106 protein-coding genes and 1 pseudogene (2 of these 107 cut by a window edge) are annotated in these 115343 nt (G+C 63.3%); 40 read left to right on the top strand and 67 right to left on the bottom strand.

The features are described 5' to 3' along the window. The 6 genes from ACTG4X_RS05110 to ACTG4X_RS05085 form a co-directional block, all read right to left on the bottom strand. Positions 1-302, bottom strand: partial view of an ABC transporter ATP-binding protein gene (locus ACTG4X_RS05110; protein WP_093208970.1) — the 5' end (the start) only. Its footprint begins 550 nt before the window's first position; 302 of the gene's 852 nt are visible here — the first part of the coding sequence; it begins with the start codon at positions 300-302; its stop codon lies off the left edge, out of view. 15 nt (positions 303-317) lie between these two features. Continuing rightward, complete coding sequence (locus tag ACTG4X_RS05105) at positions 318-1670, bottom strand: ABC transporter substrate-binding protein (protein WP_440533339.1); 1353 nt, start codon at positions 1668-1670, stop codon at positions 318-320. Between the two features lie 41 nt (positions 1671-1711). Next, entirely contained in the window at positions 1712-2776 is a 1065-nt protein-coding gene (locus ACTG4X_RS05100; RefSeq protein ID WP_440533338.1) for a branched-chain amino acid ABC transporter permease, read from the bottom strand. A gap of 10 nt (positions 2777-2786) precedes the next feature. After that, positions 2787-3716, bottom strand: coding sequence for a branched-chain amino acid ABC transporter permease (locus ACTG4X_RS05095; RefSeq protein ID WP_007836506.1), 930 nt, complete (start codon positions 3714-3716; stop codon positions 2787-2789). A gap of 12 nt (positions 3717-3728) precedes the next feature. Beyond that, positions 3729-4520 carry an ABC transporter ATP-binding protein gene (locus ACTG4X_RS05090; protein WP_042673932.1) on the bottom strand — a complete coding sequence of 264 codons (792 nt, stop codon included), beginning with the start codon at positions 4518-4520 and terminating at the stop codon, positions 3729-3731. A 143-nt stretch (positions 4521-4663) separates the two neighbouring features. Continuing rightward, entirely contained in the window at positions 4664-6547 is a 1884-nt protein-coding gene (locus ACTG4X_RS05085; RefSeq protein ID WP_157632258.1) for an AMP-binding protein, read from the bottom strand. Between the two features lie 306 nt (positions 6548-6853). On the opposite strand from ACTG4X_RS05085, the gene ACTG4X_RS05080 reads away from it, so the two are divergent. After that, a complete protein-coding gene (locus tag ACTG4X_RS05080) occupies positions 6854-8533 on the top strand; it encodes a tannase/feruloyl esterase family alpha/beta hydrolase (protein WP_440533337.1) in 1680 nt (559 codons plus the stop codon). Positions 8534-8566: 33 nt separating this feature from the next. On the opposite strand, the gene ACTG4X_RS05075 is transcribed toward ACTG4X_RS05080, so the two are convergent. Further along, positions 8567-9484: a LysR family transcriptional regulator gene (locus ACTG4X_RS05075; protein ID WP_007836502.1), complete on the bottom strand. Its 918-nt coding sequence runs from the start codon at positions 9482-9484 to the stop codon at positions 8567-8569. 71 nt (positions 9485-9555) lie between these two features. Between ACTG4X_RS05075 and ACTG4X_RS05070 the strand changes: the two genes are divergently transcribed. The 14 genes from ACTG4X_RS05070 to ACTG4X_RS05005 all read left to right on the top strand — a co-directional run bounded on the left by ACTG4X_RS05070 (position 9556) and on the right by ACTG4X_RS05005 (position 27876). Then, positions 9556-10965 carry an aminotransferase family protein gene (locus tag ACTG4X_RS05070; protein WP_007836501.1) on the top strand — a complete coding sequence of 470 codons (1410 nt, stop codon included), beginning with the start codon at positions 9556-9558 and terminating at the stop codon, positions 10963-10965. A 47-nt stretch (positions 10966-11012) separates the two neighbouring features. Further along, entirely contained in the window at positions 11013-11990 is a 978-nt protein-coding gene (locus ACTG4X_RS05065) for a Bug family tripartite tricarboxylate transporter substrate binding protein (RefSeq protein ID WP_007836500.1), read from the top strand. Next, positions 11987-14302, top strand: a complete 2316-nt coding sequence (locus tag ACTG4X_RS05060) for a LamG domain-containing protein (RefSeq protein ID WP_007836499.1) — start codon at positions 11987-11989, stop codon at positions 14300-14302. Before ACTG4X_RS05065 ends, ACTG4X_RS05060 begins: the two co-directional genes overlap by 4 nt. After that, positions 14299-16359 carry an acetoacetate--CoA ligase gene (locus ACTG4X_RS05055; protein ID WP_440533336.1) on the top strand — a complete coding sequence of 687 codons (2061 nt, stop codon included), beginning with the start codon at positions 14299-14301 and terminating at the stop codon, positions 16357-16359. The genes ACTG4X_RS05060 and ACTG4X_RS05055 overlap by 4 nt, the downstream gene beginning before the upstream one ends. Before the next feature lie 141 nt (positions 16360-16500). Continuing rightward, entirely contained in the window at positions 16501-17718 is a 1218-nt protein-coding gene (locus tag ACTG4X_RS05050; RefSeq protein WP_007836496.1) for an aspartate transaminase, read from the top strand. Between the two features lie 129 nt (positions 17719-17847). Beyond that, positions 17848-19050, top strand: coding sequence for an ABC transporter substrate-binding protein (locus tag ACTG4X_RS05045; RefSeq protein WP_440533335.1), 1203 nt, complete (start codon positions 17848-17850; stop codon positions 19048-19050). A 34-nt stretch (positions 19051-19084) separates the two neighbouring features. Beyond that, positions 19085-19957, top strand: a complete 873-nt coding sequence (locus ACTG4X_RS05040) for a branched-chain amino acid ABC transporter permease (RefSeq protein WP_440533334.1) — start codon at positions 19085-19087, stop codon at positions 19955-19957. 13 nt (positions 19958-19970) lie between these two features. Further along, a complete protein-coding gene (locus tag ACTG4X_RS05035) occupies positions 19971-21005 on the top strand; it encodes a branched-chain amino acid ABC transporter permease (protein WP_440533333.1) in 1035 nt (344 codons plus the stop codon). Beyond that, complete coding sequence (locus ACTG4X_RS05030) at positions 20995-21768, top strand: ABC transporter ATP-binding protein (RefSeq protein ID WP_440533332.1); 774 nt, start codon at positions 20995-20997, stop codon at positions 21766-21768. The genes ACTG4X_RS05035 and ACTG4X_RS05030 overlap by 11 nt, the downstream gene beginning before the upstream one ends. Positions 21769-21785: 17 nt before the next feature. Next, positions 21786-22514 (top strand): branched-chain amino acid ABC transporter ATP-binding protein, encoded by a 729-nt coding sequence (locus ACTG4X_RS05025; RefSeq protein WP_007836487.1) that lies wholly within the window; start codon positions 21786-21788, stop codon positions 22512-22514. A 41-nt stretch (positions 22515-22555) separates the two neighbouring features. Continuing rightward, positions 22556-24646: a hydantoinase/oxoprolinase family protein gene (locus ACTG4X_RS05020; RefSeq protein WP_440533331.1), complete on the top strand. Its 2091-nt coding sequence runs from the start codon at positions 22556-22558 to the stop codon at positions 24644-24646. Positions 24647-24658: 12 nt separating this feature from the next. Further along, entirely contained in the window at positions 24659-26347 is a 1689-nt protein-coding gene (locus ACTG4X_RS05015; RefSeq protein ID WP_007836484.1) for a hydantoinase B/oxoprolinase family protein, read from the top strand. After that, a complete protein-coding gene (locus ACTG4X_RS05010) occupies positions 26347-27147 on the top strand; it encodes an SDR family oxidoreductase (protein WP_007836482.1) in 801 nt (266 codons plus the stop codon). Before ACTG4X_RS05015 ends, ACTG4X_RS05010 begins: the two co-directional genes overlap by 1 nt. Before the next feature lie 12 nt (positions 27148-27159). Continuing rightward, positions 27160-27876, top strand: a complete 717-nt coding sequence (locus ACTG4X_RS05005) for an HpcH/HpaI aldolase family protein (protein ID WP_007836480.1) — start codon at positions 27160-27162, stop codon at positions 27874-27876. Between the two features lie 11 nt (positions 27877-27887). Here ACTG4X_RS05005 and ACTG4X_RS05000 read toward each other — a convergent pair whose 3' ends face one another. Then, positions 27888-28856, bottom strand: coding sequence for a LysR substrate-binding domain-containing protein (locus ACTG4X_RS05000; RefSeq protein WP_007836478.1), 969 nt, complete (start codon positions 28854-28856; stop codon positions 27888-27890). Between the two features lie 98 nt (positions 28857-28954). On the opposite strand from ACTG4X_RS05000, the gene nac reads away from it, so the two are divergent. Continuing rightward, a complete protein-coding gene (nac, locus tag ACTG4X_RS04995) occupies positions 28955-29881 on the top strand; it encodes a nitrogen assimilation transcriptional regulator NAC (RefSeq protein ID WP_007836476.1) in 927 nt (308 codons plus the stop codon). A gap of 265 nt (positions 29882-30146) precedes the next feature. Here the strand turns inward: nac and ACTG4X_RS04990 are convergent, their stop codons facing one another. From ACTG4X_RS04990 to ACTG4X_RS04970, 5 genes are all read right to left on the bottom strand, one after another. Further along, entirely contained in the window at positions 30147-30635 is a 489-nt protein-coding gene (locus ACTG4X_RS04990) for a YbaK/EbsC family protein (protein WP_007836474.1), read from the bottom strand. Between the two features lie 269 nt (positions 30636-30904). Beyond that, entirely contained in the window at positions 30905-31816 is a 912-nt protein-coding gene (gene panB, locus ACTG4X_RS04985) for a 3-methyl-2-oxobutanoate hydroxymethyltransferase (protein ID WP_440533330.1), read from the bottom strand. A 72-nt stretch (positions 31817-31888) separates the two neighbouring features. Beyond that, positions 31889-32530, bottom strand: a complete 642-nt coding sequence (locus tag ACTG4X_RS04980; protein WP_440533329.1) for an RraA family protein — start codon at positions 32528-32530, stop codon at positions 31889-31891. A 67-nt stretch (positions 32531-32597) separates the two neighbouring features. Further along, positions 32598-33440 carry an acetoacetate decarboxylase family protein gene (locus ACTG4X_RS04975; protein ID WP_440533328.1) on the bottom strand — a complete coding sequence of 281 codons (843 nt, stop codon included), beginning with the start codon at positions 33438-33440 and terminating at the stop codon, positions 32598-32600. A gap of 60 nt (positions 33441-33500) precedes the next feature. Continuing rightward, positions 33501-34598 (bottom strand): branched-chain amino acid aminotransferase, encoded by a 1098-nt coding sequence (locus ACTG4X_RS04970; protein WP_097200314.1) that lies wholly within the window; start codon positions 34596-34598, stop codon positions 33501-33503. A 154-nt stretch (positions 34599-34752) separates the two neighbouring features. On the opposite strand from ACTG4X_RS04970, the gene ACTG4X_RS04965 reads away from it, so the two are divergent. After that, complete coding sequence (locus ACTG4X_RS04965) at positions 34753-35217, top strand: Lrp/AsnC family transcriptional regulator (protein WP_007836465.1); 465 nt, start codon at positions 34753-34755, stop codon at positions 35215-35217. Between the two features lie 633 nt (positions 35218-35850). On the opposite strand, the gene ACTG4X_RS04960 is transcribed toward ACTG4X_RS04965, so the two are convergent. From ACTG4X_RS04960 to ACTG4X_RS04900, 13 genes are all read right to left on the bottom strand, one after another. After that, complete coding sequence (locus tag ACTG4X_RS04960; RefSeq protein ID WP_143696830.1) at positions 35851-36270, bottom strand: hypothetical protein; 420 nt, start codon at positions 36268-36270, stop codon at positions 35851-35853. A 318-nt stretch (positions 36271-36588) separates the two neighbouring features. Further along, positions 36589-37773 carry a pyridoxal phosphate-dependent aminotransferase gene (locus ACTG4X_RS04955; RefSeq protein WP_007839168.1) on the bottom strand — a complete coding sequence of 395 codons (1185 nt, stop codon included), beginning with the start codon at positions 37771-37773 and terminating at the stop codon, positions 36589-36591. A 70-nt stretch (positions 37774-37843) separates the two neighbouring features. After that, a complete protein-coding gene (locus ACTG4X_RS04950) occupies positions 37844-38701 on the bottom strand; it encodes a 3-hydroxybutyryl-CoA dehydrogenase (RefSeq protein ID WP_007839169.1) in 858 nt (285 codons plus the stop codon). 89 nt (positions 38702-38790) lie between these two features. Beyond that, positions 38791-39078 (bottom strand): alpha/beta fold hydrolase, encoded by a 288-nt coding sequence (locus ACTG4X_RS04945; RefSeq protein WP_440533327.1) that lies wholly within the window; start codon positions 39076-39078, stop codon positions 38791-38793. A gap of 110 nt (positions 39079-39188) precedes the next feature. Continuing rightward, positions 39189-40373, bottom strand: coding sequence for an acetyl-CoA C-acyltransferase family protein (locus ACTG4X_RS04940; protein WP_007839171.1), 1185 nt, complete (start codon positions 40371-40373; stop codon positions 39189-39191). A gap of 391 nt (positions 40374-40764) precedes the next feature. Continuing rightward, entirely contained in the window at positions 40765-42459 is a 1695-nt protein-coding gene (locus tag ACTG4X_RS04935; protein WP_097200316.1) for an AMP-binding protein, read from the bottom strand. A gap of 230 nt (positions 42460-42689) precedes the next feature. After that, a complete protein-coding gene (locus tag ACTG4X_RS04930; protein ID WP_007839173.1) occupies positions 42690-44072 on the bottom strand; it encodes an MFS transporter in 1383 nt (460 codons plus the stop codon). A 158-nt stretch (positions 44073-44230) separates the two neighbouring features. Next, complete coding sequence (locus ACTG4X_RS04925) at positions 44231-45007, bottom strand: enoyl-CoA hydratase/isomerase family protein (protein WP_007839174.1); 777 nt, start codon at positions 45005-45007, stop codon at positions 44231-44233. A 45-nt stretch (positions 45008-45052) separates the two neighbouring features. Further along, a complete protein-coding gene (locus tag ACTG4X_RS04920; protein ID WP_007839175.1) occupies positions 45053-45886 on the bottom strand; it encodes an amidohydrolase family protein in 834 nt (277 codons plus the stop codon). Positions 45887-45901: 15 nt separating this feature from the next. Further along, positions 45902-46624, bottom strand: coding sequence for an NAD(P)H-dependent oxidoreductase (locus ACTG4X_RS04915; RefSeq protein ID WP_226493221.1), 723 nt, complete (start codon positions 46622-46624; stop codon positions 45902-45904). Continuing rightward, the gene (locus ACTG4X_RS04910; protein WP_042674581.1) at positions 46621-47349 is read right to left on the bottom strand and encodes an enoyl-CoA hydratase-related protein; all 729 of its coding nucleotides are present in this window, start codon (positions 47347-47349) and stop codon (positions 46621-46623) included. Before ACTG4X_RS04910 ends, ACTG4X_RS04915 begins: the two co-directional genes overlap by 4 nt. Positions 47350-47351: 2 nt before the next feature. Then, on the bottom strand, positions 47352-50894 hold the full coding sequence (locus ACTG4X_RS04905) for an indolepyruvate ferredoxin oxidoreductase family protein (protein WP_440533326.1): 3543 nt from the start codon (positions 50892-50894) through the stop codon (positions 47352-47354). A 229-nt stretch (positions 50895-51123) separates the two neighbouring features. After that, positions 51124-51411, bottom strand: coding sequence for a hypothetical protein (locus tag ACTG4X_RS04900; RefSeq protein ID WP_097200321.1), 288 nt, complete (start codon positions 51409-51411; stop codon positions 51124-51126). Between the two features lie 114 nt (positions 51412-51525). On the opposite strand from ACTG4X_RS04900, the gene ACTG4X_RS04895 reads away from it, so the two are divergent. After that, the gene (locus tag ACTG4X_RS04895) at positions 51526-52518 is read left to right on the top strand and encodes a GlxA family transcriptional regulator (RefSeq protein WP_097200322.1); all 993 of its coding nucleotides are present in this window, start codon (positions 51526-51528) and stop codon (positions 52516-52518) included. A gap of 76 nt (positions 52519-52594) precedes the next feature. Then, complete coding sequence (locus tag ACTG4X_RS04890; protein WP_373559397.1) at positions 52595-53284, top strand: Crp/Fnr family transcriptional regulator; 690 nt, start codon at positions 52595-52597, stop codon at positions 53282-53284. A gap of 42 nt (positions 53285-53326) precedes the next feature. Here the strand turns inward: ACTG4X_RS04890 and ACTG4X_RS04885 are convergent, their stop codons facing one another. The 10 genes from ACTG4X_RS04885 to ACTG4X_RS04840 form a co-directional block, all read right to left on the bottom strand. Continuing rightward, positions 53327-53938, bottom strand: a complete 612-nt coding sequence (locus tag ACTG4X_RS04885) for a 2-hydroxychromene-2-carboxylate isomerase (protein ID WP_007839183.1) — start codon at positions 53936-53938, stop codon at positions 53327-53329. Positions 53939-53940: 2 nt separating this feature from the next. Next, entirely contained in the window at positions 53941-54624 is a 684-nt protein-coding gene (locus ACTG4X_RS04880) for a glutathione S-transferase N-terminal domain-containing protein (protein ID WP_097200324.1), read from the bottom strand. 394 nt (positions 54625-55018) lie between these two features. Next, positions 55019-55150 carry a hypothetical protein gene (locus tag ACTG4X_RS04875; RefSeq protein WP_337459825.1) on the bottom strand — a complete coding sequence of 44 codons (132 nt, stop codon included), beginning with the start codon at positions 55148-55150 and terminating at the stop codon, positions 55019-55021. A gap of 119 nt (positions 55151-55269) precedes the next feature. After that, complete coding sequence (locus tag ACTG4X_RS04870) at positions 55270-56355, bottom strand: lactonase family protein (protein WP_007839186.1); 1086 nt, start codon at positions 56353-56355, stop codon at positions 55270-55272. 11 nt (positions 56356-56366) lie between these two features. Then, the gene (locus tag ACTG4X_RS04865; RefSeq protein ID WP_042674586.1) at positions 56367-57233 is read right to left on the bottom strand and encodes a methylglyoxal synthase; all 867 of its coding nucleotides are present in this window, start codon (positions 57231-57233) and stop codon (positions 56367-56369) included. Then, positions 57230-57916 carry a class II aldolase/adducin family protein gene (locus ACTG4X_RS04860; protein WP_007839188.1) on the bottom strand — a complete coding sequence of 229 codons (687 nt, stop codon included), beginning with the start codon at positions 57914-57916 and terminating at the stop codon, positions 57230-57232. The genes ACTG4X_RS04865 and ACTG4X_RS04860 overlap by 4 nt, the downstream gene beginning before the upstream one ends. Further along, positions 57913-58833 (bottom strand): GntR family transcriptional regulator, encoded by a 921-nt coding sequence (locus tag ACTG4X_RS04855; RefSeq protein ID WP_093208873.1) that lies wholly within the window; start codon positions 58831-58833, stop codon positions 57913-57915. The genes ACTG4X_RS04860 and ACTG4X_RS04855 overlap by 4 nt, the downstream gene beginning before the upstream one ends. Before the next feature lie 64 nt (positions 58834-58897). After that, positions 58898-60169 carry a 3-oxo-tetronate kinase gene (gene otnK, locus ACTG4X_RS04850; RefSeq protein ID WP_440533325.1) on the bottom strand — a complete coding sequence of 424 codons (1272 nt, stop codon included), beginning with the start codon at positions 60167-60169 and terminating at the stop codon, positions 58898-58900. 18 nt (positions 60170-60187) lie between these two features. Further along, positions 60188-61261 carry an isocitrate/isopropylmalate dehydrogenase family protein gene (locus tag ACTG4X_RS04845; protein ID WP_007839191.1) on the bottom strand — a complete coding sequence of 358 codons (1074 nt, stop codon included), beginning with the start codon at positions 61259-61261 and terminating at the stop codon, positions 60188-60190. Positions 61262-61302: 41 nt separating this feature from the next. Further along, the gene (locus tag ACTG4X_RS04840; protein WP_440533324.1) at positions 61303-61887 is read right to left on the bottom strand and encodes an aspartate/glutamate racemase family protein; all 585 of its coding nucleotides are present in this window, start codon (positions 61885-61887) and stop codon (positions 61303-61305) included. Positions 61888-62017: 130 nt separating this feature from the next. Here ACTG4X_RS04840 and ACTG4X_RS04835 point away from each other — a divergent pair, with 130 nt between their 5' ends. The 4 genes from ACTG4X_RS04835 (at position 62018) to ACTG4X_RS04820 (ending at position 65319) form a co-directional block, all read left to right on the top strand. Then, entirely contained in the window at positions 62018-63112 is a 1095-nt protein-coding gene (locus tag ACTG4X_RS04835; protein WP_440533323.1) for a Bug family tripartite tricarboxylate transporter substrate binding protein, read from the top strand. A 40-nt stretch (positions 63113-63152) separates the two neighbouring features. Further along, positions 63153-64142 carry a Bug family tripartite tricarboxylate transporter substrate binding protein gene (locus ACTG4X_RS04830; protein ID WP_440533322.1) on the top strand — a complete coding sequence of 330 codons (990 nt, stop codon included), beginning with the start codon at positions 63153-63155 and terminating at the stop codon, positions 64140-64142. Between the two features lie 55 nt (positions 64143-64197). After that, entirely contained in the window at positions 64198-65070 is an 873-nt protein-coding gene (locus tag ACTG4X_RS04825) for an amidohydrolase family protein (RefSeq protein ID WP_157632302.1), read from the top strand. A gap of 78 nt (positions 65071-65148) precedes the next feature. Beyond that, positions 65149-65319 (top strand): hypothetical protein, encoded by a 171-nt coding sequence (locus ACTG4X_RS04820; protein ID WP_440533321.1) that lies wholly within the window; start codon positions 65149-65151, stop codon positions 65317-65319. 103 nt (positions 65320-65422) lie between these two features. On the opposite strand, the gene ACTG4X_RS04815 is transcribed toward ACTG4X_RS04820, so the two are convergent. The 9 genes from ACTG4X_RS04815 to ACTG4X_RS04775 form a co-directional block, all read right to left on the bottom strand. After that, on the bottom strand, positions 65423-67057 hold the full coding sequence (locus ACTG4X_RS04815; RefSeq protein ID WP_440533320.1) for an AMP-binding protein: 1635 nt from the start codon (positions 67055-67057) through the stop codon (positions 65423-65425). Between the two features lie 71 nt (positions 67058-67128). After that, entirely contained in the window at positions 67129-68022 is an 894-nt protein-coding gene (locus tag ACTG4X_RS04810) for an SDR family NAD(P)-dependent oxidoreductase (RefSeq protein ID WP_440533319.1), read from the bottom strand. 96 nt (positions 68023-68118) lie between these two features. Continuing rightward, positions 68119-68877 (bottom strand): 3-hydroxyacyl-CoA dehydrogenase, encoded by a 759-nt coding sequence (locus tag ACTG4X_RS04805; protein WP_440533318.1) that lies wholly within the window; start codon positions 68875-68877, stop codon positions 68119-68121. A 25-nt stretch (positions 68878-68902) separates the two neighbouring features. Further along, a complete protein-coding gene (locus tag ACTG4X_RS04800) occupies positions 68903-70087 on the bottom strand; it encodes a lipid-transfer protein (RefSeq protein WP_093210081.1) in 1185 nt (394 codons plus the stop codon). A 61-nt stretch (positions 70088-70148) separates the two neighbouring features. Beyond that, on the bottom strand, positions 70149-70844 hold the full coding sequence (locus tag ACTG4X_RS04795) for an ABC transporter ATP-binding protein (RefSeq protein WP_093210083.1): 696 nt from the start codon (positions 70842-70844) through the stop codon (positions 70149-70151). A gap of 1 nt (position 70845) precedes the next feature. Beyond that, positions 70846-71616, bottom strand: coding sequence for an ABC transporter ATP-binding protein (locus tag ACTG4X_RS04790; protein WP_440533317.1), 771 nt, complete (start codon positions 71614-71616; stop codon positions 70846-70848). A 14-nt stretch (positions 71617-71630) separates the two neighbouring features. Continuing rightward, the gene (locus tag ACTG4X_RS04785; protein ID WP_097200333.1) at positions 71631-72950 is read right to left on the bottom strand and encodes a branched-chain amino acid ABC transporter permease; all 1320 of its coding nucleotides are present in this window, start codon (positions 72948-72950) and stop codon (positions 71631-71633) included. A gap of 23 nt (positions 72951-72973) precedes the next feature. After that, positions 72974-73921, bottom strand: coding sequence for a branched-chain amino acid ABC transporter permease (locus ACTG4X_RS04780; RefSeq protein WP_007833170.1), 948 nt, complete (start codon positions 73919-73921; stop codon positions 72974-72976). A gap of 98 nt (positions 73922-74019) precedes the next feature. Next, entirely contained in the window at positions 74020-75258 is a 1239-nt protein-coding gene (locus tag ACTG4X_RS04775) for a branched-chain amino acid ABC transporter substrate-binding protein (RefSeq protein ID WP_007833169.1), read from the bottom strand. A gap of 125 nt (positions 75259-75383) precedes the next feature. Between ACTG4X_RS04775 and ACTG4X_RS04770 the strand changes: the two genes are divergently transcribed. Both ACTG4X_RS04770 and ACTG4X_RS04765 read left to right on the top strand, forming a co-directional pair. Then, positions 75384-76427: a PAS domain-containing sensor histidine kinase gene (locus ACTG4X_RS04770; protein WP_093210086.1), complete on the top strand. Its 1044-nt coding sequence runs from the start codon at positions 75384-75386 to the stop codon at positions 76425-76427. A gap of 13 nt (positions 76428-76440) precedes the next feature. Next, on the top strand, positions 76441-77073 hold the full coding sequence (locus tag ACTG4X_RS04765) for a response regulator (RefSeq protein WP_042673361.1): 633 nt from the start codon (positions 76441-76443) through the stop codon (positions 77071-77073). Between the two features lie 139 nt (positions 77074-77212). Here ACTG4X_RS04765 and ACTG4X_RS04760 read toward each other — a convergent pair whose 3' ends face one another. The 14 genes from ACTG4X_RS04760 to ACTG4X_RS04695 form a co-directional block, all read right to left on the bottom strand. After that, entirely contained in the window at positions 77213-77566 is a 354-nt protein-coding gene (locus tag ACTG4X_RS04760) for a GFA family protein (protein ID WP_081502655.1), read from the bottom strand. Between the two features lie 193 nt (positions 77567-77759). Further along, a complete protein-coding gene (locus tag ACTG4X_RS04755) occupies positions 77760-80015 on the bottom strand; it encodes a DUF6351 family protein (RefSeq protein ID WP_143080842.1) in 2256 nt (751 codons plus the stop codon). Positions 80016-80243: 228 nt separating this feature from the next. Then, on the bottom strand, positions 80244-81374 hold the full coding sequence (locus tag ACTG4X_RS04750; RefSeq protein WP_440533316.1) for an acyl-CoA dehydrogenase family protein: 1131 nt from the start codon (positions 81372-81374) through the stop codon (positions 80244-80246). A 10-nt stretch (positions 81375-81384) separates the two neighbouring features. Then, positions 81385-82569, bottom strand: a complete 1185-nt coding sequence (locus ACTG4X_RS04745) for an acetyl-CoA C-acyltransferase (RefSeq protein ID WP_093210089.1) — start codon at positions 82567-82569, stop codon at positions 81385-81387. Between the two features lie 28 nt (positions 82570-82597). After that, entirely contained in the window at positions 82598-83356 is a 759-nt protein-coding gene (locus tag ACTG4X_RS04740; RefSeq protein ID WP_097200336.1) for a 3-hydroxyacyl-CoA dehydrogenase, read from the bottom strand. 50 nt (positions 83357-83406) lie between these two features. Continuing rightward, positions 83407-84393, bottom strand: coding sequence for a branched-chain amino acid ABC transporter permease (locus tag ACTG4X_RS04735; protein WP_177213804.1), 987 nt, complete (start codon positions 84391-84393; stop codon positions 83407-83409). A gap of 10 nt (positions 84394-84403) precedes the next feature. Beyond that, positions 84404-85279 carry a branched-chain amino acid ABC transporter permease gene (locus tag ACTG4X_RS04730; protein ID WP_093057828.1) on the bottom strand — a complete coding sequence of 292 codons (876 nt, stop codon included), beginning with the start codon at positions 85277-85279 and terminating at the stop codon, positions 84404-84406. A gap of 43 nt (positions 85280-85322) precedes the next feature. Then, entirely contained in the window at positions 85323-86519 is a 1197-nt protein-coding gene (locus ACTG4X_RS04725; protein WP_093210030.1) for an ABC transporter substrate-binding protein, read from the bottom strand. Between the two features lie 42 nt (positions 86520-86561). Then, complete coding sequence (locus ACTG4X_RS04720) at positions 86562-87269, bottom strand: ABC transporter ATP-binding protein (protein WP_097200338.1); 708 nt, start codon at positions 87267-87269, stop codon at positions 86562-86564. After that, positions 87269-88087, bottom strand: a complete 819-nt coding sequence (locus ACTG4X_RS04715; protein WP_093210027.1) for an ABC transporter ATP-binding protein — start codon at positions 88085-88087, stop codon at positions 87269-87271. The genes ACTG4X_RS04720 and ACTG4X_RS04715 overlap by 1 nt, the downstream gene beginning before the upstream one ends. 121 nt (positions 88088-88208) lie before the next feature. Continuing rightward, positions 88209-89393: a lipid-transfer protein gene (locus ACTG4X_RS04710; RefSeq protein ID WP_007831553.1), complete on the bottom strand. Its 1185-nt coding sequence runs from the start codon at positions 89391-89393 to the stop codon at positions 88209-88211. Positions 89394-89508: 115 nt separating this feature from the next. After that, positions 89509-89706 carry a DUF6351 family protein gene (locus ACTG4X_RS04705; RefSeq protein WP_093210026.1) on the bottom strand — a complete coding sequence of 66 codons (198 nt, stop codon included), beginning with the start codon at positions 89704-89706 and terminating at the stop codon, positions 89509-89511. A 350-nt stretch (positions 89707-90056) separates the two neighbouring features. Then, on the bottom strand, positions 90057-91049 hold the full coding sequence (locus ACTG4X_RS04700) for an AraC family transcriptional regulator (RefSeq protein ID WP_007831552.1): 993 nt from the start codon (positions 91047-91049) through the stop codon (positions 90057-90059). Positions 91050-91157: 108 nt separating this feature from the next. Then, positions 91158-92720, bottom strand: a complete 1563-nt coding sequence (locus tag ACTG4X_RS04695; RefSeq protein WP_093210023.1) for a fatty acyl-CoA synthetase — start codon at positions 92718-92720, stop codon at positions 91158-91160. Positions 92721-92991: 271 nt separating this feature from the next. On the opposite strand from ACTG4X_RS04695, the gene ACTG4X_RS04690 reads away from it, so the two are divergent. Continuing rightward, on the top strand, positions 92992-93771 hold the full coding sequence (locus ACTG4X_RS04690; protein ID WP_007831549.1) for an enoyl-CoA hydratase: 780 nt from the start codon (positions 92992-92994) through the stop codon (positions 93769-93771). A 102-nt stretch (positions 93772-93873) separates the two neighbouring features. On the opposite strand, the pseudogene ACTG4X_RS04685 reads toward ACTG4X_RS04690, so the two are convergent. Next, a pseudogene (locus ACTG4X_RS04685) lies at positions 93874-94808 on the bottom strand (LysR substrate-binding domain-containing protein). A gap of 64 nt (positions 94809-94872) precedes the next feature. Here ACTG4X_RS04685 and ACTG4X_RS04680 point away from each other — a divergent pair. From ACTG4X_RS04680 to ACTG4X_RS04670, 3 genes are all read left to right on the top strand, one after another. Further along, entirely contained in the window at positions 94873-95439 is a 567-nt protein-coding gene (locus tag ACTG4X_RS04680; RefSeq protein WP_143696832.1) for a hypothetical protein, read from the top strand. Between the two features lie 127 nt (positions 95440-95566). Continuing rightward, positions 95567-96283 carry a pentapeptide repeat-containing protein gene (locus ACTG4X_RS04675; protein ID WP_093210033.1) on the top strand — a complete coding sequence of 239 codons (717 nt, stop codon included), beginning with the start codon at positions 95567-95569 and terminating at the stop codon, positions 96281-96283. Between the two features lie 50 nt (positions 96284-96333). Beyond that, positions 96334-97521 (top strand): multidrug effflux MFS transporter, encoded by a 1188-nt coding sequence (locus tag ACTG4X_RS04670; RefSeq protein ID WP_257015012.1) that lies wholly within the window; start codon positions 96334-96336, stop codon positions 97519-97521. Between the two features lie 169 nt (positions 97522-97690). Here the strand turns inward: ACTG4X_RS04670 and ACTG4X_RS04665 are convergent, their stop codons facing one another. Beyond that, positions 97691-98638, bottom strand: a complete 948-nt coding sequence (locus ACTG4X_RS04665; protein WP_093210020.1) for a LysR family transcriptional regulator — start codon at positions 98636-98638, stop codon at positions 97691-97693. A gap of 136 nt (positions 98639-98774) precedes the next feature. Between ACTG4X_RS04665 and ACTG4X_RS04660 the strand changes: the two genes are divergently transcribed. The 6 genes from ACTG4X_RS04660 to ACTG4X_RS04635 all read left to right on the top strand — a co-directional run bounded on the left by ACTG4X_RS04660 (position 98775) and on the right by ACTG4X_RS04635 (position 104772). After that, the gene (locus ACTG4X_RS04660; RefSeq protein ID WP_097200930.1) at positions 98775-99338 is read left to right on the top strand and encodes a hypothetical protein; all 564 of its coding nucleotides are present in this window, start codon (positions 98775-98777) and stop codon (positions 99336-99338) included. 345 nt (positions 99339-99683) lie between these two features. Continuing rightward, entirely contained in the window at positions 99684-100229 is a 546-nt protein-coding gene (locus tag ACTG4X_RS04655; RefSeq protein WP_440533315.1) for a MarR family winged helix-turn-helix transcriptional regulator, read from the top strand. Between the two features lie 47 nt (positions 100230-100276). Next, on the top strand, positions 100277-101908 hold the full coding sequence (locus ACTG4X_RS04650; RefSeq protein WP_097200341.1) for a phospholipase D family protein: 1632 nt from the start codon (positions 100277-100279) through the stop codon (positions 101906-101908). Positions 101909-102151: 243 nt separating this feature from the next. Further along, entirely contained in the window at positions 102152-102628 is a 477-nt protein-coding gene (locus ACTG4X_RS04645) for a MarR family winged helix-turn-helix transcriptional regulator (RefSeq protein WP_007831542.1), read from the top strand. Positions 102629-102737: 109 nt separating this feature from the next. After that, positions 102738-103745 carry an alpha/beta fold hydrolase gene (locus ACTG4X_RS04640; protein ID WP_179830495.1) on the top strand — a complete coding sequence of 336 codons (1008 nt, stop codon included), beginning with the start codon at positions 102738-102740 and terminating at the stop codon, positions 103743-103745. 499 nt (positions 103746-104244) lie between these two features. Continuing rightward, positions 104245-104772 (top strand): MarR family winged helix-turn-helix transcriptional regulator, encoded by a 528-nt coding sequence (locus ACTG4X_RS04635; protein ID WP_097200343.1) that lies wholly within the window; start codon positions 104245-104247, stop codon positions 104770-104772. Between the two features lie 32 nt (positions 104773-104804). Here ACTG4X_RS04635 and ACTG4X_RS04630 read toward each other — a convergent pair whose 3' ends face one another. Further along, positions 104805-104957, bottom strand: coding sequence for a hypothetical protein (locus ACTG4X_RS04630; protein WP_237726061.1), 153 nt, complete (start codon positions 104955-104957; stop codon positions 104805-104807). Between the two features lie 569 nt (positions 104958-105526). Here ACTG4X_RS04630 and ACTG4X_RS04625 point away from each other — a divergent pair. After that, positions 105527-105931 (top strand): TerB family tellurite resistance protein, encoded by a 405-nt coding sequence (locus tag ACTG4X_RS04625; protein WP_007831536.1) that lies wholly within the window; start codon positions 105527-105529, stop codon positions 105929-105931. A gap of 38 nt (positions 105932-105969) precedes the next feature. On the opposite strand, the gene ACTG4X_RS04620 is transcribed toward ACTG4X_RS04625, so the two are convergent. Further along, the gene (locus ACTG4X_RS04620; RefSeq protein ID WP_097200344.1) at positions 105970-106863 is read right to left on the bottom strand and encodes a LysR substrate-binding domain-containing protein; all 894 of its coding nucleotides are present in this window, start codon (positions 106861-106863) and stop codon (positions 105970-105972) included. A gap of 106 nt (positions 106864-106969) precedes the next feature. Here ACTG4X_RS04620 and ACTG4X_RS04615 point away from each other — a divergent pair, with 106 nt between their 5' ends. From ACTG4X_RS04615 to ACTG4X_RS04605, 3 genes are all read left to right on the top strand, one after another. Beyond that, entirely contained in the window at positions 106970-107380 is a 411-nt protein-coding gene (locus ACTG4X_RS04615) for a hypothetical protein (RefSeq protein ID WP_007831534.1), read from the top strand. A 133-nt stretch (positions 107381-107513) separates the two neighbouring features. Further along, positions 107514-108530 carry a TerC family protein gene (locus ACTG4X_RS04610; protein WP_007831533.1) on the top strand — a complete coding sequence of 339 codons (1017 nt, stop codon included), beginning with the start codon at positions 107514-107516 and terminating at the stop codon, positions 108528-108530. 330 nt (positions 108531-108860) lie between these two features. After that, positions 108861-109391, top strand: coding sequence for an RHS repeat domain-containing protein (locus ACTG4X_RS04605; RefSeq protein WP_440533314.1), 531 nt, complete (start codon positions 108861-108863; stop codon positions 109389-109391). 33 nt (positions 109392-109424) lie between these two features. Here ACTG4X_RS04605 and ACTG4X_RS04600 read toward each other — a convergent pair whose 3' ends face one another. From ACTG4X_RS04600 to ACTG4X_RS04585, 4 genes are read right to left on the bottom strand one after another with little or no spacing between them, the layout of a single operon-like run. Continuing rightward, positions 109425-110762, bottom strand: coding sequence for an MmgE/PrpD family protein (locus ACTG4X_RS04600; RefSeq protein WP_440533313.1), 1338 nt, complete (start codon positions 110760-110762; stop codon positions 109425-109427). Positions 110763-110815: 53 nt separating this feature from the next. Beyond that, positions 110816-112915, bottom strand: a complete 2100-nt coding sequence (locus tag ACTG4X_RS04595) for an acetate--CoA ligase family protein (protein WP_440533312.1) — start codon at positions 112913-112915, stop codon at positions 110816-110818. A gap of 3 nt (positions 112916-112918) precedes the next feature. Next, the gene (locus ACTG4X_RS04590; RefSeq protein ID WP_440533311.1) at positions 112919-113710 is read right to left on the bottom strand and encodes an enoyl-CoA hydratase/isomerase family protein; all 792 of its coding nucleotides are present in this window, start codon (positions 113708-113710) and stop codon (positions 112919-112921) included. A gap of 32 nt (positions 113711-113742) precedes the next feature. Continuing rightward, positions 113743-114714 (bottom strand): tripartite tricarboxylate transporter substrate binding protein, encoded by a 972-nt coding sequence (locus tag ACTG4X_RS04585; protein ID WP_440533310.1) that lies wholly within the window; start codon positions 114712-114714, stop codon positions 113743-113745. 192 nt (positions 114715-114906) lie between these two features. Here ACTG4X_RS04585 and ACTG4X_RS04580 point away from each other — a divergent pair, with 192 nt between their 5' ends. Then, on the top strand, positions 114907-115343 hold the 5' portion of the coding sequence (locus ACTG4X_RS04580; protein WP_440533309.1) for an IclR family transcriptional regulator. The gene runs 364 nt beyond the window's last position; the window shows 437 of its 801 coding nt (coding positions 1-437); it begins with the start codon at positions 114907-114909; its stop codon lies beyond the right edge, outside the window.

The raw sequence follows: 115343 nt of genomic DNA, 5'->3' as shown, positions 1-115343 counted from the left end.
CGACGGACCAGATCGGCGGGCGTCAGCGCCTCGATGCGCTCGTTGCGAAGCGTGATGCTGCCCTTCGTCACGGCGCCTCGCTCGCCGGCAAGCAGGTTCGAGACCGCGCGCAGCGTAGTAGTCTTGCCGGCACCGTTGCCTCCGAGCAGCGCCACGATGCCGCCCTGCGGGACGGTCAGCGACACCCCCTTGAGCACGAGGATCACGTGGTTGTAGATCACCTCGATCCCGTTGACGACCAGCAGCGGCTCGGCCTGCGGGCCGGCCACGGCGCTTTTTTCCTTGAAAGCCACGACGCTCATTGCCGTCCTCTTTCTTCAGCTCTGGCAGTCTTCAGGCGAACGGCGCGCGATCTTCTTTTCGGCGGCGTACTTGTCCGCGGCAGCCTTGATCATGGGCTTGAGGATCGCCATGTCCGCCTCGATCGGATCGGATACGAACTGCCACTTGGCGCCGTCCCACGTCTGGACGCGCGCCGTGGCAACGCCCATGTGGTCGTTGCAGGAGGTGCTGATCGGACTCTTCAGCTTGCCGAAGCCCAGCGCATCCAGTCGCTTCTGATCCAGGTTCAGGTTCTCCAGCCCCCAGCGGACCTGCTCGCCGGTCATGGATTTGCCCTTGCCGAACCGCTCCTGTGCGCGACGAACGGCTTCGACGGTGATCATCGAAATGATCATGCCGTTGTTGTAGAGGATGGAGCCGACCTCCTCCTTCGGCCCGGTACCCTGGCCCTTGCCATGCACGTGCTTGAGGATCTCCTCGGTGGCCTTGGTGCCCCCCAGAAGGTTCTGCATGTTGATCGCGCTGTAGCCCTTGGCGCCGGCGCCCACGTCCTTGACGTCGGGCTCCGTGCCGGACCAGTACACGCCGATCATCTTTTCACGCGGATAACCCGTCGCTTGTGCCTCCTTGAGGGCCGTGGAGTTCATCACCCCCCAGCCCCAAAGAACGACGTAGTCCGGCCGCGCCTGGCGGATCTGCAGCCATGTCGCTTTCTGCTCCACGCCCGGCGCGGTCACCGGGAGCAATTGCAGATCGAAGCCATGCATGCGCGCGCGCTCCTGCAGAACGGGGATCGGCTCTTTGCCGTAGGGCGAGTCGTGGTACGCGAAGGTCACCTTCTTGCCCTTCAGCTTGTCGAGCCCGCCTGCCTTGCGGCCGAGGGACTGAATCAGGATGTCGGCCGCCGTCCAGTACGAACCAGCGATCGGAAAGCTCCACTTCAGGACACCGCCATCGGCCGCTTCGGAGCGACCGTATCCCGGCGTGATGAGCGGGACCTTGTCCAGCGGTGCCTTGTCGGTCAACGCAAAGGTGATGCCCGTCGCCTGGGGATCGAATGCGGTCGCGCCCGTGGGGCCCTTGCCCTTGAGGCGCTCGTAGCACTCCACCCCGCGGTCGGTTGCGTACCCGGTTTCGCATTCCTCATAGGTGAACTTGACCCCATTCACGCCGCCGTCACGCTCGTTGACGAGCTTCAGGTAGTCCTGCTTGCCGTTGGCCCACGGCGTGCCGCTCGGTGCATACGGACCCGTCCGATACACGAGCAACGGAACGAACTGCTCCTTGACCAGCGCCGACGACGGCGCCGTCTGTGCAAGGCTGCCCTGAGCGAAGACCAGGCTCGCCGAAACGGCGATCGAAAGAGAGATGAATTGTTTCGTGAACATGGCTGTTGACTGTCTCTTGGTTTGTGTTGGAAGGAGGGGGCTCAATGCGGAAAGGGCCAGAGCCGCAATTTCTCTTTGGCGGTGCCCCACATGCGGGCGAGGCCGTGCGGTTCGACGATCAGGAAGAAGACGATCAGCGCGCCGAAAATCATCGCCTCAAGGTGCGATGCGAGCGTGGTCGAGATCGGCACACCCAGCAGGGCCGGCATCTGGTTGAGCAGAAGCGGGAGCAGCACGATGAATGCCGCGCCGAAGAAGCTGCCCACGATGGAACCGAGGCCGCCGATGATCACCATGAACAGCAGCTGGAACGAACGCTCGATGCTGAACGCACTGGGTTCCCAACTGCCCAGATGGACAAAGCCCCAGAGCGCACCGGCGACACCCACGATGAAGCTGCTCACCGCAAAGGCGGTCAGCTTTGCGTACACGGGCCGGATGCCGATGACGGCAGCTGCGACGTCCATGTCCCGCATCGCCATCCACTCCCGGCCGATGGCGCCGCGCACCAGGTTCTTGGCCATCAATGCGAACAGCGCCAGGGCACTCAGGCACAGGATGTACTTCTGTGCCGGCGTGCTGATGGGCATGCCGAAGATCTGGAGGTTCGACACGCTGACAGAGCCTGATGCCGAGTAGTTGGTGAACCATTGAACCCGCAGGAAAGACCAGTCGACGAAGAACTGCGCGGCGAGCGTTGCCACCGCCAGGTACAGCCCCTTGATCCGCAGGCTTGGAATGCCGAACAGCACGCCGACCGCGGTCGAACACAGACCGCCCACCAGCAGCGAGAGGATCAGGGGCATTCCCTCCACCCGCGCCTGCATGTTGTAGGCCGCGTAGGCGCCCACCGCCATGAACGCGCCGGTCCCGAGCGAGATCTGGCCGCAGTACCCCACGAGGATGTTCAGCCCCAGCGCAGCAAGGGACAGGATGAGGAACGGAATGAGAATGGCGCGAAGCCAGTACTCGGAGGCCAGCCAGGGCATGGCCAGGAACGCGACGGCCAGAACACATGCGATGAACATGCGATCCTGGGAGATCGGCAGGATCTGCTGGTCCGCCCGGTACGTCGATTTGAATTGACCGTTTTCGTTGTAGATCATGGGGTGTGCCTCAGACGCGATCGATGATTTTTTCGCCGAACAATCCCTGCGGACGAAGCAGCAGGAATGCAAGCGCGAGCACATACGCAAACCAGATCTCGATGCCGCCACCCAGCAGAGGGCCGAGGTATATCTCGGACACCTTTTCTCCCACACCGATCAGCAGACCGCCCACGATGGCGCCGGGAATGGACGTCAGCCCGCCCAGGATCACCACCGGCAGCGCCTTGAGTGCCACGAGCGACAGCGAGAACTGCACGCCCAGCTTCGATCCCCAGATGATTCCCGCGACCAGCGCGGCGAACCCCGCAACGGACCACACGATCACCCAGATGCGGTTCAACGGAATGCCGATCGACTGCGCCGCCTGGTGATCGTCCGCCACCGCGCGCAAGGCCCGCCCGGTGGCCGTCTTCTGGAAGAAGACCGCGAGCAGGATGACCAACAAAGTGGAAATGGCAGCAGCCACTAGGTCTTCCTGGCTCAGGAGCAACCCGCCTTGAAAGGTGCTCTCAAGAACCATCAGCGGCTCCTTGGGCATGCCTACATCGATCTTGTAGATGTCGTTGCCGAACAGCGTCTGCCCGAGACCGTCAAGAAAGTAGGCAACGCCCAACGTGGCCATAAGCAAGGTGACGCCATCCTGGTTCACCAGGTGCCGCAGGGCCAGCCGCTCGATCGCCCAGGCGACCGCCACCATCACTGCCATCGCTGCCAGGAAGGCCAGCAGGTTCGCGAGGAGCTGGCTCTCGAAGCCAAGCCACTGTGGAATCCAGGTTGAGAAGCGTGCCATCGCCAGCGCCGCAAAAAGCACCATCGCTCCCTGGGCGAAGTTGAAGACGCCTGAGGCCTTGTAGATCAGCACGAAGCCGATGGCGATCAATGAATACAGCATGCCTGCCATCAAGCCGCCGAAAACCGTTTCGAGAAAAAATCCCATCTCTGTGCCTGCTCAGTGTTGTGCGCCAAGGTAGGCACGGATGACTTCTTCGTTGGCCATCACCTCGCGCGGTGTGCCGTCGCCGATCTTTTTTCCGTAGTCCAGCACCACGACCCGATCGCTGATGTCCATCACGACGCTCATGTCGTGCTCGATGAGCACCACGGTCACGCCGAGCTCCTGGTTCACCTCGAGGATGAAGCGGCACATGTCCTGCTTTTCCTCGACGTTCATGCCGGCCATGGGCTCGTCGAGTAGCAGCACCTCCGGCTCCATCGCAAGGGCTCGCCCGAGGTCGACGCGCTTTTGCAGGCCATAGGGCAGCTTGCCGACGGGCGTCTTTCTGAAGGGCTGGATCTCCAGGAAGTCGATGATTTCCTCGACGCGCTCCCGGTGCGCCAACTCTTCCCTTTCCGCGGGGCCCCAGCGCAGCGCCTGCAGAAGCGGATTGACCTTCATCTTGAGATTCCGCCCCGTCATCAGGTTGTCGAGCACGCTCATGCCCTTGAACAATGCGAGGTTCTGGAAGGTTCGCGCGATGCCCATCTCCGCGACCTGGCGCGAGTTCATGTGCCTGAAGGTCTTGCCCTGGAAGGTGATCGATCCCTCCTGCGGCTGGTAGACGCCGTTGATGCAGTTGAGCATCGAGCTCTTGCCGGCACCGTTGGGCCCGATGATCGATCTCACCTCGTGCGCGCGAACATCGAAGCTGATGTCGGTGAGCGCCTTGACGCCACCGAATCGCAACGTGATGTTGCGGACATCCAGGATTGCGCCCTTCGACTGAGCGCCCTTGACGTCGATTGGCGCGAGCTGCGGCGCTCGTGGCACCGCCTCATCATTTCTCGAATCGTGCGAACGTCGGCTGGCAGTGGCCACCGACGCGCGCTGTACAGCTGTCAGCACGCGGTCTCCTTGTTTGTTCTGGTGGGGTTCGCGATGCGGGCTCAAGCGGCACGCTGGAGGATCGCGAAAGTCTTGGCATCGTGGATGGGCAGCGTCGCCGCGGCGAATCCCTTGCGCCCGTCCTCGAAGCTGATTTCGGTCTCGACGTATTGCGCCGAGGCGCCGCTGAAGAGGGCTTCGACCAGGACCCGATACCGGTCGGCGATGAAACCCCGCCGCACCTTGCGCGTGCGCGTCAGCTCGCCGTCGTCCGGGTCCAGCTCCTTGTGAAGAATGAGAAAGCGGCTGATCTGGTTTCCAGCCACGAGGTGGTCCACCGAGAGTTCGGCGTTCGCGGCCTCGACGCAGCCCTGGATGAGTTCGGCCACTTCCGGCTTCTGGGCCAGGTCGGTGTAGCCGGAGTAGGAAAGGCTTCGCCGCTCGGCCCAGTTGCCGACGGACTCGAAGTCGATGTTGATGAAGGCGCACACCCGGTCCCTGGCGTGGCCGAAGGCCACCACCTCCTTGATGTAAGGCGAGAACTTCAGCTTGTTCTCGACGTACTTGGGTGCGAAGGTCGCGCCGTCGTGGCTGCCGCCCGCCAGGCGGCCGACGTCCTTGAGACGATCCACGATGCGCACATGCCCGTCGTCGTCGATCAGGGCCGCATCGCCGGTGTGGTACCAACCGTCGGCGTCCAGGACCTCTGCGGTCGCTTGCGAGTTCTGGTGGTACTCCTTGAGCGTGCCGGGCGATTTCACGAGCAACTCCCCACTCGCGGCAACCTTGACCTCGACGCCGGGCGCCGGAATGCCGACGGTGTCGGGCTTGACCTTGCCATCGGGCTGCAAGCAGACGAAGACGGCCGTCTCCGTCGTGCCGTACAACTGCTTGAGATTGATGCCGATAGAGCGAAAGAAGGCAAACAGGTCAGGACCGATGGCCTCGCCGGCCGTGTACGCAACGCGTATCCGGCTCATGCCCAACTGAGCGCACAAGGGGCGATAGAAAAGCACATTGCCTACCGCGTACTGCAGGCGCTCGACCAGCGTCACCGGCTCGCCCGCCATGACGTTCTGGCCGACCCTGCGCGCCACGGCCATGAAATAGTCGTACGCCTTTCGCTTCAGAAGGCTTGCATCGTTCATCCTGACCGTGACGGCCGTGAGCATCTCTTCGAACACCCGCGGAGGTGCGAAGTAGTAGGTCGGACCGATCTCCTTGAGATCGATGCCGACGGTTTCCGGCGACTCCGGGAAATTCACCGTGTAGCCGCTCGCCAGCCACATGGTGTACGAGAAGATGTTCTGGCCGAGCCATGCGGGCGGCAGAAAGGCCAACACCTCTTCGCGTTCGGAGATCCGATCAAAGGCCTTGCCCGATTGCGCGCTGAGGATCAGTGACCGATGCGTATGCACGACGCCCTTGGGCAGGTTGGTCGTGCCGGATGTGAAGAACATCGCTGCCACATCGTCGGGTCGAACCAGCGCAGCCTGCTCGTCGTAGAAGGCCGCATGCTCCGCACCGAACTGCCGCCCCGCTTCCACCAGGGCATCGAGTGAACCAAGCCACGACTGGGGGTACTTGCGCAGGCCACGTCCGTCGTCGAACCATACCCGGCTCAAGTCCGGACAACCCTCTTTCACCTCGAGCAACTTGTCGACCTGCTCCTGCTCTTCCACGATCGCGAATGCAACTTTCGCGCTGGCCAGCGGATAGGCGTACTCGGCCGCCGGCGCATCCTGATAGAGCGGCACAGGGATGGCCCCGAGCGCCTGCAGCGCCGTCAACGAGGCCTGGAGGCGGGGGCGGTTGCCACCGATCAGCGCGACGTGGTCGCCGCGGCATACGCCGGCCTGTGCCAGCCCGCAGGCCAGGTCGTGAACCAACCGCGACACGTCCAGCCAGGAGTGCGCCTGCCAGATTCCGAACTTCTTCTCGCGCATCGCAACGCGCGCACCGCTCACGCGCACTTGCGAAGCGAGCAGGGCCGGAAATGTTGTCTCGGGTTTCACGCACCAGTCTCCAAATGTCAGGCCAGGGCCCGGAGTGTTCTGCACAGCGCAGCAAGGTTTGGAGTGTTCATTCCCTGCGAGAGATGCAATGTCTTGGTCATGACAATCGAGGGTTATCCCCGGACGACTACGGACAAACCCCGAAATGTCCGGCACCAGACATTTGCCGCCTGCTCCCCTGCCTACCGTGCTACTGCGGTCCAAAGGCCGCGCCAAATCAAACGCAGGAGACAACCCATGAAATTTTCATCCCCGGCCTTGAACGCCATCCGAAGCCGCGAGCCTGCATGCTGGCCCCGCTGGCTCGCGCTCGCGACCGGTACGCTGGTCGGACTGGCCGCGGCGCTAGCGGGCTGCGGCGGCGGAAGCGACGGCAGCGGTTTCGCGGGCGGCATCGGCGCAGTCGGCACCGTCGGCGGCAATGGCGGAGGCAGCAACGGCAGCGGCGATCCTGCACCGGTCGTGCCCGACACCCAGCAAACCAGCGCCGAGAGCCGATGCAAGGCGTTCCTCGGCCGGACCTTCGACGGCGCGACGATCACCAAGGCGACCTTCATGCCGGCCACCGATGCCGTGCCCGAGCACTGCATCGTGCGCGGCGAAATGCCGAAGGACCTGGACTTCGACGTACGGATGCCCACGGAGTGGAATCACCGCACCGTCTTCAGGGGCGGCGGCGGCTTCGATGGCTATCTGAATGTTGGCTACATCAGCGATCCTGCCGTCAGCCCGGTTGGAAGCCCAGACCTGCCCAAGCGCGGCTACGCGACCATCGCCACCAACCACGGGCACGACATGATTGCGAAACCGGGAGGATCCTTCGCGCTCGACGAGGACATGCTCGCCGACTACGCGTATGCATCCGTTCCACGGGTCCTCGTGCCGGCGAAGTCGATCCTGCGCGCGCACTACGGCGACTCGTTCGCCAACACCAAGATGGTCTACGAGGGCTGCTCTGGCGGCGGTCGCCAGGCGCTGATGCAGGCGCAACGCCATCCGGATCTCTTCGACGGCATCATCGCCCGCGCGCCGGCGAATGCCTTCACGTCGCAGTTCCTCTGGTACCAGAAGATCGGGAAGCAACTGGCGAAGCCAGGCGCGGCCCTGAGCGCCGCCAAGATCAAGACGATCGGCGATGCCGTGTATGCCAAGTGCGACGGGCTCGACGGACTGAACGACAGGATCATCGGAAAGCCCGAAGCCTGTCAGTTCGATCCCGTCGAACTCGCATGCAACGGTGCAGAAACCGATGCCTGCCTGACACCTGCGCAGGTCGAGTCCGCGCAGGCGTTCTATGCCCCCACCAGCATCGCCAACGGCCGCTACGTCTGGCCCGGCTTTCTGCCCGGTGGCGAGACCGCGGCCACATGGGGCGCATCGACCTCCAACCTGGGAGGCGACTTCATCAAGTACATGGTCGCCCAGGATGCTTCCGTGGACCCGCTCCTGCTGGATCCCGCGCAATACACGGCGCGCCTCGATCAGCTCAGTGCGATGCTCGATGCCGTCGACCCTGATCTGAGCCGGTTCAAGGCAAAAGGCGGAAAACTGGTGCTGTGGACAGGCCAGACCGACTGGCTGATTACGGCGAACAACGCCACCGAGTACTACCAGAGCGTCGTCAAGAAGAGCGGCGGCCAATCCGCGGCGGACGAATTCGTCGAGTACTACACCGCCCCCGGCGTGGAGCACTGCAACGGCGGCAACGGGGCGGACAAGGTGGATCTGGCGGGCCCCATGTTCGAGTGGATCGAGAAAGGAACCAAGCCCTCGTCTTCGACGATCGTTGCCACGCAGCGCACCGTTGCGGCAGGAGCGACGCCTGCCAGCAGGCCACTTTGCAGGTATCCGCAGTACCCCCGGTACGTTGGGGGCGATCCCAACGCCGCGGCGAGTTTTGCCTGTACGTCGCCGTAGCACCAGCGCGTTCCATGCCCACCGGCCTTGCCTTCAGGACGATGGCCGGAACCCGGAAAGGGCAGACATCCTTGCCTTGAGGGCCTCGATGAATGCGGTCACACGCGCGGGCCTGTAGATGCCCGGAGGCAGCGCGACGTGAATGGCGATCGGTTCGAGCCACCAATTCGCCAGCACCCGCTGCACCCGGCCGGTCTTGAGGTCGTCCTGGCACATCCAGGGGGCCGCCGCGCCGATGCCGGCTCCGTTGAGGATCGCGCGGTAGCTCGACAACAGGCTGTCGGTCTGGATCGGCGTGTCGAGCGTCACCATACGGGAGCGGCCCGATCGATCCAGCATGCGCACGTTGCCGGTCACGTAGGGCACGAGCCCAACGCAGGGCAACTGCGGAAGACGCGCGATGGTGACGGGCCCCAGTTTCCTGAGCAATTCGGGCGTGGCGATCAGCACGCGCTCCATCATGCCGAGCTTGCGGCTCACCAGGCCAGGATCGCGCACCTCGCCCACGCAGACCCAGCATTCCGCGCCCCATGCGGTCAGGTCGAGCACCCGATCGGTCAGCGTGAGTTCGACGCGCAGCGCCGGATGCGCCGCGCGCAGGTCGGTCACGGCATCGGTCAGGAAGCCCGTTCCGTACCCCGAAGGCCCGATCACGCGCAGCGTGCCTTCAGGTCGGCTCTGCCCGCCCTTCAGGCGTTGCGACAGGCCCGACCAACGGTCGCCGAGGTCGCGGGCCTCGACGAGCAGCGAGCGCCCTTCGTCGGTGAGCGAAAAGCTCGCGGTCGTGCGCAGCGCCAGCTTGCAGCCGAGCAGCCGCTCCAGTTCGAGCAGCCGACGGCTGACGGTGGGCTGCGTCGTGCCCAGCAGCCGCGCCGCCTTGCTGAGCGATCCGCTCTCGCCGATCTTCTGGAAAGTGTCGAGCAGGTCGAGTCGGTCATGTACGTGCTTCATGCGACGAACGTATAACACTTCATCACTCCATGCGTCTACCGCAAAGTGACCGCGATTCGTATCGTCGGGTCATGAACACCTCGAACTCCCCCGCGACTGGCATCGCCCGGATCGGCGACGCGCCGAAGGGCGGCTCCGTCCTCGGCTTCTACGCACCCAAGGGTTCGGCCCGCCCGCCGCGCGTCGCCCGCGGCGAAGGCATCTTCCTGTGGGATGCGAACGGCAAGCGCTATCTCGACGCAACCGCCGGCGCCGTCGTCGCGAACATAGGCCACGGCAATCCGCGCGTGCTGGCCGCGATGACCGAACAGGCATCGAAGGTGACCTTCGCGTACCCGCGTTTCTTCGAGAGCGAGCACAACATCGCGCTGGCCGACCGCGTCTGCGAACTCGCGGGCGAGGGCTTCGACCGCGCATTCTTCGTGTCGGGCGGGTCGGAGGCCAACGAGGCCGCGATCAAGCTGGCGCGCCAGTACGCGGTCGTGACCGGCCAGGGCGGCCGCTCGAAGGTGATCTCGCGCGATCCGAGCTACCACGGCTCGACGCTCGGCGCGCTGGCGGTCACCGGCGATGCCAACACGCTCGACCTGTACGGTCCGATGGTGCGCCCGATGCCCAAGGTGCCGGCCCCCTTGTCATACCGCGTGCCCGATGGCCACACGGTCGAGTCGCACGAGAAGGCGTGCGCCGACGCGCTCGAGCAAACCATCCTGCGCGAAGGCCCGGAGACAGTGCTGGCCTTCATCCTCGAACCCATCGGCGGCCTCTCGACCGGCGCGGTGGTTTCCTCGGCCGCCTACTTCCGACGCGTGCGCGAGATCTGCAACCGCCACGGCGTGCTGCTGATCTTCGACGAGATCATGAGCGGTGCCGGCCGCACCGGCGCCTTCCTCGCCGCGCACCACTGGGAAGACGCGCGCCCCGACCTCGTCACGCTCGCCAAGGGCCTGGCCGCCGGCTACACGCCGCTCGGTTGCCTGCTCGCACCGAACAGGATGGTCGATGCGATCGCGGGTGCCGGCGGCTTCGTGCATGGCCACACCTACTTCACGAATCCGCTGTCGTGCGCGGTCGCGCGCGCGGTGGTCGACGAGGTCGTGCGGCAAGACCTCATGGTTCGCGCACGCGACATGGGCGAACTGCTGATGGCACGCCTGCGCGACATCGCGTCGCGCTCGCCGGTCGTCGGCGACGTGCGCGGCAAGGGTCTGCTTACCGCCATCGAAATCGTCTCGGACAAGGCGAAACGCAGTCAGCTGCCGGTCGCTTTCAACGCACCCGCACGGCTTACCGAGCACGGCTTGAAGCATGGCATCGCGCTCTACAACCGCCGGGCCAACCTCGGCGCCTTCGGCGATTTCCAGATGATCACGCCGCCGCTCACGATCACCGAAGCGGAGATCGACGAGTTGGCCGAGCTGCTCGACAAGTCGCTGACCGATCTTGCCGACGAGGTCGCCCGCAAGGGCCTCGTGCGCTGAACCCGGCGACCGCACCGATTCCGCAACCCCACCCAGGAAAGCCCCCGATGAAGCTCTCTGCCACCCTCAAGGCCGCATTCGCCTGCACTGCATTGGCCTTCGCCGCCGCGGCCGCGGCGCAGATCAACACCACGCACGGTCCGCTCAAGCTCATCGTCGGCTATCCGGCCGGCGGCTCGGCCGACGTGCAGGCGCGCACGCTCGCCGACAAGCTGGCCGCCGAACTCGGCACGATCGTCGTCGTCGACAACCGCACCGGCGCAGGCGGCGCGATCGCGGCCGACTACGTTCGCACGGCGCCGGCGGACGGGCTCACCGTGCTGCTCGCCAACATGCACATGATGGTCATGCTGCCGCTCACTACGAAGTCGGTGCGCTACGACCCCGTCAAGGACTTCAAGCCCGTCGGCCGCATCGTGAGCTTCTACGAAGGCATCGCGGTGCCCGCGGAGCTGCAGGCCAGGGATGTGAAGCAGTGGCTCGACATCGCCGCCAGGGATCCGAAGAAGGCGAACTACGGCGTGCCTGCGCCGGGCAGCGTCTCGCAGTTCATGGGCTACCGCCTCGGCAGCGACGCCAAGGCGGGGCTCATGGCCGCGCCCTACCGAGGCGCCGCGCCGCTGGTGCAGGACCTGCTCGGCAACCAGATCTCGGCCGGCATCATGCCCATTGCCGATCTCGTCGCGCACCAGCAGTCGGGCAAGCTCAAGGTGCTGGCGGTGAACGGCACCCGACGCGCCGCATTGCTGCCCGACGTGCCGACGCTCAAGGAACTCGGCCAGCCGCACTTCGACAACCTGGAATGGACCGGCCTCTTCGTGCCGGCCGGCACGCCGCGGCCCATCGTCGACCAGCTGCATGCGGCGCTCGGCAAGGCACTCGCCAACAAGGACGTGCAGGAACGGCTGCTGAAGCTCAGCAGCGATCCGAATCCGAGCACGCCCGAAGAACTCTCGGCGCTCATCGTCGACGACATCAAGCGCTGGGCCCCGGTGGTGAAGGCCTCCGGCTTCACGTCGGAATGACAGCGACCGCCCCGCACCCGATCCCGCCGCACAAACCGCTGCAGCTGCCCGGCCTCCACGGCTACGCCGATGCCAAGACCGTGGCGGCGGGCGATCTCGTCCGCTTCCATGTCAGCAGCGACGTGCCTTACGAATTCGCGGTCTACCGGCTGGGCAGCGACGTCGAAGGACGCAGCGACGACGTGGCGCTCGAAGCATTCGCGCCGCATCAGGCGCGCGTTCAGCCGATCCATCCCGGCTCCTATGTGCATGTTGAACGCGGCTTGCCGGCCGGCCTGCCGCTGCGCGGGTTGAGCTTCGAATGCTGGATCAAGCCCTGGACGGTCGATGTACGGCAGGCCATCGTCAGCCAGCACGACGATCCCGCGCACCGCGGCTTTGCGCTCTTCATCGAACCAGGCGGGGCACTGTCGTTCCACCTGGGAGACAACGCCGCGCCATCGCACGGCCGGCTCGCGACGCGACGTTGGCAGCACATTGCCGCCACGTGGAACGGCGAGCTCGCAACGCTCTGCATCGATGGCGTGTGCGTCGCGGAGTGGCCCGCACTGCAGGCCGTCCAGCCCGCAACCGCGCCGCTGCGGCTCGGCGCGAGCGCCATCGGCGGCCAGGCCGACCTGTTCCTCGAAGCCGACCTCGTCATGCCGGCGTTGTACGACCGGGCGCTGTCGACCGGCGAGATCGCCGCGCGCCGCGAACAACGCGGATTGCAGATCCCGACGGGCCGCTCGGTACTCGGCTGCTGGCCGCTGCGGGAAGAACGCGGCTCGCAGGTGGCCGATGCCAGCGGGCATCAACGCACCGGCCGCATCGTCAACCACGCGACCTGGATGATCGTCGGCCCGGCCTTCGAGCCCGGCAAGGTCGGCCACTATGAAGAAGACGAATCGCCCTACGACCCGCTCCACGATCCGACGCGCGGGCACGGCCTGCGTTTCGCCGGCGATGATCTCTACGACTGCCGCTGGGACGCGGTGCACGAATTCCGCGTTCCCGGCGACGCCAGGTCCGGCGTCTACGTCGGCCGCGCGCGCTTCGACATCGAAGGCCGCAAGGCGGACTACGACATCACTTTCATCGTGCGCAAGCCCGCGCACGTGGCGCCCGCTCCTGTCCTCGTGCTGTGCGCCGTCAACAGCTGGCTCGCCTACGCCACCACGCCCTTCGCGAAGAACGTGGTCGACGATCCGGTGTGGCCGCGCCGTTCGGAGGGCCTCGAGAACAGCCATCCCGAAGCGCCGGCCTTCAGCAGCTACGTCTACCACCGCCACGGCCAGCCCTGCTACCAGGTCGGCCTGCGCATGCCCTGGCCCAATGCCAGCCCCAACGCGCTCTACGACCCGGCCGCGAGCGGCTTCAGCCAGTGGACGCGGCTCGAGCGTCACCTGCACGTATGGCTCGAGAAGCAGGGCTACGACTACGACGTGGTTGGCGACATCGACCTGCACCGCGACCCGTCGCTGCTCGCGCGCTACAAGACCGTCTTCATCAACGGCCACAGCGAATACTGGTCGCTGCCGGGCGTGGAGGGGCTCGACGATTTCCTGAAGCGCGGCGGCAGCGCGGTCGTGCTGTCGGGCAACACCATGTACCTGCGCGTGAGCTACGACGAGGACTTCTCCGTCATGGAGCAGCGGAAGGTCAACGGGCCCGATCACGACGAGGCCGGACCGCCCGTCGGCCCGCCAGCGGGCGCGTTCGGCGAGCAGTACCACAGCCAGGACTGGGCGCGCGGCGGACGGCTCAAGGCATCGGGCCGGCCGGCCGCGGACATCATCGGCCTCGAAACCGCGGGCTGGGCCTTCGCCGACGGCGACGACTTCGGCGTCTACCACGTCGAGCTGCCGGCGCATGCGCTCTTCAACGAGCCGCAGCCGCTGGGCCTCGGCAAGGGCGAAACCTTCGGCCATGCGCCCGGCGGCGGGCTGCCGCGCGCCATCGGACACGAGTGGGACCTGACCCTCTCGACCCTGGCGAAGATGACGACGCGCTGCCCTCCGGGTGCTTCCCTGCCCGTCGCGCAAGAGGGCATCGAGGTCATCGCCAAGGGCATCCGGCGCGTCCCGGGGAAGATGGACGCCTACCTCGACCACTACTCGAGACTCACCGAATCGCTCGACGGACTGTCGGCCGAGATGATCTATTGGGAGCGGCCGCAAGGCGGGCGCGTGTTTCATGCAGGCGCAGTCGGGGCGGCCTGGGTGGTTGGCAGCGACCCGCTCTTCGGAAAGTTGCTCGGCAATGTGCTGCATCGTTTCGGTGTGACACCCAGGAACCCCTCGCGAGTTCACTCCAGCAAGACTGCGCCATGACCACGCATCCAGAAATCGCCCCTCACGCCGTGTCTGCACCGTCCGATGCACCCTTGTGGACACCCACGCCGGCCCGCAAGGAGCGGGCCCTGATCACCCGCTTCGAGGCCTGGCTGGATCGCGAGCGCGGCCTTCGCTTCGAGAACTACGAGGCCCTGTGGCAATGGTCGGTGACCGACCTGGAGGGCTTCTGGAGCGCCGTCCTGGCCTTCTTCGAGCTTCCGTTGCAGGCGCCGTATAAGCGCGTCCTGTCCGGCGAAGACATGCCGGGCGCCCGCTGGTTCGAAGGCGCCCGGCTCAACCTGGTCGACCAGGTGTTCCGCCACGCGCGCCTTGCCTCACCCGCGATCGTTTTCGAAAGCGAGGCCTCGGGCACCGGCGCCATGAGCTGGGTCGAGCTCCAGCGTCAGGTGGCATCGGTGGCCCAGGCCTTGCGCGACCTGGGTGTGCAGCAGGGCGACCGGGTGGCCGGCTACCTTCCCAACATCCCCCAGGCGGTCGTTGCGTTCCTGGCCGCCGCCAGCCTGGGTGCGGTGTGGTCCCTGTGCGCGCCGGACATGGGGCCGGTGAGCGTGGGCGACCGATTCCGGCAGATCGAGCCCAAGGTGCTGGTCGCGGTGGATGGCTATCGCTTCGGCGGCAAGCCGTTCGACCGCCGCGGGGCGCTGGACGAGATCCTGCGCGAGTTGCCGACGGTCACCGGCATCCTCTGGATTCCGCACCTTGACGCGGCTGCGCATCCGCCCGGACAGGCCGCGGGCCGCACGACGGTGCGCTGGCAGGAGGCCATCGCGCGCGAGGCGGCCTGGCAACCGGCTGCCCTGCCGGCGGACCACCCGCTGTGGATTCTTTACTCGTCGGGAACGACGGGGCTGCCCAAGGCCATCGTCCACGGCCACGGCGGGGTGCTTGCGAACGGCATGGTGAACATGGTTTTGCATGGCGACCTGCACCCGGGCGAGCGCGTCTTCTGGGCGGCCAACACGTCGTGGATGGTCTGGAACGCGCATGTCCTGGGGCTGCTGGGCGGCGCCACCCTCGTGCTGTACGACGGCGCCGTGACCGGCGCCGGTGCCGAGCCGGACTGGGGCCACCTGTGGAAGCTGGCAGGGCGGCTGGGCGTTCACGTGTTCGGCGCCGGCGCCGCGATCCACCACGCGTGCCTGAAGGCCGGCATCGTGCCGCGCGAGATCGCGGACCTGGGGCAGTTGCACACGGTATCGTCCACCGGCTCTCCCCTGTCCCCTGAGGCTTGCGAATGGCTGTACGGCGCCGTCAAGCGCGACCTTTGGCTCAACATCGTTTCCGGTGGAACGGACATTGCCGGCGGCTTCCTGGTGGGGCTTCCCACCCTGCCGGTGCGCACGGGCGAGATGCAATGCCGCACCTTGGGCGCCTGCGTGCAGGCGTGGAACGATGCCGGCCAACCCGTGCTGGACGAGGTGGGGGAACTGGTGTGCACCCGGCCGCTGCCTTCGATGCCGCTGTACTTCTGGGGAGATGCGGGCCATCGGCGGTACCTGGACAGCTACTTCGAGAGCTTCAAGGACAGCCAGGGCCGCAACGTCTGGCGGCATGGCGACTGGGTGCGCCTGGTGCCGCGGCCAGACGCCACGGCGGGCGTGATCTACGGCCGTTCGGACGCCACCATCAACCGCCAGGGCGTGCGCATGGGAACGTCCGAGCTGTACCGCGTGGTCCAGGGCATGGCCGAAGTGATGGACAGCCTGGTCGTGGACCTGGAGTACCTCGGGCGCGATTCGTACATGGCGTTGTTCGTCCAGCTGCAGGCCGGCATCCAGCTGGACGAGCCGCTGGAGCAGCGCATCCGGCAGGCCTTGCGCACGGGCCTGTCGGCACGCCACGTACCCAACGAAATCATCCAGGTGGACACGATCCCGAAGACCATCACCGGCAAGAAGCTGGAGCTGCCCGTCAAGAAGCTCCTGCTGGGCCACGCGCTCGAGAAGGTCGTGAGCCGCAACGCGCTGGCCGAGCCTGGAAGCATCGACTGGTACGTGGATTTCGCCGAAAGGTACCGGCGCCGCACGGGCTGATGCGATCACCAAGTGGGCACATGCGGACGATGGCAGGCCCCATAAGGAAATGCGTCACCCCTAGAACAAGTCCGTCTTTGCGCTAGCACCGGGACGCTCCTACCGTCATGGCTCCGACATCGACACCGAAGAGGAAGTCACGTGAGCCCGTCCAGCCCGTCCCGCATTTCCAGGCGCATCCGCCGCATCAAGCCCTCCCCCAGCAGCGCCGCCGCGGACCGGTTCGCCGAGCTGCGCAGGGCCGGCAAGGACATCATCAACCTCGCCATCGGCGAGCCCGATTTCGACACGCCCGCGCACATCCGTGAAGCGGGCTGCAAGGCCATCGAACGCGGCGAAACGCGCTACACGCCCGTCGCCGGCACGCTGGCCCTGCGCGAAGCCATCGCGGCCAAGCTCCAGCGCGAGAACGGGCTGAGCTACAGCCCACGCGACATCATCGTCACGGTCGGGGCCAAGCACGCGTTGTTCAACGCGCTGTCGGTCACGCTGGACGAGGGGCACGAGGTGATCGTCCCGGCGCCGTACTGGGTGTCGTACCCCGACATGGTGCTGGCCTGCGACGGCACGCCGGTCACCGTGGCCTGCAAGGAAGAAGACGATTTCCGGCTGACGCCCGAGGCGCTCGAGGCGGCCATCACGCCGGCCACGCGCTGGCTGGTCTTCAACTCGCCCACCAATCCCACGGGCACGACCTACACCGCCGGACAGCTGCGCGCGCTGGCCGACGTGCTGATGCGCCACCCCCAGGTCATGGTGCTGACCGACGACATCTACGAGCACATCCGCTTCACCGACGCGGCGCTGCCCCATCTGCTGGCCATCGAGCCGGGCCTGCGTGACCGCACGCTGGTAGTGAACGGCGTGTCGAAGACCTACGCGATGACGGGCTGGCGCATTGGCTATGCAGCCGGCCCCGCGGACATCATCGCGGCGCTGGACATGCTGCAGTCGCAGTCGACCAGCGGCGCATCGTCGGTGAGCCAGGCCGCCGCCGTGGCGGCCCTGAACAGCGACGCGGCCTTTCTCCCCGACTGGGTTGCCACCTACAGGCAGCGCCGCGACACCGCGACCCGCCTGCTCAACGACATTCCGGGCATTCGCGCCCGCGCACCTGGCGGCGCGTTCTACCTTTATCCCCATTGCGGCGGCCTGATCGGCAAGCGAACGCCCGGGGGAAAGACTCTGGAAACCGACAACGACGTCGTGATCTACCTGCTTGAAGCGGGCGGCGTCATGGTGCTGGCGGGCACGGCGTATGGGGTATCTCCCTACTTCCGCATGTCGACGGCCACCAGCGTCGAGCAGATCGAGGAAGGCTGCCGGCGCATCGCCTCGGCAGTGGCGAAGCTCGCCTGATCCCCGGCCTGTGGGCCTGCGGACCTTGCCTATCAAGAATCCTTATAGGCGAAGGTCCATAACGTATTGGCCGCCGCAGCGCCCTCTTCCTACCATTCCTTCAACCCTTCCATGACCCGGAGAAAAGCAATGAGCTACCCCACGAACTCGAGATTGCGCGGCGCGGCCTTGGTGGCCATTGCCGCGATCGCCGGCTTCTGCACATTGGCGCCCGCCAGTGCGCAGACCGACACCTTCAAGATCGGAGTCATCGCGCCCATGAGCGGCCCCAACGCCCGCTACGGGGCCTTCGCGAACAAGGGCGCGGCGCTCGCCGCCAAGGAAATCAACGCCGCCGGCGGCGTGCTCGGCAAGCAGATCGAGCTCGTGAGCGGGGACAGCCAGTGCGTGCCCGCGGAGGGCGTTGCCGCCACGCAGCGCATGATCAGCCTCGAGAAAACGCCGGTGATCATCGGCGACGTCTGCAGCTCGGTCACGCTGGCTATGCAGCCACTGGCCGAAGAGTCGAAGGTTCTGCTCGTGAATGCGGCCTCGTCGAACCCCGACATCACCTACAAGGCCGGCGTGGGCGGCTTCAAGTGGACTTTCCGCAACTACCCGACCGACGAGGTGCGGGCCGCGACGGTGCTGGAGTACGCGTCGAAGACCAAGGGCTTCAAGAAGTTCGCGGTGCTCTCGGTCGACAGCGACTACGGCCGCGGCGCCATCAAGTTCACCAAGCGCTACCTGCCGAAGTACGAAGGCGCCGAGATCCTGAGCGAGGACTACTACAAGGATTCGGAGACCGACTTCCGCTCGGTGCTGAGCAAGATCCGCCGCTCGGGCGCGCAGGCCATCTTCCTCTACGGTCAGGCCGACACCACCCCGATCATCGCCCGCCAGATGCTCGAACTCGGGCTGGCCGGCAAGGTCGCGCTGGTCGGCAACGGCGAGTTCAACACCAAGGAAACCATCGCCGCCGCGCCGAAGGTCATGAACGGCGCGGTCGAGGCCGCAGCCTGGCTGCCCGAGGTGCCGGCACCGCGCAGCCTCAAGTTCGTGGAGGACTACAAGAAGGCCAACGGCGGCGAGATGCCGAACAACCATGCCTACACGCACTACGACACGCTGAACCTCGTCGTGGCCGCCATCAAGAGCGCCAACAGCCTCAAGGCCGAGGACATCCGCAACGCGATGGCGAAGATCAAGTACGACAGCCCCATGGGCGTCGTGACCTTCGACGATCACAACCAGGCGGTCATGCCCATGGTGCTGCTCGAGATCACCGACGGCAAGCCGGCCATCAAGGGAATGATCGCGACCAAGGTCGACTACGCGGCCGGCGCGAAGTGAAGAAGAAGCGCCCTACCCGGCCTGCGAGAACACCGTGAGTTCCTTCCTCTTCGAACAGATCGTCAACGGCATCATCACCGGGTCGGTCTACGCCCTGGTGGCCGCCGGCATGACGATGATCTTCGGCGTGCTGCGGGCCATCAACTTCGCCCACGGCGAGTACTACATGCTGGGCACCTTCGCGGCCTGGTGGGTCATGTCGAAGCTGATGGCCGACTACAGCCTGGCCATCGTCGGCGGTGTGGCCATCGTCAGCGTGATCGCGGTGCTGATCGGGCGCAGCGTGATGCAGCGGCTCATCGGCCAACCCTTCCAGGCCGGCGTGCTGGCCACGCTGGGGCTTTCGCTCATCCTGCAGAACGTGGTCATCCTCGCCTTCGGCGGCGGCTACAAGGTGTTCTCGGGCGGCTGGCTGGAGCCGATCGAGATGGGCGACTTCGGCATGTCGCAGCAGCGCGTGATCCTGGTCGTCGTCACCCTCGCGGTGTTCGCGGGGCTCGAGTGGATGGTGCGCTGCACGCGCCTGGGCCGCTCGATTCGTGCCGTGTCGCAGAACATCGAATGCTGCCAAGTCAACGGCATCGACGTCGAGCAGGTGGTGCGCCGCACCTTCCTGATCGGCGTGGCCATCGCGGCGCTGTCCGGCATCCTGACGGGGCCGATCAACGTGAGCATCTACGGCGGCATGGGCGAGTCGATCACGCTGAAGACATTTGCCGTCATCGTGATGGGCGGCATGGGCAACGTGCGCGGCACGCTCATCGCCGGCTGCCTGCTGGGTGTCATCGAGAGCCTCGTCGCAGGCTTCATCGGCCTGCAGTACCGCGACTCCGTCGGCTTCATCGTGCTTCTGCTCATGCTCATGTTCCGGCCGCACGGCCTGTTCAGCAGCAAGGCCCGCTTCTGAGAGCGTCAACGTCATGAAACAGGCAATCTTGTCAAACACCACGCTGGACACGCCGCGTCTGCCGGCCGCCCGGGTCGCCGCGGTCAACTGGAGCGCGTGCGCCGTCGGCGTGGTCGCGCTGCTTTGCGCGCCGCTCTTCCTCGGCGACTACTACCTGCACGCGATGGTCCTCGCGATGATCTTCCTGCTGCCGGCACTCGGCCTGAACCTCATCCTGGGCTACACGGGGATGCTGTCGCTCGCGCAGGGCGTGTTCTTCGGGCTCGGCGCCTATGCGTCGGCCCTCATGTCGATCCACTTCGGCACGCCGTTCCTGGTGAACTTCCTGGTCGCGGGCCTGGTGGCCGGGCTGGTCGCGCTGCCGCTGGGCATTCCGGCGCTGCGGCTGCGCGACACCTCCTTCGTGATGTGCACGCTCGGCATGGTGGTCGTCGCGCAGATGGTGTCGAAGAACTGGATCGACCTGACGCGCGGCGACATGGGGCTGTCGGGCGTGGCCCGGCCGCGCCTGGGCTTTGGCGACTGGGTCTACACCGTCATCAAGGCGCCCGAGTACTTCTACCTGGTGCTCGCCGTTGCCGCACTGGCGGTTGCTGCGTTCGTCGCACTGATCCGCTCACCCGCCGGCCGCTGCATGGTGGCCATCCGCGACAACGAGACGCTGGCCGAATCGCTGGGCGTGCCGACCTGGACCTACAAGCTGCTGGTCTTCATGCTGAGCGCCGTCTTCGCGGGGCTCGGCGGCAGCCTCTACGCGCATTTCTCGACAGTCGTGAGCCCGCTGGTGTTCCAGGCCTACTACTCCAACACGATCCTGATCATCGTGCTGGGCGGTGGCGTGGGCAAGGTGCCGGGCGCCATCATCGGAAGCTTCGTCTTCGTGGCGGTGTCCGAGGCGTTGCGCATCACGCCGGAGCTGCGCATGGTGATCTACGGCTTCGTGCTGCTGGGGCTGGTGTTCCTGTTCCCGCAAGGTCTGGCGCCGCTGTTCCAGCGTGCGGCAGAACGCATTGCCGGTATCGGAAAGGGGCCGCGCGATGTCCGCTGAACCCGTCATGCTTCGAATCGAAGGCCTGCGCAAGAACTACGGCGCCGTTGCCGCGCTCCAGGGCGTGGACATCGAAGTCCGCCGCGGCGAGGTGATGGGGCTCATCGGCCCCAACGGCTCCGGCAAGTCGACGCTGTTCGACTGCTGCACCGGCCTGCAGCGCAGCGACTCGGGCCGCGTGCTGCTCAAGGGCGTCGACATCACCGGCTGGCCGATGAACCGCATCGCCCGCGAGGGCCGCTTCCTGCGCAGCTTCCAGAAGACGGTGGTCTTTCCCACGCTGGACTCCGAAGAGAACCTCGTGCTGGCCGGACAGATGTCGCGCTTTCCGAACGTGCTGTCGACCTTCTGGGTCGGTCCGTCGGCCAGGAAGCGCATCCAGGCCCTGCGCGAACGCGCGAAGGAACTGATCGAGGTGACCGGGCTGGCACGCGTGGCGCACCTGCCGGCGGGCAACATGTCGGGCGGGCAGCAGAAGCTGCTGCAGTTCGCCTCGATGCTGATGCCCGAACCCGAGCTGATCCTGCTCGACGAACCGCTGGCGGGCATCAACCCCGTGCTCATCGAGAAGGTCATCCAGTGCATCGAGCATGCGAACCAGAAGCTGGGCGTGACCTTCGTGGTGATCGAGCACAACACCGACGTGCTGATGAACCTCAGCCACCGCGTGGTCGTGCTGCACCAGGGCGCAAAGCTGGCCGACGCCACGCCGGAAGAGGTCGTTCGCAACCCGGAGGTCATCGAGGCCTACCTCGGCGGTTGACACGAAAGAACAACACCATGGAACTCGAAATCGACAACCTCCGCGCCGGTTACGGCCACCTGGACATCCTGCACGGCGTGGACCTGAAGATCCGGCACGGCGAATTCGTCACGCTGCTGGGACCCAACGGGGCCGGCAAGTCGACGCTGCTGAAGTCGCTCTTCGGCATGACCACCCACAAGGGCGGTGCGATCCGCTGGAAGGGCAAGGACATTGCGGGCCTGCGCCCGCAGGCGATGCTCGGCCACGGCATTGCCTACGTGCCGCAGGGCCGCTGCAACTTCCAGCTGATGTCCATCGACGAGAACCTCGAGATGGCGGCCTACACCATCAAGGGCGGCGACCTCAAGGGTGAGCGCGAGTACGTCTACGACCTCTTCCCCATCCTGCGCAAGCGCCGCAACGAGCTCGCCGGCAACATGTCCGGCGGCGAGCAGCAGCTGCTCGAAATGGCGATGGCCGTGCTGCGCCGTCCCGAGATCCTGCTGGTGGACGAGCCCTCGGTCGGCCTCTCGCCGCAGGCCATCACGCTGGTCTTCAACGAACTCAAGCGCCTGCACAAGGGCGGCCGAACCATCCTGCTGGTCGAGCAGAACACCCGCAAGGCCATGGAGGCCGCAGAGCGCGCCGTGGTGCTGCGCCTGGGCAAGGTCATCTGGGACAGCCCGGTCGAGGCGCTGAGCACCGCCGACCTGGGCGAACTGTTCATGACGGGCAGGCGCGCATCCGACGCGGCCACGGCCTGAGCACCGCGCATCTCAACCGAACACTCAAGGAGCTGAAAGGCATGAAACTGGCATTTGACACGGGTGGCACGTTCACCGACTTCGCGATGACGCAGGACGACGGCACCATCCTGTTGCACAAGGTCCTGAGCACGCCCGACGCGCCCGCGCGCGCCGTGCTCCAGGGCGTGGACGAGCTGCTGGCCAAGGTGCGCGCCCGCGACGGCGGCAAGGCCAAAGGCAACGGCCAGCTGCAGATTCTTGGCGCGACCACGGTCGTGACCAACGCGGTGCTGGAGCGCCGCGGCGTACACACCGCCTTCATCACCACCGACGGTTTCCAGGACATGTTGCGCATCCGAACGGAAGGGCGCTACGACCTCTACGACCTGCGCATCCAGTACCCCGAGCCGCTGGTGTCGCGCGAGCTGTGCTTCGGCGTGGAAGAGCGCATTGCCGCGGACGGCACGGTGATCAAGGCGCTCGACGAAGACGGCGTGCGCACCATCGCCCGCGTGCTGCTCGACAGGGAGGTGGAGTCGGTGGCCGTGTGCCTGCTGCACGCCTACAAGTACGCGCAGCACGAGCGGCGCATCGGCGAGATCCTGGCCGAGATCGCACCGGGCATTTCCGTCTCGCTGTCGTCGACGGTGTGCCCCGAAGTGCGCGAATACGACCGTGCATCGACCACCGTCGTCAACGCCTACACCCGGCCGATGATGGTCGGGCACGTGAACCACCTCGAGCGCGAGCTGTCGCAGCGCGGTGTCGAAGGGCAGTTGCTCTGGATGACGTCGAGTGGCGGCGTGGTGCCGAGTTCTTCGGCTTCGCGCACGCCGGTGCGGTTGATCGAGTCGGGTCCCGCGGCGGGTGCCGTGGCGGCTGCAGACTACGCGCGCCAAGCCGGCGAATCGAGCGTGCTGTCGTTCGACATGGGCGGCACGACCGCCAAGCTGTGCCTGATTCCGAACGGCCAGCCCATGGTGGCCAACGACCTCGAAGTGGCCCGCCACGAGCGCTTCCGCAAGGGCAGCGGCTTTCCGCTCAAGATCCAGTCGATCCACATGATCGAGATCGGCGCGGGCGGCGGCAGCATCGCGGCGCGCAACAAGCTCGGCCTGCTGGGCGTGGGGCCGCGCAGCGCGGCCGCCGCGCCGGGGCCGGCCTGCTATGGGCGCGGCGGCACGGAGCCGACGGTGACCGATGCCGACCTGCTGCTGGGCTACCTCAACGAGAACTCCTTCCTGGGCGGCGACTTCGCGCTCGACAAGCCTGCTGCCGAATCGGCGATGGCCCGGCTCGCGAAGGAGCTCGGCATTTCGCTCGAGCGCTGCGCCTGGGGCATCCACGACATGGTCAACGAGAGCATGGCCGAGGCCGCCTCGATGCAGGCCACCGACAGCGGCGTCGACCCGCGCGCGCTGCCGCTGATCGCCTTCGGCGGGGCAGGGCCGGTGCATGCCTACGGCGTGGCCCGCAAGCTGGGCATCCGCAAGGTGATCTGCCCGCTGGGCGCCGGTGTTACCTCAGCCATCGGGCTGCTGGGCGCGCCGGTGGCGGCGGACCTGTCGGCCAGCCTGCCGATGCGCGTCTCGGCCTGGAACCCCAGCGCGGTGAACGTGGTGAAGGCCACGCTGGCCGACCAGGGGCGCGAAGTGGTGCTGGCGAGCAAGGTGCCGGTGGACCACATCACCTACTCGTACACCGTTGACATGCGCCACGTGGGCCAGGGCTACGAAATCTCGGTGCCGCTGCCTGAGCTGGACCCGGCGGACCCGAAGTTCGTCGAGGAGCTGCTGGCCCGCTTCCATGCCAACTACGTGGCCCTGTACGGCCGCGCCGTGAGCGGCACCGACGCGGAGGTCATCACCTGGCGCGTGCGGGCCAGCGGGCCGAAGGCGCCTGTCTCGCTCGCGAGCCTGCGCAGCGAGTCGAATGTGGCGCGCGATGCACGCAAGGGCACGCGGCCGGTCTTCTTCTCCGAACTCGGCAAGTACGTCGACACGCCGGTCTACGACCACTATGCGCTGGTGCCCGGCGTGCCGGTCGAAGGGCCCGCGATCATCGAGCAGCGCGAGTCGACCGTGGTGATGGGGCCCAATGCCAGCGCCTCGCTCGATGCCCAACACAACCTGATCATGCTTTTGTCCTGAGGTCTTCTTGCCATGTCCATGCTCAAACCCGACTTCAACGACCCGATCACCCTGCAGGTGATGTGGGACCGCCTGGTCTTCATCGCCGACCAGGCCGACAGCGCGCTCGGCCGAACGGCCTTCTCGCCGATCGTGCGCGAGAACCACGACTACGTGAACGTGCTGCTCGACGCCAAGGGCCGCGCGCTCGCGCAGTGCACCTGGTCGATTCCTGTGTTCATCACCACGCTGCCGATGGCGGCGCAGAACTACTTCCTCAAGGCCTTTCCGCCCGAGTCGCTCGAGCCCGGCGACGTGCTCGCCACCAACGACCCGGTGATCGGCACGGGCCACCTGCCGGACATGGTCATGCTCACTCCGATCTTTCGAAAGGGAAAGATCGTGGGCTATGCGGGCAGCATCGCCCACCTGCCGGACATCGGCGGCCGGCCGCAGTCGCCGGACTCGACCGACATGTTCGAAGAGGGCATCCGCATCCCGATGCTCAAGCTGTTCAAGGCCGGCAAGCCGAACACCGATGTGTTCGCCGTCATCGAGGCCAGCGTGCGCCTGCCGCACGAGGTGCGCGGCGACATCCAGAGCATGGTGGCCGCCAACGAGGTGATGAGCCGCGAGCTCACGCGCTTCATGGACGAGTACGGCCTCGAAGACTGCGACGGCCTCGGCGAGGCGATCTTCAGCCGCTCGGAGCGCCACATGCGCAAGGCCATCGCGGCCTGGCCGAACGGCAGCTACAAGGCCGACATGACGATCGACGGCTTCGAGTCCGACGTGAAGCTGTGCGTGAGCGTGGAGGTGCGCGACGACTCCATCCATGTCGACTACACCGGCACCTCGCCCGAGGTGGCGCGCGGCATCAACGTGGTGCCGCACTACCGCGTGGCGCACAGCGTGTATGCGCTCAAATGCCTGCTCGACCCTGAGACGCCGAACAACGAGGGTTGCATGGTCGCGCTGACCGACTCGGCGCCGGCGGGCTCCATCCTCAACCCGCGGCCGCATGCGGCGGGCGCGGCGCGCAACCTCGTGGGCCATTGCATTCCGAGCCTGATCTTCAAGGCGCTGCAGCACGTCGTGCCCGATGGTGCGATGGGCGACAGCGGCGGCGCGCCGATCTGGGGCATCAACTGCCAGGGCCAGCGCTCCGACGGCACGGCCTATGGCAGCGCGCAGAACTTCCATGGCGGGCAAGGCGGCCGCTCGTCGATGGACGGCCTGGACACACTGAGCTTTCCGTCCAACTGCCGCGTGACGCCGATCGAGATGTACGAGCTCGCGGTGCCCGTGCTCACCGAGTGCAAGGAGCTCATTCCGGACTCGGGCGGCCCCGGCAAGTTTCGCGGCGGGCTGGGCCAGCGCGGCGTGATTCGCAACCTGTCGGACCGCGAGATGAACATCTACCTGAGCACCGAGCACGTGAAGTACCCCTGCCTCGGCGTGCTGGGCGGCCAGGCCGGACGCAATGGCGCGGTGCGGCACGACGGCAAGGCCGTGTTCCCGAAAGGCCGGCTGGTGCTGGCGCCGGGCGAGCGTCTCACGATCGAACTGCCGGGCGGCGGCGGCTGGGGCGATGCGCAGCAGCGCTCGCGCGACCTGGTCGAAGACGACTTGCGCCAGGGCCTCGTCAGCATGGCCGGCGCGCAGGCCGACTATGGGTACGAGGCCGAGGCGGGCTCCGAAACGCAGAAAGCGGTGGCGTGATGGCCGGCGCACTGAAGGGACAGGTCGCGCTCGTCACCGGTGGCGGCTCGGGCATTGGCCGCTCCACCGCGCTGATGCTCGCCGCCGAAGGCGCACGCGTCGTCGTGATGGGCCGGCGGGCCGAGCCGCTGCAGGCCGTGGTCGACGAGATTCGCGGCGCCGGAGGCGAGGCTTGGGCGCGCCAGGCGGACCTGCAGGAACGCGAGCAGCTCATCGCGCTGGTGCGGTGGACCGAGAAAGAGGTCGGCCCCATCGGCATCCTCGTCAACAACGCGGGCCTCACCAGCCGCGTGCGCAACATCCGCTGGATCGAGCCGGACGACTGGGAGTCGGCGGTGTCGGTCAACCTGACGGCCGTCTACGTGCTGATCCAGGCCGTGCTGCCGGGGATGCTCGATGCGGGAGCCGGCACCATCGTCACCGTGTCTTCGCTGGCTGCCGTGCGCCCGAACCTGCTGGGCGGTGCACCCTACGGCGCGGCCAAGGCGGCGGTGACGAACCTGATGGGCTTCGTGCACGTCACCTTCCGCAACAACAACATCCGCGCCACCACCATCCTTCCCGGCGAGGTCGACACGCCGATCATGGACACGCGCGTGCGCCCACCGAGTGCGGAAGAACGCGCCGCCATGGTGGCGCCCGACGACGTGGCGCGCGCCATCCTGCTGGCCTGCACGCTGCCGCAGGGCACCACCATCGAACAGCTGGTGATCAGCCCGACCCGCGCGCGCGACCAGGGCCCCGACATCGAGATCAGCCGCTGGCTCGGCGCCCCCGACGGAACACCCGGCAAACCCTGAACGAGACGAAGCATGAGCGACACCCTCCATCAACGCCTGGCACGCGGCGACTCCGTGCTGATGGTCAACCCCAACCATGTGTCCCCCACGCTGTGCGAGAAGCTCGTGCGCTCGGGCGTGGACTCGGTCTTCATCGACTGCGAACACGGCCTGGCCAGCTTCGAGGACATCCATCACATGGCCAAGGCTGCGCGCTATGCCGGCGGCTTCGGCATCGTGCGCCCGCAGAACCAGGAGCGCTCCACCATCACGCGCTGCCTCAACGCGGGCGCGGACGGCGTGATGGTGCCGCTGATCCACACCGCGGAGATCGCGCGCCAGGTGGTGCACACCTTCCGCTATGCCTGCCCCGACGATCACGCGACGAGGCTGCTGGTCGGCATGGTGGAGTCGGTCGAGGCCGTGCGCAACCTCGACGAGATCCTGGCGGTCGAAGGCATCGACGTGTTCTTCGTCGGGCCGGGCGACCTGTCGCAGTCGATGGGCTATTCGCCCGCGGTGGCGCCGGGCAAGCGCCGCCCGCAACCCGCGCTCGACCTGATCGACCAGACGCTGCAGCGCATCCGCGCGGCCGGAAAGATCGCGGGCACCCTGGTCGTGAAGCAGGACGTCGAGCACCTGGTGTCGATGGGCGCGCAGCTGCTGTACTACCACGCGGACCCTTTCGTGACGGAAGGCGTTGCGGCGATGCGCAACCTATCGCAGCCGGTGGCGGCCGTCGCACACTGAGCTGCGAGAAATCAGGGCTGCAGTGACACGGCTTCCGGTGCGCGGATGCCCGCGAGCCGCCCGGCGGCGAACAGGTTGTCGATCTGCTCGCGCAAGATCTCCAGCACGGCGCGCGCCTGGTCGGACATCGGCAGGTGGTCCGGCACGCACAGCGACACGGTGGCCTGCAGCACGGGCTCGACGATCCTGCGGATCATCGGTGGGTTCGCGGCCGGCGGAAAGTCCGCCAGCGCCGATGGCAGGATGGTCGCGCCCACGCCCGCCTGGATCGCCTGGCGCAGCGTTTCGGCGGATTCGATCTCGGCGCGGATGTTGGGCACCACGCCGACGCGCGCGAAGGCCTCGTCGACCATCCGCCGCAGGAAGTGCATGCGGCTCGGCAGCAGCAGGTCGATGCCGGCCAATGCGCGCAGGGCAATCGTCTGGTCGTCGTTCTGCTCCAGTTCCATGCCCGGCGGGGCAATGAGGAACAGGTCTTCGGTCAGGAGCGGCTGCAGCATGAGCCCCTTCATGGGACTGCCCGCGTAGATGATCGCCATGTCCAGGCGCCCGGTCATCACCATCTCGCTCAACACCAGGCCGAAGTTGTCGTTGATGAACAGGTTGACGCCCGGGTACGCGCTGCGCACGGCCTGCAGCAAGGGCATCGACAGTGCCGAGGCCGTGCTGTACGTGGCCAGCCCGACCGAGACGGGGCCCGAGACGAAGCTCTCGTCCGTGCGGTTCATCAGCTCGCGCTCCACCTGCTCGAGGTGGCTCAACATGATCTGCGCCTGGCGGTAGAGCTCGTTGCCCGCGGGCGTGGGCGTCACGCCCGCGTTGGAGCGGTTCAGCAGCTTGTGTTTGAAGTGTTCCTCGAGCGAGGCGATGTGCTGGCTCAGGGCCGGCTGCGCAACGCTCAGTTGCGCGGCGGCCGCGGAAAGACTGCGTGCGTCCACCGCGGTCACGAAGCTCTTGAGGGTCTTGAAATTTACCGTCATGGGAAGTCGGGTGCGAACTGATCGTAACCCCGGTTGACGCTGCCAACGCGTGGCTCGATGCTTGCTTGCAAACAGAGCAGCAAGACGACGGAGACCCGGTGAACCTCAGGCGGTTGAAATATTTCGTGAAGATTGTCGACGTGGGCAGTCTCACGCAGGCCTCGGAGGTCCTGCATGTCGCGCAGCCGGCGCTGAGCCAGCAGCTGGCCACGCTCGAAGGCGAGTTCAACCAGCGCCTGCTCCTGCGAACGCAGAAGGGCGTGGTGCCCACGGAAGCCGGCATGGTGCTGTACCGGCACGCGCAACTGATCCTGCGCCAGTTCGAGCAGGCGCGTGCCGATGTCGTCAATGCGGGGCGCAGCCTGGCGGGGCAGGTGTCGGTCGGTCTCGCGCCGGGCACCGCGGCCTCGGGCCTGGCCTTGCCGCTGCTGCAGACGGTGCAGGAGCGGCATCCGCAGCTCATGCTGCACATCAACGAGAACTTCGGCACCACGCTGTGCGACGTGGTACGCAACGGCCTCATGGACATGGCCGTTCTGTATGGCGGCGAGCATGCGGTGCGGGGCCTGTCGTTCGATCCGCTGCTCACCGAGGACCTCTGCGTCGTGGCCTCCCACGGCATGCTGCGCATGGATGGCGACGAGCTGGCGCTGGCCGAGCTGCGCGACGTGGACCTGCTCCTGCCCAGCATCGACAACCAGCTGCGCCGCAGCGTGAACCGGGCCTTCGCCTCGGCGAAGATGATTCCGCGCGTGGTGGCCGAAATGGAGTCTTCGAGCACGCTGTCCGCCGCGGTCGCATCGGGCGTGGGCGCGACGATCCTGCCCGTGTCGCTCGCGCGCTCCGTCGCGGCCACGGCCGCGGTCGATGTCAGGCGGCTCGTGTCGCCGCACATCGAGATTCCGCTGGCGCTATGCGCTTCGGATCACCTGCCCCTGTCGGAGCCTGCACAGGTTGTCAAGGGCATCCTGATGGAGCTAGTCAATCGCCTCGAGTTGGGTGGCGGCATGCACACGGTCCACTAACAAGCTGCCGAAGTACCGGCCGACCGAAGTTGCTGTTCAGTTCCCGTGAGTCCGATTTCGTGATCCGACGAAATTGGCGGATTCAGCATGCTGCAATGGCTCGTCCAAAGCGTGTATTTCAGAGCTCATCGAGCAAGCGGGCGTTATTCGTGCCGTACACGCTGGACTGGACGAGCACGACCCGATGCACACCAAGAGATGCGTGCATCTGCATCAGACTGAAGAAGCCGTGGCGGGCAGTGGCGTATAGAGGCGTAAGAGCGCCTCAACCAGCCAGCGACTCAGCAGCAATCTCATGCTGCATGACGTCTACCCAACGTGCCTTGACCAGCTGCGCCATCCGCTCAGGCACTACCCTGACACCTGCATTGTTTGCGCCGGCGGCGGGAAGTACTTCGCTGAAGCTCCGCAGCGAGACGTCGCAATAGACATCCAGCTGACTTGCAAGCCCGAAGGGCCCAACGCCTCCAATGGGGTGGCCCGTTACCTTCTCCACCTCGCTCGCCGCCAGGAAGCGGGCCTTTGCCCCAAACTGATCTTTGTACTTTCTGTTATCCAGTCGAGCATCGCCTCGGGCGACGAGCAAGATCACTTGCTCGCCTACGCTCATAGACAGCGTCTTGGCAATCTGTCCCGGAGTGACACCGAACGCCACGGCCGCCATCGCGACCGTAGCGCCACTCGTTTCCACCTCAATGATTGAAAGATCCGGGGCATGCTCGGCGAGAAACTGTTTGACGGAGTCGAGACTCATGATGAGGGTTGCGATTGAAAACCATGAATGGGCGTTGGACAGACACAGCGACGAGTGCTGCGCTCTCGCACCATGTGGGGCACGTTGCGCTCTCAGTGTTGCACCTCGCAGGTCTTGCGTACATTGGCTGAAACGCCATATTCATGACTGTTTCCGACATTCAAGTTATTACGCTGCTGATTTCGGCCAACCAGAAGATGACATCGATCTGGTCCAGGGATAGATAGATATGCCCGGGAACTGTCATCGAGCAGGCATGTATCCGGGCACTACCAAGCGTGCTGTTTGTCGTTTGGGAACGAGCCATCCTTGACCGCTACGACATACGCTGCAAAGGCGGCATCCACGGCCGACGCACCGCCCATGAAGTTCCGCACGAACTTCGCCATGCGTCCCAGATTGAGCCCCAGCATGTCGTGCATCACCAGGACTTGCCCAGCCGTTCCGCTGCCAGCACCAATGCCGATCGTGGCGCAAGACGTCATGTCACTGGTGATGCGGGCCGCAAGTTGTCCGGGCACCATCTCAAGAACCATCATCGACGCGCCGGCAGCTTCAAGTGCTGCCGCGTCGCGCCGGATCTTATCGCCGGCCTCTTCTTGACGCCCCTGTACGCGATATCCGCCCAACGCCGACACCGTTTGCGGCGTCAATCCCAGGTGGGCGCAAACAGGAACTCCGCGCTCGACCAGAAAAGCCGCCACGTCAACGGTCCACCCACCGCCCTCGAGCTTGACCATATGGGCGCCCGCTCGCATCAACAGCGCTGCCGATGCCATGGCCTGCTCCCGCGATTGCTGATAGCTGCCGAAAGGAAGATCCGCAATGATGAGAGAACTACCTTGCGAGCGTTCGAGTCCCAAGGATACGCATTTGGTGTGATATCGCATATCTTCAAGTGAAACGCCAACCGTGGTGGCCCGGCCTTGGCAAACCATCCCCAAGGAGTCGCCGACCAGCAGGCAATCAACACCCGCGGCATCTGCGACTGCCGCGAATGTGGCGTCATAGGCCGTAAGCACCGCAATCTTCTCTCCGCTTGCTCGCATTTCGGCAATTCGCGACGTGGTGACCTTCTTGCGTTTCGGGATTGTGCTGCGCTCGCTTCCATACGGCGCCGCCGCATCGCTGGCGCCGCGGGAATGTGCGCCATGGCTGTCTCTGGATGCACTGTTAGTCACTGAAGTGGGCTCCCTGAACAAGAAATGGAAGAGGATTGAAGTCCAGTTGACCCCGGCCGCTCAGCTCGAGATTCACTCCTCGATTGCGCCGCCGATCGAGCGCAGATACTGGCGGAATGTCATGTTCTCGTCGGCGTTTCTTGCGGCCAGGAAATCATCGAAGCGAGCCTGTCTCCGGAAGGTTGTACCGAGTTGCATGCGTGCCGCCTGGCTGCGCTCGGTGTCCCGAATCGAGGTTGCCAGTTCCGCCACCTTTTGGGCTTGGCTCAAGGGTATGAAGATCACCCCATCGTCGTCACCCAGCACAAAGTCGTCGGGGGTGAGGACATGTTCGCCACAACCGGCAGAGATGAGAGCGTCGGCCTCCTGTGCGTCCAAACGCTGCGGCCCTGCAGGCAAGGTGCCCAGGCTGAAAATGGGCAGTCTGATGGTCCGCAATTCCGATGAATCGCGGTGCAAACCCCAGATGACGATGCCGCGCAGGCCTGCCAGGGCGGTTTCCAGAGTGACGAGGTCACCAACGCAGGCCTCGTCCAAACGCCCACCGTTGTCGACCACAAGAACATCTCCGGGCGCGGCACGGTCGATTGCTTCGAGAAAAACGTCGACGCTGCCATAGTGCCGCGCAGGACGTACCCGGCCAACGATGTGGGAACCGCTCCACAAGGCACGAATTCCAGCGGGTGCACAACGAAGCGCGATACCCAGGCGCATGCATGCGTCCGCTACGTGCGGCGTCGTGAGGTCAAGGTACGTACGTTGAAGTTTCACAGAGTCCATGTCATTGCCTCTGGGACAAAGTGGTGCCGCGCAGATCGCGCAGGAGATGGTTGTTGCGGTTCGTCATCGCAATCGAATAGCGCCAGCCGCGTCCGATGCGGATGGGGCGCAGCGTGGCGAGAAGCTCGATAGGCGCGTCGTAGATCGTCAATGCCGCGTCGCCCTGCCAGACGGGGCTAGCCTGAACGCTCTCGGCCTGGAGTCGGACGAGTTCGTAGACAGCCGGTTGATCGTGCTGGCCCTCGAACATCGACGGGAAGTGCCGCAAAGCGACGATGGGCCGGCTGCCGAAAGTCACGGCGGAGCCGTCGGCAAGGGCTGACAATTTCACGTGACCTTCGGCGAGGCGCCGGTCCTTGACGGCCACCGTGCCGGCAAAGGTGGCGCCGACCTCCAGCTTGGGCGATGCAATCGAGGGCATACCCATGGACCGTGTGATCCATACCGAGCCGATCTTCTTTGGATAGCCGAGCGCCCAGCCGCGCGCCAGCGACGTGTCCTGATCAACCACGATGTAGGGGCAGTACTGCATGAGCTTGCCCTCGTACTGGACGCTCGCCAATACGATGCATTCGCGATATTGCGCGCGGATTGGGTCGAGCAGTTCGCCGCCGGTATCGGTGCAGGCTTGCCAATCGACGAAGGAAACCGTCACCAGGCCCGCCTCGTCTGGATGCAAGCTCAGGCCCGGCGGCAGCAATGCCTCGATGGCGACCGGGTCGACCCAGGTCTCGATCGTGATGAAATCAGCCGCATAGTGCCACGGTGGACTGGGGGCGATACTTGCCTGCCCATCATGGGAGAAGGGCCCCATGAAGCCTTGCGAAGCCGCGAATCGTGTCATACAGGTCTCCTGCTTTTGGTTTGAAAAAGGGCGGGGTGGCACTCCCGCAAAATTTGCGGCTTACGACAGCCGCGCCAACCAGCCTCGTGGATCTGGAGCGCGTCCGAATTGAAGGTCTGTCAGGGCGGCTTTCAGGCGCTGCGTGATGAGGCCAGGACTACCATCGCCGATGGTGAAGTGGTGATTGCGCCCTTTGACTCGCCCGATGGGAGCCACGACCGCGGCCGTGCCGCACGCGAAGGACTCCCGCAGCCGCCCGCTCGTGGCGTCTTCCTGCCACTGGTCAATGGAGTAAGGCTCCTCGCGAACAGTCATGCCGAGATCGCGGGCCATGGTGATCAGCGATTCGCGCGTGATGCCCGCCAAGATCGTGCCGGTCAGGGGCGGTGTTTGAATGGAACCATCTGCGAACACAAAGAAGATGTTCATTCCACCGAGTTCCTCAATCCAGCAGCGTTCCACAGCGTCAAGGAAGACCACCTGATCGCATTGCTCACGGATGGCCTCAGCCTGCGCGGCCAGGCTTGCAGCGTAGTTGCCGCCGCATTTGGCGTCGCCAGTTCCGCCGGGGGCGGCGCGCGTGAAATGGTCGGAAGCCCAGAGTGTCACCGCAGCAGCGCCACTCTTGAAGTACGGCCCCACCGGCGAGGCCACGACGCAGTAAAGATATTCGGCTGAAGACCTGACTCCGAGAACAGCCTCGGTGGCAACCATGAACGGCCTCAGATACAGCGCAAAGCCCGGCGCGGACGGAATCCAGTCGTTGTCCACGCGCGCCAGCGCACGCACCGATTCGGTAAACAGTTCCTCGGGCAAGAGCGGCATGGCGAGGCGCGTGGCCGAGTGGCGGAAACGGCGCGCATTCTGCTCGGGACGGAACAGGCCCGTACCTCCTCCGTCCAGCCGATAGGCCTTCATGCCTTCAAAGATCGCTTGCGCGTAGTGCAACACAAGCGCTGACGGGTCAAGGCTCAATGCCTGGCGAGGACCGATCTTTGCACCATGCCAGCCTTGGTCCTTCGAGTACTTGATGGTGGCCATGTGGTCGGTGAAAACCTCGCCAAAAACAGGACTCTCCAGCAGCCGCTGGCGTCGCCCATCACTCACCGGAGCGGGATTCTTTTCGATAGCGAAGGGCTGTATGTCAACCGAGGTCATGCTTTAACTCCGTGAACCAGAATTCCTCAAAACCCAAGAAATTCTAGGCCTCATGCTCCGCAATTGTTGTTCTTTTTAACCCTCTTATTTCCTAAAATAGGCACGCCATGCCCACATTTTCAGAAATACGAGCATTCGATTGCGAGACCATGAAATGATGAAAGATCTGGACAGAATTGATCGCCGAATCCTCCAGGCACTACAAGAAGATGGACGGATTCAAAACGTGGAACTGGCGGAGAAAGTCGGGCTGTCGCCATCGCCATGTCTGCGGCGTGTGAAGCACCTGGAGGAGTCCGGCGTCATTGAAAAGTACGTCGCGGTGCTCGATGCCCCGAAGATCGGACTGGGTCTGACCGTGTTCGTCCGCATTTGGCTGAAAAGCCAGGATGCCCAGACCATCGAGGCGTTTACGGCAGAAGTGATGCAGCTTGATGAAATTGTGGAATGCCACCTGATGGTCGGGGACTGCGACTTCCTGCTTCGCGTGGTGGCCGCAGACCTCGACGCATATAGGAAATTCCAGGGCGAGTATCTGACCCGCATCAAGGGAGTACAGAGCGTCAAGAGTGAGTTGCCCATGCAGAAGATCAAGATGACGTCGAAGCTCCCTCTCTGATCCGAATCCTCCCGCAGTTTGGAACGTGACTCCTCGCGTGCCGAACTCACAGGTGACCCTCCAAACTCTGCAAGGCGACCGACTGCTCCCATGTTCATGCTCCTCGCACCTGGGTAGTGCCACCAGTCTCCCCTCAAGCGCGCGCCCAGGCCCCGATAGCTCGCAGGCGCCTCGCCTCCTTGCCCAGCGAAAGAATCGGCCTGTCGCGTTGCCAGCGGTTGTGGGCGATCGCTTGCGCAGGTCGCCAATGGTTTTCGCTCTCCCGAATCACGTCACCCGCGAAAGACAGGGACCCCGCCACCAGGATGTGCGCACGCGTGTCGCGAGGATCCAGATCGGCACATGCGTGGAGCATCGCGATAGCCGCAATACAGCGCTGGCACCACGTCGTCGGCCAGCCCCCGGACTGGGCCTCTGCGAACAGATACGCCAAGACGCTTCCCGTCGCGAAGATGTCCTCCAGCACTCGGAATAGCTTGGCATGTTCGGCATACCCATCGCCAGGTACCAACTGCTCAGGCGTCAAACGAACCGTGTCGAAGCGGACTTCTGAGTGAGCGAGTTCGGGCACAACGGCCTGTTGGCGCGAATGCCCCCGGCTGACACCCATGGCACTGGATGGAAGACGCACCATCACGTACTGTCTGGCCCCTTCTGAGGGCCATCGCTGCTGGCAAGCGCCAACAGAGTCAGGTTTTCGATGCTGGTCAAGGCCCATGACTTCTTCCCGTGCAAGCACGGGATGCGGTCGCAGAATTCCACGCTCGTCGTGACCTCAGTCATCTTCCGGCCAGTCTCGTGGACACAAAGCGCGCCGACGTGTCCGCCCTCTACCGAATCGGGAAAAGCCGATTGCAGCGCTCCCTGGTATCCACTGAAGAACGCCCAGGCATGCCGATCGGCCTTGAGCGCGGCGATCACGCTTGCAACGAACGGATCACGATTCGCAGATGCCGCCTGCATCGTTCGCCAGACTGGCAGCCATTGCGCCAACTCCGGGTACGGCGCACGTTCGCCAATGAAACCCAGCAACGTGGCAAGGAGCGCGCGCATGGGCATCAGTTCCTTGCAGCGCCGAATTCGGCGCCGGCCGCGGCGTGGTATGCAGGTTGCTCGAACAGAGCAGGCTCGTCGGCAAACTGTTGCGGTTCGCCAGGATCGCGATGCATCGAATCGCGCCCTGCTTTGGGGAAGACACAGAAAGGCCGGTCTTCGATACCTGCCCAGATGCATGCACGTATGCATGCAATGACAATCCGAGAATCCTGTTCCGAAGGCACGCTCCGCAAGGTTATCAACATGACCATTCCATAGCTGACGTTGTGAAACAGCAGGACCCGTGTGGCGTGCTCGAAGCTAGTGCCTGTCCTTTCACGGACGCAGAACGGCGAGCCTTGCCGCGGCCTCCCGCAACTGCTCCATCGAGTTGGCCGTCGAAAAGCGCACGAACCTCGCCGACTCGGCTGTTCCGAAATCGCGGCCAGGCGAGATCGCGACGTGGGCTCTCTTCATGGCCTCGAACGCAAAATCCCAGCTGTTCGAAACGTTCCAGGCGTCGAACCACGGCGAGCAATCCGCCCAGGCGTAGAACGCGCCGTCGGGCACCACCGGAACCTTGAACCCGATCTTCTCCAGCTCCGGGATGAACCAGTCGCGGCGCGCCTTGAACTGCGCGCGGCGGCGCTCGTACTCAGCGATGCTGTCGGGTTCGAAGCAAGCCAGCGCGGCGTGCTGGGCGACGGTACTGGGGCAAAGGAAGAAGTTCTGCGCGAGACGCTCGATCACCGGGATCAGAGGTTCTGGAGCCACCACCCAGCCCAGGCGCCACCCGGTCATGCAGAAGTACTTTGAGAAGCTGTTGATGCTGATCACGTTCTCGTCAATGGCCAGGCCGGTTTGACCGAAAGCGTCGTCGTGGCTCAGCCCGAGGTAGATCTCATCGAGCAACGTGACGCCTCCCTTGGCCTGGACACAGGCGTGGATGCGGCGCAGTTCGTCCGGATGGATGGACGTTCCCGTGGGGTTGGACGGCGAGGCGAGCAGCACGCCACGCGTCTTGCTGCCCCAGTGGGCCTCGACCTTTTCCGCGCTCAGCTGATACCGCTCGGCTGCCGTGGTGGGCACCATGACCGGCTGGCCTTCGGCGGCAATCACGAAATGCCGGTTGCACGGATAGCTCGGGTCGGGCATCAGGACTTCATCGCCCGCCTCGATCAAGGCCTGGCAAACGAGTTGCAGCGCCGCCGAGGCACCTGCGGTCACCGCGATCCGGCGTACCGGGATGTTCACGCCGAAACGTTGCTTGTACCAGTCGCTGATGCGCTCGCGCAAGGGCTCCAGCCCGATGGCCGGTGTGTACTGCGTTGTGCCGTCTCGCACAGCGCGCACGGCGGCCTCTTGCACCAGAGGCGGTGCGGTGAAGTCCGGCTCTCCAATGGTCAGGTAGACCATTGGCTTGTCGCCATGAGCGACCTCACGCGCCAACTGCGAGGCAGCCTTGGCCACCTCCATCACGTAGAACGGCTCGATGCGCTCTGCGCGCTTGGAAATTCTCATGGCTCGGCCTCGATCAAAAAGCTCTGAAAAAGGACCGAGACGCTGTACCGCCCCTCAATCCTCCAATCTGTCAACGACTGCTGTAGGTGTAGAAGCCCTGGCCAGTCTTGCGGCCCAGGCGACCAGCATCCACCATCTCCTTGAGCAAGGGCGCAGGCCGGTACTTCGGGTCGCCGAAGCCTTCATGGAACACCTGCATCACGGCCAGCATGGTGTCCAGCCCGATCAGGTCACTCAATGCCAGAGGCCCGATCGGATGATTGCAGCCGAGCTTCATGCCGACATCGATCTCCTCGGCGCTGGCGAGCCCTTCCTGCAGGACGTAGATGGCCTCGTTGATCATCGGACAGAGAATGCGGTTCACCACGAACCCGGGACTGTTCCTGACCGTGATCGCGCTCTTGCCGATCGCCCGTGCAAAGACCAAGGCCTGTTCGTGTGCCAGATCCGAGGTTTGCAATCCGCGAATCAGCTCCAGCAGTTCCATCACGGGAACCGGGTTGAAGAAGTGCATGCCAATGCAACGATCCGGCCGATTCAGGACGGCAGCCAGTTGCGTGATGGAGATGGACGAGGTGTTGGTCGCAATCACCGCCTCGTCGCTGGCCACTGCCTCGATGTCGCGGAGGATGCGCAGCTTGATGTCGAGCCTCTCCGTCGCCGCCTCTACCACCAGGCCGGCGCCGCGCAGATCCTGATAGGAGACCGTCGGACGGATCCTGGCAAGCGCCAGATCCTTGTCCTCCGCGCGCAGCTTTTCTTTCTTCACCAACCGGTCCAGGCTGGCCGTGATGGTCGAGATACCGCGGCCCAGCGCCTCGTCGGAGACGTCGAGCATCGTGACATCGAGTCCGGCAAGTGCGCACACCTGTGCAATGCCGTTGCCCATGGTTCCGGCGCCGATCACGCCAACGTGCTGTCTGTTCATGATGAATTCGGAGGAGTAGGAACCATCAGTGTCCAGTTACTCAGCCCTGGCTGCCATTGGCAAATATGACACATTTCATGCGATATTCGTCACACGAAGCGCGATTCCAGTAAGTCACGGCTCCGGTGGTACAGCTCGATCCGGTTCAGTTCCAACACCATCGAGTGTGTACCGCGCGCAAGCACTTCCAGCCGTTTGTAGGGTGCCTGCTCCAGCTTGGAAAACAATTCCTGCGCCATGTACACCGGCGTATCCACGTCCCATTCGCCCAGCAGCAATTGCGTAGGCACGCGAATCCGCTCGGGCTCATAAGTAGGCCGGCCGGCAGACCACAACCCCATCAAATCGGCAATCACGCCGTTCGGCGCCAGTGCCACCTGGCTTGCATCGCCGGGCTTCCTTTGGATGAAGCGGCATCGAACTCGGTGCCTGGATTTCAGAGAGTTCCCGCCGCGGCAAGACACCGCGTGCGAGAAGTGACAAACGGTCAGACACGTTCGAAGATGGCGGCGATGCCCTGCCCTCCACCGATGCACAGCGTCACCAGCGCATAACGTCCACCAGTGCGGTGCAATTCAGCGATCGCCTTCGTCGTGATGATCGCGCCCGTCGCGCCGACGGGGTGACCCAGCGAGATGCCGGAGCCGTTCGGATTCACCTTGTCCGGATCAAAGCCAAGCTCCTGAATCACCGCGCAGGCCTGCGCCGCGAACGCCTCGTTCGACTCGATCACATCGAGGTCCTGGACTTTCAGGCCCGTGCGCGCCAACACCTTGCGCGTAGCCGGGATGGGGCCGATACCCATATAGGCAGGCTCCACACCCGCATGCGCATAGCCCACCAAGCGGGCCAGCGGCTTGAGGCCCAGCGCATTCACACGGCCTCCCTCCGCCAGCACCACGGCACCCGCGCCATCGTTGATACCCGATGCGTTGCCGGCAGTGACCAGACCGTCCTTCTTGAAAGCGGGCTTCATCGCGGAAAGGGATTCGAGCGTCGTGTCGCCCCGCACGTGCTCGTCGGTATCGAACAGCACCACGCCCTTGCGGGTCTTCACCTCCACCGGAACGATCTGTTCCTTGAAACGGCCCGTCGCAATGGCCGCTGCCGCGCGTTGCTGGCTGAGAACCGCCAGTTCATCCTGCTGCTTGCGCGAGATCTTGAAGCGCGCCGCCACGTTCTCAGCGGTGATACCCATGTGGATCTTCTCCCACGGGTCATGCAGGATGCCGAGCATGTAGTCGACCAGCGTCGCATCGCCCATGCGTGCGCCATAGCGCGCCGAAGTGTCGATGTATGGCCCGCGGCTCATCGACTCCGAGCCTCCTCCGATGGCGATCTCGCAGTCGCCCTGCGCAATGGCCTGCGCAGCCGAGACAATGGCCTGGAGCCCAGATCCGCACAGGCGATTGACGTTGAACGCCGGGGTCTCGATCGAGATGCCCGCATCAATGGCGGCAACGCGGCTGAGATATGCATCCTTCGGATCCGTCGGGATCACATTCCCCATGACGACATGCCCGATGGCGTCGGGCGCAACGCCGCTGCGCTCCAGCGCAGCCTTGACCGCTGTGGTTGCCAGCTGCGTGTTCGGAACATCCTTCAGCGCACCACCGAAGGTGCCGATGGCTGTGCGAGCGGTGGCGATGACGAAGATTTCGCGAGCATTCATATAGGGCCTGCCAGAAGCTGAAGAAATGGTCGAACTCATTGAACCAATGCCCCTGTCTCCAAGCTCCACCCGTAAAGGAAGACTTGCGACTCAAGGCGCTGTGCAGATGCCTAGACAAGGCATGGCACCCGTTTGCACCTACTTTAGAAATTTCAGCGCTCGGCGCACAGTGGCTAAATCGACTATTCTTATGCGTAATCCGCCAATCCGACCCAACAACGGATACGTGCCCCAAACCAACTTCGCGGCCCACAAGCAGACCTGCTCTTGCACGCCGTGACGCCTCGTCACGCCATGAGTCCGTGAAGCAGCAGACTCGAGCTCTGCTCAAACTTGGAACCAAGGAGGCTGCTCTGAACGATGCCGGTGCGGCCCCTCATCTTGGACAGGCTCACGCAGACACCGCCTCGGCGAGATTGAGTTCCTTCTTCATCATCTCCCGCATCACGAACTTCTGAATCTTCCCGGTGACTGTCATCGGAAATCCGTTTACGAAACGGATGTATCGCGGAACCTTGAAGTGCGCGATCTGCCCTTGACAGAACGCTCTCAGGTCCTCCTCGCTGAGCGAGGCGCCATTGCGAAGGACGACCCATGCGCAAAGCTCCTCGCCGTACTTCTGATCCGGGACTCCAATCACCTGCACGTCCTGAATGGCGGGGTGACGGTACAGAAACTCTTCTATCTCGCGCGGGTAGACGTTTTCACCGCCTCGAATCACCATGTCCTTGATGCGACCGGCGATGTTGACGTATCCGTCCTCGTCTATGACGGCCAGGTCACCCGAATGCATCCAGGCGTCTGCATCGATGGCCTCGGCGGTCTTGGCCGCATCTGCCCAATATCCACGCATCACGGAGTAACCGCGCGTGCAAAGCTCGCCCACCTTGCCAGCCGGCAGAATCTCCCCGGAAATAGGGTCTATGACCTTTAACTCCAGGTGAGGAAGCACCTTCCCGATGGTGGAGACGCGCTTCTCCAGGGGCGTGTCGGTCGTGCTCTGACAACTTGCGGGGCTCGTTTCCGTCATGCCGTATGCGATCGTCACCTCGCTCATGTGCATCTCGCTCACGACACGCTTCATCACTTCGATAGGGCACGGCGAACCGGCCATGACCCCTGTGCGTAGCGTTGACAGATCGAACTCCTTGAAGCGTGGATGGTCGAGTTCGGCAATGAACATGGTCGGCACGCCATGAAGCGCCGTACATCGCTCGTCCTGCACGGACTGCAGCACCGACACGGGCTCGAATGCATCGTTCGGATACACGATGGTCGTTCCGTGCGTCAGAGCAGCCAGGTTTCCGACCACCATGCCGAAGCAGTGATACAGCGGCACCGGAATGCACAGGCGATCCTCCGGGGACAACCGCATCGCTTCGCCGATGAAGAATCCGTTGTTCAGTACATTGCGATGGGTAAGGGTCGCCCCCTTTGGGGAGCCCGTCGTGCCGCTCGTGAACTGGATGTTGATCGGATCCGTGTTGCGCAATCGCGCGCCGACGATTTCGACGGCCTGGTCTGCCGGGTCGCCCATCACCAACAGATCCGAAAAGCGCAGAAACCCAGGAGCTGTATCGCGGCCAATCTGGACGACGGTCTTCAACGAGGGCAGCCGTGCTGACTCAAGGCGTCCAAGCACTGCACCGTCCAATTCGGGCGCGAGACTTCTGACCATTTCCAGGTAGTTGGTCGTCTTGAAGGATGGCATCGTGATCAATGCCTTGCATTCGACCTTGTTTAGCGCGTACTCAAGCTCGGACAGCCGATACGCCGGATTGATGTTGACGAGGATGAGCCCAGCTTTGGCAGTTGCGAACTGGGTAACGAGCCATTCGGCGTTGTTGTGGGACCAGATGCCGATCCTGTCGCCCGGCTCCAGGCCGATTCGAAGCAATGCACTCGCCATCCGATTGACTTCGCGCTGCAACTCGACATAGGTATGCCGGATGCCCTGGTGGCAGGAGACCACCGCTTCCTTGTCGGGAAACTTCCCGACCATCTCGTCGAAGAAGGCGCCAATGGTCTCCTCGATCAATGGCCTATCCGCCGCGCCACGCGAATAGCTCGTCGTGAGTTCAGTCATACCAACTTAGTCTCCATTGAAAAGATACGCGCAAGCGTCGCGGAAATACATGCCCGCCTAGGAAATCCGGCTCGCTAAGCAGGGCTAGCGCCGGCCCTGCCTGGCAAAGCGGCCGGCGCCCATGGGCCATTGAGCGAGATCGCGCCGACATCTTCATCGGGTGCGATGGACCTGAGTCAGACCTGCCGCGACGAACCCCCTTGGAATTCACCACCAGCCCGCGCTGGTGGTCAGGGGCTAGCAGCAGCCGCCCGACCGGTGACCGCCTCTGCTTCCCGGGCATCCAACCCCTTCGAGGCGTCAATCGCGTGAGCGGATGCTGACCGGCGATGATCGATCAAGGCCACCGCGATAGCGCCAACAAGCCCCGCCATCGCGATCGAAATGAAGTTCTGCTCGAGCGGCAGCTTCATCGACATCAGCACGCCAATACCGATCGGTGCCGAAATACCGCCGGCACGTCCTACGCTCGATGCAAAGCCGACTCCAGTCGAACGGATTGGCGCCGGATAGAACTGGGCGGCATACGCATGGAGCACGATCCCGGTGCCGAGCGTGGAGGCCCCGACGACCGCGACGATCAGGGACAGCGGTTGCACTCCATGGCCCAGCAGTGTCAGAGATACCACTGACACGGCGAAGAAGATGCACAGAACCCACTTGATCTTCAGCTTATCGCTAAGCCAGCCGCCAAATACAGCTCCGACGATCGCACCGCCGTTGTAGAGCAACAGGAAGTTCAGCGCGGAACCCACACTATGCCCAGCCATCGCCATCAGTTTGACAAGCCAAGTGCTCAGTGCGTACATCATGAACAGCACAGAGAAGAACGCGGCCGCGAACATGACCGTACTGAAGCCGCGGCCATCCCGAAACAGCCTGCCAATCGGCACTCCCTCAGCCTTGTTGTCGATCGGCGCGAGAAAACGCGCACCTGCATCAAGCGGGTGGCTTGGCGCAAGACGAGCAACGATCGCTCGAATGCGCGAATTGTCATTCCGCTTTATCAAGAATGGCAACGATTCAGGCATGTACTTCAGGATGAACGGGATTAGCACGATTGGTGCGCCAGCTGCAAAGAACACCGATTGCCATCCATATTTTTCGAGGAATTGCTTGCCGACCAACGTCGCAAGCACACTACCTACCGCATAGCCACAAAGCATCGCTGTCGCCAGCAAGCCTCGCAACTTCTTGGGCGCAAACTCCGTCACATGCGCAGTCGAACAAGGCAACGCACCACCGATTCCGAGCCCCGCGATGAAGCGCAGCACGCTGAAGGCGATGGGATCGTGCGCCAAACCTGCTGCAGCTGTGAAGACGCTGAAAAGGAGCACCGAGATCGAAAGCGCCCAGCGCCGGCCAATAATGTCGGCGAGCATGCCCATCCCCACCGCACCAAACATCATTCCGAACAATGCCGAGCTCGCCATGAAGCCAGCCGTTGTCGGATTGACATTCATGTCGCTCATGATGGCCGGGAGTGCGATCCCAGCGACGGCCAGGTCGTAGCCGTCGGCGACGATGATCACTGCACACAGAATGAGGACGACCGCATGAAAGCGGTTGAATCTGGCTTCGTCTACAAGCTTGTGAAGGTCAATAGATTGCATATAGTCTCCTCCAATGAACATGGAGTTTGTAAAGCTTCAAGAACTGTTTTTTGAAAGTTGCTGCCATATGGCAGTTCCCCCGCCAAGCCACGGCAATGCAGGCATCTCTGCTGACACGAGATGCCTACAAGGGGTATAGCGCGCTTCGCGCGCCGGCTCTATTTGCGCTTGTGCATGATCTCTTGCCGGCGTCGGTCCTGAGCCTTTCGGTTTCCAGGGTCGCTCATGCCATTCGACAGCAGGGCATCCAGGGACACGGTGCGCTCGTCGATCTGCTTGTTCGTCGCATCCTGCAGCGCCTTCTTGGACATCGCATAGGCGACGTTGCAGTCGGGAGTGATGCAGCGCGCATAGCGAATGGCCGTGGACAACAGCTGGTCCGGCTCAACCACCTCATGGAAGAACCCCAGTCGCTCGGCCTCTTCCAGACCGTACAACTCGCCCCGCAAGGTGGTCAGCGCACCCACCTTGTCGCCCAAGGCGTACTTGATGATCTCCACATAGGCGGCAGGCATGGGAATGCCGATGGGGACTTCGTTGAGTCCGAACTTCGCGCTCTTGCGGGCCGCGATGCGGAAATCGCAATCCAGGGCAGTGATCAGGCCACCCGCGATGGCATGGCCGTTGATGGCCGCCACCGTGGGCCGGGGGTACCGGAAGATGCGCAGATTGGTTTCGCGGTAGGCCTTGTACCAGTCGCGGATCTTGTCGAGGCTGCCGCTCCCGAAGATCTCGAAGCTGTACTGGAAATCGATACCCGCCGAGAACGCATCGCCCTGGCCCGTCAGGACGACGGGCAGTTCGCTGAACTCGCGTTCGAGGCGATCGAATGCTGCGTGCAGGTCGGCGAAGAACTGGTCGTTCTGGACGTTGACCTTGTTGGTGTTCATGCGCACGACGGCGCACTCATCAATGACTTCGATATCCCATGCCATGTGGCGTCTCCTTTAGTTGAAAAATCGAAACAGCGGCCGGTGGATTCACTCTTCCAGCTTGAACGCGTGACGTGCGTTACCCGCGAGGAACCGGGGGAGCACATCGTCTCCGAGCTCCAGCGCCTGGATGTGCTTCAAGCATTCTGCGGGGGTCAGCATCGGAAAGTTGGTGCCGAACATCACCTTGTTCTTTCCCGGGCCGCGCATGTAGGCCACCAGCTCCGGTGGAAACCGGGAAGCCTTGTAGGCAGAGGTGTCGACGTAGACATTCGGGTGTTTCATCATGAGCGAGATCATCTCGCTCACCCAGGGGAAGCCGATGTGCCCGCCGACGATGCGCAGTTCTGGAAACTCGTGCGCGACGTTGTCCAGGTAGGGGATTGGCCGCCCAGGCTCCGAAGGCCGCATCGGGCCGGCATGGCCCACCTGCAGGCAGAACGTGATGTCGAGCTCGACGCATTCGGCATAGAGGGGGTAGTACCTGCGGTCGTCGGGAGGGAGCCCCCACAGCCAGGGCAGGACCCGCAGGCCCTTGAAGCCGAACTCCTTCACGCATCGGCGCAGTTCCCTCACCGCGTCCATTGGCCTGTTGATGTCGACGGACGCAACGCCGACCACATATCCGCCGTGCGCCTTGACCGCGGCGGCCACTTCGTCGTTCGTGATCATCGGCCCCGCGGGCCCCCACCACGCGCTCGCGATCGTCCGCGAGACACCTTGCTCGCGGAATGTCTTGAGCGCCTCGTCGTGCGAGATGTCCGGGTTGTCCTGCGCCAACGTCCGCCAAGCCGTCGGCCATCGACGCAAAGAATCGAACATAGGGTCCAGCAAGTACGCCTTGTTCGGAAGCTGCATCCATGCATCGATGATTTCGGTCATCTCACTGCTCTTGAGTCAGGTTGATGAAGTCTGCGCCACCTTGGGCCGGAACTGGTCGTCGAAATCATCCAGGCTGGGCATGGGCAGTACCGGCCGGCTGTCGATGTTCTCCACGGCGTGGAAAAGCTTCATGAGCATGCCGGTACGCTCCGTGTTGTCCACGTAGGGGACGTGGTACGCAAAGAACGGCTCATGGACGGAATAGCCTACATACCCCAACGTGCCTTGCAGGAGGTGCTTGAGCATGTCCTTCAGGTCACCATGGATCGAGTCGGGGCCAAACATGTAGTCCCGCCCACCCAGAGACGCTACGACCATCGCGCGTTTGCCGCGCATGCCGCCTTGGTCGTAAACCCGCGTTCCACCGTAAAAGACACCGGACAGGAACACCCGGTCGATCCAACCCTTGAGTTGAGCCGGTACCGAGTACCAGAAGATGGGGAATACCAGCACGAGCAGATCGGCATTGCGCACGGCCTCGACCTCGGCGGCAATCTGCGGGTCGATGGTCTGGTTTTGCCAAGCATGACGCTGCTCTAGTGGGTAGACCAGGTAGTCCTCGCGTGACCTGGCACCAAAATCATCTGCACTGGCCACAGCATTGAAGTTGATAGCCTGCAGATCGGTCACGCTCGTCTGCCAGCCATCTTTCTCCAAGGCCTCCTTGGTCATGTCGCGCATGGCTGCGACGAACGAATTCGGTTCGGGGTGCGCGTAAACGATATGTGCGCGTTTCATTGCGTGCTCTCCATTGCCTTTCGACGGCGGCCGACGGCCGCGTTGATTTCGATCACCTCTTCGTCTATGCGTTGGTGATACTCGCTGCTGGGATGCAGCCAGTCCTTGATGCGCCGAAGAATCGTGGGATCCTTCGAAGCGAGAAGCTTTGCACGCTCCCAGCCTCGTGCATGAATCTCCGCCGCGGGCGAGACCTCTGCGACAAGTCCCCACTCGCATGCCTCGGCGCCCGTGAACTTCTCGCCGCCGAGGAGCAGGCGCTTGGCCCGCGGCAGGCCAACGGCCCGCTGCAACAGCAGCGTGCTGGCCGCCTCCGGAGCAATGCCCAGGTCGACGAAAGGAAGCCGGAAGACCGTGTCGGCACTCGTCACCACCCAGTCGGCATGCAGCAGCCAAGTCACGCCGATCCCAGTGGCGGAGCCATGCACCGCGATCACGACAGGTTTCCTCACGTCGGCGATGGCGTGCAGGAAGGTTGGCACGGCATCCTGCGGCTGCTGAGGCCATTCGTCGAAGGCCTTCAAGTCATGCCCGGCGCAGAACACGTCGCCCGCCCCCGTCACCAAAATGCAGCGCACGTCGTCTCTTTCGTCGGCAGCTCTCAGGGCCTCGGCGATGGCCGCGAACATGGGCATGGTGAGCGCGTTGCGCTTTTCAGGCCGGGCTATGCAGAGATGCCATACCCCGTCCTGCACACTGCACTGGATGGATTCAATGCTCTCCATACTCACGACGAGGCTCCTTGCAAACGGTGTCCATGGGTCATCGGCGGAATGTCCTTGCCGGTAATCTCACCCAGCAAGGCACGCTGGCGTTCACGCGCCTCCTCGATGGCTTTCAATTTCACGTGCCCGAACCCACGGATCTGCTCAGGAATGCGTGCCAGCTCCAGACACTTCTTCGGCTGGGCTGCGATGAAAGGCAGCGTGGCCTGGATACCCTGCTTGTATTCGTCGATGAGCGCGCGCTCCGTCCTGCGCTCGTGCGTGTACCCGAACGGATCGAACAGCGTGCCCCGCAGGAACTTCAGCTTCGCAAGGACTGTGAACGCCGACGCCATCCAGCCGCCGTACAGCCGCTTGCGCGGCAAGCCGTCCGAGCCGCGCCGGGCGAAGAGTGGCGGCGCCAGGGAGAACCCCACTTTGTATTCGCCATCGAACTGGCTTTCGATCAGCTTGCGCAGCTCCGCGGACGAATGCAGGCGCGCCACCTCGTACTCGTCCTTGTAGGCCATCAGCTTGAAGAGATTCCTGGCGACGGCCTGTTCGTAGCCGTCGGGCATCGCAGCACCGGACGAACGTACCTTCCGCAGAAAGCCTTCGTACTGCTGGGCATAGCTGCTGCCCTGGTAGGCCACCAGCCGGTCGCGGCGGTCTTGCACCAGTTGCGGCACGTCTTCCTTGCCGGCCCTGGGGATCCATTGCACGACCGCAGCGGGCTTCGCCACCAGCCGCTCTGGCGACGCCACGTACTGCCGGCCGATCTTGAACGCGCGCAAGTTGGCATCCACCGCCTGCCCGTTCAGCTCGATCGCGCGGCGCAGCGCATCGTGCGACAGCGGCACCTGCCCCGCCTGCCAGGCCGCACCCAGCAAGATCATGTTGGCGTAGACGCTATCTCCGCAGTAACGCACCGCGATGTCATGGGCCGGGATTTTGGCCAGTCTTTTCTCTGAGCACGCCTGCTCGATGGTGGCCCACAGCGCCTCGTTCGGCATGCTGAAGTCGCGGTTGCGCTGGAAGTCGGAGGTAGGCGATACATTGGTGTTCACCATGGCGCGGCAGTCGGACTTCAGCCGGCTGATGGAGTCCGGATGCGCGCTCACCACCAGATCGCCCCCGATGAGCGCATCGGCAGCGGCGTCCGGTATGCGTGGCGCATGGACGTCGTCGGCCGTTGCCGCGATGCGCACATGGCTCCACACCGCGCCGCCCTTCTGGGCCAGGCCGGCCATGTCCATCACGGAGCAATGCAGGCCCTGCAGGTGCGCCGCCATGCCCAGGATGTTGCCAATCGTCAGCACGCCCGTGCCGCCGATGCCGTTGACCAGCACGGCGTAGCTGGTGTCCAGCGCGGGCAGTTGGGGATGGGTCGGCTCGGGCCAGGCTGCCGGATCGCCTTCGGAGGCGGCACCGGAGTCGACCGGCTTCTTGCGCAAAGCTCCGCCCTCCACGGCCACGAAGCTCGGGCAAAAGCCGTCGGCGCAGGAGTAGTCCTTGTTGCAGGAGGACTGGTTGATCTGACGCTTGCGGCCCAGAGTCGTCTCCAGCGGCTCGATGGAGACGCAGTTGCTCTTGACGGTGCAGTCGCCGCAGCCTTCGCACACTTCCGGATTGATGACGTAGCGGACCGGAGGATCCGGATATTTGTTGCGCTTGCGCCGGCGGCGCTTTTCGGCGGCGCAGGTCTGGTCGTAGACCAAGGCGGTCACGAAGGGCAATTCGCGCAGTTCGCGCTGGACGACGTCCAGGTCGCGCCGGTGATGGAAGGTCGTGCCAGGCGCAAACGCTGTTTCGTGCCCCTTGTATTTCTCGATGTCGTCACTGACGACCACGACGCGTGCCACGCCTTCGGCATGCAGCAGTTGCGTCAGCATCGGTGCCGTGAGCGGTCCGTCGTGCGGCTGCCCGCCCGTGAGCGCCGTAGCGTCGTTGAACAGGACCTTGAACGTCATCGGCGTCTTGGCCGCCACGGCCTGACGGATGGAGAGCGAACCCGAATGGAAGAACGTGCCGTCGCCCATGTTGGCGAACATGTGCGGCCGCTTGGAAAAGCGGCTTTGCCCCACCCACGGAGCACCCTCGCCGCCCATGTGCGTGTAGCTTTCGGTACGGCGATCCATCCAGTTGGCCATGTAGTGACAGCCGATCCCGGCCGTGGCGCGCGAACCCTCCGGTACCTTGGTAGAGCTGTTGTGCGGGCAGCCAGAACAGAAGTACGGCGTGCGCATGAGGGGCGCCAGGAGCTTTCCCTTTTCTGGCGTGTAGGGGAGCGCCTGGCATGCGTCCATGCCTGCGGCATGCAGCCGCGCCTGCAACGCCGCCGCGATGTCCACGGGCGCGAGTTCGGCATCTCCGCGCAAGAGGCGCTGCTCATGCGGAATCTCGAATTCCGCGCATTGGAGCCCGCCGCTGGACTTTCCCACGACCTGGGGCGCTTTCTCGCCGCTTGCGGCAAACGGGTAAAGGATGTCCTTGACCTGCTGCTCGATCAGCGCCCTCTTCTCTTCGACCACGAAGATCTCGTCGAGGCCCTGTGCGAACTCGCGGATGATCTGCGGCTCCAGGGGCCAGACCATGCCGAGCTTCAAAAGGGCAATGCCCCTCGCGGCCAGATCCTGCTCGCCGATGCCGAGCAGCCTGAGTGCTTCGCGCACGTCGTTGTAGGGCTTGCCGCCCGCAATGATGCCGATGCGGGAACCTGCGCCCTTGGTCACAATGCGATTCAAGCCATTGGCACGACAGTAGGACAGCGCCAGGGGCAGCTTGGTGCGCACGATCCGCGGCTCCTGCGTCGCCCACACGTCGGGCCAACGGATGTGGACGTCTTCCGTCGCCTTGAAATCCTCGGGCGGCCGGCATTCGACCCGGAACGGATCAACGTCCGCGATCGATGTAGTCTCGACGATATCCCCCACGCACTTGAGCCCCACCCACAGGCCCGACGCGCGGCTCATTGCCCAGCCATGAATCCCGTAGTCGAGGTATTCCTGCACGTTGCTCGGGTACAGAATGGGGATGAACGACGCAACCAGCAACTGTTCGCTCTGGTGCGCGAACGAGGATGACTTGGCCGTGTGGTCGTCGGCGGCCAGCACGAGCGCTCCGCCATGCGGTGAAGTTCCAGCCGCATTGGCATGCTTGAGGGCGTCCGCGCTTCTGTCGACGCCAGGCCCCTTGCCGTACCACATAGCGAACACACCATCGACCGTGGCCTCCTCCGGGTGCTGCATCAACTGCTGGGTTCCCCAGCAGGCGGTCGCTGCCAAGTCTTCGTTAAGGCCCGGGATGAACTCGATCTGCTTTTCCTTAAGCAGTTTCTGGACCCCCCAAAGCACCTGGTCCAGGCCCGACAGCGGCGACCCGCGGTAGCCACTGACGAACCCGGCGGTATTCAACCCTGCCGCGCGGTCGCGAGCGCTCTGGTTGAGCAGCAGCCGGACCAGCGCCTGCGAACCACTGATGTAGGCGGGGCCGCGGTCCAGCTGATAGCGGTCCTCGAGCTTCGCAGGACGCAGCAATGCTCCAGGCAGCGGCGCGACCTCAGACATGCCGCACCTCCCCATGTTGGGCGCAGCCGGCGACAACGGCACTGGGGCGTGCTTCGCGCGAGGCGGCTGCACTCGATGACAGGCTCATGGGGAACTCCTTGTATTTGTTGCTCGGGCGGGATACTGCCCCTCTATTAACCGGCACCACGCTCCATTCGTACATTGGCGAAATTGACTTTGTTTGTGCTACTTTCGCCATCATCCATCGAACTGCGCACGGAGGGGGCGCTCAGAACGACAGCCCAAACACGAAATAGGCGATGCCGGCCACGGCTGCCATCGCGATGGCGGGAACGGCCACCAACGCATAACCACGATAGAAATCCTGCACCTGGCTGGCGGGGACGACAGCGAATCCGTGGCAGCTTCCCAGTACGGCAATTCGGTCGCCGCATTCACAAGCGGGATAGGGTTCTCCGTCGACGACTTGGCGAGAGTTCGCCTTCATCTGGGGCTGCAAGGCTTGATCGCAGCCAGAGACGTCGCTGCGCAATGACGCAAGGGGTATGTCGCTCATCTCCGTGCTCCTTTTTGTAGTCGCTGGTCTAGAGGCCAGCAAGGCTCATTAGGCGGATTTCCACGTCTTGGTGTAAATTGTCGAAACTGACATGTTCTATGCCATTTACGACCAATGCCACGTGCCGCCATCCTCACCTTCGACGGCTGCTACGCTTCCAGCGTGGCCGGGTTTGCCGACATCCTTCAGATCGCGAACTCGCATCTGAGGCTCGAACAAGCGCCGGCGAAAGCACTATTCGAGTGGCGTTTCGTGTCGCCGTCGGGCGAAGCGGCGATTGCCAGCAACGGCCTGCCTCTGCAAACCCACAAGTTGGGGCCGCGAGAACGGTATGACTTGGTGTTTGTTCCCAGCTTTCACTATGGCGGGCACCGACAGTTCGACCAGTTCCTCGACCGGCAGGCCGATGCCTGTGCCTGGCTGACGGCGCAATGGCGCGCAGGATCATGGGTCGCCGCGAACTGCACGGGCACCTTCATCCTGGCCCAGACGGGCTTGCTCGATGAGCGCGTTGCGACGACCACGTGGTGGCTTGAACGGCAGTTCAGGGAGAAGTTTCCACGTGTCGACCTGCAACTTCGTCCTGTGATCACCGAGATGGACCGGCTGATGTGCGCGGGCGCGTCAGCGTCGTATCTGATTCAGACCATTCGTGTCATTGAGCGCTTCTCGGGGCCGGTCATTGCGTCGCAGTGCGCGAAGGCCATGCTGATTGACGTGAGTCAAACCAGCCAGATTCCCTATCTTCCATTGCTCGCCCAAAAGAACCACTCCGACGCGCTGGTGCATCGAGCCCAGCGCTGGCTGCAGGGCAACATGACCAAGGATCTGAGGATCACCGAGCTCGCCGATACTCTCGCGGTCAGCGACAGAACCCTCATCCGCCGCTTCCGCAGCGTGCTGGATCAAACGCCGCTGGCCTATCTTCAGGATCTTCGGCTAGAAGCTGCGCGTGCGCTGCTCGAGACCAGTTCGCACAGCGTCGAAGAAGTGGCGAGCCAGGTCGGATACAGCGACACCAGTTCCTTTTCCAGACTCTTCCGTCAACGCATCGGGATGAGTCCGGGGGCCTACCGCGGCCGCTTCCAGATGGACTCCTCGCTCTAGTCCGGGCCAACACAATCACCAATGACTGAGGCTTTGGAAGCGAATGGCGGAACAAAGAATCACCCAAGCACCCGCCGTGGACGAAACATCCACGGCAAGCTTGGCCGAATTCCTCGGGAAGTGGCCATGGTTCCACGCGCTCTCCACCGAACTTCGGGCCCTGACGCTAGGAACGTCAGTGGAGATGAAGGTGGCCGCCGGTCAGTATGTCGCCCGCGCTGGCGAGCCCAGCGCATACTGGTACGGCGTCGTGAGCGGCCAACTGCAGATGTGCATCGTCGGCCCGGAAGGGGACGAGACGACGCTGTACTACCTTCGGGAAGGAGAATGGTGCGGCGACGGATCCTTGTTGAAAAGGGAATTGATGCAGTACGACCTGCGCTCGCTGACCTCCGCACGTCTCTGCCTCGTTCCTGCGAATACCTTCCGTGTGCTGCGCAGTTCGTCTCTTGAGTTCAGCAACTTTCTTTGCGATGTCATGAACGCCCGAATGGGTGAGTTCGTCGGGATGCTCGTGGCGTCGCGCCTGCTGGGGCCCGAGAAGCGGGTTGCGAAGGCGCTCCTGATGCTCGCCAAGAACGGACACGAAGATGCGCTCAGGCTATCGATCCATCAGCGTGATCTGGCGTTGATCTGCGGCCTCTCGCGCCAGCGAGTGAACATGGCACTGGCATCGTTCAAACAGGATGGAATTGTCCGAACCGAAGGCCCCAAGGGATTCCTGATCGTCCACACGCAGCGCCTGCGCGACTACATTGGGAATTGATAGTCCACCGGGCGCTAAGAATGGGCTATCCCGAGACGATAGCTATCTTTGCGAAGCCGCGCCCCGGATCGCGGATTCAAGCAGATCCATCCTGTCTCCACCCCAGAACATCTCCCCCTTATAGATGAAAGTCGGAGCGCCAAATACGCCCAGCCTCTCGGCATGTGCGAGCGCCCCCGTCAAAGCTCCCTTGGCTTCTCCTTGCAGGAACTTGTTCCACTCCGAAGACGACAGCCCCGCGTTGACGAGAGCCGCCTCCACCTCCACTGGGGACTCCAAGTCGAACTCGCGCCGCCAGAATGCCGCGAGCAGCGGGTCACAGAACTCCCAAAGCCGGTTCCTGGCCTTGGCAAAAAGGACGGCCTGACTCGCGAGCGTCGGATCCCAGAGCTTCGTCGTAGACCGCACCGTCAACCCCTGCAGCTTTGCGAGCCGCCGGCAATCCATGTAGAGGTACTTCAGCTTCGCGACATCGCGGCTCGATCGCTGCTCCACTTCCCCGCCGTATGCGGACTGGAAGTCGGTCACGTAAGGCCACCAATCGAAGGCGACGCCGCTGCGCTGAGCGAGCGCACGGGCCGGGCCGAGCGCGAGGTAGGAGTATGGGCTTCGCAGATCGAAGAACGCTTCCACCCGGGCCGTGTCGATCGACATGGTCAGCGGTTCTTCTGGAAAAGGTTGAGCTTCGCTTCATCGGACTTCGTCACGTCCACCCATTGGTTTCTCAGAAGATCCAGACCGCGGCCGACGCCGGGGCGGCTGCGTACCCGGCCATACCAATCCTGCACACGAGGGAACTCATCCAGTGGGACACCGGTCATCTTGTGGATCCGGATCCAGGCGAAGCTGGCCATGTCGGCAATCGAGTACTCATCGCAGATGAACTCGCGACCATCAAGACGGTCATCCAGAACCTTCAAGAGACGTCTTGTTTCCGCCTGGTAGCGTGCGATGGCGTAAGGTACTTTTTCGGACGCATAGCGGAAGAAGTGCTGGGCCTGACCCATCATCGGACCGATCCCGCCGACCTGCCAGAACAGCCATTGAAGTACTTCGCTGCGCTGGCGCAGTTCGGTGGGGAGAAAGCGTTTCTCCTTCTCGGCCAGGTAGACCATGATGGCTCCGGTCTCGAAGACCGTGAACGGCCCGCCACCGTCGGCCGGCGCGTGATCCACGATGGCTGGGATTTTTCCATTCGGATTGATCACGCGATAGGTGTCCGTGTGCTGGTCGCCCGCAGTGATGTTGATCGGGATGACCCGGTAGGGAATCTCCAGTTCCTCGATCAGGATCTGCACTTTGTGCCCGTTCGGTGCCGCCCAGCTGTATAGATCGATCATCCTGTCTCCTTTTGTACGAAGCTGATCCACACGGGGTCCGTGGATTCCTAACTCAACTCCGTTTCAGGTTAGCAGGGACAACTGGATCGCGATGTCTTTTCAACGACAGATCGACTCCGGCGTACTGGATGTATTTCAGTCACAAAGGTTGATGTAACCGACAGGCTGAATTCTCCTTGCCGACTACTCCTGATGGCCTGACCGTCGAGCACCTCTTGGGGCGTGGCGCCAAGACATTGAAGGCAGCCGCCGGCAAGGCCCTCGACGGAGGCAAAGCAGTACGCAAGGGTACGGGCTTTCCGAAGTACAGCCACCCCCAAGACGGGCAAAACCTGGAAGGGCTTCGGAAAGGCTCTCGACTGGATTTCCACGGTTCGTAACCGTGACAAGTTCCTCATCCCATCGCGATGATGTTACCTAGCAGCGCGCAACGCGTACTGCCACCACCGTCGACGACCAGCGCGCGACCGCCGCCTTGGGTCAGGCTCAGTTCCTTGACCCGTGAACTGTCCTCGAAGCAGGACACGGTCAGCGCGAGTCCTTTGAACTGAAGGCGCCCGCCGAAGTCGCGAAGATCGGGGGTAGCGTGGGCGCCTCAGGGTACCGGTCGTCCAGGTCTATCGTCTTGTTCATGGGTGGCGTCCTTCAAAGTTTCAAGTTAGCGGAAGCTGCAAGCGGGTCCCGACCGAAAACCAAGCATACGGGGCTGCCACATGCCGTTGGAGTTCCGGCGTGCCCGAGACTTCCGGTCTCGGCATCGATGCCGAAGGCGATGATCGAGTCGCTGTCCTCGTTGAGAGCGAACAGGGTCCGCCCATTGGGCGAGATAGCGAAAAAACGCGGAGTCTTTCCTTGCGATGGAACAGCTTCGATAAAGCGCAGTCGGCCGGACTGACCCTCAATGGCAAAGATCGCGATGCTGTCGAAGCCGCGGTTCGATGCGTAGACGAAGCGATTGGATGCATCGACGGCGATTTCGGAGGCCCGACTGTTTCCAGTGAAGCAGTCGGGCAACGTCGAGAGAACCTGAATGGCCCTGAGCGTGCCTTCGCTCCGGTTCATCTCATAGGCCACCACGGTCGAATCCAGTTCGTTGACTGCGTACGCGTAGCTTCCCGCTCCGTGGAATGCGATGTGGCGCGGGCCGGATCCTTCGCGTGCCATGACGAAGGGCGGGTTTGTCGGCAGCAAACGGCCGTCCTCGAACCGGAACGTGAACACACGGTCCAACCCTTTGTCCGGCAACGCGACAAAGCGTCCGCTGGGATCGAACGGGTTGAAGTGCGGTTTCGAGAATGGCTGCTCCACGCGGTGGGGACCTCGCTCGCCTGTCAATGCAACAAGCTCCGACACTGCGCCGACCGCGCCATCATCCAGCAGCGGCATGACGGCAGCCGTCCCGCTCAAATGGTTCGAAACGATCAGGTATCTTCCACTCGGATCGATGGCCAGATGTACGGGATTGCGCCCGCCGCAGTCCTCACTATTCAGAAACGTCAAAGTCCCTTGAAGGCGATCGACGCGGAACGCGCTCACCTCCTGCGCATCGCCGTGCACTGTGTAGAGCACGTCCCCCATAGCGTTCAACGCGAGGAACGACGGGTTCACGAGACCTTCGACGACCTGGACTTCGGTCAATTCGCGCTGAGCTTCGTCGAGCCAGTACACACTGATGCCTCGGCCCCGCGCATTGCGCTCGCGCGTCGTTCGTGAACCTACGTAGGCGTACATCGGAAGGGGCCTCAGTGGGATGACCGGGTCACAGCCACGGCCCAGCGCTCGGCCATCGAGGGCGAGTTGAAGCAGGTGGTGTCCTTGGAGGCGGTGCACACCGCGCGCTCCAGCAACTGGATGTCGGCTTCGTGTTGCCGTGCCACGTGCGGATCCTCGAAGAAGATCACTTTGCTACACGCGCGATTCAGCACAAGCTCTGCTATTTGCGCATCCCCGCCCATGGGGCCGCTCAGCTGCGGCTTGACCCAGGGGGTGTCCGCTGGCCAACCGCGGCTCCACGCCATCTCGTTCAAGAGGCCGCCCGTCGTACCAGTGCCCACGCGCGTCGCAAAGGCCGACAGCAGATCAAAATACTTCGCTGCGAACGCCACCATGCGCTGCTTCAGGGCATCGTGGGCGATCAACGCCACCGTCTGTCCGGCCAAAGGCGCTGCGGGCATGGGTCTTCCGACACCGGCGTGAAACAGTTCGACCGCCATCCATTCGACCGCGCCGGCCTCTGTCGACACGAAGGGCTTGCCGTGAATGACACATTGCCGCTTGAGCGCCTGAGCCTCCGGGTAAAGGGAAGACGGGTCGACCGGATCGATCAGGTAGATGACACCGTCGAGTTCATCGACAGGGTCCAGCCCGCCCGTGACGCGAGAGGCCAGCCTCATCACACCGCCGTCGACGCCCGAGGGAAGCCGGAAGAGTCCGCTGTGACCCGACAGCCGATGCGCACCCGCCAACGCATCGTACGCGCCGCCCACGGCATACAGTTGAAGATCGAGCATGCGAATGGATTCATCGCAGGCGCGAGCCCAGGCCAGGAGCGCGCCTTCCGCCCGTCGGTGCAGCCTGTTGGCAACCAGCCCGAACCGCAGCGCGCTCACCAGTGGGCTCCGAAAGCCAGCCGAAGATCCGCGATGTGCGGATCCGACAGAGCCCGTGCGCGCCTGCCACTCAAGATCCAGAGGCGCGAGGTCTCTTCGAGCTCTTCCAGAGTCGCCATGGCGGCCGACAGGGTGTCGTGCCAGACATTCGGGCCAAGGCGAGAGAGCATGACCGCACGGATGGGCGACCCCTTCGTGGCATAGGTGCGGATGGCAAATTCGACCCGGTCGGCCGCTCCGGAATGGCCCGGGCGCGTGTAGTCGATCAGCGGCACGCGGCCCACCTTCATCACGAAATAGGGCGTCAGTGCGGGAAGAAGTTCCTTGCAGTCTCCCTCGACGGCATCGACGTCCTCGTCGAGGGTCAATGCGACGCAATGGGTGCTGTGGGTATGGATCACGCATCGCGCGGGCAGCGCCGTGCCTGCGCTCGCGGCATAGATGCGCCGATGCAAGGTGATCGTCTTGCTCGCTCGATCGCCGCTCGACTGAGTGCCGCTCGCGTCGAGCCTGGCGAGGCGGTCGGGGCTCAGGAAACCCAGGCATGCGTCCGTCGGTGTGATCAGGTAGCCGCCATCGTCGAGGCGAACGCTGATGTTGCCCGCGGTTGCATGCACGAAGCCTCTTTCGAAGAGGCTGCGCCCGATGCGGCAGATCTCTTCCCTGGCCAAGCCTTCGTTCAACCTGCGTCTCCCAGCTTCGTGATTCGCGCCGTGTTCAGGTGCTGGCGCAGGAACTGCGAAGCCTCCATGCGTTCGCCCTTCACGAGCAGATCGATCATCACCAGATGCTCTTCGCACTGACGATGCAGACGCGCCCGGTCGAGCCGGGTTCCGTATTCCACGACACGCCGCATCTGGTTGAGCGTCCGCAGCGAGTCCAGCAAGAACCGGTTGTTCGCCCCGGCAATCACCGTTTCGTGGAAATGCACGCCGGCGCGGAACAACTCGGTCGGAGTGCAACGCTCGATGCCGCCTTGCAGCAGTTCGATCTGCTCGCGCCTGCATTTCTCCAACTCAGGGATGTCGACCACATAGCCGGGCTCGAGAATCGCCGCGGGCTCGATGATCATGCGGAATCGATAGCTCTCGCGATGGGACTCGACGTTGCTCAATAGCGGCCGGAACATCCAGCCTCGCCCGGGCTTGCGATCGATCATGCTTTCGCGCGACATGCGGTTGAGCACCCGCTGGACCTGGAGTCGGCCCAGGTCGTACCGGCTCATGAGATCGGCCTCGGCAATCTCGTCCGGCAGCAGCCCGTGGATGCGGTCATTGGCGATCCGCATGTAGACCGTCTCTTCGGACGATGGGTCCGGTGAAAACTCCAGTTCGCCGAGTTCCGAAGCGCCCTTGGCCACCTGATACCCGCGATTCGGCTCCGATGTGACGGCCCCGGCCGCCTGCAGGTATTGGAGGGCCTTGCGCACCGGCGACCGGGACACCGCGAGTTCGTCGCACAGCGCCTGTTCGGTCAACCTGTGGCCGATCGAATAGCCCTCGCGCCGAATCATCTCGATGATCCGGCGCGCGAGGGTCGGGATCAGGGCACTTACATTGGAAGCCGGATTGACCTTGGGGACTGCACTGAGCGCGGGCATGGCGGTGGAAGTGTCGTGGTGCGAAGGGAAACTCTACTGTAGCGGGGTGGAAGGCATCGAGGCGTTACGAGAGCAACTCGAACGCGCGCGTGAAGAAGTCCGTCGCACCGAAATTGCCCGATTTGAGGGCTAGGTGCATCGCGCCCTCCCTGGCATGGGGCGATCCCGCATGGCACCAGGGCACACCCGGGGCGATCTGGGGGCCGATACGCATGCTTTGAATGCCCAACGCCTGCACGCAGGCGCCGGAGGTCTCTCCCCCCGCGACGATCAGCTGACCCACGCCTCGTTCGGCAAGTCCGCGCGCGATCGATGCCAGCGCGTGTTCAACCATCTCGCCGGCTTGCGCCACGCCCAACCGCGCCTGCACTGCGCTCACCGCCTCGGGTCGGGCCGTGGCATAGATGAGCACCGGGGCCGTCGCGATCCGCTGCTGAGCCCATTCGAGCGCGTCCGAGACGACGTCCTGGCCATTGGCCATTTGCAAGGGATCGACGGCAAACGCCGCGCCACCTCCTTCGACAAAGTCGGCGACCTGTGCGTTGGTCGCTGTCGAGCAGCTGCCGGACACGATGGCCCTGAAGCCCAGAGCCTGGGGGAGCTGGCCCGCGGCCGCTGCCGGTACGAGACCGACGTTTTGCGGCAGTCCTATGGCGACGCCGGAACCGGCGGTCACCAGCGGAAGGGACTTCAGTGCCGGCCCCAGGGCCATCAAGTCGGCGTTGCTGGTGGCATCGACCACCGCCATCGACACCCCCTCGGTCCTGAGGGCGCGGATCCGTTCGGAAATTGCCGCCGGACCGGCGGCCACTGTTCGATAGTCGATCAGGCCCACGCGCCTTTTCGTCTGCGATTGCAGCACGCGGACCAGGTTGGAATCCGTCATCGGCGTCAGTGGATGGTTGCGCATCCCGGACTCGTGCAGCAGTTCGTCACCCACGAACAGGTAGCCCTTGAACACCGTTCGGCCGTTCTCCGGAAACGCCGGACAGGCGATCGTGAAGTCGGTGTCGAGGGCCTCCATCAGCGCGTCTGTCACGGGCCCGATGTTGCCGGCGGGCGTGGAATCGAAGGTCGAGCAGTACTTGAAATAGATCTGCTGGGCGCCGACCGACCGAAGCCAACGAAGCGAGTCCAGAGATTGGGCGACAGCGTCGGCGACGGGAATCGTGCGCGACTTGAGCGCAACCACCACCGCGTCCGCATCCACGGTCACGCTCGCGTCCGGCACACCGATGGTCTGCACCACCCGCATGCCCGCGCGCACCAGGTTGTTGGCCAGGTCGGTGGCACCCGTGAAGTCGTCGGCAATGCAGCCGAGCAGGACTTGTGTCATGGTGAGGGCTCGATCGAATCAGGCCGAAGCCATCGCCTTGACTACCGCGGCGGTGAAATCCTTGCAGCCCATGGCGCCACCAATGTCGCGGGTACGGGTCTTCGGGTCTTCCAGCGCCTTGTCGACGGCGCGCACCATGGCGTCGCCGGCGTCCTGCATGGCCTTGTTCTTCTGCTTGTCGCCGACCCAGCGCACCATCATCGCCACCGAAAGGATCATGGACACAGGGTTGGCCAGGTCCTTGCCGGCAATCGTGGGGGCCGATCCGTGCTGTGCCTGGGCGCAGCAGACATCGTCGCTCGCCATCACCGAGCCCGCGAGCCCGAGGCTGCCGGAAAGTTCGCTGGCCAGGTCCGAGATGATGTCGCCGTAAAAGTTGGTCGCGACCAGGACATCGAAGCGTTCCGGCTCCTTGACCAGATGGGCGGTGGAAGCATCGACCAACAGGTCGTCGAGCGCCACCTCGGGAAAATCCTTGGCCACGTGGCGCACGGCTTCGAGGAACAGGCCGTCGGTCATGTGGAAGCTGTTGGCCTTGTGGATCGCCGTGACCTTCTTGCGCCGCGTCATCGCCAGTTCGAAGGCCCGGCGTGCGATGCGCTCGCTGCAATGGCGCGTGATCTTTCGAATGGACAGCGCCATGTCCGGGCTAGGCATGACCTCTCCCCAGCCCTTCGACATGTTGCGGTCGGGATAGAAACCCTCGGTGGCTTCGCGCATGATGACCAAGTCCATGGTGCGGCCTTCGCGCATGTTGGACTGCAGATACGGCCGCGTGCGCGCGGGCCGGACGTTGGCGTAAAGGTCAAGGCCGATGCGGAACCCTGCCGACACGTTGCGTCCGCCTTTCTCAGGCACTGGATAGTCGGCATGCGACTGCGTGCCCAGGATGATGCCGTCGTACGTCTTCGCCTTGTCGAGCACTTCCTGGCGCAAGGTGGTTCCGTGCTTTTCCAGACTCGTGAAGCCCACGTCCTCGTAATCGTAGGAGATGTCGAGCTTGAAGCGGCTGTCAGCCGCCTTGAGGACTTCGACGGAGGCGGCGACGATCTCGGGGCCAATGCCGTCGCAGGGCAGAACGATGAATTTCATGGGATCTCCTGGGTGTTGATGAGGGGTGGGTGGAATGAGGGTCAGACGGGCGAGAGGATCTTCTGCAGCAGGCGCACGGCGCTGTCAGGACTGGTGAGAACCGGCCTTTGAAGCCGCGCTGCCACGACTTCATGCGACCGAGCCATCGAAAACTGGCCCAGCATCACGATGTCGCAGTTCTCTAGACTTGCAGCCTCCTCCACGACCAGACGGTCGTGGGTCGCGGGGTCGCCGGCACTCAATGCTTCCAGGGCGCCTTTCGCGCAGACTGACTGGAGTTCGACCGCCACTTCCCCGGCGCGCGCCAGTTGCAGAAATTCTTCGCGCATCGAGGGAATCGAGGGGGCGAACGTCGACAACAGCCCAATCTGCACGCGTCCGCGGCGCGCCCGAGCGATTTCCAACGCCTCCAGAAACATGGCTTCGTTGGGCTTGTAAGCGGGGACGGCGACGGCTTGCGCTGCTGCGTCGATTGCAACCCCGAACGCCGAGCACGTGAAGAGGATGCCGTGCGCACCGGTGCGTTCGGCGTACTGCGCCAGGTCCACGAAGCGCTGGGTCAACGCACCATCGATCGAACCACGCGCGGCGAGGTCCGATGACAGGCTGTCGTCCAGCAGGTTCATCAGGCTCGCCTCAGGCCAAAACCTGCAGAAGGAGTCCGCGACCGGCTGCACCGCGACTGCCGTAGCATGTATCAAAGCAACTCTTCGTGCAAAACTCATTGGATATAACAACGGTTAGGGTTCGACCTAATTGTACTATACATCATATAGATACAATCAGGGAAAACCCAACATCGCACCGAGAAGTGCCCTCCTCGACCTACCGGAGACCCTGATGAGACTGTCTTTCCTTCGTTCGCCCCGTGTCAGCGCCGCCATCCTTTGCGGTGGTGCCTTGGCCTTCGCAAGCCCGTCGTTTGCGCAGTCGGCCGCAGCCGCCGACTACCCCACCAAGACGATCACCTTCGTTGTGCCTTACGCGGCAGGCGGCAGTTCCGACATACGTTCGAGGCAGATCGCCCAGAAGCTTTCGATCTATTTCGGCAAGCCCGTGATCGTCGAGAACCGCCCCGGCGCCGGCGGCAACATCGGCACGGACTACATCGCCAAGGCCGCTCCCGACGGCCACGTCATCGGCTTGGGCAATTTCGCGCCGCTCGCGGTTAACAAGGCGCTCTTTGCCAAGCTTCCATTCGATCCCGCCACAGACCTGTTGCCAGTGGCCATGATCGAACGAGGGCCGCTCGTCATGTCGGTCAGCATCAATTCCCCGGCCAAGTCGGCCCAGGTTCTCATCAGAAACATCAAGGCGAAGCCCGGGACCATGAGCTACGCCTCGGGCGGGCTCGGTGGTTCGCACCATCTGGCCGGTGAACTGTTCGAACAGAACGCGCAGCTCGACCTCGTCCACGTGGCGTACAAGGGTGGAGCCCCGGCGACCAACGACCTGATCGCCGGCAACGTCGACCTGATGTTCGAGTGGATCTACGCGGTGATGCCGTACCTGAAGGGCGACTCGCCGAAGCTGCGCCCACTCGCCATCACCAGCGAAAAGCGATCGCCGCTTCTGCCGGACGTGCCAACCTTCAAGGAACTCGGCGTGCCGGGAATGGAGATGTCCAACTGGTTCGGCGTCGTGGCGCCGAAGGGCACCCCTCCCGCCGTCATCGCGAAGCTCAATCAGGCGATCAACAAGGCGATTCGGGAACCGGAAGTGACCGAGAAGATCACCTCACAGGGCAATGAGGTCGCTGGCGGAACGCCAGAGGAGTTCGGAACCTTCATTCGCGCTGAATCGGACCGCTGGTCGAAGCTGGTCAAGACGCACAACATCAAGCCCGAGTAGGCCCAAGCGACGAGCCAGACCCATCCAGCCAGGTATCGACATGATTCAACTCCTCCACACTCGCCGCTTCGGCGCACTGGCCCTCGCGGCCGCGCTCGCCGCACCGGTCTGCCATGCGCAGTCGAGCGCTGCCTCCTACCCTACGCAACCCATCCGGATGATCGTGCCGTTCGCGGTCGGCGGGCCCAACGATGTCATGGCGCGGGTCCTCGGACAGCGCCTCACCCAGGAGACAGGACAACCTGTGGTCATCGACAACAAGGCGGGTGCCGGTGGCGTGATCGGCACGGATGCCGTCGCCAAGTCCAAGCCGGACGGCTACACGATCGGCTTCGTCAGCGCTCCGTTCGCGATGCTTCCCGCGTTGCAGGCCAAGATGCCCTACGACACCATGAAGGACCTCGTGCCCGTGTCCAAGGTGGCCGATTCGCCGATGCTCATGATGGTGCCCTCGGATTCGCGCTTCAAGACCGCAGGCGAACTCATCGAGTTCGCGCGCAAGAATCCGGGCAAGCTCACCTACGGCTCGGGCGGAGCGGGGAGTACCCCGCACCTGACGACCGAATTGCTCGCAGAGGTGACGGGCGCCAAGTTCATGCATGTGCCCTACAAGGGTGGCGGCGAGTCCATCCGCGCATTGATGGGTGGGGAAGTCGACCTGCTCATCGACAGCATCACCAGCACGGCGACGCCGTTGGCGTCCGGCCGGGTCAGGCCGCTCGCGATCGGACAGGCGACACGATCGACCCGCTTGCCGAACGTCCCCACCTTCGAGGAGGCCGGCATCAAGAACTTCTCGGTGACGCATTGGGTGGGTGTCGTCGCGCCGGCCAAGACGCCGCCGGCGGTCCTGGCGACGTTGAACGCCCAGATCGTCAAGTCGCTTCGTGCGCCCGAAGTTGTGCAGAAGCTGGCAGAGCTCGGCGCGACACCGGTTGGGAGCTCGACTGAGGAGTTCCAGAAGTTCGTCGCCGACGAACTGAAGAAGTGGCGGACGGTCGTGAAAACCTCCAACATTCAGACGCAGTAGAAGCCACCAAGAAATGTCTGCTAGGTCATCGGAGCGTGTATCGATGTCTCCTCATATGCGCAACGCTCCGGCGCGCTCGACTGATTGTCATGTCCACGTCTTCGATCCTGGGCGGTTCCCTTACGCGGCTGCGCGGCGCTATACGCCTCCACCAGCCACTGTTTCGCAGCTGAAGGAGATGCATGCAAGCCTTGGAATCGATCAAGTCGTTCTGGTGCAACCCAGCGTGTATGGGACCGACAACGATTGCATGCTGGACGCTCTGAAGCGCTTGGGTGATCGTGCCCGGGGTGTCGCAGTCATTGACCAGACGTTTGGTCGCGATCAACTCGACGACATGTTCGCTGCCGGCGTGCGAGGCGTCCGCATGAATATCGAGGTGTCGAAGGGCGCCGATGCGACAGACGCCTTGAGACGGCTCAGCGCGACCGCTGAGGCGCTTGGCGGCTCTCCGCTTCTGATCCAGGTCTACGCTGCTATGCCGGTGCTTCTGGCCTGCGCGCCAACGCTTCGGACTCTGCATCACACGGTGCTGATCGATCATTTCGGCTTGGCGAGAACTGGAAGCGATCCGGAGAAGGCGGGCTTCTCTGCACTGCTGGAACTCATCGCAAGCCCTAACATCTGGATGAAACTGTCTGGGCCCTATCAGATCTCGAGTGCCTCGCCTGACTATGCCGACGTCACGGCGATTGCAAAAGCCATGATCGCCACCTCGCCGGATCGGATCGTGTGGGGCAGCGATTGGCCGCATACCGGAGGCTCCGCCCGGCCCGCAAACTACCGTTCGACCGACTTGGAGCCATTCCGTACGGAAGACGATCTCCGAAACTTCGGCCTTGTGGGGAAGTGGGCCCCCGAGGAATCATTGCGCCATCGTGTGCTGGTCGACAACCCCGCTCGCTTGTTCGGATTTCGCTCCGACTAAGATCCGATATCCCCATCCGCCACCAAGACCGCGATTGACGCGTGGTGAGTTGGTTTCGATGACGAGGTCGAGACGGCCTTGCCGAAGATCGTCGACTGGTACATGGAGAACAAGATCAACATCGACGACCTGACCACGCACACCATGCCGCTGGAAGACATCGACAAGAGCTTCGATCTCACTAAGCGCGGCGAATCGGTCGGCGGCGTGGTTCTGTTCTATCGACGTCAGAGCGCTCAACTGCATTAGGTGCATTCACCTATCGCTCGAAACGAGGTTGAAAAATTGCGCTGCGAAATCCGTTAATACGGCAAGACAAATCGACACGGATTCGACATTACGCCAATAGCAATCAGGCAGATTGACGAAGTTCGCGCCGCAAAATCTTTCCGACTGTCGACTTCGGAAGTACCTCGACGAAAACGACCCGCTTCGGCACCTTGTATGGCGCCAGTTGCTTGCGGCAATGTGTGACCAGATCGTGCATCGACAACTGAGATTCGGTCTGCCGCACTGCGTAGAGCATCAGGGCCTCCCCCGTCCTGTCATCCGGAACCCCTACACATGCGCACTCCACGACACCAGGACAGGCAGAAGCTACTGCCTCGATCTCATTGGGGTACACGTTGAAACCGGATACGAGGACCATGTCTTTCTTGCGATCGACGATTCGCAGAAACCCCCTCTCGTCAAACACACCCATGTCGCCAGTGCGAAAGTAGCCGTCTGGCGTAAACGCCAAGGCGTTTTCCTTCGGCTTCTGCCAGTAGCCTCGCATCACCTGCGGCCCCTTGACGCAAACTTCACCAGCCTCGCCGAGAGAAACCTCAAGGTCTTGGGCATCCAGGAGCTTCACTTCAGTTGAGGGCACCGGCATGCCGGTGGCCCCGGAGAACTCCAAGGTCGAAAACGGATTAACCGTAATCACCGGTGACGTTTCGGAGAGCCCGTATCCCTCCAAGATAAAGCAACCCGTAGCGGCCTTCCACCGGTCAGATGTGCTTCTCAGGACTGCCGCACCGCCGCCCACAGTCATGCGCAAAGACGACCAATCCACTTCGGCGAAGCCAGGATGGTTCATCAGGGCGGTGTAGAGCGTATTCACGCCGGTGAGCACAGTGGGGCGCGCCTCTTTCAATGTGTCGACTACACAGTCGAGATCGCGAGCGTCGGTCACGAGCCAATTCTCGGCACCGACCGAGAAATAGCTGAGAAAGTTCACCATCAGCGCGAAGATGTGGTACATCGGGATAACCGTCGCCACGACCTCTTGACCAGGACGCATGGCGCCGTGCATGAAAGCCCTGAACTGCTCGATATTCGCGATCAAATTGCGATGCGACAGGGCCGCGCCTTTCGAGGGGCCTGTAGTGCCGCCGGTGTACTGAAGGATCATCAGATCTTCACCGTCCAACGGTACTGGAGCGATGCTCATGCCGCTCCCCTGCTTTATCGCCTCCGCTAGTGCTACGGCGCCGCTCAAAATGCCGACCCTTTCCGGTTCAGACAGGTGCACGCCCGTGCAGTCCTTCAAGCAAACGTCGAGGACGACGTGGATGCAGGTGTTTTCAATCACCTCCGCCAGCCTCGGGATCGCACTGTCGATGATGACGATCACGTCCGCTCCAGAGTCATTGATCTGATGCTCCAACTCACGCGATGTATAGAGCGGGTTCACGTTGACCTGAATTGCGCCTATGCGCGTGATGGCCATGAAGGCCACTGGAAATGCCGGAATATTCGGAAGCATGACCGCAACACGATCTCCTTTCTTCACATGGGCCACGTTCTGCAAGTACGCAGCGAGATGAGAGGAAAGACGGTCGACATCGTTGAAACTGATGCTTTTACCGAAGGAGTGAAAGGCTGTCCGATCGCCGTATCGTTGAACGGCCTCATCCAGCAGTTGGGGGACGCAGGCGTAGCGATGAGAGTCGATCTCTGCCGGAATCGCGCCGTACGAAGAGATCCAGGGTCTTTGGTTCATATAGACAGAGGTGCGGGCAATGGAATCAATGGCAGTTTCGCGCTTGATATTCAGTTACTTTGCAAAGCCATCTAGAGAGAGGCGAGCAACCCCGCTTTCGACATCTCGAGGTGGGACTGTTCCAATGCGTTTGCGGGGACAACCTCGGCGCTGCGGTCCTTGATCTCATCGAGCCTGGCAAGGACAGCCACCGCCGCACTGTCTTGCCCACCGATATGGACCCCATGTGTCATCGTGATGTGGGCGCATTCGAAACTGCCTGCTCCAGCAAGCAGGATGGTTCTTGTCGGAGCGTCTTCGCAGACGAGTGCGACGAGCCCCGGACTTACCGACTCCGGCGATAGCCTGGCGAGCGCCGCAGGTGGCCACATCTGCGCCGTCATTGCAGTTGCCGCCGTCGGAGCGAGGCAGTTCACTTTCACGTTGTTCTTCGCTCCCTCAATCGAAAGGGTTTGCATCAATCCGACCAGAGCCATCTTCGATGCGGCGTAGTTGGCTTGACCAAAATTACCGTAGAGCCCAGCCGATGAAGTAGTCATCACGATGCGCCCGTAGTTCTGAGATCGCATGTGATCCCAAACGGCCTTGGTGCAATTGACAGAGCCCATGAGATGGACTTCGACCACAAGTCGAAAATCCTCAATGGTCATCTTCGCAAAAGACTTGTCACGCAGAATGCCTGCGTTGTTGACCAGTATGTCGACGTGGCCCCACTCGGCGATGGCCTGCTCGACCATCATCGTGACTTGCCCGTGGTCGGTCACGTCTGCGCCATTGATCAGCGCCCGTCCGCCTGCCTCGCGAATTTCGTTGGCGACCGTCTCCGCCCCCGAGCCCGGACGGTCACCACCAAGGTCGTTCACTACGACGAGAGCGCCATGCTTTGCGAGCGCCAGCGCGTGTGCGCGCCCGAGGCCGCTGCCAGCTCCAGTGACTATCGCAACCTTGCCTTTGAGAGTACTCATGAAATTCCTTTGACGTTATCTGGGCGACGTACCAATGCACCTTGGATAGGCCTGCAACTGGCGATCGGAAATGTGGGATCCGGCAGGGAGTGCCAACTATCTTGGCGGCAACCGGATCGCTCCGTCGAGACGAATCACCTCGCCGTTGAGCATGTCGTTCTCGATGATGTGCTTCGCCAGCTTGGCGTAGTCCTCGGGCGTGCCGAGGCGCGACGGGAAAGGCACGCTGGCGGCCAGCGCGTCCTGCACTTCCTGAGGCATGCCGAAGAGCATGGGCGTGCCGAAGATGCCGGGGGCGATGGTCATGTTGCGGATGCCGTTGCGCGCCAGGTCGCGGGCAATGGGGAGCGTCATGCCGACCACGCCACCCTTGGAGGCGCTGTAGGCGGCCTGGCCGATCTGGCCGTCGTAGGCCGCGACCGAAGCAGTCGAAATCAGCACGCCGCGCTCGCCGGTGGCTTCGGGCTCGTTCTTGCTCATCGCGTCGGCCGCGACGCGGATCATGTTGAAACTGCCGATCAAGTTGACCGTGACGGTCTTGCTGAACACGGCGAGTGCGTGGGGACCGTTCTTGCCGACCGTCTTCTCGGCCGGCGCGATGCCTGCGCAATTGACCAGACCCACCAGCTTGCCGAGCTTTTGCGCGGCGGCCACGGCCGCCTGGCCGTCGGCCTCCTGGCTCACGTCGCATTGGACGAACACGCCGCCGATGTCACGCGCGACGGCTTCGCCCTTGTCGGCCTGCATGTCGGCGATCACCACCTTGGCGCCGTTCGCAGCCAGCATGCGCGCCGTGCCTTCGCCGAGGCCCGAAGCGCCCCCGGCCACGATAAAAACCTTGCCGTCGATCTGCATTTTTCTTTTTTCTTGAATGCGCCTCTCAGGCGCGTTCGTAAAGAGTCACCACACAGGCGCCGCCCACTCCAAGGTTGTGCTGGAGCGCGAGCCGCGCGTTTTCTACTTGCCGTGCTCCGGCTGTGCCTCGCAACTGCTGAACCAGTTCGGTGCACTGGGCAAGTCCGGTGGCGCCGAGCGGGTGGCCCTTGGAGAGCAAGCCGCCTGAGGGATTGGTCACTACCTTGCCGCCGTAGGTGTTGTCTCCATCGCAGACGAATTGCTCGGCGCCGCCTTCGGGGCAGAGACCGAGGGCCTCATAGCTGATCAATTCGTTATGCGCAAAGCAATCATGAAGTTCGACCACGTCGATGTCGTCGGGACCGACACCTCCCAGTTCGTACACCTTCTGTACGGCCGCTTTGGCCATTCCGAAGCCCACCACCTCACGCATGTCGTCTGCACCAAAGGTCGCGGGGCCATCTGTGGTCATGGCCTGCGCGCGGATACGGACATCCCGATTCAGACCATGGCGCTCGGCAAACCCCTTACTGCACAGAACAGCGGCGGCCGCGCCGCAGGTAGGCGGACAAGCCATGAGGCGGGTCATGACACCGGGCCACAGAATTGGAGCATTAAGGACGTCGTTTTCCGTCACCACATTCCGGAACAAAGCCAATGGATTGTTGGCCGCATGACGGCTGGCTTTAGCTCGAATCTTCGCGAAGGTGGAGAGTCGCGTGCCGTACTGCTGCATGTGCGCGAATCCTGCACCTCCGAAGTAGCGCAGTGCCAGCGGTATTTCGCGTCGGCCAACCAGTTCATCGGTTGCCTCGTCGAACCGGTCGAAAGGACTTGGCCGGTCAGTGAAGACGGTTCCGAGTGCTCCGGGGTTCATGTGCTCGAACCCCAAGGCCAGCACGCATTCCGCGGCGCCACTGGCCACCGCCTGGCGCGCCAGGAACAACGCAGTGGATCCGGTCGCGCAATTGTTGTTTACGTTGACGATGGGGATACCGGTCATGCCGACCTCATAGAGCGCACGTTGTCCTGCAGTCGAGTCGCCATACACGTATCCGGCATAGGCCTGCTCGATCTGTTCGTAAGCAATCCCGGCGTCCGTCAGCGCCAGATTCACCGCCTTTTTCGCCATCTGAGGGTATGGCTCATGCATGCTGGGCTTGGCGAACGGCACCATGCCGACGCCGGTAACGAAGACCTGATTGCTCATCTAGAAATCCTTGGTAAATGTGTGCGGTTAAGTGAGAGTGAGCCAAGCTTGGCGACGACGGTCAAACTTCAAGCCATTCCTTGCGGGTGGCGCCGTCGGCACGGAGGCTGTCCGGCGTCCCGTCGAACACGATGCTGCCGTGGCCCATGACGAGCGCGCGATCGGAGATCTGCATGGCAATGGTGAGCTTCTGCTCGATCAGCAGCACCGAGATGCCCTTGTCCTTCAGCGTGCGCAGGTACTGCCCCACCAGCTCGACGATCTTGGGCGCGAGGCCTTCGGTGGGCTCGTCAATGATGATGAGGTCGGGGTCACCCATCAGCGTGCGGCACAGCGTGAGCATCTGCTGCTCGCCGCCCGAGAGCACGCCCGCTTCGGTGTGCTGGCGCTCCTTCAGGCGCGGGAACATGCCGTACATGTCGTCGAACGACCAGCGGCTGCCCTTGCCCGAGCCCTTCTGCCCCAGCAGCAGGTTCTGGTGCACCGTGAGCTTGGGGAAGATGTCGCGGTTCTCTGGCACGTAGCCGATGCCGAAATGGGCGATCTCGTAGGCTTTGCGACGCAGGATGTCCTGCCCCTTCCAGTGCAGGCAGCCCTCGGCATGCACCAGGCCCATGATGGCTTTGGCGGTAGTCGAGCGGCCTGAGCCGTTGCGGCCCAGTAGCGCGACGATTTCGCCGGGGTTCACGTCGAACGAAACGCCGTGCAGCACGTGGCTCTTGCCGTAGTAGGCGTGGATGTCTTTGAGCTTCAGCATGTCAGTGTCCCGCCCCTTGTGCATCCGCGACCGACGAGCCGAGGTAGGCCTCCTGCACGCGCGCATTCGCGCGAACGGCAGCAGGCGTGTCGAAGGCAATGACTTCGCCGTACACCACCACCGCGATCTTGTCGGCCAGCCCGAAGACCACGCCCATGTCGTGCTCCACCGTCAGCAGTGTCTTGCCGACGGTGACGTGCTTGATGAGCGAGATGAAGTGCGAGGTTTCGGTCTTGCTCATGCCCGCCGTGGGCTCGTCCAGCAGGATGACGCTGGCGCCGCCCGCAATGGTCACGCCGATTTCCAGCGCACGCTGCTCGGCGTAGGTGAGGTTCACCGCATGCACGTCGCGCTTCTTCTCCAGGCCGATCTGCTTGATGAGCTCTTCGGTGCGCTCGTTGGCGTCGTCGAGGTTCGAGAGAAAGCGCAGGAAGGTGTATTTGTAGCCCAGGCTCCACAGCACGCCGCAGCGCAGGTTCTCGAAGACGGTGAGCTTCGGGAAGATGTTGGTGATCTGGAAGCTGCGCGACAGCCCCATGCGGTTGATCTCGTACGGCTTCATGCCGTCGATGCGCTGGCCGTTGAGCAGCACCTCGCCGCTGGTGGGCGTGAGCCGCCCGCTGATCAGGTTGAACAGCGTCGACTTGCCCGCTCCGTTCGGGCCGATGATGGCCACGCGCTCCCCGGCGTTCACCGCCAGGTCCACGCCGCGGATGATTTCGGTCTTGCCGAAATTCTTGCGCAGGTTCTTGAGTTCGAGTGCAGAGGTCATGCTGTTGCCGCCGCTCACGCAGCCTCCCGGCGCTTGATCTCGGCTTCGATGAGCTCCTGTGCGTATCCCCAAGTGCGCACGAAGCGGCGCCGCGCGATCTCCAACAGCGCACCGCCGACGATCAGTAGTGCGGCCGAGGCCAACCAGCACACTGGATTAGATGTATCGAGCGTGAAGCCCAGGAAAGGCAGTTGCGGCCCCTGCGCTGCATCGAGCTGCATGTGATAGATCATCTCGACGAGGGCCGCCGCGCTGCCCGCGAATACCGCACCGCTCGAGAGCAGGCCCAGGTAGAGCCACCAGAACGGCTTGAAGCGGTCGAACTTGGCGACGCGCAGATTCATCATGACCAGGCTCGCCACGCCACCCGGTGCGAACATCACCATGAACAGGAACACCAGTCCGAGGTACAGCAGCCAAGCCTTGCTGAGTTCCGACAGCATCACCGAGGCGAACACCAGCAGCACCGCGCCGATGATCGGTCCGAAGAAGAAGGTCGCGCCACCGAGGAAAGTGAACAGCAGGTAGCTGCCCGAACGCACGCCGTTGAGACTGTCCACCGCGTTCACGATCTCGAAATTGACGGCAGCCAGCCCACCACCGACACCGGCAAAGAAGCCCGCAATGATGAAGGCGAAGTAGCGCACGCGCTGTGTGTTGTAGCCGATGAACTCGACCCTCTCCGGGTTGTCGCGCACCGCGTTCAGCATGCGTCCGAGCGGCGTTCCGGTGAAGGCATACATCAGCGCGGTGCAGACGAAGCAGTACGCGGCGATCAGGTAGTACACCTGCAACTGAGGCCCGAAGGTCACGCCGAAGAAAGGCGTTCCGTACACGCGGTTGGTGGTCACGCCCCCCTCGCCGCCGAAGAAGCTCGGAAACATCAACGCCATCGACGCGACGAGCTCACCCAGGCCGAGCGTGATCATCGCGAAGGTCGTGCCCGATTTCTTGGTGCTGACGTAGCCGAACAAGAAGGCGAAAAACAGACCCGCGAGACCACCGACCAGCGGGATCAGCACCAGGGGAACGGGCAGGCTGCCGTTGGTCGCGAGATTCATCGCATGGACCGCAACGAAAGAGCCGAGGCCGGTGTAGACCGCGTGGCCGAAACTCAACATACCGCCCTGCCCGAGAAGAATGTTGTAGCTCAGACAGATGATGATCATGTAGCCAATCTGCGAGAGCATCGTCAACGCCAGGCTGCTGCGGAATACGTGCGGCGCAGCGATCAGCGCGACGGCGAACAGCGACCAAATGAGAAGACGGGCAATGTTCCAAGGCTTGAGACGGCTGTAGCGCAAAGAGGCTGGCGTCGGGGAAGCGGCGTTCATGTGAATGGCGGGGTTCGTCACGTCTAGTCCTCGCGGGTGCCCAGCAGCCCCTTGGGACGGAAGATCAGGATCAGCACGAGAAACAGGTAGGGAAGGATTGGCGCAACCTGCGAGATCGTGAGCTTGAGCAGCTCATAGCCGAAGGTCTGTTCGCTGACTGCAACGCCAAGCGCGCGCAGGCCAGTGGCGACCGAATGGTCCATCGCGACCGCGAAGGTCTGGATGATCCCGATCAGCAGCGACGCCAAAAAAGCACCGGCCAGCGATCCCATGCCGCCGACAACAACAACCACGAAGATGATCGAGCCAACCGACGCGGCCATCGCCGGTTCGGTCACGTATGTATTTCCGCCGATCACGCCAGCCAGGCCAGCGAGGGCTGCGCCACCACCGAAAACCAGCATGAAGACGCGCGGCACGTTGTGACCCAGTGCCTCGACCATCTCGGGATGTTTGAGCGCGGCCTGGATCACCAGCCCGATGCGGGTGCGAGTGAGCAACAGCCAGACCGAGAGCAACATCAGCAGCGCCACCAGCATGACGAAGGAGCGGGACCGAGGAAACTGAATGCCGTAGAGCGTGAAAAGCGAACCCTGCAGCGCCTGAGGCAAGCCATAGGGCACCGGCGAACGGCCCCAGAGAAGCTGAACCACTTCGAGGATCAGGTACGACAGGCCGAAGGTCACCAGAAGCTCGGGCACATGGCCGAACCTGTGCACGCGCCGCAGGCTGAAACGCTCGAAGGCCGCACCCAGTGCGAACACCACCAGCGGCGCAACGACCAGCGTCGGCCAGAAACCGATGACGCCCGACAGCGTGTATGCGAAATACGCTCCCAGCATGTAGAAACTGGCGTGCGCAAAATTGAGCACACCCATCATGCTGAAAATCAGCGTCAGCCCGGAGCTCAGCATGAACAGCAGCAACCCGTAACTCACGCCGTTCAGAAGCGAGATGACGAAAAACTCCATGACCCACCTTGGTCTGCATAAATTGGCACGACGGGCGCAGCCCGTCTATCGAAACGCAGGGATACCTGACGGCCCCCTGCTCAGTCCAGACGCGAAGCTCAGCCTGCTGACGGGCGCCTCATCTGGCAACTGGTGGGCGTACTGGAGACCTTCGAATCCAGCTGCTTGACCGGTACAAAGCCGTAGCCGGTGTTCTCGACGCTATAGGGGTGTTGCTTATCGTTCTTCTGCCACTTGGTGATGAACATGGGTTGCTGGAGTTGATGATCCGCAGCGCGCATTTGCACATCACCTGAGAAGCCCTTGATCGACAAGCCTTCCATTGCCCTGGCCACCTTGACGGGGTTGGTGGACTGAGCTTTGGCCATTGCAGCGCCCAGCAGTTGAATCCCGGTGGCGCTTGCGGACATGTAGAAGTCATCGTTGAATTTCTTCTTGAACTCCGACCTGATCTGACCCAGCTCTCCCTCCGGGTTGGAATGACCGAGAGTGATGACGTAGACCTCGCTCTCACCACCGGCAGCCAGCACCGTAGGGGTACCAGTCGTTTCCGCGTAGTACGTGTACATGGGAACCTTCAAGCCGGCTTCGTTGATCGCCTTGACCAGCAGCGTCAGGTCCTGCCCCCAATTGCCAGTGACGATGGTGTCCGCACCCGATTGCTTGATCTTGGCCGCGTACGGGGCGAAGTCCTTCACCTGGCCGATCGGAACCAGGTCTTCACCAACGATCTTCACGTCAGGCCGATTGCGCTCGATGGCCGTCTTGAAGTACGAGGCGACTTGCTGTCCGTGAGAGTAATTCTGGTTGATCAAGAATACCTTCTTGACACTGGCCTGATCTTTCATGAACGCAGTCAGCGCTTCCATGTGCATGGAAGTGTCCGGGTACAGGCGGAAGTGCCAGAAGTTGCACTTCTCGTTGGTGAGGGCTGGGTCGACAGCTGCGTAGTTCAGATACACGACCTCTTTGCCAGGATTTCGATCATTGTGTTTAGCGACTGCATCAATGATCGCCGCCGCGGCACCTGACCCATTGCCCTGAACAATGTAGCTAAAGCCCTGGTCGATAGCTGATCTGACGGTGTTCAGGCTCTCCTGCGGAGACCCCTTGTTGTCGAAGCCGACAACTTCGAAATTAACTCCGGCCGGGTTTTTCCCGGAATAGTGGGACGCGGCGAACTGCCAGCTTTTGAGCAGGTTCTGGCCGACATTGGCAAAGGGCCCCGACAACGGATCCATGAACGCGATGCGGACGGTCTCGCCCTTCTGGGCGTACGCCACGCCCGACACGGCAACGATGACAGAAACAGCAACGGTTTTCAGGACAGAACGCACAGAGACTCCTCGGAAGATGTGGTCGAACTTTAAGGAGCCTGGCGCGCCGCGCCCATCGGACGATTCCGAGCGGACGCTAGGGAAAACACGGCAGGACTGGCGCCTCAAATTTCTATGATTGAGGTATGTCGGACTCCCTCATCGACCCTTCACCCAACGTGCCATTCCAGGCGATGATCGAGCAGTCGCTGGCGGGCATCTATGTGTTGCAGGATGAGCGCTTCGTCTACTCGAACAAGACGTGGGCCAACATGATCGGGTACACGCCGGAAGAGCTTGTGAACATGACTCTGAAGCAGTTGTGCGCACCGGACGTGTACGAGCGCGTTCGGGAAGGCTACTACCGACGCCTCAACGGAGAGATCCACAGCATGCGATTCCTTTCGCGTGGCGTGCATCGTGACGGTCATATCGTGCATATAGAGATCCACGGCTCCTTCATGATCTATCAGGGACGGCCTGCGGTCGGCGGCGTGGGCATCGACATGTCGGAACGGGTTGAACAAGACGAGGCACTGCGGCGCTCGCGCGAACAGTTGCAGGAACTGCTTGCCTATACCAGCCGCAAGCTGGAGGATCAACGCCTCAGTTTTGCGCGCGACGTGCATGACGAACTGGGCGGCATGTTGACGGCCCTGAAGATGGACGCGACCCGCATCCTGCGTCGCGTTGACACAGACGAACTTCGGGACATGACTCTGAACGTGCTGGATCTAGCGCAAAAAACCATCGAGAACGTCAAGGCGATCTCCGAATCCCTGCGGCCCAGTGCGCTGGATCACGTCGGCCTGGGTCCTGCGATCACGCGTGATCTGGAGCAATTCTCCGAGCGCTCCGGAGTGATCCATTCGTTGCGATGCGAAGCCATATCGCTGCGTCTTCCACCCAAAAGGGCCAATGCGGTCTATCGGATCTTCCAGGAGGGCTTGACCAACGTAGCACGGCATGCCAACGCAAGATTCGTCAAGGTCAGTCTCTCGCAACAGAGCGAGTGGCTAGAGATGGAACTATGCGACGACGGCCGCGGATTCGTACCTGCCATGCAGGACCGTCGATCTCTCGGTCTGTTGAGCATGACGGAGCGAGCGCGCGAAGTGGGAGGGCAGTTGGACATCATCAGCTCTCCCGGCAATGGCGCCCGGCTCCTGCTTCGTGTACCACTCTTGTGAAATCGATACACCCATGATCCGAGTTCTGGTGGTCGACGACCACACCATCTTCCGCTCGGGGGTTCAGCGGCTGCTCCTTGACGAGGCCGACGTGCGCGTGACAGCCGAGGCCCGCAATGGAGCAGAGGCGCTTGAAGAACTTCGCTCGCACTCATGCGATGTGGTCCTCTTGGACATCAACATGGAGGGACGCAGCGGCCTGGATGTTCTTGCGTCGATGCGCGCGCTCCCACATTGCCCACCGGTCCTGGTGCTGTCCATGTACCCGGAAGAACAGTATGCAATGGTTGCAGTGAAGGCTGGCGCCAGCGGTTACCTTCAGAAGGACTCGGAGCCTGCGGAATTGATCCGTGCCATTCGCGAAGCAGCCGGCGGCGGTAGCTATTTGAGCGCGCGCGCGGCGCCGCTCGTCAGAGACCGGATGCGCGGCATCGACGACCGGCCTCCTCACCAGCGGCTTTCGGTCCGCGAGCACCAGATCATGCTGATGATCGTCAAGGGTATGTCCGTCACAGAGATCGGGGAGGAAATGCTGATCAGCGTGAAAACCGTCAGCACACATCGAACGAATCTGTTGGAGAAGCTGGGCGTAGCGGGCACCGCTGAACTCGTGATGTACGCCGTACGCAACGGCCTGGTGCACTGAGCCCGGCACTCGATTTCCCGGCGACAAGGCTTGCAAGCGGCTGTACAGTTGTACTGTTGTACCTGCTCGCAAGGACGTTCAACGTAAGGATCGGCCCGCGGCTTGTCCCTGAACGTCTCCTTCATGGAGGGGTTGAGAGTCACATTGCCCGGCCATCGAAGTTTTGAACTGGGATCGTCGCGAGGTCAATGTTCTCTATGCACCGAAGATTCACAGCGGCGACGGCGTTGCCTTTGGGATCTGTGCCTTCGCCAAAGACATGAATTCCGCACTTAGGGCAGAAGCGATGCTTGATGACATGTTTGTTGAACTGGTAGGTGCCTGCCGCTTCGTCTGGAGTCTTTAGCCGAAGACTGGTGCGCGGGACAAACCACAGGAGCGAAGCTCTTCTTGCGCACATGGAGCAGTTGCAGGCCAGAGCACCATTGATGGCGCCTTCGACTTCGATGGCGACATTGCCACAGTGGCAGCCTCCGGCAAAAGTAGCGGTCATGATGCTCAGGGTGGCGTGGGGCGGACAACCCTACTCTACCAAGCCGGAAGCATCACATGATGCATCATGAAGCCGCTATGGGAACAGTTGCATGCCGGCTACAACTGGAGCGGTCCCGGGTGCCAACCTGCAGCCACGCGCAAGGCTCCCCAAAATGAACGCGTTGTAGGCCAATCGGCCCACAACGTGAGGTCTACTTTATGGCGCTTCCGCGGCCGTCCGAATAGGAGAGCCATGTACCACCAAGCGAAGTAGCGCCAACGCTTGGCTTTTGGTAGTCGCAAACACCGGTCGAGAACACCGCGCTTAACCGGACCAGTTGTGCGTCCGACAATGATGCAGGGTAATCGGAGCGCTGGATCGGCCTGAGCTGACATTTCAAAACATCATCGGTCAGCGGCGCACCAGCGACTAGCCGTGGATTGCGATGGAATGGGTAGAGCGTTCCACACATGCCGGAGTTACTGATATCGGCGTGCTCTGCAATTGGCGTCCCAGTGGAATCAAAACAGGTGTCCTCGAGCCCAGAGGGTTTGTTGGCGAGAACTTTGGCTGCCTGCGATGAGTAAGAGGCTGTATCTGACTTGATGCTCGTGAGCCACTGATCCATACGAGTCAAAACTTCGTCCATCAGCGGTTGCGTAATCGCCGGTCCGCGATAGATCACCTGATTCCCCACCGAACCGGCTCTTTCAAGGCGTGCCCTCGAAACGAGCGATCGCACGCTGTCATGGACATCGCCAGCGAGATCGGTGTAGTTTCGCCAATCCAGAATCGGAATTCCCGAAAGATTCTCCATCTGATTCACTCGACCGTTCGCAAAGGCGGCGTTCAGTGCTGCAGCGGGCGCCGTCATTCGAGCGGACTGCAGGTTTCCGTCCTTGTCGTAGCCCCCAACAAACTCATTGAGTTGAACAAACTGCTCTGCAGTGATGTCTCCCGCCTGGAATGCGCTCAGGCCGTATTGCACGCCTTCATTGTCCAACGGCCGATACGCAAATCCGTCGGCCGGATCTATGCCAAGCATGTTTTTCTGGGTGTCATAGACGGTACAGCGTGCCCCAGCTGGGTTTGTGGCAGGGTCATAGAGTTCAGATGCGGGAATTGCCAATGAGCAATTGTTTAGCTCATATGTGTTGCCGCCATAAACAATCGGTGGATAAGCTGTTCGCTTCGCAGTAACGAGTCCAGGTGCATAGCTTGCCTGCCATGCGTTGGTACAGGTTTTCCAAGTCCCATATCCCGATACGGCTGTCTTTTGGGCGTCCGACCAAGCCAGAGAAGAGCTGTTGGTAAAGGCACGATCAAGCAGCGGACAGTCCATTGCAGAGGGCATCACGGAGACAAGATCCGAAAAGGATTCACCAGGCGCGATTCCGTCGAGAATTCCCGGGTAGTTGTTGGCGATCCCGCGCTGCAAAATGGAGCCGCCTGACAGCCCCCAGCCCATCAAGTACATCGGCACGCCATATGTTTTGATGAACCGCTCCTTCACCATCGCCGCAGTCTCTGCGCCAAGCACGTCGTTCGCATTGGTGCCAAACACGTCAAGCGTCGACCCAAGCACGGCAAAGCCGCGGGAGAGTATGGCTGTTTCCAAGACACCACTGACGGGTGATAAACCTGTGCTGGTGCCTTGCGTATAACCAGCTCCAGTAGATCCACCGAAGACGAAAACAGCCTTCTTGTTCCATCCGGCATAGCTCTTCACAGGAGCGGGTGTGCCCTCGACGGTGGGGTCGAACAACACGGCCATTTGGTAGATCCCACGGTTCAGTGTTCCCGTTTCGTGACGTACGATCAGATTAACCGTACGCCCGTCGCTGGTCGTGGTTGTCTGCACATCTGCCGGCAGTGCTGATGGCAACACCTTCCAAGTGGCCTGGCCCTTTGGGAGATACAGATAGAGCACCTTGGTTGGCGCGTTGCAGTTTTCATCCACGGGATCGCCGAGAGTTGATCCATCCGGCAGCTTGAATGATGCCGTTTGGCACACCCAGGGTTTTTGATGAGGCCCTGAGAAGATGGGCCCGTTGATATCGTGATTCTGGATTTTGACGGAGCCCGATTGACCTCCTGCGCTCACATCGATGATGTTGTCGCCCATGGAGAGCCCGGTGATCAGTCCTATCGCAGTTCGATCGCCGACTTTGCTCAACACGGCAGGTTGTACAACCTGGTTCACAGCGACCTTTAGCGCCGTGAGGTCGGTGTCGGCCGGCACAGTGACTTGGACAAGCGCGCTTCCACCACTCACCATGTCCGTGCGACTCGACAAGATGGAGACTACCGGTGGGCCGCTCTGCGCGGGAGGTGCACCATCGGAAGGTGCAATGCCCTGCACGGGGGCAAACGTGACGCCGTGGTTGTCAGACCCACCGCAACCACCTACTAGTCCAGTACCCAAGGCGGCCGAAATCGCTAAAAGCCGCATCGCTTTTCCGTTCATGATGTCTCCATACTTGTTTCTTTATCGAACAGCTGCTTACCATCTGCCATGGAGGTTCTCGCTAAACCATCGACGACGCACGTATGACATTCGAAGCATGGAAAGCAAAGGGACATCCTCGAAAGAGGTAAGCCAACTTTAAGAAGTCCAGGGCGACACTCCCATCGGACGATTCCGAGCGGTCGCTAGGGAAAACACGACCGCACCTTGGCCGACACCCCCTGACGCTCACGCCAGCGCGCGTTGAATCAGCAGCTTCTGGATGTCCGAAGTGCCTTCATAGATCTGGCACACGCGCACGTCGCGGTAGATGCGCTCCAGCGGAAAGTCGTTCACGTAGCCGTAGCCGCCCAGCGTCTGGATGGCTGCGCTGCACACGCGCTCGGCCATCTCGCTGGCGAACAGCTTGGCCATGGCGGCTTCCTTCAGGCAGGGCAAGCCGGCGTCGCGCAGGCTCGCGGCATGCCAGATCAACTGGCGCGCGGCCTCGAGCTGCGTCGCGCATTCGGCCAGGCGAAAGCCCACGGCCTGCTGGTCGAAGATCGAGCCGCCAAAGGCCTGGCGTTCCTTGGCATAGGCCAGCGCCACGTCGAAGGCGCTGCGTGCCATGCCCACGCTCTGCGCGGCAATGCCGATGCGGCCGCCTTCGAGCGCGCCGAGCGCGATCTTGTAGCCCTCGCCTTCCGCGCCGATCAGGTTCTCGCGCGGGATGCGGCAGCCGTCGAAGTTGATCTGCGCTGTGTCGCTGCTGTGCTGGCCCAGCTTGTCTTCGAGGCGCGCCACGTTGTAGCCCGGCGCATCGGTCGGCACGATGAACGCGCTCATGCCGCGCTTGCCCGCGCCCTTGTCCGTTACCGCGATGACGATGGCCACCTGGCCGTTCTTGCCGCTGGTGATGAACTGCTTCACACCGTCGATCACGTAGGCGTCGCCGTCCCTGCGCGCCGTGGTGCGCAGGCTCGAGGCATCGCTGCCTGCCTGCGGCTCGGTGAGACAGAAGGCGCCGAGCATCTGGCCCTGCGCCAGCGGTTCGAGCCACTGCTTCTTCTGCTGCGCGTTGCCGTAGCGCATGAGGATGGCATTGACCGGGCAGTTGGTCACGCTGATGGCGGTGCTGGTGCCGCCGTCGCCGGCAGCGATTTCTTCCAGCACCAGCGCGAGAGTGAGGTAGTCGAGGCCGGCGCCACCGTTCTCTTCGGGCACGCAGATGCCGTAGGCGCCCAGCGCCGCGAGGCCCTGGTGGGCTTCCTTCGGAAAGCTGTGCTCGCGGTCCCACTTGGGCGCAAGTGGCCAGAGTTCGGCTTGCGAGAAATCGCGCACCGCGTCGCGGATGGCTTCCTGGTCAGTACTCAGCAACATGATGCAGTCCTCACACCAGTTCGATAGCGACGGCGGTTCCTTCGCCCCCGCCGATGCACAAGGTGGCCACGCCGCGCTTCTTGCCGCGCGCCTTCAGCGCATGGATCAGCGTGACCATGATGCGCGCGCCGCTGGCGCCGATCGGATGGCCCAGCGCGCAGGCGCCGCCGTTCACGTTGACGATCTCGTGCGACACGTCGAGCTCGTGCATCAGTGCCATCGGCACCACGGCGAAGGCTTCGTTCACTTCCCACAGATCGACGTCTTTCACCTTCCAGCCGGTCTTCTGGAACAGCTTGGCGACGGCGCCCACGGGCGCGGTCGAGAACCACTCGGGCTGCTGCGCGTGCGTGGCGTGGCCGACGATGCGGGCGATGGGCCTGGCGCCGATCTTCTTCGCGTGCGACTCGGTCATCATGATCAGCGCGGCCGCGCCGTCGTTGATCGACGAGCTCGATGCGGCGGTGATAGTGCCGTTTTCTTTCTTGAACGCGGGCTTCAGCGTGGGAATCTTGTCGAGCTTGACCTTGCCCGGGCCTTCGTCGATCGAAATGACGGTGTCGCCGCCGCGGCCCTTGACCGTGACGGGCACGATCTCGTCCTTGAAGAGGCCGGTGTCGGTGGCCTTCTTGGCGCGCTCGACACTGGCGATGGCAAACGCATCCTGCTGCTCGCGCGTGAACTTGTACTTGGCCGCGCAGTCTTCGCCGAAGGTACCCATCGAGCGGCCCGGCTGGTAGGCGTCTTCGAGGCCGTCGAGCATCATGTGGTCGAAGATGCGGTCGTGGCCCATGCGGTAGCCGCCGCGGCCCTTGAGCATGAGGTAGGGCGCGTTGGTCATGCTTTCCATGCCGCCGGCCACCATCACGTCGTGCGTGCCGGCCAGCAGCAGGTCGTGCGCGAGCATCGCGGCCTTCATGGCCGAGCCGCACATCTTGCTGAGCGTGACTGCCCCTGCGCTGTCGGGCAGGCCGCCCTTGTAGGCCGCCTGGCGCGCCGGGGCCTGGCCCTGGCCTGCCATCAGGCAGTTGCCGAACAGCACTTCGCCCACGCTCTCGGGCGCGATGCCGGCGCGCTCGACAGCGGCCTTGATGGCTGCGCCGCCGAGGTCGTGCGCGGAGAGGGAAGAAAAGTCGCCTTGAAAGCCCCCCATGGGGGTGCGGGCGGCGCCGACGATGACGATGGATTCGGACACTGGATTTCCTTGAATGACCTGAGAGGATTTACTTCGGCGGCAACCGGATCGCTCCGTCGAGACGAATCACCTCGCCGTTGAGCATGTCGTTCTCGATGATGTGCTTCGCCAGCTTGGCGTAGTCCTCGGGCGTGCCCAGGCGGGAAGGGAAGGGCACGCTGGCGGCCAGCGCGTCCTGCACTTCCTGAGGCATGCCGAACAGCATGGGCGTGCCGAAGATGCCGGGAGCGATGGTCATGTTGCGGATGCCGCTGCGCGCGAGGTCGCGGGCGATGGGCAGCGTCATGCCGACCACGCCGCCCTTGGAGGCGCTGTAGGCCGCTTGGCCGATCTGCCCGTCGTAGGCTGCGACAGAGGCGGTGGAAATCAGCACGCCGCGCTCGCCCGTGGCTTCGGGCTCGTTCTTGCTCATCGCGTCGGCCGCGACGCGGATCATGTTGAAACTGCCGATCAAGTTGACCGTGACGGTCTTGCTGAACACGGCGAGTGCGTGGGGACCGTTCTTGCCGACCGTCTTCTCGGCCGGCGCGATGCCTGCGCAATTGACCAGGCCCACCAGCTTGCCGAGCTTTTGCGCGGCGGCCACGGCCGCCTGGCCGTCGGCCTCCTGGCTCACGTCGCATTGGACGAACACGCCGCCGATGTCACGCGCGACGGCTTCGCCCTTGTCGGCCTGCATGTCGGCGATCACCACCTTGCCGCCGTTCGCAGCCAGCATGCGCGCCGTGCCTTCGCCGAGGCCCGAAGCGCCCCCGGCCACGACGAATACCTTGCCTTCAATTTTCATTTGTGTTCCCGTTAAAAAGTGTTCGTTAATGCTGAACCGACGATCCGGTGTTATTTGGCTTTCAAACGCTCAAGGACCCTATTGATCTCACCCATGATCCCCTTGCGGAAGGCCAGCACGCAGATCACGAAGATCAGGCCCGTGACCATGGTCACCGACTCGCCCAGTGTGTTGAACCAGTCGATCGTCGTGATGCGCGCCAGGAAGTTGCCGAGTTCGCCGATCTTGTTCTCCAGCAGCACCACCACCGCCGAGCCCACCAGCGGACCTGACAGCGTGCCGAGGCCGCCCACCAGCGTCATCAAGATGACCTGGCCCGAAGCGGTCCAGTGCACGTCCGACAACGTGGCGAAGCCCAGCACCAGCGTCTTGAGCGAACCGGCCAGGCCCGACAGCGCCGCGGAGATCACGAAGGCCAGCAGCTTGAAGCGGCTCACGTCGTAGCCCAGCGACAACGCGCGCGGCTCGTTCTCCTTGATGCCCTTGAGCACCTGGCCGAAGGGCGAGTGGATGGTACGCACGATCAGCAGGAAGGCCGCGACCACGATGACCAGCGCGACGTAGTACATCGTGAGGTCGTTCGACAGATCGATCAGGCCGAACAGCTTGCCCCGCGGCACGCCCTGCAGGCCGTCTTCGCCGCCCGTGAACTTGGCCTGCAGCGCGACGAAGAACATCATCTGCGCGAGCGCCAGCGTGATCATCGCGAAGTAGATGCCCTGCCGGCGAATGGCCAGCACGCCGAAGAGCCAGCCGAGGAAAGCGCCAGTGAGCGTGCCCGCGATCAGGCCCAGTTCGGGCGTGAGACCCCAGACCTTGATCGCATGGCCCGCAACGTACGCGGAGCCACCAAGGAAGGCCGCATGCCCGAACGACAGCAGGCCCGTGAAGCCCAGCAGCAGGTTGAAGGCCGCGGCGAACAGCGCGAAGCACATCAGCTTCATCACGAACACCGGGTAGGCGCCGAAGAATGGCGCCAGGAGCAGCGCGACCAGCAGCAAGGCGTAGACGACGGTGGAGATTTTTTTCATGTTCATGCCGTTCGCCTTATTTCTCTTTGCCGAACAGGCCGGCGGGGCGAATCAACAGCACGATGACCATGATCACGAACACAACCGTAGACGATGCCTCGGGATAGAAAACCTTGGTGAGCCCTTCGATCACACCGAGCCCGAGGCCCGTGAGGATGGCGCCCATGATGGAGCCCATCCCGCCGATCACCACCACGGCGAACACCACGATGATGAGGTTCTGCCCCATCAGCGGCGACACCTGCATCACCGGCGCGGCCAGCACGCCTGCGAAGGCCGCGAGCGCGCAGCCGAAGGCGTAGGTCAGCGTGATCATCAACGGCACGTTGACGCCGAAGGCTTCCACGAGCCGCGGGTTCTCGGTGCCGGCGCGCAGGTAGGCACCCAGGCGCGTCTTCTCGATCACGTACCAGGTGGCGAAGCACACCACGAGCGAGGCGACGACCACCCAGGCGCGGTAGTTCGGCAGCACCATGAAGCCAAGGTCGGTGGCGCTCGACAGCGCATCGGGCGCGTCGTAGGGCAGCCCCGACACGCCGTAGATCGAGCGGAACACGCCCTCGATCAGCAGCGTGAGCCCCAGCGTGAGCAGCAGGCCGTAGAGGTGGTCGAGCTTGTAGATCCAGCGCAGCAGCAGGCGCTCGATGAGCACGCCGAAGATGCCGATGACGACGGGCGCCGCAATCAGCATCACCCAGTAGTTGACGCCGAGGTACTCCATCGCCATCCACGTGAGGACAGCGCCGAGCATGAACAGCGCGCCATGTGCGAAGTTGATGACGTTGAGCAGGCCGAAGATCACCGCCAGCCCGAGGCTCAGGATGGCGTAGAAGGAGCCGTTGACCAGCCCCAGGAGGAGCTGGCTCAAAAGCGCGGGAAGGGAAATGGTCATAAGCGTTTCAACGAACCCGGGCGGCTGCGCGCCCGCGGGGGGATCACTTCCAGAGGGCGCACTTGCTCTCGGCCTTCGTCGTGAAGACCTCTTCGCCCTTGAGCTTCTGGATTACCTTGTAGTAGTCCCACGGCTGCTTGGATTCGGCCGGCGACTTGACCTGCACCAGGTACATGTCGTGCACGAAGCGGCCGTCGGCGCGCACGGTGCCCTTTGCGTAGAAGTCGTCGATGGGCGTGGCCTTGATCGTCTCCATCACCTTGTCGGCATCGACCGTCTTGGCAGCCTGCACGGCCTTCAGGTAGGTCATGGTGGCCGAGTAGTCGGCTGCCTGGATGTCGGTGGGCATGCGCTTGGTCTTCTCGAAGAAGCGCTTGCCGAAGGCGCGCGTCTTGTCGTCGAGGTTCCAGTCCCAGCTGGTGGTGAGCAGCAGGCCTTCGGTGTTCTTCAGGCCCAGGCTGTGCACGTCGGTCACGAACACCAGCAGGCCGACCATCTTCATGGTCTTGGTGATGCCGAATTCCTTGGCCGCCTTGATCGAGTTGATGGTGTCGCCGCCTGCATTGGCCAGCGCCAGCACCTGGGCCTTGGAGTTCTGTGCCTGCAGCAGGAACGACGAGAAGTCTGAGGTGTTCGGCGCATGTTTGACGCTACCAGCCACGGTGCCACCCTTCTCCTTCAACACTTTGGTGGCGTCCGCCTCCAGCGCCTGGCCGAAAGCGTAGTCGGCTGTCAGGAAATACCAATTCTTGTCGCCACGCGCAACCACCGCGCTGCCGGTGCCCTTGGCCAGCGCCACGGTGTCGTAGGCGTAGTGCACGGTGTAAGGGCTGCACTGCTCGTTGGTGAGCGCCGAGCTGCCCGCGCCATTCACCATGAAGACGCGCTTCTTCTCCTGCGCCACCTTGGCCATGGCCAGGCCAGTACCTGAACCAACGCCACCAAAGAGCATGGTCAGCCCTTGCGTATCGATCCACTCGCGCGCCTTGGAAGCGGCGATGTCGGCCTTGTTCTGGTGGTCGGCCTGCAGCAGCTCGATGGGCATGCCATTGACCTTGCCACCGAAGTCGTCGATGGCCATCTGGATCGCCAGCGCGCCGTTCTTTCCTTCGACGTCGGCGTAGAAGCCTGACAGATCGGTGATGAAGCCGATCTTGACCCTGTCCTGTGCGTGCGCCGCATGGGAGGCGATGCCCGCGACGCTGAGCATGAGGGCGATCATCTTGAGTTTGGATTGCATGTTGTCTCCTGAGGTTGAGCGGAAAGAATGTGGAGGACGTATTCAGACGCCAAGCAACTCGCTGAGCACCGGCATCTTGGCTTCGAGTTCGGCGGCGCCGAACTTCTCCACGATGCGGCCGTGTTCCATGACGTAGAAGCGGTCGGCCAGCGGTGCCGCGAAGCGGAAGTTCTGCTCGACCATGACGATGGTGTAGCCCTTGGAGCGCAGCGTGGTGATCATGCGGGCCAGCGCCTGCACGATGACGGGAGCCAGGCCTTCGGAAATCTCGTCGAGCAAGAGCAGCTTGGCGCCCGTGCGCAGGATGCGCGCCACGGCCAGCATCTGCTGCTCGCCGCCCGACAGGCGCGTGCCCTGGCTGTTGCGGCGCTCGGCCAGGTTGGGGAACATGGCGTAGATCTCTTCGACCGACATGCCCTGCCCCGCGCCTTTGAGTTCGGGCGGCAACAGGAGGTTTTCCTCGCACGAGAGGCTGGCGAAGATGCCGCGCTCTTCAGGGCAATAGCCGATGCCCAGGTGCGCAATGCGGTGCGTCGGCATGCCGATGGTCTCTTTGCCATTGACCTCGATGCTGCCCTTGCGTGCGCCGGTCAGGCCCATGATGGCCCGCAGCGTGGTGGTGCGGCCCGCGCCGTTGCGTCCCAGCAGCGTGACGACCTCACCGGGCTGCACGACCATGTCGACGCCGTGCAGCACGTGCGATTCGCCGTACCAGGCTTGAAGGCCCTTGATTTCCAATGCGGCGGTCATCAGTGGGCCCCTTGGAGTTGGCCGTCGGTGGTGCCCATGTAGGCTTCCATCACCTGCGGGTTCTTCGAGACTTCCGCGTACGGGCCTTCGGCCAGCACGGCGCCGCGCTGCAGCACGGTGATGGTGTCGGCAATAGTCGAGACCACGCTCATGTTGTGTTCGACCATCAGGATGGTGCGTCCGGCCGACACGCGCTTGATGAGTTCGGCCACGCGGTGCACGTCTTCGTGGCCCATGCCCTGCGTAGGTTCGTCGAGCAGCATCAGCTCGGGTTCCATTGCGAGCGTGGTCGCGATCTCGAGCGCGCGCTTGCGGCCGTAGGGCAGGTTCACGGTCTGTTCGTCGGCGAGTTCTTCGAGGCCGACTTCAGCCAGCAGCTCGCGTGCTCTGGCATCCAATGGCTTGAGCGACTTCTCGCTCTTCCAGAAGTGGTACGAGGTGCCGAGGCGCCTTTGCAGGCCCAGCCGCACGTTCTCGAGCAGCGTGAGATGCGGGAACACGGCCGAGATCTGGAACGAGCGGATGATGCCGCGCCGCGCGATCTGCGCGGGCCGCTCGCCGGTGATGTCCTGCCCGTTGAACAGGATCGTGCCGGTGGTCGGTTCGAGGAACTTGGTGAGCAGGTTGAAGCAGGTCGTCTTGCCGGCACCGTTCGGACCGATGAGCGCGTGGATGGATCCGCGCACCACCGACAGGTCGACCTTGCTGATCGCAGTGAAGCCTCTAAATTCCTTGGTCAGCCGCCGCGTCTCGAGAACGATGTCTCTCGGTAGGGCTGCGATAGGCTCTCGCAGGGGAATGCTTCTCAAGCTGTGCATCTGGAAATGTCTGTCTTCTGGAAGGAGGGGCACTCAGGTCGATGGTGTCGCGACCGCAGTTGAATCCGCATGGAAAAGCAGATACACCGCCCCTGCGGCATCCTTGGGTGGGGCACGTTTCTCACACGCGTTCATAGAGGGTGACGACGCAAGCACCACCTATCCCGAGGTTGTGCTGGAGCGCGAGCCGCGCCGCCTGGACCTGCCGGGCACCCGCAGTGCCCCGGAGTTGCTCGACGAGCTCCGTACACTGGGCAAGGCCCGTGGCGCCCAGCGGATGACCCTTGGAAAGCAGGCCGCCCGAGGGGTTCGTCACCACCCTCCCTCCATAGGTGTTGTCGCCATCGCAGACAAATTGTTCGGCGCCACCTTCGGGGCACAGGCCGAGCGATTCATAGCTGATCAACTCGTTGTGGGCGAAGCAGTCGTGCAGTTCCACCACATCGATGTTCTCAGGTCCCACACCTGCCGCGTCGTACACCTTGTGCGCCGCCGCCTTGGCCATGCCGAAGCCCACGACTTCCCGCATGTCACCGGCCCCGAAGGTGGCCGGACCATCGGTGGTCATCGCCTGCGCCCGAATGCGAACGGTTTGTGCGAGGCCGTGTCGCGCCGCAAACGACTCGCTGCAGAGCACTGCGGCAGCCGCACCGCAGGTCGGAGGACAGGCCATCAGGCGGGTCATCACGCCCTCCCAGAGCACCGGTGCGGCAAGTACCTCTTCCTCGCTTACCACGTTCCGGAACAGCGCCATCGGGTTGTTGGCTGCATGCCGGCTCGCCTTGGCCCGGATCTTGGCGAAGGTAGAGAGGCTGGTGCCGTACTGCTGCATGTGGGCGATGCCGGCGCCGCCGAAGTACCGCAACGCAAGTGGAATCTCGCTGTGCCCTACCAGCGCCTGCGTTGCCTTGTCAAAACGGTCGAAGGGGCTGGGGCGATCAGTGAAAACGGATCCAAGCGCCCCGGGGTTCATGTGTTCGAATCCCACGGCCAACACACAATCCGCTGCGCCACTGGCGATGGCCTGGCGCGCAAGAAACAAGGCGGTGGATCCCGTGGCGCAGTTGTTGTTGACGTTGATGATCGGTATGCCGGTCATGCCGACTTCGTAAAGCGCCCGTTGACCCGCGGCGGAATCACCATAGACGTATCCGGCATAGGCCTGCTCCACCTGCTCGTACCCGATTCCCGCATCTTCGAGCGCTCTCGCCACTGCCGCCGCGGCCATTCGGGGATACGGCTCATGCTTGCCAGGCTTGGAGAACGGCACCATGCCGACTCCACTGACAAAGACCTGCTTACTCATTCAAAACTCCAAAAGTGAATGGGACCGTTCGATGTACGTGTTTGAGCCGGCCGATTGCGACGCGGCCCATCGCGGCGGCGCGAGATCGTCCTCGTCGCACCTTCGCTCATACGGGCTATAGCGGCGTCGAGACAGGTGCGGCCGGCAGCGGCTTGCCGCCGGATCCTTCGGTGAAGTCGAGCAGCCCGGAGGTTGTGCTGCTCTGGCCAACGCCCGGCTTGGTCCAGTCGCAGACGCCGTCGGGGAAGACCGCACGAAGGCGGGTCACCTGGACCACCGAGAAGACGGCGCCCGCGTAGTCCGCACTGGCCACATCGAACGGCTTGAGCTGGCACTTGAGGACGTCTCCTGTACCGCGGAAGAACCGCCGCCTGAACCACCGCACGCGCTCACGATGGAAGCGCACAGGAAAATAGCCCCCCGCGAGGGCCCCTGAAATGAAATTGGCATGCCTTGTCTCCTTTTATGGTGAGCCGCCACAGGGCGGGCTCCGCGGGGCTGTCCGGTTGCATCCTTTGCATGCAATCGGCGCACCGTCGACAGGGAGTCTGTCGAGCGCGCCTCAGGGGGTCACTGGCGCCAGCGGCCAAAGTACTGGGTTTGCCGGCCAAGCGACGCAGGCACGATACCGTCGGCGACTCAAACCGTGGGCTCGCGCCACGGTCAAGGTACGTTGGCGACGCTGCTTCGGTAGTCGCCTGGCGAGGTTCCAAACCATCGCTTGCAAGCGCGATAGAAGGTACTCTGGTCCGAGAAGCCGAGAAGATAGCCGACTTCGGCAATGGCGATCTTGCGGCTGCGGAGGTACTGCTCAGCGAGCTCGCGCCGCGTCTGGTCCACCAGCTCGTTGAACGAGGTTCCCTCTGCGTCGAGACGACGTTGCAGGGTTCGCTCGCTCATGCCCAATACTTCTGCAATCCTCGCGCGCAGCGGCTCACCGTCAGGCAGCCTCTGAACGACGATGTGCTTGACTCGCGGGACGACTCGGGTGGAATCCAACAGTGTGAGGTGATCGCTGGCCACACGATCCGTCAGTTCCTGCAAAGCGGGATTGGCGGTGGGCAGAGGTGCCAATACATCCGATGCAGCAAAGTGCAGCTGGTGCGACGGGGCATTGAACTGCAATGGGCAACGGAACGCCTGCCGGTAGGCTTCCAATTCGCCCGATGCCGCATACGGAAACCCAGCCGCCAGCGGACGCAGGTTCAGGGCTGTCAGCCATCGCATGATGTTCAGGATCATGACGACGGCAAAGTCCACGCGCGCCCGCGGCACGGGCCTCGCGATACCGTCGATATGCAAGGTGAATACGTAGGCTGCATCGTCGCGCACCAGACTGATGTCGGCGACGTGGCTGACGAGGCGCATGTACCGTATGAACCTGCCCACCGCAGCCCCCAGATCTGGCGAACTCATCATGACATGCATGATCATGTCCAAGCTGCCTGGATGCAGCACGTCCGAGTTTGCAAGGCCAAGATTGGGGTCGCCAGAGCGCGCTACAGCGAGCTCCCAAAGCAGGCTGATGCTGTCTCCATCGATGCGCGCATCGCGATCGTTCAGATCCTCGTAATTCAATCCGGCGTCACGAAACAGCGCGCGAACGTCGAGTCCGACAGATTCGAAGTGTCGCGCCGTCCCGCGGACCCAGGACATGGCAACAGAGGGCCTGGCCGCTGCCGCTGAAGCCTTCATTGCTGAAACCGCCCGGGCAACATTTCCTGTCTCCTTGTAGTGGATGCCGAGCCTCGACTCTAGCCTCCCCTATTGGAATACCTGCGCGTACTTTTCCCTAAGCTCACGCTTCAGAACCTTGCCGCTGGGATTCTTGGGGAACGAGTCGGTCAGCACCACTGCTTTGGGGACTTTGAACCCCGCCATGTGATGAGCGCAGTACGTGATGACGTCCGCCTCACTGAGTTCCCGCCCAGCCTTGACGATCACGACGGCGACCACTGCCTCCACCCATTTCGGGTGGGGTACGCCAATCACGGACACCTCGGACACCTCGGGGATGCGGAAAACCATCTCTTCCACTTCGCGACTGGCAACATTCTCGCCGCCGGTCTTGATCATGTCTTTCATGCGATCGACGACCGTGATGAAACCTTCGTCGTCGATAGTCGCCAGATCGCCCGAGTGAAACCACCCCCCCTCGAAAGCCGCTTTCGTGCGCGGCTCGTCATTCAGGTAGCCGAGCATCAGGTGGGGCGAGCGGTGAACGATTTCACCGACTTCACCAGGCTCCACGTCGCGCATGCCTTCGGCAACCACTCGCGTCTCGACGTTGAGCGCGGGGCGGCCACAAGAGCCCGGCTTCCTCAACTGATCCTCCGGGCCAAGGAGTGTCGCAAGAGGTGCGATTTCTGTCTGGCCGTACAGGTTCCAGAACCGAACTTGACCCAGGCGGCGCTTGAGTTCTCGCAGCACCTCCACGGGCATGATCGATGCGCCGTAGTACCCCTTCGTCAGCGACGACCAGTCCGTCGCGTCGAGCAGCGGCGACCGCAGCAATGCGATCCAGACGGTAGGCGGTGCGAAGAAGGAGGTGACCCGGTGCCTTGCCATGAGGGCAAGCAGGTTCTCTGGTGTCGGCTTCGCGGTCACGATGCTGGTCGCCCCGATGTAGACGGCGGGCCCAAGAAACACGTCCAGCTGCGCGCAATGATACAAGGGCAAGGCGTGCAGCACCACGTCTTCCACCCCGATGGAGACCTCAATCGCGCAGTTCGCGTATTGCCAGATCACCGCGTCGTGAGTGAGCATCGCGCCCTTTGGCATCGACTCGGTGCCGCTCGTGTAGACGATCTGCAAGAGATCCGAGCTTGCGAGCTGCAGCACCTCGGGAGGTGCTGCAGCAGTCGCAGCGAGGTCGTCGAACGAGGTCATGCCCTCCACCGCCGAAATCGAGTCCTCGGAGGGCAGCCAGACGAACTGCCGCACAGCGGTGTCCTTGGCAGCAGCGGCGCGCCCAAGCTCCGCGCATCCACTGTCGACGGCAAGCATCTCCGCGTCGGCATGGCGCAGGATGTACGCGACCTCTTCCGCTTTCAGCATGAAGTTGATCGGCACCAGAACAGCGCCGAGCCGCGCCACGGCGAAACGGAAGGCCGCAAAGGCATGCGAGTTTCGGGAAAGGATTGCCACCCGGCTCCCGTATGCCACGCCCATGCGAGCCAGCCCCGCACTCACGCTGTCGACAACCGCATCGAATTCGGCGAATGTCCAACGTACGTCACCGCAAACCAAACCAGTCTTGGTGGGAACGCGCCGCGCGGTCCGGCGCAGCAGGTCCGCGACCGTGTGGCGGCGCATGGCACTTTCCATTGTGGATGTCTCCTGTTCTTGTTGCTGACGTCGCGATCTCCCGTCGGCTGTGCACAAGCGCCGCGAGGTCAACAGTGGGAGACCACGTCTCGAAGTATCCAAGGCACCCTACATGGCGTCACTTGCGTCGGCGGCCAAAGAGGTGGCTTTGACGGACAAAGTGGGCACATGTGGATTTCTGCAAATGCGTCGTGCGTTCTTGCTCATTGATTTCCGACCAGCCCGGCAGCTAGCATTGATTCTTTAGCGCCGTCAGGGCATGCAGTCAAAAATGAGCTACGAAAACATCGAAGTGCGGACCGAAGCAGGCAAGGTCGGCATCATCACCCTCAACCGCCCGAAGGCCCTGAATGCGCTCAACGACGCGCTCATGACCGAGCTGGGCCAGGCCCTGAAGGCCTTCGATGCGGACGACGCCATCGGCTGCATCATCCTCACGGGCAGCGAGCGCGCCTTCGCGGCCGGCGCAGACATCGCGGCGATGGCCAAGTACAGCTTCATCGACACCTACAAAGGCGACTACATCACGCGCAACTGGGAAACCATCCGCTCGATCCGCAAGCCGGTGATCGGCGCGGTGGCCGGCTTCGCGCTGGGCGGCGGCTGCGAGCTGGCGATGATGTGCGACTTCATCATCGCGGCCGACAACGCGAAGTTCGGCCAGCCCGAAATCAAGATCGGCGTGATCCCCGGCGCCGGGGGCACGCAGCGCCTGCCACGCGCAGTGGGCAAGAGCAAGGCCATGGACATGGTGCTCACAGCCCGCATGATGGACGCCGCCGAAGCCGAGCGCGCCGGCCTCGTGAGCCGCGTGGTGCCTTTCGAAAAGCTCGCCGACGAGGCGCTGGGCGCGGCGCTGATCATCTGCGGCTACTCGCAGATCTCGGTGATGGCGGCGAAGGAATCGGTCAACCGCGCCTTCGAAAGCGGCCTGAGCGACGGCGTGATGTTCGAGCGCCGGCTGTTCCATGCGCTGTTCGCCACGGTCGACCAGAAGGAAGGCATGGACGCCTTCCTCAACAAGCGTCCGCCCGATTTCAAGAACGCCTGAGGGCGCGGCGACGCACTATGGCCGATCGCACGGCAGGCCGCCATCCACTCGGCGGATTGGCGTCCACACACCCAGTGCGGTGATCAGCAGGCTACAAAAGCCTCATTCGTCAGGAGAGCCGTGTCCTTTCTGAACCTCCGGGAACATGTCCATCCATCGATCCCAGGCGGGCTCGCCCGCGGACGCCTTCTGCATGAACTCGACGAAGGTGCGGACCTTGGCCGACAGATAGCGCCTGGTCGGGTAGACGGCCATGAGGGTCGCCTCCCGAAATTGCCAATCCAGCAGCAATGGGACCAACTTGCCCTGCGCGATGTCGTCGCCGACCATGAAGGTCGGCATCACGATGATCCCCTCACCGGCCAACGCTGCTGTATGCAGAACGTCGCCGCTGTCGGCCCGCATGCTGCCACGCACGGGAATAGAGACGGTGTTGCCGGCCTGGGAGACGGTCCAGGTTCCCGAGTTGGCACCAGAGGTCTTGGTGAGGCAGTTGTGCCCGATCAGTGCCTCCGGCGATTGTGGGGCGCCGTGTTTGGCCACATAGGCCGGAGATGCGCAGATCACCATGCGGATGGGGCGAGGTGCCGTGCGACATAGGTCTCGCGGTGCTGCGGGGTCGCGCGAATGGCAAGGTCAAAGCCTTCGTTCACCAGGTCGACTACGTGGTCTGTCAGGGAGACTTCCAGTTGAACGTCCGGATACTGGTTCCGATACAAAGGAAACAGGGGCGCCAGATATCGCTGCCCGAATGACAAGGGCACGCTCACGCGCAACAGTCCGCTCGGGGTGAACGTGCTCCAAGTGACTTCGGACTCGGCTTCTTCCAGGTCCGACAGCAGCAGGCTCGCCCGCGCGAAAAAACGCTCTCCCGCCTCCGTCGGTCGCACACGGCGCGTGATTCTCTGCAGCAGGCGGGTTCCGAGGTGCGATTGCAAATCGACCACCAGGCGCGAAATCGAGGTTTTTGATACACCCAGTTCGCCGGCGGCCCCCACAAAGCTGCCTGCTTCCACCACAGCGACAAACGCCTGCATGGCGCTCAGCCGGTCCATCAAGTCGTCCTTTTGTTCCGGATTCCGGGATAAATAGTGCCACGTGATGGCGTTTATTCCAGCAGAGTTGACACGTATCGTCGGGCCTGCCTGCAAAAACCTGCGACAGGCAGTACAGCGCAAAAACGAAAGCCCGGTGTCCGTGGCACTTTCCTGCGCGGCATCGCTTCAGTTGCCAGGCAATCTCCGCAAATCATTGAAATCCAACATGAAAAACATTACTTGGGCATCCGCCCTCGCCGTCACCCTGCTCGCCTCCACCGCCTTCGCCCAGACCCCGCCCGCCGATAAGGCAACTGCTCGCGCAGAGCGTAAGGCACAAGGTGCCGAGGCCACGCGCTCCTTCGCTCCCGGAGAAGGCGACCCCAAGCCTGAAGCCAAAGCGAAGGTATCACCAGCCGATCGCGCCGCCGCCAGGCAGGCGCGCAAGCAGACAGGCGCCGACGCCACCCGCACTTTCACGCCAGGCGAGGGCGACCCGAAGCCTGCGGCAACCGCCAAGCTGTCGCGCGAAGAGCGCTCGGCCGAACGCAAGGCACGTCGCGCCGAAGTCGCGAAAGCAAACAAGGCAGGACAACTGCCTTCGTACGGAGAGAACGCCGGTAGCAAGTAACGCGCTGCGCCGACAGCCCCAGTCAGTGCGCCTTGGGGCTGCAGCGGCGAAGCGACGCCTGATGCTTGAGCCGCGAAGGCTGATCCTGGGGATGCAGTGCGTGGGGCCCTCCCTTGATTCGACTCATATGCAAGCTTTCCCCGATGCGGCTGCGTTGCGCGGCTCTCGCTACGTTGCTCAACGGACTCTGTCCCGAGAGCACCTGACCATCCTGCTCGCGAGCAAGTACCCGCCACAGCGTTTTGAGCGATGCACGTTCGATGGCACGGATCTGTCGGGGCTGAACTTTCACGGCGCTCATTTTGTCGACTGCATGTTTGCAGAAACGTCGCTCGAGAAGTCCGTTCTCGCGGGCACGCATTGGCTGGCTTGCAAGATGCGGAAAGCGAATTTCCATCTCGCCAACTTGACCGACGCTCGCTTCAGTCGCTGCGACCTGAACAGCACCGGTTGGGTTCGGGCGAAGCTTTACTCAACGCTCTTTACAGAAGTCGACCTGACAGGCGCCAGCTTCTGCGGATCGAACTCACTGGGGTTGAGGTTCAACGAGTCGCTGCTCGCCGGTGCAAATCTGCGTGGCATTGCCTTTCGCAAACAAATCCTCAGGCATTTGGATTTTTCCAATGCGGATCTGGCCAGGTGCGATTTTCGTGAAACGGTTTTTGAAGGCGGAAGCCTGCGTGACGCGAGCCTGAAGAGCGTCCAATTCGATGGAGCTGACCTTCGCTCAGCCGACCTTGGTGGTCTGGCGATCGCCAACCTCGCACAGTTTTTCAAGGGCGCAATCATCTCCACAAAGCAAGCAGACAACCTTGTTCGCGAACTAGGGGTTCGCGTCGTGTGACCCGCTCTCGCTGAAACAGCGCTCAGCCGTACTACCCAAAAAGCGTGATCGTGCCAACACTGACTCTCACTTTGATTCTGGCGGGGCTGGCCATGGTCGGCCCGTTCGCCATCGATACATTTCTACCGTCGTTTCCCGCGATCAGCGAACAGTTCGCTGTTGCGCCCGAGGTGGTGCAACAGCTTCTCAGCGGCTTCTTGCTGGCGTTTGCAGCAATGAGCCTGTTTTACGGCACCCTGTCCGACGCGTTCGGCAGGCGCCGGGTGATCCTGACTTCACTCGTCATATTCACCGCCGCGTCTATTGGAGCGGCTCTGTCGACGACCTTCGGATGGTTGTTGGCGTTTCGGATACTGCAGGGGTTGTCTGCGGGAAGCGGGATGGTTGTCGGCCAAGCCATCATCCGCGACAAGTTCTCGGGCCCGGTGGCTCAGCGGCTCATCGCACAAGTCATGATGGTGTTCGGACTGGCTCCTGCCATCGCGCCCATAGCAGGCGGGTATCTGCAGACCCACTTTGGCTGGCAGGCGGCTTTCGTGTTCATGGCGCTCATCGCAGCCATACTGCTTCTTGCTTGCCTGCGGTTTCTGCCCGAAAGCCTTCCGCGCGCCTCGCGCTCGGCCTTTCACCCCGTGCACTTGGCAAGGAACTACCTCGCCGCGATCCAGGACGTGCGATTTCTCTTTGGAGGATTGGCGGTGGGCTTCGCATTTGGCGGATTGGGTCTGTACATCGCTTCGTCGTCCAGCTTTGTCATTCACATCCTCGGATTGGCGGAAACGCAGTTTGCGTGGCTCTTCGTGCCGATGGTCGGAGGGTTGGTGATAGGTTCCGCCGTTGGATCGAAGCTCTCCCATCGCATGCCGCCTGGCGCGAGCATTCGGCTAGGGTTCGTTTGCATGGCAATCGCGTCGATCGCCAACGTAGTCTACAACCTTGCGTTCCCGGCCACGGTGCCTTGGGCAGTCCTTCCGGTCATGCTCTACACCTTTGGTCTGGGTCTCGGATTGCCTGGGATGAGCCTGATGACACTGGAACTGGTGCCCGCCATGCGTGGCATGGCAGCATCGCTTTTGAACTTCATGCAGATGCTGATCTTCGCAATCATGTCGGGCGTTGTGGCGCCGCTGCTCTTCGACAGCGCGCTCAAATTGGCGTTGTGCGTGGCGGCATGCCTGCTCCTGTCTGCGGGATGCTGGGCAATTGGATCTCGGCGCCAGGCCTCTGTAGCTGACTGAGCGATTTATTGCTCGCCAGATGACCTCAGATGAGCTGTTTCGGTAAAGAAATGAAATTCACGCTTCTTATTTGTCGATGCAATGCGGAACTACTCAATGCCTGGGTATGACGCCCCCGCTTGGCTCAGGAAGTTCATTCGACTCGAGATGCACCGCCTTAGAGCACTGCTCAACGGTCATCATGTGCTCTCCGCACCTCCGGGAACATGTCCATCCATCGATCCCAGGCGGGCTCGCCCGCGAACGCCTTCTGCATGAACTCGACGAAGGTGCGGACCTTGGCCGACAGATAGCGCCTGGTCGGGTAGACGGCCATGAGAGTCAACGGCCGGTATTGCCAATCCAATAGCAAAGGCACCAGATTGCCCTGCGCAATATCGTCACCGACCATGAACGTCGGCATCACGACGACGCCTTCGCCGGCCAATGCTGCGGTCACCAGAACGTCGTCACTGTCAGCGCGCATGCTGCCTCGAACAGGGATGGAGACGGTGTCGCCAGCTTGGGAGATAGTCCAGATTTCCGAGGTGGCGCTGGAAATCTTGGTCAAGCAGTTGTGCCCGGTCAGTGCCTCCGGCGATTGTGGGACGCCGTGCTTGGCCACATAGGCCGGCGATGCGCAGATCACCACACGGACAGGGGCGAGATGCCGTGCGACATAGGTCTCGCGGTGCTGCCAAGCCCCGCGAATGGCAAGGTCGAAGCCTTCGTTCACCAGGTCGACTACGTGGTCTGTCAGGGAGACTTCCAGTTGAACGTCCGGATACTGCTCCCGATACAGAGGAAAGAGGGGCGCCAGATAGCGCTGCCCGAACGACAACGGCACGCTCACCCGCAACAGGCCGCTCGGTGCGATCGTGGCCCAAGTGACTTCGGACTCGGCCTCCTCCAGATCCGACAGCAACAAGCTCGCCCGCGCGAAGAAGCGTTCTCCCGCTTCCGTCGGGCGCACCCGGCGCGTGGTTCTCTGCAACAGGCGGGCCCCAAGGTGCGATTCCAGGTCGACGACCAGACGCGAAATCGAGGTTTTCGACACCCCGAGTTCATCGGCGGCACCCACAAAGCTACCGGCCTCTACAACAGCAACAAACGCTTGCATGGCGCTCAATCGGTCCATCAAAGTCGTCCTTTTGTTCCGGATTCCGGGACAAATAATGACACAAAGCGGCGTTTATTCCGGGCACGTCGATGCGTATCGTTGCGCCTGCATGCACCAACCTGCGGAGGGCGTGCAGCACAACCGGAAATCAAAGATGAAACATTTCACCCATATCGCCATCGCCAGCGTCCTCATCGCGGGCGCGATCTTGCCGGCCGCCGCCAAAGAGAAGATCGCAAGCCAGAGCATCACGGAAGCCGAAGTCCTAGGGGCCCAGCAGGCGTGGTGCAAGGCACTGATCGACATCAGCGCCGCGAATGCCAGCGGCGGGCAGCCGGCGGCCAGGGCGCTGGCCGAGAAGGTCATCGACAGCGCGTACGCCTACCAGCAGGGCGCGGTGCTGTTCAAGCCCACGCTCACGACATCGCCGCAGACCTTCCGTACCGCCCGCGACGGCGCACTGGCGTACTTCGTGGGCGGCAATCCGACATTTCCCAACGACACCGGCTTCGCGTTGAAGGGCTGGAGCAAGTGCGAGATTGCCAACAGCGCCGTGCTCATCCACGGTGACGTGGCGAGCACGCTGGGTAACGTGCTGTTCACCGGTCCAGACGGCAAGGTCACTACGGTCGATAAGACCTGGACCTTCGTGAAGGACAGTGCCGGCAAGCTGCGCATCGTCGTGCATCACTCGTCGCTGCCGTACGCCGGCAGCTGAACACAGCTTTCAAGTGCCCGCACACCCTGGCCCGGTAGTTCCCTGCACCCTCAACTCCCCGTTGCCTCGTTGCGGGATGAGGCCTGCGTTTCAGGCCAACAAGTCTGGCATTTTGGTGGACTAGGGCGTGATCGCATTGCTGGGGAACGCAAGTAGACCGGCACGTGCCCTGATTTTGTCTTCTCTGTCCGGTCTACCAACTGCGGGCATTGGTCGAAGCCCAAAAAATTTCGGAGCACAGACGACGTTTGTCCGTGATTTTTTCAAGGCCTGGACCAAGGCGATGAACATGAATTGCTTCGACCGTATTTGATTTCGGAGAGGGGCAATACACCCCTGATTCATATGCAAGCTTTCCCCGATGCGGGTGCGTTGCGCGCACCCCAGTCCTTGGACGACCTGCTTCTATACAGGCTGTCGTGTGCAACCCGCGCCAGCAGCAGCATGGCCACGCGCCTTGCCGAAGGCGGCTTCGGCATCACGCATCGCGAGTGGGGAATGATCGGTATGCTCGCGCAGATCGGAGAGATCAGGTCTTCGGCTTTCGCCGAGCGCCTGCACCTGGACCGCGTTCGCACCTCGCGCGGTCTGAGCAGTCTCTTCCAAAAGAAATTGGTGGAGCGGCGGCAGGACGCCGAGGACGGCCGCGAAGTGCATGTGCGCCTGAGCCCTTCAGGCCATCAACTCTTCCGTGAGTTGTTCCCTCGCTTCGCGAACCTCAACATCGAGCTCCTCGACGGCATCGATGCTGCATACATCGATACCTTCCTCCAGTGCCTACGCTGGCTCGAGCTGCGTGGCCGCGAGTTGAGCATGCTAGGCGCGGTGCCAGAAAAAGCCGATCGCCGCTCGGGCGGCACGCGCCAGCGATGGCCCAAGTACAGCAGGTGACGAGGCGCGCTTCAAGCGCCTGCCAAGTTGAAGTTGCTCTCTCTTCGATGCCGAACAACACCTCCAAACGGGCGACCGATCAACCGGACGCCCGGTGGATCGCCTGGTTGTTTCTTTGCCTCTCGGCTCTCTGCATGGCCGGTTGCTCCGGCCTGCCCATCGACGTGCGACGCAGACCCTCGACCGCCATCGCCGACGGCGAGGACACTGTGCTGGGCCGCCTCGTCAAGTTGGCCGCACCACCTGGCGAACCACTGAGCGGATTCCGCCTGCTGCCGATGCCGCAGTTTTCGCTGCACGCCCGCATCGAGCTTGCGCAGCGCGCACAGCGCTCCATCGACGTGCAGTACTACCTCCTGCAGAACGACGAGAGTGGACGCTACCTGCTACGCGCTCTGCGCGAGGCGGCGGACCGCGGCGTGCGCGTGCGGCTGCTGTTGGACGATCTCCACACCGCGGGTGCCGATGCGCTCTTCACCAGCTTTGCCTCGCATCCGAATGTCGAGGTGCGCCTGTTCAATCCGTTTCCCGATGGGCGCGACCTCCTCGGCACACGCGTGGCTGCGTCGCTGTTGGACTTCGACCGCGTGCATCGCCGCATGCACAACAAGCTCTTCGTGGCGGACAACACGATGGCGATCATGGGCGGGCGCAACATCGCCAACGAGTACTTCCTGCGCGACGGTGGCTCCAACTTCATCGACATCGACACGCTGGTGGCTGGCGCCGTAGTACCCACGCTGTCGTCGCAGTTCGACATGTACTGGAACAGCCCTTACGCGTACCCCATCGAATCGCTGGTGGCAAAGGGCAGCGAATCGGCCGAAGAATTGCACGAGCGCTTCGACCGGCTTACCAGCGGGCCGCAGATGCTGCACCCCGAGGAGCCCGACTCCACCGACCTGCTGGGCAACACCCCCCTGGCGAGGGACTTTAACGCGGGAGCGCTTTCGCTCATCTGGGCGCGCGCAGAAGCGTATGCCGACCCGCCGGACAAAGCCCTGGCGCTCACGGAAGATGGGCGCGGGCTGCCCGCCGAGGTGGCGATGGACGGCGTGCTCTACAACCTGCGACGCTACCTGCGCGGCGCGCAGATCGAGGTCATGCAGACTACGCCCTACCTGATTCCCGGACCCACAGGAATGGAGTCGATCCGCTTCGTCCGCGGCAAGGGCGTGAGCTACGGCATCGTGACCAACTCGCTGGCGGCCACTGACCAATCGCTGGCACACACCGGCTACCGGCGCTATCGCGCGGAGATGTTGCGGCTGGGCGTGGCGCTCTACGAAGTCAGCCCCAGGCGGGTGGAACAAACCAGGCGCTTCGGCACCTATGGCTCCGCAAGCGGGCGGCTGCATGGCAAGTCGGCCGTGATCGACCGCAACATCGTGTTTCTCGGTTCGATGAACTTCGACCCACGCTCGAAACTGCACAACACCGAGGTCGGGATCTTCATCTTCAGCCCGCAGATCGCGCAGCAGGTTACCAGCCTGATCGGCTTCATCCGGCTCGACGGGGCGTACCAGTTGCAGCTCGGCTTGACGGGCGCCGTCGAATGGGTGAGTCCGGCTTCGGGCGATGGGGCTGACACCATCCTCCACCAGGAACCCGAAACGGATTTCTGGTCGCGCTGGAAGATCGATCTGCTGGCGCCTCTGGTGCCCGAGGACCTACTCTAGGGCCGGTGCCGCTCGGCTGAATTGCGGTAACCAAGACCGCGCCGACCTCTCTGCGTGAACAGAGATGTTGTTCAATTTTCTCGAGTTGGGCCTGCGTGGTCTCTGCCGAAGATCGGAGCGGACCGCGCGATCATTCATCTCATCCTCATCATTCACTCAGTGCCATTTTTCAGACGAACAGCGCACACACCATCAGACTAATATTGCTTGCATTTAAATCGCATGCGATCTAATATCCGGCCTATGCCTTCCAAGCGCCTTCCCGCCAAGCCCGTCAACGCCCCGCAGGGCGACTCGCTGGCGCTGGACGAGCAGCTCTGCTTCGCGCTCTATTCGACGATGCTGAGCCTCAACAAGGTCTATCGCGGCCTGCTGCACGACCTGGACCTGACCTATCTGCAGTACCTCGTCATGCTCGTGCTGTGGGAGAAAGACGGCATCAACGTCTCCGAGATCTGCACGCGGCTGGCGCTCGAAACCACCACCCTCACCCCGCTGCTCAAGCGGCTCGAGGCGCGGGGCCTGATCCAGCGCGTGCGGTCGGCATCGGACGAGCGCCAGGTCATCGTGTCCCTCACCGCCGAAGGCCGAGCGCTTCGCGGCAAGGCCAAAGCCCTTCCGTCATGCGTCGCGCAGGCGATGGAACTGGCGCCCAAGGAAATCGGCGTCCTGCGGGCCCAGTTGCTGGCGCTGCGTTCGAACCTCGACAGGAACGCGTGATGCATCGCTGCATCCGTCTTCCTGTTTTTTCAAGCCATTTATATCGCATGCGATATTAATACAAGCGATAGTTTATCTCACCTCAACCACGTCAACAAAGGAAAGCACCATGTCCACCAACAGCAAGAACTTGACAGCCACTCCCACCCGCCGCAGCCTGCTGCTCGGAGGCGCATCCGTCGCAGCCGGCGCCCTCGGGGCAACCGGCTTCTCCAAGGCGGCGTCCGCCGCTTCCACCGCTGCGCCGAACCAAGGCGCCATCCATCGTTCTTTGAAAGGAACACGCACCATGAGCAACACCATCGTCACCAAGGACGGCACACAGCTGTATTTCAAGGACTGGGGTTCCGGCCAGCCCGTCGTGTTCAGCCACGGCTGGCCACTGAACTCCGACAGCTGGGAATCGCAGATGCTGTTCCTCGCATCGCAGGGCTATCGCACCGTGGCGCATGACCGCCGCGGCCATGGCCGCTCCAGCCAGCCCTGGAACGGCAACGACATGGACACCTACGCCGACGACCTCGCCACCGTCATCGAGACGCTGGACCTGAAGAACGTGATCCTGGTCGGCTTCTCGACCGGCGGCGGCGAAGTGGCGCGCTACATCGGCCGCCACGGCACCAAGCGAGTGGCCAAGGCCGCGCTGATCTCGGCCGTGCCGCCGCTGATGCTGAAGACTGCCGCCAACCCCGGCGGCCTGCCGATCGAAGTGTTCGACGGCCTGCGCGCCGCGCAACTAGCGAACCGCTCGCAGTTCTACAAGGACGTGCCCTCGGGTCCCTTCTTCGGCTTCAACCGCCCCGGCGCCAAGGTGTCGCAGGGCCTCATCGACTCGTGGTGGGTGCAAGGCATGGCGGGCGGCCACAAGAACACCTACGACTCGATCAAGGCCTTCTCTGAAACCGACTTCACCGAAGACCTGAAGAAGTTCGACGTGCCCACGCTCATCGTCCACGGCGACGACGACCAGATCGTGCCGATCGGCGCCGCCGGCCTGGCCTCGGCCAAGCTGGTGAAGAACAACAAGCTCATCGTCTACCCCGGCGCACCGCACGGCCTGACCGACACGCACAAGGACAAGTTCAACGCCGACCTGCTGGCGTTCATCAAGTCCTGAGCGGGCATCTCCCTCGCCTCCGACGGACACGGTCGCCATGCGAAGCTCTTCGTCGAGATATACATGGCGCCGTCGGTCCACCTGCCGCAATGTCTCGTACGTGGCGAAGAGCTTGCTGGTGTGATTCAAGACGGCATCTTTGAATGGGTGCCGCTGCCGTTCGGATGCCGCCGAACGGCGCGTCGTCGCAGGTCGCCGCATGCGGCATGCCCAGCTTGCTTTGGCCCGCAAATCCAGTACTTTGACCGCCGACGCCAGTGACGCCTCGGCCCGTGCCCGCCAACCTCTGCAGGTGAAAAGTATGCTGATCGCATGCGATGCACTCTAGGGGCCAACACGCTGGGCAATCCTCCTGCGTACCTCCATCAGGGCCACGCACAGCGGCTCAGGCCATGGCTCTTCACGAGACATCGCTGAACCGTAGATCGTGCGCTAGGCAATAGTCGACCTACTCAATCATCCGCCTGCGAATCGGTGCGATCACAACCTTCTAATTTGTATGCAAGCATTCCCCAATGCGGCTGCGTTGCGCGCCCCCAGTTCACTGGAAAACCTGCTGCTGTACCGGTTATGGCGCGCAGCGCGCGAGAGCAGCTGCATGGTGACCCGCATGGTCGAAGGCGGTTTCGGCATCACGCGTCGCGAGTGGGGAATGATCGGCATGCTCGCGCAGATTGGGGAGGTCACGTCCTCCGAGCTCGCCGAGCGTCTGCATCTGGACCGCGTGAGCAGTTCGCGTGGCCTGCAGAGCCTTTTCGAGAAAAAGCTGGTAGAGCGACAGCAGGATGCCGAGGACGGTCGCGAAGTGCGTGTGCGCTTGAGCCCTTCGGGCCAGCAACTCTTCGCTGATTTGTTTCCTCGCATCGCGCGTCTCAACGTCGATCTCCTCGACGGTATCGATGCGGCGGATATCGACGTCTTCCTCCAGTGCCTGCGCCGACTTGAACTGCGTGGCGGCGAACTGAACTCGCAGGGCGTAGCGTTCGAGAAGGCTAGCCGCCGCTCGGTCGGCACGCGCCACCAATGACCGAAGCATGGCGTCTGAGCAGAGTGGTTCGCTCATTGGATCTCGCAAGGCCATGCACGCTGCGCGTGCCGCAGTGCGCGTGCCAGCGCCATGTCGAGCGCCGTGCGCCAATCCCTGGCCACCGACGACACAACCACTGCGCCCGCGCCATCCATGCGCAGCTCGACCTGGCAGTGCTTGTCCACCCCGCCCCTGGGGGCCGTTCACGTCGGCCAGCCGGATATCGGCACGCGGCACCAGCGCACTCCGGCGCCGAAGAACAAAGCGTACGCGGCGCTCGACGGCTTCCCGTATCCCGGACGCTGCGGGATCACGGCTCTTGAAAAAAATCTACATCAGCGTTCCCCTTCGTTGAAGTCCGCACCATAGCTCGCTCACTCGACCAGACACAGCATATTTTTTCTAACTTCCACATCGAGAAAAACTGCTTCTTGTGCCGCTCTCTCGGCCCCACATTCGAGGTCACCCCGACCATCAGGAGATCCCACATGAAGTTATTGCCACTTGTGGCCGAATTGCTCACCTCTTCTTGCGCCAGAGCTTTGCAGCTGTTCAGGCAGGTACTGCAAGACCGCAGCGTGTCGCCCGTACCGGCGCCGGTTCTTGCTCGCATCGAATCCGTGTGCCACGAACGCCCGCAACGCCGCCACCCCGGCCGCGACTGACCCCACCGCGCAAACTTCTTGCGCCCTTACGGCGCGACCGGCGTGAGCCTTTCCCCTTCCTCCCTTAACAACACCCAAAGGAAAAAATGATGCGTACCTACCCCACAAACAGCCCCGAAGCGGCGGCCCGGATCGTCGCGCTGCTGCTGATCTCGGACGGCCACGTCAGCCACTCGGAGATGGATGCCCTGCACGGGCAGAACATCGAGCGCGAGCTGGGTCTTGCACCGGGCGACTTCGCCCGGGTGCTGCACACCCTGTGCGAAGACCTGCTGATGGGCATGCACGCGCGCCGCCTGCTGACCGGCAGCATCGACGAGGCCACCCTGGCCGCACTGCTGGAAGAGGTGAGCGATCCAGGACTGCAGCACAAGGTGCTTCGCTTCGCCGACGCGGCCGCAACGGCGGACCGCCACCTTGCAGCCTCGGAGACGTGGATCATGCGATCGGCGCTGAAGCACTGGTACATCGGCGAAGCGCCAACGCAGCCCTGAGCCGCCATCCCCGCGACCGTGCGGAACCCAGGCGCGGGCTAGACAGCGCCTGCCTCGTGCGCGCAGGCGACCATCTGGCGCACCAGCGGGTGATGTTGCCCGCGGCGCGACCAGATGGCATGCACTTCCTCGCCGATGTTGGGACAGTCTCCCAGCAGGCGCAGCCCCCGCATCAACCCGACATCCTGGGCGCCCAGCTGGCTGACCGGAAACACCCCGAGCCCGCGGGCCGCAAACACCGCCAGCAGGGCGCTGTCCTCGAACTCTCCTACGACGCGGGGCCGCAGGCCGAGATCCTGGAACCAGTTGTCCAGCGTGGATCGCAGCGGCGAATGAAACGTGGGTAGCAGCACGGGAAGATCCTGCAGCGACTGAGGAAACCGCTCGCGCACCTGCTTCCTGACCAGTGAGGCTGGTCCGTACCACTGCAATCTGGAGCGGGCGATGCGTTCGCTGGTCAGGCGCTGGTTCGGGTTGCGCGGGGCCGCCTGCCCGGCGAGCACCACATCCAGCTGATGCAGGGCCAGCTCGGACAGCAGTTCATCGAACTCGCCCTCGTGGCACACCAGGCGAAGGTGCGGCGTGGCAAGCACCGGCTCCAGCAGCGCATGCGCCGCCAGCTTGGAGATGCCGTCGGACAACCCCACCGACAGCCGCGCGACCTTGGCGCTGGCCGCCTGGCGCACCTCCTCGGCAATGCCTTGCCCGAGCTGGAAGATTTCTTCGGCCCGCGCATACGCCGCGAGGCCCGCTTCAGTCAGCGCCACGCCGCGGCCCGAGGGCTTGAGCAGTTGGTGACCCAGGGCCTTCTCCAGATCGCGCACCTGCGCGCTGATGGTCTGTACCGCCATTTCCAGGCGATCTGCGGCGCGGGCAAAGCCGCCCTCCTTGGCAACCATCCAGAAGTAGTGGAGATGACGGTAGTTCAACACGCACCTTGGTTCGGAAAAACCGAATACTAAGTTCGAAGAAAGCTGGTGTCTATCACGATGCCCCATCTCCATACTGGGCGCCTGCCATTTTGAAGGAACGACACCCATGTTTTACGCAATCAGCTGGTTTCTCTCGTCCGTGCTCCTGGCCTTGTGGTCGCTGGCCTGCTGGGGCACGCATGCGGCAGTGGCCTGGGCGGTCGTCAACGCAGGCGCTCTGGGCAGCGGCGCGCCCGCCGCGGGCGCGATCCTGGTCCCCGACTGGCTCAGGGCCTGGACGCCGCCCGGGCTGGCGCAGGAACTCGCCACCATGATCGCGTCGGCGAGCTCGATGCTTCAGGCCGTCCTCGACGCCGTGCCCGCCCTGTCCGGCGCAATCACGGTGCTGGCCTGGGGGGTGTGGGGCCTGGGCACCGCGGTGCTCGTGGCCTTGGCCGTTGGCGCCCATGCCCTGATCGCTTTTCTCAAGCGTCGCGGGGCCGGCTCCGGCGCACCTGGCATCACCGTTGCCCGGTGAGCTGCAACAACGCCGCAATGACGCTGCGATGACGCATCAGGGCCTGTACAGCCGCAGGTCGGATGCGGCATGACACGTGCGGCGCCATGCGCCGTCACCCATTTTCAACACCTCCACGACAAGAACCAACACCATGGACGCACTCGTTCCATTCCTGCTGACGGACTTTTTGGGCAAACCGGCCTGGATATGGCTGGCATTCATCGGCATCGTCGTCGCCTTGCTGGCGTTCGACCTGGGCGTGCTGCACAAGGACGACCGCGAGATCGGCGTGCGCGAGAGCCTTGTGCTGTCGGCCGGCTACATCAGCGCGGCGCTGCTGTTCGGCGCATGGGTGTGGTGGTACCTGGGCGCGCAAAGCGGCATGGACTACTACACCGGCTTCCTGATCGAGAAGTCGCTCTCGATGGACAACGTGTTCGTCATCGCGCTGATCTTCACTTTCTTCGCCATCCCCCGGCAATACCAGCACCGCGTGCTGTTCTGGGGCATCCTGGGCGTGATCGTGCTGCGCGCGATCATGATCGCGCTGGGCGCCAGCCTGGTGAGCCAGTTCAGCTGGCTGCTCTACCTGTTCGGTATCTTTCTGGTTTTCACCGGCATTAAGATGTGGGTGATCGCAGACCATGTGCCGGACATCGCCAGCAACCCGCTGCTCAAGCTCCTCAAGCGGCACATGCGCGTGACCGATGGCCTGCGCGGCAACGCGTTCTGGGTGCGCGAGACCGACGCCGGCAGCGGCCGGATTGAGCGGTTTGCCACGCCGCTGTTCCTGGCGCTGGTCCTGATCGAGTTTGTGGATCTTGTCTTTGCCGTGGACTCGGTACCCGCCATCTTTGCGATCACGAACGATCCGTTCATCGTCTACACGAGCAACATCTTTGCCATCCTGGGCCTGCGGGCGCTGTACTTCGCGCTGGCGGCCATGATCCATCGCTTCAAGTACCTCAAGTACGCGCTGGCCCTAGTGCTCGTGTTCATCGGCAGCAAGATCTTCCTTGTGGGGTTGATCGGCAAGATCCCACCCGTGATCTCGCTCACCGTGACTTTCGTGCTGATAGCAGGCGGTATCGTGGTTTCGCTGTGGAAGACAAGCGCCGAAGCGATGCATCGCGAGCAGGCCGAGGAAGCAAGCAGTCCCTCCCAGTAACCTCTGTCGCCGAGGCCGGCGGGCCTCGGCGACATCGGCGCAGGGCAGACGACGTCAGCCCCACCACGCGCTATGCGCATAACGCGCTGGGGCAGCGGGTGTTCAAGACGGAGCCGCTGTACCCGCCGAGCCAGGGCGACGAGACGGACCCTGGTTTCATGGCCAGCCTGATCGCGTTCTTTACGAAGCTGTGGAGCCCGAGCACCACGCAGGCTGAGTAGTTGGGCTACGCCTACGTCTATGACGAGCAGGGCACGCTGATTGCGGAGGTGGGCAGCAGCGGGGGCGGGGCAGAGCCAGTACATCTACCTGCCGACGGGCAACGGGCCGATGCCGATTGCGGCGGTCATCGATGGTGACACCTATGCCATCCACAGCGATCACCTGAACACCCCCAGGAAGCTCACCAACGCCAATGGCCAGGCGGTCTGGCAATGGGGCTACAGCGCTTTTGGGGAAGATCAGCCCACGATCGCAAGGAACCGTTTCGCGAATCACGAGGTCACGCCGAGCCCGGGGGCCACCAGCATCTCGGAGGTGCAATTCAACCTAAGGTATCCGGGGCAGTATGCGGATAAAGAGTCAAGGCTGTTCTACAACTATTTTCGAAGCTATGACGCCCGAATCGGGTCGTACCTTCAGAACGATTGTTGGGGGGTGCGGCGGAATCCAACAGAAGAAGATTGCATAGATCTCCGAGGGGGAAACAGGAGCTTGCTTGTTGCGAACTCTATTAATGCTTCCCAGGATGTGGTCGAAGCTGATGGAGTTCAAAACAAACAAATAGAGTTCAAAAATTGCCCGGTACTTTACTGGCCCTCAAAAAATAGAGTTCCAAAAAATTTCGAAAATCCTGGGTGAAAAGCGAAGGCTGCGAAGCAGGCCTGCGCAACCTCAGCCTCCCAGTCCCTGCAGGTCGCTCGCCTGCTCCAGCGACCAGATGTTGCGCAGCAGCGTGCGCGCTCGCCCGGTGCCGATCACCGGCGACGCCAGCTCCAGCAGTTTGTCTTCCAGCTCCGCGTCCGACAGCGGCAGTTCGGGGTCGCCCTTGCGGTCGGGCTGCAGCCAGACATGGCGCTGGCCGTCGATCGTCTCGATCTCCACCCGGGCAGAGCGGCGGCCCGGGAAGGCGGCGTCGATCCCGGGATCGACCACGGCCGTGATGCGCGCCATCATCGCGCGCGTGTCGGCATCCGCCAGCCGCTCGGGCGTGTACGCCGCGAGCCGCACGCTGCCATGCACCAGCGCCGTGGCCACCACGAAGCGCAGGCTGAAGCGCGCCTCGTTCTCGGTGCGCGGATCTTCGTAGCAGGCGATGTCCAGCGCGGGACCATAGGTGGCCACGTGGACGCTGCGGATATCCGCAGCCCGCAGGCCATGCTGGCGCGCCAGTTCCAGGGCCCCGTCGATGGCAGCGAAGGCATGGCCGCAGCCGATGTGGTTCTTGAAGGTCAGCCGGGTGATGTGGAAGTCGCGCCCCAGCGTGTCGCCCACCGCCGACCAGTCCGGACCGTCGCTCATGGCGCGGCCGAAGCCCGCCTCGCCCTCGAGCACGTCCAGCGAGCCCGTCACACCCTGCGCGGCCAGTTGCGCGGCGAGCACGCCGCCTTCGGCAGCACGCCCCGCATGCAGGGGCTTGGACATCGAGTCCATGCGGAAGGCCTGCTGCAGCCCCGCCGCAAAGGTGGCGGCCGTAGCCATCGCGTGGGCGAAGGGCGCGCCGTGCAGCCCCAGCAGGCCCGCGGCGGAAGCGGCCGCGCCAAAGGTTCCCACGGTGCCGGTGTTGTGCCAATGGCGATAGTGCGCCCGTCCCATCACCACACCGATGCGGGTCGAGACCTCGTAGCCGAGCAACACGCCGCGCAGGAATTCCAGGCCGCTGGCGCCCCGGTCCTGCGCGATGGCCAGCGCGGCCGCCACCGTGGCCGCGCCGGGGTGGTACATGGCATCGCGGAAGCTGTCGTCCACCTCGGCCGCGTGGGCCGCCGTGCCGTTGAGCAGGGCGGCCGCGCGTGCCGGCGCCAGGCGGCCATCGGGCAGGCGCGCACGGCCACGGTCGAGATCGTCGGCAAGCAGCGCGCGAAGCTGCGGCATGGGCGCAACTTCCAGGCCGGGGAACAGCGCGGCATGCCAGTCGATCACGGCGCGCTTGGCGTGGTGCAGTACCTCGTCGCCCAGCCGGGCCTGACGGAATTCGGTGGCGTAGCGGGCGAATACTTCGGTGGCGTACACGGGATGTCCGATCGGTTCGAGAAGAAGAGGAAAAGAAAAGCCGGGCCTGTCGCTCAGGCCAGCACGACCACGCCGTCGGCGGCGCGCACGCCCTGCCCCTGCGGCAGCACGAAGACGGGGTTGATCTCGGCCTCGACCAGGCGCTCGCCAAGCTGCGCCGCCATCCTGGAGAAGGCGACGATCGCATCGACCAAGGCCTCGATGTCGGCCTTGGGCCGTCCACGGAAACCATCCAGCAGCGGCCAGGTCTTGAGGTCGTGCGCCATCGACAGCGCCTCGGCGCGGCCGAGCGGCTTCAAGCCACGCGCGTCCTGCGCCAGCAGCCGCATGGTGGTGTCCTTGAAAAGCTCCGCCGTCACGCCGCCCATGCCCAGCAGGATGGCCGTGCCCAGCGCATCGCGGTGCATTCCCAGGATCAGTTCCGTGCCGCCCGCCACCATCTCCTGCACGAGAAAGCGCTCTGGATCCAAGCCGGTGCGGGCCTTCACGTCAGCCGCCATGCGGCCGATGCGCTCGCCGATGGTGTCGCCGTCCAGCCCGACGGCAACGCCGCCCACGTCGCTCTTGTGCGTGATCTCGGACGACAGGATCTTGAGCACGACGCGCCCACCCAGTTCGCGCGCGGCGGCTTCCGCCGCGGCCGGCGAAGCGACCACGCGTTCCGCGGCGCAAGGCACGCCGAAGCGCGAGAACAACTGTTTGGCCTGCGCCTCGTCGAGCGAGCCGGAGGGCAGTTCGCCGGCCACCACCGGCGGCAAGGCCGCGGCGGCGTCCCCGGACGCCACGAAGCGCTGCACGCGCAGCATGCCGGCCAGCGCGGCGGTGCAGCTCTCGGCTGCGGTGAATGCAGGCACGCCGCGCCGCGTGAGCAGCGCTCCCACTTCGGGCGCATGCGGGCTCACGTAGGCCATCACCGGCTTGTCGGAATTCGGCAGGCATTCCTGGATGGCGCCGGCCAGCAGTTCGGGCATGGCCAGGCTGGAGGAGCCGACGATGATCACCAGCGCGTCATAGCTCGGGCTTGCCAGCAGTGCATCGATGGCGCCGCGCAGCAGGTCGGGGCGCAGGCCGGCGAGCGTCACGTCGATGGGGTTGCGGTCCAGCACGGCCTCGCTGCCGGTCTGCAGCGCGCGCAGTGCATTGGCGGTGGCCTCGTCGGGCGCGGGCGTATCGAAGCCCGCCACGCCCAGGTCGTCAGACACCAGCGTGCCGGCGCCGCCCGTGGACGTGAGGATGGCGACGCGCCCGCCGCGCAGCTTGCGGCCCGTGGACAGCGCGGCAGGAATGTCCAGCAGATCCGAGAAGCTCTGCGCCCGGATCACGCCGACCTGCCTGAACAGCGCGTCGTACATGCTGTCGGCACCCGCCATGGCACCGGTGTGGGACACGGCGGCCTTGGCGCCCGCCTCCGAGCGGCCGATCTTGAAGGCCACGACCGGCTTGCCCATGCGCGCGGCCTTCAGGCAGGCCGCGCGGAACTTCGCGGGGTCGCGCACGGTTTCGACATACAGCGCAATCACCTTGGTGGCCGGGTCGTCGGCCAGATGGTCGATGAAGTCGGCCAGCTCCAGGTCGACCTCGTTGCTCGTGGAGATCAGCTTCGACAGGCCGATGCCGCGCGCCGCGGCGCGCGACAGCAGCGAGCCCAGGATGCCCCCGCTTTGCGAGACCACGCCGATCCCGCCGGCCTGGAACTCGTCCATCTCCAGCGCACCGGACGGCGACAGGACGATGTTGTCCGTGAGGTTGACGAGCCCGATGGTGTTGGGACCCAGGATGCGCATCGTCCCCGCTGCCTCGACCAACTGCTGCTGGCGCCGCGCGCCTTCCTCGCCGGTTTCGGTGTAGCCGCTGGCCAGCACGATGGCGGCGGCGCAGCCCCGTGCCGACAGCGCCTTCACCGCCAGGTGCGCGCGCTCGGCTCCCAGCAGCACGACGGCGACGTCGGGCACTTCCGGCAGCGACGCGATGTCGGCGTAGCACGGCAGCTCGCCGATGCGCTCGACCTTCGGGTTCACCGGCATGATGCGGCCTGCAAAACCGTGCTTCTGCAGATAGGCCACGGGGCGACCGGTGGTTTTCTTCGGGTCTGCCGAGGCACCGATGACGGCGACGCTGCGCGGCGACAGCAGCTTGGCGATGGCTTCATTCATGGCTCAGTCCCTGGAGGCCGTCTTGGCCAGAAAAGCTCCCACCGAAGCACGGTGCTCGCTGCTGGTGTAGCAGATGCCCTGCGCCTGGCTGCCCTGTGCGAACACGTCGTGCGAGGTCAGCTCGAAGCTCTGGTTCAGGATGGTCTTGGTCAGCGCGAGCGCAGTGGAAGACGCAGACGAGAGTTCGACCGCCCACGCCTGCGCGTCGGCGAGCAGCGTGTCCGCGCCGGTCTTGCGGTCCACGATGCCCAGCGAGAGGGCTTCGTCCACCTTGACCTGGCGGCCGGTGAAGATCAGCTCCTTGGCCTTGGGCAGGCCCACGCGGCGCGGCAGGAAGTACATGCCGCCGCCATCGGGAATGATCCCGCGCAGCACATAGCTCCAGGCGAAGCTGGCCCATTCGCTGGCAATGATGAAGTCGCAGGCCATCGCGGTGTCCGCCCCCAGACCGGAGGCAGCGCCGTTGACCGCCGCGATCACCGGCTTGGGCATGGTGTGCAGCAAGGCCTGCACGTGGTGCACGCGCTGCTGGCGATGCCAGCCGTTGAACCCCACTTCACCTGCCGGAGCGTTCATGCGCTTCTGCATTCCGCTGATGTCCCCGCCGGCGCAGAAACCCTTGCCTGCACCGGTCAGCACCATTGCCCTGATGGCCCTGTCGGCGGCCACGTGCTCCAGCACGTCGATGAATTCCGTGCGCATGTCGTCGCTCATGGCGTTGCGCTTGTCCGGGCGGTTGAATGTCACGGTCGCGATGGCGTCCGTCACCTGAAAGTCGATGAGGGTGTATGTCATGTGCTTTTTCCTGGGCGGCCGATGGCCGCAGTTCAATCGGCCTTGATGCCGTTTTCCTTGATGACGCGCGCCCACCGTTCTTCTTCGGCCCGCACGTAGTTGTCCAGTTCAGCCGGCGGCCCGGCGTTGATGACCAGCCCTTCGTGTTCGATCTTTCGCACGAAGTCGGGTGCACGGGCGGCCTTGCGGCCGGCGGCGTTGAGGCGCTCGACGACTGCTGGCGGCGTACCGGCCGGCACGAACAGGCCGTACCAGCTCTCCACCAGGTAGCCCGGCACGCCGGCCGCAATGGCCGGCACACCCTTGAATGCCGGCGAGGGCTCAGCCGTGGTCACGCCCAGGGCGCGCAGCTTGCCGCTGTCGACGAAGGTGGACACGGCCGCTGCGGTGGCGAACATCATGTCGACCTGGCCGCCCAGCAGATCGGTCAGCGCGGGACCTGCGCCCCGGTAGGGAATGTGCGAGAGCTTGACCTTGGCGAGGTTGGCGAACATCTCGCCGGCCAGATGGGCGGAGGTGCCCGCGCCCTGCGATGCGAAAGTCAGCTTGCCGGGATTGGCCTTCGCGGCGGTGAGCAGATCGGCCACGGACTTGTAGGGACTGTCGGGGCGCACCACCAACACGTTGGGTCCGCGACCGACGAGGATGACCGGCGCAAAGGCCTTGTTGCTGCCATACGAAAGCTTGGGCTGCAGCGATGGATTGACGGCGTGGGCGAACGAGGCGACCACGACGCTGTAGCCGTCGGGCGCGCTCTTGGCCACGTTGTCCGTGCCGATCAGCGTTCCCGCGCCCGGCTTGTTGTCGATGATGACCGGTTGCCCGAGGTCCTTGGACATTTCCGCGCCCAGCGTGCGAGCAATCAGGTCGGTGCCTCCGCCCGGCGCGAAGGGCACGACGAAACGGATGGGCTTGTCGGGGTAGGCGAAGGCCGTGCCGACGGCTGCGAAGCCTGCGAGAAGGAAGGCGAGCACGCGTGCTCGCCCGGTGGAAGGGGCTGCCATGGTCTGATGTCTCCAGAACTGTTTGATTTGAAAGTCCGTCACATGCCCGAGCTGCAGCGCGTGACAGCTGAACTCTAGGATCAAGCGGCTCGCAAAGGTGATTGCAATTCCACTGGATGGAACACAGGCAGTGGATACTTCGATCCGATCCATTCACGGTGAATCCACGCGTCACCCGTCCGCAAGGCTCCCATGACCGAACTTCCCAACTTCAATCTCGACCACAAACCCGGACGATCGCCCGCCAATCGATCGCTGGAGCGAGGCATCGAAATCCTGCGTGCATTCCGGCCAGGCTCCGAGCTGTTGGGCAATGGCGAACTGGCCGAGCGCACCGGACTTTCCAAGTCCACGGTCAGCAGACTCACGCAGACGCTGGTGGGTGCGGGCATGCTGCAGCTGGACAGCGTCGAACGCGCCTATCGCCTGGCGCCCGCCGTGCTGAGTTTGTCGCACGCGATGCGCACCGGCTCGCGTGTTCTACAGGCAGCAACACCGCACATGCGCGAGTTGGCGCTGCAAAAGCGCATCAACGTCGGACTGGCCGCGCCGGACCGGGACGAGATGGTTTACCTTGAATCCATTCGCTATGCGAAGCGCGCAGCGCTCCGGCACGTGGTTTCGGGCCA

Source organism: Variovorax sp. YR566, from assembly GCF_051992195.1.
Taxonomy (GTDB): Bacteria; Pseudomonadota; Gammaproteobacteria; order Burkholderiales; family Burkholderiaceae_C; genus Variovorax.
Note: the sequence above shows the minus strand (reverse complement) of the source record. Positions and strands in the feature narration are given on the sequence as shown.

Bases quoted from the DNA above. Each gene is read 5' to 3' on its own strand.
- ACTG4X_RS05060 (WP_007836499.1), top strand. From the start codon at position 11,987: ATGACAGCGACCGCCCCGCACCCGATCCCGCCGCACAAACCGCTGCAG.
- ACTG4X_RS04805 (WP_440533318.1), bottom strand. From the start codon at position 68,877: ATGCAGATCGACGGCAAGGTTTTTATCGTGGCCGGGGGCGCTTCGGGC.
- ACTG4X_RS04680 (WP_143696832.1), top strand. From the start codon at position 94,873: ATGGCGTTTATTCCAGCAGAGTTGACACGTATCGTCGGGCCTGCCTGC.
- ACTG4X_RS04760 (WP_081502655.1), bottom strand. From the start codon at position 77,566: ATGACCGCTACTTTTGCCGGAGGCTGCCACTGTGGCAATGTCGCCATC.
- ACTG4X_RS04780 (WP_007833170.1), bottom strand. From the start codon at position 73,921: ATGGAGTTTTTCGTCATCTCGCTTCTGAACGGCGTGAGTTACGGGTTG.
- ACTG4X_RS04970 (WP_097200314.1), bottom strand. From the start codon at position 34,598: ATGACCTCGGTTGACATACAGCCCTTCGCTATCGAAAAGAATCCCGCT.
- ACTG4X_RS04810 (WP_440533319.1), bottom strand. From the start codon at position 68,022: ATGAGTACTCTCAAAGGCAAGGTTGCGATAGTCACTGGAGCTGGCAGC.
- ACTG4X_RS04880 (WP_097200324.1), bottom strand. From the start codon at position 54,624: ATGATCGATCTATACAGCTGGGCGGCACCGAACGGGCACAAAGTGCAG.
- ACTG4X_RS05005 (WP_007836480.1), top strand. From the start codon at position 27,160: ATGAGCGACACCCTCCATCAACGCCTGGCACGCGGCGACTCCGTGCTG.
- ACTG4X_RS04845 (WP_007839191.1), bottom strand. From the start codon at position 61,261: ATGAAATTCATCGTTCTGCCCTGCGACGGCATTGGCCCCGAGATCGTC.
- ACTG4X_RS04825 (WP_157632302.1), top strand. From the start codon at position 64,198: ATGCGCAACGCTCCGGCGCGCTCGACTGATTGTCATGTCCACGTCTTC.
- ACTG4X_RS04695 (WP_093210023.1), bottom strand. From the start codon at position 92,720: ATGGAAAGTGCCATGCGCCGCCACACGGTCGCGGACCTGCTGCGCCGG.
- ACTG4X_RS04790 (WP_440533317.1), bottom strand. From the start codon at position 71,616: ATGACCTCTGCACTCGAACTCAAGAACCTGCGCAAGAATTTCGGCAAG.
- ACTG4X_RS05010 (WP_007836482.1), top strand. From the start codon at position 26,347: ATGGCCGGCGCACTGAAGGGACAGGTCGCGCTCGTCACCGGTGGCGGC.
- ACTG4X_RS04645 (WP_007831542.1), top strand. From the start codon at position 102,152: ATGCCTTCCAAGCGCCTTCCCGCCAAGCCCGTCAACGCCCCGCAGGGC.
- ACTG4X_RS04840 (WP_440533324.1), bottom strand. From the start codon at position 61,887: ATGAACCTGCTGGACGACAGCCTGTCATCGGACCTCGCCGCGCGTGGT.
- ACTG4X_RS04905 (WP_440533326.1), bottom strand. From the start codon at position 50,894: ATGTCTGAGGTCGCGCCGCTGCCTGGAGCATTGCTGCGTCCTGCGAAG.
- ACTG4X_RS04960 (WP_143696830.1), bottom strand. From the start codon at position 36,270: ATGCGCGCGCTCCTTGCCACGTTGCTGGGTTTCATTGGCGAACGTGCG.
- ACTG4X_RS04920 (WP_007839175.1), bottom strand. From the start codon at position 45,886: ATGACCGAAATCATCGATGCATGGATGCAGCTTCCGAACAAGGCGTAC.
- ACTG4X_RS04885 (WP_007839183.1), bottom strand. From the start codon at position 53,938: ATGTCGATCGACACGGCCCGGGTGGAAGCGTTCTTCGATCTGCGAAGC.
- ACTG4X_RS05070 (WP_007836501.1), top strand. From the start codon at position 9,556: ATGAACACCTCGAACTCCCCCGCGACTGGCATCGCCCGGATCGGCGAC.
- ACTG4X_RS04930 (WP_007839173.1), bottom strand. From the start codon at position 44,072: ATGCAATCTATTGACCTTCACAAGCTTGTAGACGAAGCCAGATTCAAC.
- ACTG4X_RS04795 (WP_093210083.1), bottom strand. From the start codon at position 70,844: ATGCTGAAGCTCAAAGACATCCACGCCTACTACGGCAAGAGCCACGTG.
- ACTG4X_RS04730 (WP_093057828.1), bottom strand. From the start codon at position 85,279: ATGACCATTTCCCTTCCCGCGCTTTTGAGCCAGCTCCTCCTGGGGCTG.
- ACTG4X_RS04755 (WP_143080842.1), bottom strand. From the start codon at position 80,015: ATGAACGGAAAAGCGATGCGGCTTTTAGCGATTTCGGCCGCCTTGGGT.
- ACTG4X_RS05080 (WP_440533337.1), top strand. From the start codon at position 6,854: ATGAAATTTTCATCCCCGGCCTTGAACGCCATCCGAAGCCGCGAGCCT.
- ACTG4X_RS04725 (WP_093210030.1), bottom strand. From the start codon at position 86,519: ATGCAATCCAAACTCAAGATGATCGCCCTCATGCTCAGCGTCGCGGGC.
- ACTG4X_RS04815 (WP_440533320.1), bottom strand. From the start codon at position 67,057: ATGAACCAAAGACCCTGGATCTCTTCGTACGGCGCGATTCCGGCAGAG.
- ACTG4X_RS05030 (WP_440533332.1), top strand. From the start codon at position 20,995: ATGTCCGCTGAACCCGTCATGCTTCGAATCGAAGGCCTGCGCAAGAAC.
- ACTG4X_RS04615 (WP_007831534.1), top strand. From the start codon at position 106,970: ATGTTTTACGCAATCAGCTGGTTTCTCTCGTCCGTGCTCCTGGCCTTG.
- ACTG4X_RS04955 (WP_007839168.1), bottom strand. From the start codon at position 37,773: ATGAGAATTTCCAAGCGCGCAGAGCGCATCGAGCCGTTCTACGTGATG.
- ACTG4X_RS04720 (WP_097200338.1), bottom strand. From the start codon at position 87,269: ATGACCGCCGCATTGGAAATCAAGGGCCTTCAAGCCTGGTACGGCGAA.
- ACTG4X_RS05085 (WP_157632258.1), bottom strand. From the start codon at position 6,547: ATGCGCGAGAAGAAGTTCGGAATCTGGCAGGCGCACTCCTGGCTGGAC.
- ACTG4X_RS05095 (WP_007836506.1), bottom strand. From the start codon at position 3,716: ATGGGATTTTTTCTCGAAACGGTTTTCGGCGGCTTGATGGCAGGCATG.
- ACTG4X_RS04665 (WP_093210020.1), bottom strand. From the start codon at position 98,638: ATGGACCGATTGAGCGCCATGCAAGCGTTTGTTGCTGTTGTAGAGGCC.
- ACTG4X_RS05100 (WP_440533338.1), bottom strand. From the start codon at position 2,776: ATGATCTACAACGAAAACGGTCAATTCAAATCGACGTACCGGGCGGAC.
- ACTG4X_RS04595 (WP_440533312.1), bottom strand. From the start codon at position 112,915: ATGAATGAAGCCATCGCCAAGCTGCTGTCGCCGCGCAGCGTCGCCGTC.
- ACTG4X_RS05105 (WP_440533339.1), bottom strand. From the start codon at position 1,670: ATGTTCACGAAACAATTCATCTCTCTTTCGATCGCCGTTTCGGCGAGC.
- ACTG4X_RS05055 (WP_440533336.1), top strand. From the start codon at position 14,299: ATGACCACGCATCCAGAAATCGCCCCTCACGCCGTGTCTGCACCGTCC.
- ACTG4X_RS05035 (WP_440533333.1), top strand. From the start codon at position 19,971: ATGAAACAGGCAATCTTGTCAAACACCACGCTGGACACGCCGCGTCTG.
- ACTG4X_RS04675 (WP_093210033.1), top strand. From the start codon at position 95,567: ATGCAAGCTTTCCCCGATGCGGCTGCGTTGCGCGGCTCTCGCTACGTT.
- ACTG4X_RS04735 (WP_177213804.1), bottom strand. From the start codon at position 84,393: ATGAACATGAAAAAAATCTCCACCGTCGTCTACGCCTTGCTGCTGGTC.
- ACTG4X_RS04765 (WP_042673361.1), top strand. From the start codon at position 76,441: ATGATCCGAGTTCTGGTGGTCGACGACCACACCATCTTCCGCTCGGGG.
- ACTG4X_RS04635 (WP_097200343.1), top strand. From the start codon at position 104,245: ATGCAAGCATTCCCCAATGCGGCTGCGTTGCGCGCCCCCAGTTCACTG.
- ACTG4X_RS04785 (WP_097200333.1), bottom strand. From the start codon at position 72,950: ATGAACGCCGCTTCCCCGACGCCAGCCTCTTTGCGCTACAGCCGTCTC.
- ACTG4X_RS04980 (WP_440533329.1), bottom strand. From the start codon at position 32,530: ATGCGCCTGGGTATCGCGCTTCGTTGTGCACCCGCTGGAATTCGTGCC.
- ACTG4X_RS04870 (WP_007839186.1), bottom strand. From the start codon at position 56,355: ATGTACGCCTACGTAGGTTCACGAACGACGCGCGAGCGCAATGCGCGG.
- ACTG4X_RS05025 (WP_007836487.1), top strand. From the start codon at position 21,786: ATGGAACTCGAAATCGACAACCTCCGCGCCGGTTACGGCCACCTGGAC.
- ACTG4X_RS05000 (WP_007836478.1), bottom strand. From the start codon at position 28,856: ATGACGGTAAATTTCAAGACCCTCAAGAGCTTCGTGACCGCGGTGGAC.
- ACTG4X_RS04910 (WP_042674581.1), bottom strand. From the start codon at position 47,349: ATGGAGAGCATTGAATCCATCCAGTGCAGTGTGCAGGACGGGGTATGG.
- ACTG4X_RS04830 (WP_440533322.1), top strand. From the start codon at position 63,153: ATGATTCAACTCCTCCACACTCGCCGCTTCGGCGCACTGGCCCTCGCG.
- ACTG4X_RS04605 (WP_440533314.1), top strand. From the start codon at position 108,861: ATGCCGATTGCGGCGGTCATCGATGGTGACACCTATGCCATCCACAGC.
- ACTG4X_RS04975 (WP_440533328.1), bottom strand. From the start codon at position 33,440: ATGACACGATTCGCGGCTTCGCAAGGCTTCATGGGGCCCTTCTCCCAT.
- ACTG4X_RS04935 (WP_097200316.1), bottom strand. From the start codon at position 42,459: ATGACTGAACTCACGACGAGCTATTCGCGTGGCGCGGCGGATAGGCCA.
- ACTG4X_RS04710 (WP_007831553.1), bottom strand. From the start codon at position 89,393: ATGAGTAAGCAGGTCTTTGTCAGTGGAGTCGGCATGGTGCCGTTCTCC.
- ACTG4X_RS04625 (WP_007831536.1), top strand. From the start codon at position 105,527: ATGCGTACCTACCCCACAAACAGCCCCGAAGCGGCGGCCCGGATCGTC.
- ACTG4X_RS04800 (WP_093210081.1), bottom strand. From the start codon at position 70,087: ATGAGCAATCAGGTCTTCGTTACCGGCGTCGGCATGGTGCCGTTCGCC.
- ACTG4X_RS05045 (WP_440533335.1), top strand. From the start codon at position 17,848: ATGAGCTACCCCACGAACTCGAGATTGCGCGGCGCGGCCTTGGTGGCC.
- ACTG4X_RS05020 (WP_440533331.1), top strand. From the start codon at position 22,556: ATGAAACTGGCATTTGACACGGGTGGCACGTTCACCGACTTCGCGATG.
- ACTG4X_RS05065 (WP_007836500.1), top strand. From the start codon at position 11,013: ATGAAGCTCTCTGCCACCCTCAAGGCCGCATTCGCCTGCACTGCATTG.
- ACTG4X_RS04740 (WP_097200336.1), bottom strand. From the start codon at position 83,356: ATGAAAATTGAAGGCAAGGTATTCGTCGTGGCCGGGGGCGCTTCGGGC.
- ACTG4X_RS04715 (WP_093210027.1), bottom strand. From the start codon at position 88,087: ATGCACAGCTTGAGAAGCATTCCCCTGCGAGAGCCTATCGCAGCCCTA.
- ACTG4X_RS04655 (WP_440533315.1), top strand. From the start codon at position 99,684: ATGCAAGCTTTCCCCGATGCGGGTGCGTTGCGCGCACCCCAGTCCTTG.
- otnK (WP_440533325.1), bottom strand. From the start codon at position 60,169: ATGACACAAGTCCTGCTCGGCTGCATTGCCGACGACTTCACGGGTGCC.
- ACTG4X_RS04690 (WP_007831549.1), top strand. From the start codon at position 92,992: ATGAGCTACGAAAACATCGAAGTGCGGACCGAAGCAGGCAAGGTCGGC.
- ACTG4X_RS04965 (WP_007836465.1), top strand. From the start codon at position 34,753: ATGATGAAAGATCTGGACAGAATTGATCGCCGAATCCTCCAGGCACTA.
- ACTG4X_RS05015 (WP_007836484.1), top strand. From the start codon at position 24,659: ATGTCCATGCTCAAACCCGACTTCAACGACCCGATCACCCTGCAGGTG.
- ACTG4X_RS04895 (WP_097200322.1), top strand. From the start codon at position 51,526: ATGCCACGTGCCGCCATCCTCACCTTCGACGGCTGCTACGCTTCCAGC.
- ACTG4X_RS04925 (WP_007839174.1), bottom strand. From the start codon at position 45,007: ATGGCATGGGATATCGAAGTCATTGATGAGTGCGCCGTCGTGCGCATG.
- ACTG4X_RS04990 (WP_007836474.1), bottom strand. From the start codon at position 30,635: ATGAGTCTCGACTCCGTCAAACAGTTTCTCGCCGAGCATGCCCCGGAT.
- ACTG4X_RS04590 (WP_440533311.1), bottom strand. From the start codon at position 113,710: ATGACATACACCCTCATCGACTTTCAGGTGACGGACGCCATCGCGACC.
- ACTG4X_RS04900 (WP_097200321.1), bottom strand. From the start codon at position 51,411: ATGAGCGACATACCCCTTGCGTCATTGCGCAGCGACGTCTCTGGCTGC.
- ACTG4X_RS04750 (WP_440533316.1), bottom strand. From the start codon at position 81,374: ATGTTGCTGAGTACTGACCAGGAAGCCATCCGCGACGCGGTGCGCGAT.
- ACTG4X_RS04585 (WP_440533310.1), bottom strand. From the start codon at position 114,714: ATGGCAGCCCCTTCCACCGGGCGAGCACGCGTGCTCGCCTTCCTTCTC.
- ACTG4X_RS04940 (WP_007839171.1), bottom strand. From the start codon at position 40,373: ATGAATGCTCGCGAAATCTTCGTCATCGCCACCGCTCGCACAGCCATC.
- ACTG4X_RS04660 (WP_097200930.1), top strand. From the start codon at position 98,775: ATGAAACATTTCACCCATATCGCCATCGCCAGCGTCCTCATCGCGGGC.
- ACTG4X_RS04700 (WP_007831552.1), bottom strand. From the start codon at position 91,049: ATGTCCTGGGTCCGCGGGACGGCGCGACACTTCGAATCTGTCGGACTC.
- ACTG4X_RS04770 (WP_093210086.1), top strand. From the start codon at position 75,384: ATGTCGGACTCCCTCATCGACCCTTCACCCAACGTGCCATTCCAGGCG.
- ACTG4X_RS05075 (WP_007836502.1), bottom strand. From the start codon at position 9,484: ATGAAGCACGTACATGACCGACTCGACCTGCTCGACACTTTCCAGAAG.
- ACTG4X_RS04640 (WP_179830495.1), top strand. From the start codon at position 102,738: ATGTCCACCAACAGCAAGAACTTGACAGCCACTCCCACCCGCCGCAGC.
- ACTG4X_RS04855 (WP_093208873.1), bottom strand. From the start codon at position 58,833: ATGCCCGCGCTCAGTGCAGTCCCCAAGGTCAATCCGGCTTCCAATGTA.
- ACTG4X_RS04915 (WP_226493221.1), bottom strand. From the start codon at position 46,624: ATGAAACGCGCACATATCGTTTACGCGCACCCCGAACCGAATTCGTTC.
- ACTG4X_RS04650 (WP_097200341.1), top strand. From the start codon at position 100,277: ATGCCGAACAACACCTCCAAACGGGCGACCGATCAACCGGACGCCCGG.
- ACTG4X_RS04950 (WP_007839169.1), bottom strand. From the start codon at position 38,701: ATGAACAGACAGCACGTTGGCGTGATCGGCGCCGGAACCATGGGCAAC.
- ACTG4X_RS04610 (WP_007831533.1), top strand. From the start codon at position 107,514: ATGGACGCACTCGTTCCATTCCTGCTGACGGACTTTTTGGGCAAACCG.